We start from the raw sequence: 114,208 nt of genomic DNA on the forward strand, positions 1-114,208 counted from the left end.
AACGAAAAGGGTGCAGCACTCGGTATCAAGGACTTCAAGGACATTGCCGCCCACAAGGACGATCTGGACGGCAAGATCTACGGCATCGAGCCGGGCAATGACGGCAACCGCCTGATCATCGACATGGTTGACAAGAACACCTTCGGCCTCAAGGGTTTCGAAGTGGTCGAATCCTCCGAACAGGGCATGCTTGCCCAGGTGTCTCGCGCCGACAAGGCAGGCAAGCCGATCATCTTCCTCGGCTGGGCTCCGCATCCGATGAACAGCAACTACAAGATGACCTATCTCTCCGGCGGCGACGACGTCTTCGGACCGAACTACGGCGGCGCGACGATCTATACCAACGTCCGCGCCGGCTATCTGCAGGAATGCCCCAACGTCGGCGCCTTCGTAAAGAACCTCGTCTTCTCGCTGCCGATGGAAAACGAGATGATGGGCAAGATTCTGACTGACGGCAAGGAACCGGAAGTGGCTGCAACGGAATGGCTGAAGGCCAATCCGACGGCAATCACCCCCTGGCTCGCCGGCGTCACCACCAAGGATGGCGGTGACGGGCTTGCGGCAGTCAAGGCCAAGCTTGGCCTGTAACATCGAAGGGACAAGGGGCGGCTTAACCGCCCCTTTCTCTTCCATGGAAGGACTGCTTCCCTCCTATCGCGCCGCGCATCGGGTCGTGGCGCCATAGGCCGTTATTCTCCGGCGGCCGCATCCGGAACGACCCAAGACGTCCGGGTTCGCCGCCCCAAGAGTGGGCAAAGACGTGAACTGGTTAACCGATTACCGCATCCCCATCGGCCCATGGGCCAAAGCCGTCGTCGATTGGCTGACGACCAATTTCATTTGGTTCTTCGACGGCCTTTCCTTCGCCGCTTCGCATGGGATCAAAGGACTGCTGTTCCTCCTGCAAGCGCCACATCCGCTGATCGTCGTCGTCGTTATCGCGGCCATCGCCTACTGGATGCGCCGGAGCGTTGCGGTCACCGCTCTCACCTTCATCGGCCTGCTCATCACCATCAACCAGGGCTATTGGAAGGAGACGACCGAGACGCTGGCGCTGGTGCTGGCCTCGACTTTCGTCTGCATGCTCGTCGGCGTCCCCCTCGGCATCGCAGCGGCACGACGCCCCTGGCTCTATGCCATCATGCGGCCGATCCTCGATTTGATGCAGACCATCCCGACCTTCGTCTACCTGGTGCCGGCAATGATCCTGCTCGGCCTCGGCATGGTGCCGGGCCTGATCGCCACTGTCGTTTTCGCCATTCCCGCATCGATCCGCATGACCCGCCTTGGCATCATCTCGACGCCGCCCTCTCTCGTCGAAGCGGCCGAAGCCTTCGGCGCGACGCCGCAACAGGTGCTGCGCAAGGTCGAAGTGCCCTTCGCCATGCCGCAGATCATGGCCGGCCTAACGCAGACGATCATGCTGTCGCTGTCGATGGTGTCCATCGCCGCCCTTGTCGGCGCACCTGGCCTCGGCGTGCCGGTGCTGCGCGCGCTGAACAGCGTCAATGTCGCCAAGAGCTTCGATTCCGGCGCCTGCATCGTCATTCTCGCGATCATTCTCGACCGCATGTTCCGCGCACCCGGTGAAGGAGATCGCTCATGACCACCGCCGTCGCCTTCAACAATGTCAGCATCATCTTCGGCGACCGCCCCGAGGCAGCCCTCAAGCTTGCGGACGAAGGAAAGACCCGCGACGAGATCGGCAAGGCAACAGGCCTGGTGCTCGGCGTCGCCAATGCCTCACTGGAGGTCGAGGAAGGCGAGATCCTCGTGCTCATGGGCCTGTCCGGTTCCGGCAAATCGACGCTGCTGCGCGCCGTCAACGGCCTGGCGCCAGTCGTGCGCGGCAATGTCGTCGTCAACACCAAGAACGGGCCGGTCAATCCTTATGACTGTAGTCCCAAGACACTGCGCGACCTGCGCATGCACACGGTTTCCATGGTGTTCCAGCAGTTCGCATTGCTGCCCTGGCGCACCGTTGCCGACAATGTCGGCTTCGGCCTCGAGCTTGCCGGCGTTCCGGAGCCGGAGCGTAAAAAACGCGTCGATGAACAGCTGGAACTCGTCAACCTGACGCAATGGGCGAGCCGCCGGGTCAACGAGCTCTCCGGCGGCATGCAGCAGCGCGTCGGCCTTGCCCGCGCCTTTGCCACCGGCGCGCCGATCCTGCTGATGGACGAGCCGTTCTCGGCGCTTGATCCGCTGATCCGTACCCGCCTGCAGGACGAGCTTCTGGAGTTTCAGCGCCGCCTGAAGCGAACGATCCTCTTCGTCAGCCACGATCTCGACGAAGCTTTCCGCATCGGCAACCGCATTGCCATCATGGAGAGCGGCCACATCATCCAGTGCGGCACGCCACAGGAAATCGTCAGGAACCCCGCCGATCAATATGTCGCCGACTTCGTGCAGCACATGAATCCGATCAGCATGCTGACGGCGGGCGATGTCATGCAGCAGGGCCTCGGTCATTCCGCCAATAGCGGCTCGGTCACCGCCACGACGACGGCCTCAACGCCGCTCGTCGAGATCCTCGACGCGTTGACGCGCCAGCCAGGAAATATCGGCGTCGTTGACAATGGCGTGATTATCGGGACGATTTCCGCCCAGGATGTCGTGGCTGGCCTCACCAGCCATCGGAGGAAGGAGTAGTCCACCCGGACTGCTCTTTCTGTCTCGTGGGAGAGAGACGATGAACGATAAACCGTCCGTGCTGCGGGAAACCGACGATGAGGCGCGCAAGCAGGCACGCATCCTCTTGGGCTCTGCCCGCTACGCGGCGCTTGCCGTCTTCGATCCCGAGACCGGCTTTCCCTCCGTCAGCCGCGTGCTGACCGGCACCGATATCGATGGCGTGCCGGTCATCCTCGTGTCCGGCTTGTCAGCCCATACCAAAGCGCTGTCGAAGGATCCTCGCGCCTCGGCCCTTTTCGGCGAACCCGGCAAGGGCGATCCTCTCGCCCATCCGCGCCTCAGCGTCCAATGCAACGCCGAGCGCGTCGATCGCGAACATCCGCTGCATGAACGTATCCGTTCTAGCTTTCTCGCCCGCCATCCCAAGGCGAAGCTCTACATCGATTTTCCGGATTTCTGCTTCTTCCGCCTCGTCCCGCTTGCCGCCAGCCTGAATGGCGGCTTCGGCAAGGCCTATATTTTATCGGGCATCGATCTGATGATTCCTTCGGCGGCTAACAAGATGCTCGCGAAAGAGGCAGGCGCGGCAGTGCGAGAATTAGTAGCCCGCCGCCCAACATAGTCTCAGCCATCACGGGTGGGCCAGAGGGAAAAACGGGCGAGTGTTGGCGGATTTGCGACCTGAATATGGCACAAATCGACATGATTTGGGAAAATTAGACGTTTAGGCGGGAATTTGGCCCACCCATATGGGTGGGAAGCGACTTTATATAATACATATCTAAAATAGCATACTCGATACCTTAAATTTAGGTATATACAATCTTTCACCCGTCTTGGTATTATTAGCTATCGGGTTAGCTTCCCGGTTTGGAAATTACGCAATTTCTGATGTACGCTCCGCATTAGGAAGATCAAGAGATGAAAACAAGAAATTTGGCCGACCACTCCAACGTGGCGGCGGCACTACTATCTGCAATGGCGAACCCCAAGCGCCTGATGATTCTTTGCAGCTTGGTCAAGGGTGAAGTCCCGGTCGGCGTATTGGCCAACCAAGTGGGGCTCAGCCAATCTGCGCTTTCCCAGCATCTTTCGAAGCTCCGTGCCCAGAAGCTGGTAAAGACCCGACGCGATGCTCAAACCATTTACTACTCCAGCACGTCAGAGTCGGTTATCCGGGTCCTTGAAACGCTGGAAGACATTTATTGCGAACCGGAAAAAAGTAGAACGGCTGCTTAAGAGCCAAAACTGGCTCTAGGACTGCCGGCGCATGATTCTCAAGAAATGGTACTTTCCGACCCTTGAGATCAAGCTACTTTCATGACCACACATTTATCTGATTTGGCTGGCAAATTTTCAATTTGCCAGCTTTTTCGTGTTGAGCCCCATCTGCGTACAAACGACACACGCCGCAGCCCCATTGCGTTCGCTAGTCGCTTCTCTCCGTACTAGATACGATCTGATCTGATTTGGCTTGAGCAAACAAGACGAGACGAGACAGAACAGGACGAAAAACGAAATCACCGCATAATGCTCTTCCCGGGTCCTTCCGCTGTCTGCCCCCCGCTTCATCTTGACGCCAAGGGGCCGACTGATAATTTGACCAGACAGTCAATAATCACGCGGTTTATGCCGCGATCGGGAAATGGCCCCCGAATGGCCGAGGAGAACAGCATGTCCGACCGCCTGAACGCCGCCCCCAACGATCTCAGCGCCTTCTGGATGCCGTTTACGGCCAATCGCCAGTTCAAGAAGGAACCGCGGCTCTTCGTCAGCGCTAAGGACATGTATTACACCACCCATGACGGACGGCAGGTGCTGGATGGAACTGCGGGGCTGTGGTGTGTGAACGCCGGACATTGCCGCCCGAAGATCACCGAAGCCATCAGCCGGCAGGCGGGCGAACTCGATTATGCACCGGCCTTCCAGCTCGGCCACCCCAAGGCCTTCGAACTGGCTAACCGGCTGGTGGATATCGCGCCGGAAGGCATGGACCATGTTCTCTATACCAATTCCGGCTCTGAATCCGTCGAGACCGCGCTGAAGGTAGCGCTTGCCTATCATCGCGTGAAGGGCAACGGTTCGCGCTCCCGCCTCATCGGCCGTGAGCGCGGCTATCATGGCGTCAATTTCGGCGGCATCTCCGTCGGCGGCATCGTCACCAACCGCAAGATGTTCGGCACGCTATTGACCGGCGTTGACCACATGCCGCACACGCATGTTCCCGGCAAGAATGCCTTCACCCGTGGCGAGCCCGAACATGGCGGCGACATCGCTTCAGAACTGGAGCGCATCGTCACGCTGCATGACGCCTCCACCATTGCCGCCGTCATCGTCGAGCCGGTCGCCGGCTCCACTGGCGTGCTGATCCCGCCGAAGGGCTACCTGCAGAAGCTGCGCGAAATCTGCACCAAGCACGGCATCCTATTGATCTTCGATGAAGTCATCACCGGTTTCGGCCGCCTCGGCACCCCCTTCGCCGCGCAATATTACGACGTCACCCCGGACATCATCACCACGGCCAAGGGCCTGACCAACGGCGTCATCCCGATGGGCGCCGTCTTCGTCACCTCGGAAATCCATGACGCCTTCATGCAGGGACCCGAACATATGATCGAGTTCTTCCACGGCTACACCTATTCCGGCAACCCCATCGCCGCCGCCGCGGCACTTGCCACGCTCGACACCTACAAGGAAGAAGGTCTACTGACACGCGCCGCCGAGCTCTCGGACTACTGGGCTGACGCACTGCACTCCCTGAAGGACTGCCCCAACGTCATTGATATCCGCAACACCGGCCTGATCGGCGCCATCGAACTCGCCCCCATTGCCGGTGAGCCCACCAAACGCGCCTTCACCGCCTTCCTCAAGGCCTACGAAAAAGGCCTCCTGATCCGCACCACCGGCGACATCATCGCCCTCTCCCCTCCGCTGATCATCGAGAAGCACCATATCGATGAGCTGTTCGGCAAGCTCAGGGAGATCTTGCAGAATAATATCTGAGGCGAGCAGCACAGCCGCCCACAAGGTCGAAATGGGCAATTGTCATCGGCGACGATGGAGAGGTCCCCTCTCCCCGCTTTACGGGGAGAGGGCTAGGGTGAGGGGCCTTCCACGGGGACAATCAGATGCGTGGTCCAGAACCAAGTACAACAAAGCGTGCACGCAACCTCCGTCAATCGGACAATTACGCCGAGACCAAACTCTGGTCGGAACTTCGCAACCGCCGACTGAACGGTTTCAAATTCGTCCGGCAATTTCCAATCGCACCATATTTCGCGATTTCGCCTGCCGAGAGCGATCCCTTGTGGTCGAGATCGACGGCAGTCAGCATGCAGATAGTAAACGGGATATAGTTCGCGATGAATTCATGAACGCGGAAGGCTGGTCAGTGGCTCGCTTCTGGAACATCGATGTGCTGACAGCCATGCCTTCCGTTCTCGACACCATTGTGGCGATTTGCGATGGCCGCTTAACGGACCCCATTGTTGCCCGTGACTTGAAATTTTTCCCGGCTACTCGCCAGGAATAGCCCCTCACCCCAACCCTCTCCCCGCTTGCGGGGAGAGGGAGTCCGTTAGCTCTGTAACTGTCAAAAAACACAGGCCTATCAACAAATTCGGACAGATCCCCTCTCCCCGTAGAACGAGGAGCGGACTAGGGTAAGAGGCAGCACGGAATCATAAGAACGACAGGATTTGCCATGACCGCCAAACTCGAACGCTATATCGACCAGGGCGTCGGCCGGGAGCCGGCGGATATCGTGCTCAAGGGCGGGCGGTTCTTCGATCTGGTGACGGGCGAACTTGTCGCTTCCGACATCGCCATTTGCGGCGACCGCATCGTCGGCACCTGCGGCGACTATCAAGGCCGCGAGGAGGTCGATATTTCCGGCCGGATCGTCGTCCCCGGTTTCATCGACACGCACCTGCATATCGAATCCTCGCTGGTGACGCCGCATGAGTTCGACCGTTGCGTCTTGCCTTACGGCGTGACCACCGTCATCTGCGACCCGCATGAGATCGCCAATGTGCTGGGCACGGAGGGCATCCAGTATTTCCTGGACAGCTCGCTCGAGACCATCATGGACATCCGCGTCCAGCTCTCCTCCTGCGTGCCGGCAACGCATCTGGAAACATCCGGCGCCGATCTGCCCATCGAGAAGCTGCTGCCCTTCCGAGACCATCCCAAGGTCATCGGTCTCGCCGAATTCATGAATTTCCCCGGTGTCGTCTACAAAGACCCTATCTGCATGGCCAAGCTAGACGCCTTCCAAGACGGCCATATCGACGGCCATGCGCCGCTGCTGCGCGGCAACGATCTCAACGGCTATCTCTCCGCCGGCATCCGCACCGAACATGAATCAACCACTGCGGAGGAAGCCCTCGAAAAAATCCGCAAGGGCATGCATATTCTCGTCCGCGAAGGTTCGGTCTCCAAGGACCTGCACGCCCTGATGCCGATCCTGACCGAGCGTCTGTCGCCCTATCTGGCGCTCTGCACCGACGACCGCAATCCGCTCGACATCGCCGAACAGGGGCATCTCGACTACATGATCCGCACGGCCATCGCCCACGGCGTCGAGCCGCTGGCGATCTACCGCGCCGCCTCGATCTCCGCGGCTCGCGCCTTCGGCCTGCGCGACCGTGGCCTCGTGGCGCCCGGCTGGCGCGCCGATCTGGTCATCATCGACAGCCTGGAAAACTGCAAGGCCGAGACGGTGTTCTCGGCCGGCCGCCGCGTCACCGCAGAGCTGTTCGCAACCCGCAAGCCAGTCGCCCCGGTCGGCCTCGACAGCGTCCGGGCACGTCCGATCAATGCCGCCGATTTCGGCGTGCCGGTGACGGAGGGCGAAAGCTCGGTCATCGGCGTCATCCCCGGCAAGATCATCACCGAGCACCGCCGTTACCGCCTGCCGCTCAAGGGCAACCAGACTGACCTCGACCTCGGTAACGACATCATCAAGGTCGCCGTCATCGAGCGCCACGGCAAGAACGGCAATCACGCAAATGGTTTCGTCCAGGGCTTCGGCCTGAAGAAGGGCGCAATCGCCTCGACCGTCGGCCATGACAGCCACAATATCTGCGTCGTCGGCGTCAACGAGGACGACATGGCGCGTGCCGCCAACCGTCTCAGCGACATCAACGGCGGCTTCGTCGTCGTCGAAAACGGCGTCGTCACCGGCGAAATCGCGCTGCCCGTTGCCGGCCTGATGAGCCTCGAGCCCTATGAAAGCGTGCGCGACACGCTGCATCATCTGCGCCAGGCAGCCTATGCCCTCGGCGCGACACTGGAAGAACCCTTCCTGCAGCTCGCCTTCCTGCCCCTGCCCGTCATCCCACATCTGAAGATCTCGGACCGGGGCCTTGTCGATGTCGACAAATTCATGCTGATCGGCTGATCAGCCAACCTGCCCGCAGAACACGCCCAATGCCGCGAGTGCGATGATCTCGCCGGCGTTGGCAGTTCCGAAGCCCGGCATCGGCATGGCCTCCGCCACTTTCACCCCCTCCGGCAGCGCGACCTTTACGGGCTTGCGGGAGAGATTGAAGACGAAAAGTAGCGTCTCATCGCCCTTCCCGCGCGTGAAGGCGAGTACATCTTCTCTTGTGTCGAGGAAGGTCATGTCGCCATCGAGCAGTGCCGGATGCTGCTTCCGGAAGGCCAGCGTCTCGCGATAGTGGTGCAGCACGGATTGCGGATCCGCCTCTTGCTTGTCGACGGCAAGCGCAGCATGCTGATAGGGCACCGGAAGCCATGATTTCTCCGCCGTGGTGAAGCCGGCATGCGCACGGCTTGCCTCCCAGGGCATCGGCGTCCGGCATCCATCGCGACCCTTGAAGGCCGGCCAGAAGCGGATGCCATAGGGGTCGCGCAGATCCTCGAAAGAAAGCTCCGCCTCGGGCAGGCCCAATTCCTCGCCTTGATAAAGGCAGATCGAGCCGCGCAGGGTAGACAGAAGGGAAATCGCCAGCTTGGCGACACGCGGTTGCTCGGCCTCGGTTTCGGCGAAACGGCTGACATGGCGATTGACGTCATGGTTGGAGAAAGCCCAGCAAATCCAGCCATCAGTTACATTTTCCTGGAAATCGCCGACACAGCGACGGAAATGTTGCGGCGTGAAATCCGGGCCCAGGAGGTCGAAGGTGTAGCACATATGCAGCTTGTCATCGCCGCTGGTATAAGCGGCCACAGTCTGCAGCGAGCGAGCGCCATCTCCCACTTCGCCAACGGTGGTGCGTCCCTCATATTGATCGAGCAGCGCCCGGAAACGCTTCAGGAAATCGATATTTTCCGGCTGCGTCTTGTCGTAGAGATGGTTCTGCATGCCATAGGGATTGCTCTCGGGCGCATCCAACCCGCCGATGGCGGTCAAAGCCGGTGGGTTATCCCTAAGTTCCTTGTCGCAGAAATAGTAGTTGACCGTATCCAGCCGGAACCCATCGACGCCGCGGTCGAGCCAGAACTTGACCGTGGCAAGCAAGGCGTCCTGGACTTCGCTGTTATGAAAATTCAGGTCCGGCTGCGACGTCAGGAAATTATGCTGGTAATATTGTCGGCGCACGCCGTCCCATTCCCAGCCCGGCCCGCCGAAGATCGACAGCCAGTTGTTCGGCGCCGTGCCGTCTGGTTTCGGATCGGCCCAGACATACCAGTCCGCCTTGGGGTTATCGCGGCTTGCCCGGCTCTCGACGAACCACGGATGGCGATCCGACGTATGTGAAATGACCTGATCGATGATGATCTTCAGGCCGAGCGCATGCGCCGATGTCATCATCTCGTCGAAATCGGCAAGCGTCCCGAAGATCGGATCGACATCGCAATAGTCGGCGACATCATAGCCCATATCCGCCATCGGCGAGGTGAAGAACGGCGCCAGCCAGATGGCATCGACGCCAAGCGAAGCGATATGCGGCAGGCGACGGGTAATGCCCTTGATGTCGCCGAGCCCGTTAGCGTCGGTATCCTGAAACGATCGCGGATAGACCTGATAGATTACCGCTCCACGCCACCAATCGGCTTCCGCCACCTTGCCCGCTGATGTCATCAACAATCCGCCTCGATTTCATAAGGGTTCCTTCAAGTCGCACACTAAACTTGAGGCGGCAAGCTGCCAATCGGGGAAGGTGCAATCCAGAATACACGCGCAAGATTTATGAGGCCAATTTCGCAAAACTCCCGGAGGTAGAAAACTCCCGGCCGCCAGCGGCGATTCGCCCGGGGGGCTTGAAAGCGACGTTGCTTCAGATAACTTGCGACATTGACCTGCACGTCCAGGTCATCTGCGGAACTAAAATAACCTTGAAAAAACAAGGTCCGTAACTCCAGAAAGGTGGGGAATAGATATGGCTTATTTCACCCGAAAATTCATCGCGTCGGCGTTCGTCGGCACCTTATTGAGCGTTTCCGCACATGCGGCGACCCTCAATATCCACAACGGCGGCGACCCCACGTCGCTCGACCCACAGAAGATTTCCGGCGACTGGGAAAACCGCATCGACGGCGATATTTTCGAAGGCTTGGTGACGGAAGATCCCAAGGACAACCCCATTCCTGGGCAGGCTGCAAGCTGGACCATCTCCCAGGACCAGAAGGTCTATACCTTCAAGCTGCGTGACGGCATCAAATGGTCCGATGGCACGCCGGTGACCGCCGGCGATTTCGTCTATTCCTTCCAGCGCCTGATGGACCCGAAGACCGCCGCTCAATATGCCTACCTGCAATATACGATCCTGAATGCGGAAAAGATCAACAAGGGCGAGATCAAGGATCTGAGCCAGCTCGGCGTCAAGGCGATCGACGACAAGACGCTGGAAATCACGCTTGAAAACCCCACCCCCTATTTCATTAACGCTTTGATGCACTACACGGCCTATCCGGTGCCGAAGCATGTCGTGGAAGCCAAGGGCGACGAGTGGGTCAAGATCGGCAACATCGTCACCAATGGCCCCTACAAGCCCACCGAATGGGTGCCCGGTTCGCATGTCAGCATGGCCAAGAGCGACCAGTATTACGGCGCCAAGGACATCAAGATCGACAACGTCAACTACTATACGCTGGAAGATCAGGCCGCCGCGCTGAAGCGCTACCGCGCCGGTGAGTTCGATATCCTGACCTCTTTCCCCGCCGACCAATATGAATGGATCCAGAAGAACCTTCCCGGTCAGGCGCATGTGGTTCCGTTCCTCGGCACCTATTATTACGTCATGAACGCCACCAAGCCGCCCTTCAACGACAAGCGCGTGCGCCAGGCCCTCTCCATGGCCGTCAACCGCGAGGTCATCGGTCCGAAAATCCTCGGCACCGGCGAACTGCCGATGTATTCCTGGGTACCGCCGGGCACCGCCAATTATGGCGAGCCGGCTTATGTGAGCTGGAAGGACGAACCCTACAAGCAGAGGGTCGAAGACGCCAAGAAGCTGCTCAAGGACGCTGGCTTCGGTCCTGACCATCCGCTGAAGGCGCAGCTCCGCTACAACACCAACGACAACCACAAGCGTATCGCCGTCGCGATCGCCGCCATGTGGAAGCCGCTCGGTGTCGATATCGAGCTCTACAACACTGAAACCAAGGTGCATTACGACGAGATGCAGCGCGGTGAAGTGCAAATCGGCCGCGCCGGCTGGCTCGCCGACTACAACGATCCGATCAACTTCCTGAACCTGCTGTCGACCGGCGTCGAAATGAACTACGGCCGCTGGAGCAACCCGCAATATGACGCGCTGATCAAGCAGGGTAACGAGCAAATCGACCTGAAGAAGCGCGCCGAGGTCTACAAAAAGGCCGAACAGCTGGCGCTCGACGACAGTGCCGCAATCCCGATCTACTATTACGTTTCGCAGAATATCGTTGCACCGAAGGTCGAAGGCTTCGTGGACAATATTCAGGACATTCACCGTACTCGCTGGCTGTCCATCAAACAATAATAGATAGGAAAAGGCCCTGCCCGCTCTTGCCGGGCGGGGCCTCAACGCACCCATGTTTCGCTATGCTCTCCGTCGTCTGCTGTCGACAATCCCCGTCTTGTGGATTGCCGTAACAGTGTGTTTTTTCATTCTGCGTCTTGCCCCCGGCGGCCCTTTCGATGGCGAACGGCCATTGCCGCCGGAAGTCAAAGCCAACCTCGCGGCCCACTACAATCTCGATAAGCCGCTGGTCGAGCAATATCTGATCTATGTCGGCGATGTGATGAAGGGCGATCTCGGCCCATCCTTCGCCAACCAGGATTTCACCGTCACCCAGCAGATCATGTCAGGCTTTCCCTACACGCTGACCATCGGTGGCGCCGCCTTCATCCTGTCGACCATCATCGGCGTGTTCATAGGCTGTCTTGGGGCGCTGTATCAAAACCGCAGCGCCGACTACTGGCTGGGCGGAGGCCTGCTCCTTGGCCTCGTCATGCCGAGCTTCCTGATTGCCCCGATCCTTCAGCTTATCTTCGGCAACACGCTTGGCTGGCTGCCGGTCGGCGGCTGGGGCGACGGCTCGATCCGGTTCCTGGTCCTGCCGATCATCGTTCTGACCCTGCCGCACGCGGCGCGCATCTCACGCCTCATGCGCGGCTCAATGATCGAGGTGATGGGCCAGAACTTCATCCGCACCGCCAAGGCCAAGGGCATCGGCCCACGGCTGACGGTGATGCGTCATGCCTTGAAACCGGCGATGATGCCCGTCGTCTCCTATCTCGGACCGGCGGCAAGCTATCTGCTCACCGGTTCGCTGGTGGTGGAAAGCATCTTCGGCCTTCCCGGCATCGGCCGGTACTTCGTCGGCGCAGCGCTGAACCGCGACTACGGCATGGTTCTCGGCACGGTCATTTTCTACATGGTGCTGATCGTGGTTCTGAACCTGATCGTCGACATCGCCTACGCATGGCTAGATCCGAAAGTGAGAATGCGATGATCCTCAATTCCGCAAAACGAGAATTGCTGGAAGCAGAGTTGCTTGCAGCCGAGGGGCTCGCGCCGAAAGGACGTTCTCTCTCGGGCGACGCGATGCGCCGCCTGCTGCGCAACAAGGCGGCAGCACTCTCCCTCATTGTGCTGGCGCTACTGGTGCTCGTCGCCATCGTCGGCCCGAGCTTACTCCCCTTCAACTACGAGGATCCGGACTGGACCTCCTTCCGTGGCGCACCGGACTTTGCCGCCGGCCATTATTTCGGCACCGATGGCAACGGCCGTGACCTTTTGGCGCGCACGCTCTACGGCACGCGCGTCTCGCTGACCGTGGCACTCGTCGCCACCCTGGTCTCGGTCGTCATCGGCGTGCTCTACGGCGCCGTCTCGGGCTATTTCGGCGGCCGCGTCGACGCCGTTATGATGCGCTTCGTCGACATCATGTACGCGCTGCCCTACGTGCTCTTCGTCATCCTGCTGATGGTGATTTTCGGCCGCAACGTCTACCTGCTGTTTGCTGCGATCGGAGCGCTCGAATGGTTGACCATGGCCCGCATCGTGCGCGGCCAGACGCTGTCCATCAAGCAACGCGAGTTCATCGAGGCGGCACGGGCTTCCGGCCAGCGTCCGTTCAAGATCATTCTCAAACACATCGTTCCAAACCTCGTCGGGCCGGTCGTCATCTATGCAACGCTCACCATCCCCGAGATCATCGCCACGGAAAGCTTCCTGTCCTATCTCGGCTTTGGCGTGCAGGAACCGCTAACCTCGCTCGGTACATTGATCGCTGAAGGCTCGGCCGGCATGGAAACCACGCCCTGGCTGCTGTTCTTCCCCGCCGGCTTCCTGGTCGCGCTGCTGATGAGCCTGCTCTTCATCGGCGACGGCCTGCGCGACGCTTTCGATCCGAAGGATCGCTGACATGACAGAAACACTTCTCGAGCTCAAAGACTACTCCATCACCTTCCGCACACCGGAGGGCGAAGTTGCCGCCGTCTCAAAGATGAACCTGAAAGTTGGCCGTGGCGAACGCATTGCCATCGTCGGAGAATCCGGTTCCGGCAAGAGCCAGACCTTTCTCGGCCTGATGGGCCTGCTCGCCAAGAACGGCCGCACCAGCGGCCAGGCGCTGCTTGACGGCAAGGACATCCTGAAACTGAAGCCGCGCGAACTCGATCATGTGCGCGGCAAGGATGTGGCAATGGTCTTCCAGGACCCGATGACGGCCCTCAATCCATCGCTGCGTATCTCGCGGCAGCTGACGGAGCAGCTTGAGGTCCATGGCGGACTTTCGGCACGCGCCGCCTCGGCAGCCGCTCTGGACATGCTAAAGCGCGTCGGCATTCCCGACCCTTCCCGGCGCTTCAACCTCTATCCGCACGAGCTCTCCGGCGGCATGCGCCAGCGCATCGTCATCGCCATGGCGCTGCTGACCAAGCCGAAGCTCCTGATCGCCGACGAGCCGACAACTGCGCTCGACGTCACCATTCAGGCCCAGATCCTCGATCTCTTCAACGAGCTGACGGCGGAGATGAATACGGCGCTGGTGATGATCACCCACGATCTCGGCGTCGTCGCCGGTCTCGCCGATCGCGTCGCCGTTATGTATGCCGGCCGCATTGTCGAGGAAGCGCCAGTCGAGGAACTCTACGAAAACCCGGCTCATCCCTATACGGCAGCCCTGCACGCCTCCATCCCGCGACCGGATCAGGACGTCGACGATCTCGCCGTCATCCCCGGCCGGCCGCCGAACCTGATGCACCTGCCGCGCGGCTGTTCCTTCTCGCCGCGCTGCGCCCATGTGGAAGACGACTGTCTGGATGCGGCGCCGCCGCTCAATCAGCTGACACCACAGCGCTGCGCCGCCTGCTTCCATCCCCTTTCGGCTAATCAGGAACGGAGCCTCGTCCATGGCTGAGCAAACGCTGCTGAAGGTCGAGCACCTGACCACCGAATTCGAGCTGCCCTCGAAATCCTTCTTCAAGCCGCCCTTGATCCTGACGGCGGTCAACGATGTCAGCTTCGAGCTGAAGACCGGGCGCACGCTTGGCATCGTCGGCGAATCCGGCTGCGGAAAGTCCACGCTCGGCCGCTCCATCCTGCGGCTGATCAAGGCGCAGAAGGGCCGCATCATGTGGCAGGGCGGCAACCTGCTGGATCTGTCCGAAGAGGAAATGCGCGCCGCCCGCCGCGACATGCAGATCATCTTCCAGGACCCGATCGCCTCGCTCGACCCACGCATGACCGTCGGTGACATCATCGCCGAACCGCTGACCGTATTCGAGCCGAAGCTGACGAGAGCGCAGCGGCAGGACCGCGTACGGGAGATCATGGCGGCCGTCGGCCTGGTGCCTGAGATGATCAACCGCTATCCGCATGAGTTCTCCGGCGGACAGGCACAGCGCATCGGCATCGCCCGCGCCGTCATCACACGGCCAAAGCTCATCATCTGCGACGAGCCGGTTTCCGCTCTCGACGTCTCGATCCAGGGCCAGGTGATCACGCTTCTGCGCAAGCTGCGCAAGGAGTTCGGCCTGACGCTGATCTTCATCAGCCATGACCTCTCCGTCGTGCGCCTGATCTCGGACGACGTGCTGGTGCTCTATCTCGGCAAGGTGGTGGAAGCGGGCAGCGCCGCCACCGTCTTCGACCATCCGGCGCATCCCTATACGCAGGCGCTGTTCTCGGCGGCACCGATCCCGGATCCGAAACTGGCGCGCGGCCGCGAGCGCATCCGCCTGCAGGGCGATCCGCCCTCGCCGCTCTATCCGCCGCCCGGCTGCGTCTTCTCGCCGCGCTGCTGGAAGGCGACGGATATCTGTCGGACGAAGGCGCCGCCGACCGAGCAGGTGCGCCCCGGCCAGACCGCGGCGTGCTATCATATGGACTTACCGTAAGCCTGCAAAAGGGGACGGCGAAGCTCGCCGTCCACCTTGCCCAAGCGGCTCCATGCGGGTATGCAGCAAGCAGGCAAACTGCGGGAGGCAAGTCTTGGGCGGGCGTTTTCTATCGATCGGCGAATGCATGGTGGAGCTGTCGCAGGCCAAGGACGGTCATCTGCGCAAGGGCTTTGCCGGCGATACCTTCAACACCGCCTGGTACGCCCGCGCCTGCCTGCCGCAAGATTGGTTCGTCGATTATTTCACCGCGCTCGGCGATGATGCCATGTCCGACGAGATGCTCGCCTTCATGGGTACCCACGGCATTGGCACGGCGAATATCCGCAGCCTTCGCGGAAAGACACCCGGCCTCTACATGATCAACCTGAAGGACGGCGAGCGCTCCTTCAGTTATTGGCGCGACAGCTCGGCCGCGCGCCAGCTCGCCGCCGACGGCGATCAGCTGCGCATCGCGATCGAAGCATCCGATGTCCTCTATTTCTCCGGTATAACCCTGGCGATCCTGTCGCATGAGGATGCCGAGACGCTGCTCACCGAACTCCGCCGCGCCAAGGCCGTCGGCAAGCTGGTGGCCTTCGACCCCAATATCCGCCCGCGCCTCTGGTCAAGCCTCGACGCCATGCACACTTTGATAGGCGAAGGCGCCCGCGCCTCGACTCTGGTCATGCCGAGCTTCGACGACGAGGCGGCGCATTTCGGAGATGACTCGATTGCCGGTACCATTCGCCGTTACCGGCAACACGGTGCCAATATGGTCGTCGTCAAGAATGGCCCTGAAGGTGCGACAATCGGCACGGATGCCGGCGAGACGCTGGTTCCGGCGGTGAAAGTCGCCAAGGTCGTCGATACCACCAGCGCCGGCGACAGTTTCAACGGCGCCTTCCTCGCGCATTGTCTGGAGCATGACGATCCGGTCGCCGCCGCTCGTTTCGCCGCCGAGATCGCTGCGAAAGTCATTCAGGAACACGGCGCCCTGGTGCCCCCGGAGAAGCTCCAGCTGGCCGGCTGAGCGCTGTAATATTTCCATCATGGACAACCCGCACAATAGAACAGGCGCGGGAATCACCTTTGTTGCACCGCATTTGGTTGTACCGGCATCATGAGGGTGTGGTGCGGATGGAACGTTTTGGACATGTTGCAACGTTTGTCGGACATCGATCACGAGATATGGGATCAGGCTGCAACTCCGGTCGCAGTGCCCGAACGCTTGCTCATCGTCAGCGATGCCTGGCATCCGCAGGTGAATGGCGTCGTGCGCTCGATCGAAAACACCAACCGCGAACTGGCGCGCATGGGCATTGAGGTCACCATGATCACACCGGAAGGCTTCCGCAACATCCCCTGCCCGACCTATCCGGAAATCCGCCTGTCGATCGCAAGCTATCGCAAGGTTGCCGCCAGGATCGAAGCGGCGCAGCCGACCTATGTGCATATCGCCACGGAAGGTCCGCTCGGACTGACGGCCAGGCGTTGGTGCCTGAAAAACGGCATGCCGTTTTCGACCAGCTATCACACCCGCTTTCCTGAATACGTCGCCGCCCGGCTGCCGATCCCGCAAAACTGGCTCTATGCCTTCGTCAAATGGTTCCACAATGCCGGCTTCGGCTGCATGGTTGCGACACCGAGCCTTGCTTATGAGCTCAAGCAGAAAGGCATCAGCAACCTGCTGCCTTGGAGCCGCGGTATCGACTCGACGCTGTTTCGCCCGCAGCCGCTGGAGGACACCCCCTTCGGCCTGCCCCGCCCGATCTTCATGACCGTTGGGCGCGTCGCTCTCGAAAAGAACCTGCCGGCTTTCCTCGATCTCGACCTGCCGGGCTCAAAGGTCGTCGTCGGCGACGGCCCGGCGCGCGCCGAGCTGCAGAAACTCTATCCGAAAGTGCATTTCCTCGGTTCGAAGTTTGGCGAGGCCCTGGCGCATGCCTATTCGCAGGCCGACGTCTTCGTCTTTCCGTCGAAGACCGACACATTCGGCAATGCCATCCTCGAAGCGCTGGCAAGCGGCGTCCCCGTCGCCGCCTATCCCGTCACCGGCCCCGCCGACATTCTTGGCGGCGATGAAGCGGCCGGCGTCGTCAATGATGACCTGAGGGAAGCCTGCCTAGCCGCCCTCTCCTCCTCCCGTGAGGCAGCGCGCGCACTCGCACTCAACTACTCCTGGGAAGCCGCTACGACGCAATTCATCGGCAACGTCCGCGTGGCCAACCATCGTGGCCGGATGTTGGTTCACAAACACTAGCTTCCTGCTATTCATCATCGAGCGGCGGCCATTGTTGCGCGCCGTGCAGGACACGGATCAGCTCGATATTGTCCTCGACCCGATAGACGACGAGAAACGACGTTCGCGTCACAACCAGCTCCCGCGTGCCCGGCAAACGGCGCTCGCGAAATTCAGCGACCATTTATCGAGAAATCGGGAACCATGCATGGCAGTCATGCATTTTTATGATTACGATTGTTTATCGCACGACTTAAATAGACTCCCTTACGGAGTGTTAGAGATGACCGACGATCTATTGAAATTGGATAACTTCATATGTTTCGCCCTCTATTCGGCGAACCATGCGATGAACCGGCTGTACAAGCCAATGCTCGACGAGCTGAACCTCACCTACCCGCAATATCTCGTCATGGTGACACTGTGGGAAGAGGATGGCCAGACGGTCGGCGGTATCGGCGAGAAGCTGTTTCTCGAATCAAGCACGCTGACGCCGCTGCTGAAGCGTCTCGAAGCCGCGGGCTTCATTCAGCGCACCCGCAGCAAGGAAGACGAACGACAGGTACTGATCCGCCTGACGAGTGAAGGGACGGCGCTGAAGACAAAAGCCGCCGCCATCCCCCCTTGCATCCTTGATGCGTCGAATACGACGGCAGCCGAGCTGACGCGGTTGAAGGCGGAAATCGTCACGCTGCGCGAAGCGCTAAACAAGGGCGCGGCCTGATCCCTCAGGCCGTCACCGCTTCTTCTTGGTCTCGTAGGGATTTTCCGACGTGCGAAAATGGATGCGGATCGGCACGCCCGGCATGGCGAAATCCGCACGCAGGCCGTTGATAAGATAGCGCACGTAGGATTCCGGCAGAGAATCCGAACGCGTGCAGGAAATCATGAAGGCCGGCGGACGTGCCTTGACCTGGGTCATGTATTTCAGCTTGATGCGCCGTCCGGAGACAGCGGGTGGCGGATGCTGAACCTGCTGCGTTTCCAGCCAGCGATTGAGCTTGGCGGTGGCGATGCGCTTGTTCCAGACCTTGTCGGTATCGACGATCGCCTGCATCAGCCGATCCAGACCGTCGCCAGTCTGGCCGGCAATCGGCACGGCACGGATGCCGCGAGCCTGCGGCAACAGCCGGTCGGTCTTTTCGCGAAGGTCGGCAAGCACGGCTTGGCGATCCTCGATCATGTCCCACTTGTTGAAGGCGATCACGGCGGCGCGGCCCTCGCGGATCACCAGATCGACGATCTGCAGATCCTGCTTCTCAAACGGAATGGTGGCGTCGAAAATGATGACCACGGTCTCGGCAAAACGGATAGCGCGCAACGTGTCGGCGACGGAGAGCTTTTCCAGCTTCTCGGTCACCCTGGCCTTGCGGCGCATGCCGGCGGTATCGAACATCTTCACGGTGCGGCCGCGCCAAGACCAGTCTACCGAGATGGAATCGCGCGTAATGCCGGCTTCCGGGCCGGTCAGCAGCCGGTCCTCGCCGAGAAAGCGATTGATCAGCGTCGACTTGCCGGCATTCGGGCGGCCAACGATGGCGACGCGCAGAGGCCGGGTCTCATCATAAACCGGCTCTTCTTCTTCGATCTCCTCGCCATCCTCGCCTGTGGGGGAACGCGGAATTCTGACATTCGTCTCTGCTTCGTCATCCCTCGGCGGGAAAGCCTGGTCATGGCCGATCGCCTCGACGATTGCGTCGCGCAGATCCATCATTCCCTGGCCATGTTCGGCCGAGATCGGGCAAGGATCGCCGAGGCCGAGCGTATAGGCATCGTAAAAGCCGCTATCAGAGCCGCGCGCTTCGGATTTGTTGGCGACCAGCACGACCGGGCGGCCGCGCTTGCGCAGCATTTCCGCCAGCGTCTTGTCGACATGGGTCAAGCCCATCTTGGCATCAACCACGAACAGCGTCAGGTCGGCCTCGTCGATCGCCAGCTCGGTCTGGGCGCGCATGCGGCCTTCGAGCGTCTCTTCGTCCGCTTCTTCGAGACCGGCGGTATCGACGATGCGGAAGCGGAGATCGATCAGCTTGGCCTCGCCGGGACGACGGTCCCGCGTGACGCCCGGCGTGTCATCGACAAGCGCCAGCTTCTTGCCAACCAGTCGGTTGAAAAGTGTGGACTTGCCAACATTCGGGCGACCGACGATCGCAACCGTGAAACTCATTTAATGATTTACCCTTCAGCCGTTTGCAGCCGGAGCCTTGCCGGATGCAGTGATGAGGTCAAGCAGCATTTGGGCGCGGTTGCCGACATTGCGCGGGCTCTGGGGATCGTCAACGATCGCCTGGAACCATTGCCTTGCCTTGGCGAAATCGCCTGCCTTGTAAGCGGCAAGGCCCAATACGTCGCGTGCTGAATGCCGGAACGTATTGGCGGGCACCGCCAGTTCCTGCGCCTCAGCCGCGACTTGATCATAGGTACCGGTGTCGACGAGCAGATAGGCCGCGCGCAGGCGAGCCGCATCCCGGATAACCGTCGGAAGAGCCGTCTCCTTGCCGATCGCCGAAAAAGCGGCAACGGCGCCGGCGGTATCGCCCTTCTGTGCCTGCAGCGTGGCGGCGCGCATGCGCGCCAGGAGCGGATAGGAACCACTGCCATCCTTCTCGATGGCGGCAAGGGCCGCCAGCGCCTCGTCGGTCTTGTTCTGATCGGCCAGCGTCAGCGCGGAAATGAACTGATCGCCGCTGTTGCCAGCCTGCTGACCAGACCAGTAGCGATAGCCGCTATAGGCGGCGGTGCCGACAACGACAAGCACGGCAGCGCCGATAATAACTCGGCCAAAACGGCGCCATACGAACCGCAATTGGTCCGAACGCAGTTCCTCGTTCACCTCGCGGATGAAGCTGTCGTCATTGAATGCCATTCTCGTCTCCGGCCCAGGCCAAATTATTCCAAAAGAGCTTATGGGTTAGAGCATGATGCCGAAAAGTGTGAGCGGTTTTCGGACGACATCATGCTCTACTCTCATGATGCTAGAGCGGATTCAGATTTTAGGTCTATTCGACCTAAAATCATCCGCTCTACTGGCGCCTTCTACCCCATTTTGCGGCTGTTGTAAGGGGGAATGGCAGAAATCGTCACATAACGAGCGGCGAAACCCCGATAATCCACGCATGCAGCTTCCAAATGATCAATCCCCAGGCGATCACGCCGATGACGATCGCATATAGATCGTATTTGGCCGACACGAACGGACGCAGCGTTATCTCGCCGGCGCGCTCGCGCTTCTTCAGTGAAATCCGGAGAATAACGCCCCAGGCGAGGAAGGCGGCAAACAGCAGCATGGCCGCGGCATCGCCATTAGACAGCAGATGCGCCAAAGCCCAGATCTTCACCGACAGCACCATTGGATGCTTCGTCCTGACTGCGATATGCCCCGCCGGCAACAGCGAGGCGACAAGACAGATCATCGCGAACAGCATCAACAGGATCGTGATGTGACTCATCCAGAACGGCGGCGACCAGATCGGGGTCATGTCGCGCGCCTGCCCGAACCCATAGATGAGAAGAATCAGCGTCAGGACGCTGGCAACCGAATAGCCGATCTTCCAGCCGGACTCGCCGAGGCTGGAGATCATCGAGCGGCGGAATTCCGGCGCGACGACGCGGATCAGGTGGAGACCGAGGAAGAGAACGATGCCGAGAATGAGCAATGACATGAGGAAATCCTGTTTTGCCGTTGTAACGACATCAGTATCGATTATGGCGAAAATTACCAGCGGCACCGTAGCTTTGCCGCATTTCCGGCAGAGGAAGCGACGGAACCGGGGCATAATCCCCAAACATATGTAGCGGCTTTCGGATGGAAGCGTGCTCGTTCAGATAATCGCGGTGCCCATGTTTCGTTTTGTCTCCTTTGCGTCCCTCGCCATTTCTCTGGCTCTGCCCGTTGCAGCGCAGGCCGATGAGAAGCCGAAGCAATTGGTGATAATCTCCTTCGACGGCGCGCATGACAACACGCTGTGGACGAAGAGCCGCGAGATCGCCTCGCGCAACGGCGCGCATTTCACTTACTTTCTCTCCTGCACCTTCCTGATGAACCGCGCCCAGGCGAAAGCCTATCAGGCGCCGGGGCAGCGGGCCGGAAAATCCAATGTCGGCTTTGCCAAGAGCGAAGACGACGTGCGGACCCGCATCGCCAATATCTGGGGCGCGCATCTGGAGGGCCACGATATTTCCAGCCATGCCTGCGGCCATTTCGACGGCAAGACGTGGAGTGCTGCCGACTGGAAGCAAGACTTCATGACCGCCCGCGTGGCGCTGCGCGACGCCTGGAAGAATGTCGGCCTGGCGGACAAGGAGCCACAGGGCTGGCAAGATTTCGCCACCAACGACGTCAAGGGTTTTCGCGCGCCCTATCTCTCCACCAGCGATGGGCTGGTGCCGGCGGAAAAGGCGATGGGCTTTCAGTATGACGCAAGCCTCGTCACCAAGGGTCCGGCGCTGCCGCAGGTGGTCGACAGCCTCTATCGCTTTGGCCTGCCGCTCATCCCCGAGGGCCCCGCCAACCGCCTAGTGATCGGAATGGACTACAACCTCTATGTCCGCCATTCCAAGGGCGTCGAGGACAAGGCCAATTCCAAAACCTATGAGGATCGCACGTTCGCAGCCTTCGAAGCCGCCTTCGACAAGCAGTATAATGGCGACCGCATCCCGCTACAGCTCGGCTTCCACTTTGTCGAAATGAACGACGGCGCCTATTGGCGAGCACTGGACCGCTTCGTCAGCGACGTCTGCCACAGGGACGGCGTCGCCTGCGTCAGCTATTCCGAGGCGATCCCGCTGATCGCAGCGCGGGGGAAACCGCAGCAGGGGTGAGGAGCGGTTCAGCGAAGCTGACGTAATCGACCCCGGCGGGTCGATTGCAGCGACGAACGCCCTGAGCCAAAGCGAAGGGCCGGTGGCGCGGCAAACGCAGAGCTTCTCTCGCCAGTCCAATTGCTCGATGAGACTGTGACCGACATGACGTTACGCGCCTTCATCGAGACATGAAAAAGGCCCCGTTTCCGAAGCCTCGTTTCATCAGCCGTCGGCGTGAACGACGCCGGCTTCACGCTCCAAATAACGCTGATCGATCGACGGCAATGGCTCGTCATCGATCGCTGCTTCGAAAGTTTTAAGACGTTTGTAGATCGACAGAAGCTCGATGATCGTCGTCCAGGAATTGACGAGATACTGGAACGAATTGCTGACCTGACCGAAGGCAGTCGCGATCTGCTGATATATGCCGTAAGTGATCGCGCCGGCGACGAAGGTCGGAACCAGCATAAACAGGACGAACATCGAGTCAGCCTGTAGATAGAAGTACCGGGCGACGTTGAAATAGACGTAGTGGAAGTAGATACGGTAGTAGTTCCGCCTCACATTTGCGAAAAGCTCTCCGACCGTCACGGGCTGCGCACGCTCGGCGTGATCCTCGCCATAAACGAGCTCCTTGCGGTACGCCGCTTCCACGCGTTGATTCTTGAAATTCAGACCGGGCAATTTGATGCCGGCAACGGCCAACAGCACCGTGCCGAAAATCGACCAGAACAGCGCCAGCCAGAAGAGCGCATGAGAAATCTTGCCGATGATTGGCAGTTCGGTGACATAGCTCGAAAGCGCGAGCAAGATCGGCAGAAATACGATCAGCGTCATCACCGAATTAATCAGGCTGATGCCCAATCCTTCGAGAACGTTGGAAAAGCGCATCGTATCTTCTTGAACGCGCTGGGAAGCGCCTTCGATGTGACGCAGCTTTTCCCATTTCGACATATAAAAGTTGTTCATCGCCGTGCGCCAGCGGAAGATATAGTGGCTTGTGAAGAAGTCCGTCAGGATCGAGACAAACATACTGAGGAAGGCGATCTGCGCGAAGATCGTCATCAGCGTGTAGAAACTCTCCACCGTGACGCCCGGTTGCTTCGTGAGCGCCGCTTGCAAAAGATCACCGAAGGGACGGCGAAAGTTGTTCACGACCACCGACACCTGAACGCCGAAATAAGTGACCAGAATAATCAGCGCGGAGCCCCAAATCGACCACAGCTTCCAAGGATTGTTCCGAGCGCGAACGTGCCATGCGCCGCAGAAGAGCGCGATGCACACAAGGAAAAAACCGTAAAACCACACGTTTCCCCATAGCAGGAAATAACTCAGATCGTATGGCTCTTGCCCTTCCCCCGGCATGACGAAACCTAAACGCGTCCCCAAGTTCGAAAAGAACGAATACCAGGCCGCGATACAGGCCAGCGTCCAGACCACCATTGAGGTAAAGAATAATTTCGGCTGAGGAAAGAATGAGTGAAACACGGGAAGCGCAGCTTTCTTGATTGGGTTTTCGAACCGCAATGACGTTTGTTAACGGCGAACCTAAGGCAGTTCGCTAGAAGCAGCAACCGGCCCAGCCTGTTTCTTACATAGATGTAATCGCTTATCCCACGATCGTGACGCGATTGTTCAGCCGGCCATAGGCAAATCCCCCGCTCCGCCGCACGCCCCACCCATCCCACTCAGCAAAAAATTCGCCGTCCCCTTGCAAGGCGTTATCTTACGATATATGTCTTACGACATGACTAACGATACAAAATCACATCACCCCAACAGGAGACACACGATGAAAGGCTTTAGAGATCACATGTTCGGCGGTAGCTTTGACACCGTCGAGACATATATCCTACGACATGGCGAACGCCGCGATTCCCGCGGCAGGCATGGGAGAGAGTTCATGAGAGGCTTCAAGGGCGGCATGTTCGGCGGCGGGTTTCGAACCGGCCGGAAATTCGACGCCGCCGATCTGCAGCTCATCATCCTCGCTTTGCTTTCCGAGCAGCCGCGCCATGGCTATGAACTGATCAAGACATTGGAAGAGCGCTCCGGCGGCTTCTATGTGCCGAGCCCGGGCGTCATCTACCCCGCCCTCACCTACCTCGAAGAAACCGGCCTTGCCGAAGTCGAGGCCAGCGGCACGAAGAAACTCTACCGCATCACCGAGAGCGGTCAGAAGCGGGTCGAAGAGAACCGCGAACTGGTCGAGGCAACGCTCGCCAAGCTTGGTGCCATCGGCGAGAGAATGGCGCATGTCAAACGCGCGTTTGACGGCGAGAACAACGGCGACGAAGGTCGTGACGGCCCGTTCGGCCGCGAGGCCGGCGAGGTTCACCGCGCCCGCCACCTGCTGCACGCAGCACTGCGGTCGAAGCACCCTTGGAGCAAGGCCGAAGGCGCACGCATCGCGGCGATCCTCGAGCGGGCAGCCGCCGACATCATCCGTGGCGAGACGAAGACGGAAGATTGAGCAATTCCAGGAAAAGCGCGTGGCGGTTTTCCATCAGGAATAGCATTGAGACAAAAGGCTGGAGCGCTGAAACGCTTCAGCCTTTTAGCTATCCGCCAACGTCAGGATCACCGGCCCGTTGCGGGTGGCAACGACGGTATGTTCGAACTGGACCGTCGGCGCGCGCGGATCGCCATACAGCGTCCAGGCATCGTCGCCGCCTTCCGCCCAGGTGGCGCCAAGCGACAAAAACGGCTCGACGGTGAACACCAGGCCGTCCTGCATGATCCGCGTTTCGTCTGGGTCGGCCCAGGTGGAAACCTCCGCCGGCTCCTCATGCAGCGAACGGCCAATGCCGTGGCTGGCGAGATTGGCGACCAGCGTATAGCGGTTCTTCTGCGCGAAAGCGCCGACGGCGTGGCCGATCTTGGAGAAAGGCGCGCCGCTGCGCACCTGGTTCAGGCCGACCCACAGCGCCCGCTTGCCGTCACGGCAAAGACGCTCGATCTTCGGCTTCACCGGCGGCACCGCAAAGGACGAGCCAGTGTCGGAAAAGAACCCGTCCTTCTCGGCGGAAACATCGAGATTGACGAGATCACCGGCCTGGATCACCCGCGGGCCGGGAATGCCGTGCGCCACTTCCTCGTTGACGCTGATGCAAGTGGCGCCCGGAAACCGATAGACAAGTTCCGGCGCGGAACGCGCGCCGGCGTCTTCCAGCACCTTTCGGCCGATGGCATCGAGTTCCAACGTGGTGATACCCGGCTCCAGCGCCGCCGCCATCGCCTGCAGCGCATTGGCGCAGATGCGACCGATCTCTTTCAGCTTGGTCAATTCGTCGTCGTTCGAGATGATCATTCGCGGCTTCCGGCTGGCTCGTATCCCCACCTTCCCAAGGCGAAGGCTCAAGCAGTCGCTTTCGCCTCTCCGACCTGTTCAGTCAATGCCTTTCTGACGAGCGGCGCGACTTTCGTGCCGTAGAGCTCTATGCCGCGCATAATCTGATCATGCGGCATCGTGCCGATCGCCATCTGCAGCAGGAAGCGGTCGTTCTTGAACAGCTCGTGATGCGCGACGATCTTCTCGGCCACGGTTTCGGGATCACCAACGAAGAGCGCGCCGTTCGGCCCGCGCGACTGATCGAACTGTGCCCGGCTTGTCGGTCCCCAGCCACGTTCGCGGCCGATGCGGTTCATCACCTCGGCCTGCGGGCCGTAGAACTGATCGGCGGCGGCCTCGGTCGTATCGGCGACGAAGCCGTGGACATTGATGCTGGTCTTCAGCTTGGCCTGATCCTGATCGGCACGGCGGGCAGCCTCGCGGTAGAGATCGACGAGCGGCGCAAACCGGCGCGGCTCGCCGCCGATGATGGCAATCGCCATCGGCAGGCCCAACGCACCGGCGCGCGCCACCGATTGGGGCGTGCCGCCGACCGCGATCCAGATCGGCAACGGATCCTGCAGTGGCCGGGGATAGACCCCTTGCCCGTTGATCGGCGCACGCATCTCGCCAGTCCAGTTCACCTGTTCGCCATCGCGGATCGCCAGCAGCAAATCGAGCTTTTCCTCGAAGAGCTGGTCGTAATCCTCAAGATTGTAGCCGAATAGCGGGAAGGACTCGATGAACGAGCCTCGCCCCGCCATGATCTCGGCGCGGCCGTTGGAAATGAGGTCGAGCGTTGCGAACTGCTGGAAGACGCGCACAGGATCGTCCGAACTCAGCACCGTCACGGCGCTGGTCAGCCGGATAGTCTTCGTCTTCGCGGCAGCGGCGGCAAGCGCCACGGCGGGAGCCGAGGCCGCATAGTCCGGGCGATGATGCTCGCCAAGCCCGAAGACATCGAGACCGACCTGATCGGCCAGCTCGATTTCCTCAATGAGATTGTTCAGACGCCGCGCCGCCTCCGCGCCCTTGTTGAGGGTGGGATCGGGATTGACGTCGGCGAATGTATAAAGGCCAAGTTCCATGGTGAAATATCCATCTGTTGTTGATGGACCAAATGGGAAGGCGGCGTTGCAATCGCAAATGTGAATTATCGAACGGTTTGTTCGATAATGTTGATAGCGACCCCTAATAGGAATCCGAAATCAACGTCTTCCGTGTCGCTCCGGAATCCGCCTCCGAAGCGCCTCATGTAGCAGATCAGAGCCGTGGATCGTCGGCCAGCAACGCCCAGCGCTCATGATCGCACCAGGCGCCGCCGATCTTCAGATATTGCGGTGAGAATCCCTCCATGCGAAACCCGAGCCTCTGCACGAGCGCGATGGAGGCCTGGTTTGCAGGCTGGATATTGGCTTCCAGCCGATGCAGGCCGACGGTATCGAATGCATGGACGATTGCCAGACGCAATGCCTCGGTCATGAAACCCCGGCCGGCAAAACCCACCATGCCGTGATAGCCGAGAAAGGCGCTGCGGAAACCGCCCCAGACCATCTGGCTGATATTGACCACCCCGACGATGCCGCCCGAACTGGTGTCGCGCGCCACCAAGCCGATATTGGGTCCGGTCACGGTCTGCCCGAACCAGGCATCGAAGCCGTCGCGATCGACGAAGGGAAAGGCCCAGGGCGCATGATAGGCGCGGCTCGCAATATTGGCCGTGATCAGATCTTCGGCATCCGATTGCCTGACTGGCGCTATGGTGACGTGCAGCATGGCTCGCTCCTCTCGTTCATGCGGGAGCGAGCCTTAGCAAATCGAATCCGAAATCAACAGCTTCAGCGCTGGAACGGAATCATTTTCCGAACCGCCTCATAGCGAAGATAAAGTCCGCCCCAGGCGATGATGCCGAGATAAGGGCCGAACAGCAGGTGCGAAAATACCGGGCTGCCGACCCTTAAATGTGTCGCCATCGCTCCGCCTAGCAGGCCGGTGAGAAGGATGGCCCCGAGGACAGACGTCGCCGGGATGGCATAGAGGACCGCACAGACAAGCGTGATGACGCCAAGCAGCCGCGCGAGCGCCGGATCACCGGAATAGCCGAGCGCCGTCATCGTCTCGGTGACGACAGGCAGAGGCATGAGCTTGATTGCGCCGTCGAAAACGAGAAACGCAACGATCAAGCCGTTGAGGATCATGCCGGCCACGCGCTGCGCTCGCGAACCGGATGGTGAATCTGTTACATAGGACATGGATGTATCCCCCGGATTGGAATGAGCAATTCAGATCTTGGCCGCCAGCGCCGCGAGTTGGTCGGTGCATTGACCCCAACCCTCATGAAAGCCCATCTTCTCATGCGCTTCGCGGTCTTCCGCCGTCCAATGCAGGACTGTTGCGGTGTAGCGCGTCTTGCCGCCGCCGAGATCTTCAAGCTGAATGATCACCACCATGAAGGGTTTGGCTGATGGCACCCAGGCACTGGTGAAGGCGTCGGTGAAGACGATCCGCTCGTTCGGGACGACCTCGAGATAGACGCCGACATTCGGATAGTCCTCGCCTTCAGGGCTGCGCATGGTGACCGAGCTGGTGCCGCCGGCGCGGACGTCGAGTTCGGCAACCGATGTCGTCCAGGGCAGCGGCGAGAACCATTGTTTCAGCAGGTTCGCCTCCGTCCAGCAGCGAAAGATCGTCTCGCGCGGCGCGTTGATGATGCGGGTCAGCGAAAGCGCGTGGCGGGCGGTCTGTTCAGTCATGGTCCTATCTCTCTCCAGCGTAAATCGGCCCTATCGGCCTATGTTCCAAGGACGCTTGCCGCCATCTCATTCCGACAGGGGATGAGAAAATTCGTCGATTATTTTGCGATTGCCGGAGCCATTGTGCTCAAACGGTCGAGCTGGTGGCGGATATGCTCGGCCTCCGCCGGCGAGCGGGCAAGCGCGATGGCACGGTCGAAGGCGGAACGCGCCTCCCGCGCCCGATGCAATTGCATGAGCAGGCCACCCCTCAACCCGTGAAAATAGAAATAGCTGTCGAGTGGGTCCGCCAAAGTCTCCACCAGGGCCAAAGCCACCTCCGGCCCCTTGAGCTTCGCGACGGCGACGGCACGGTTCAGCGTGACGACCGGCGACGGATGCACCCGCTCCAGTGTTTGGTAGAGCAGATCGATTTCCGCCCAATCCGTATCCCCGGCCTGCTTGGCCCTCGAATGAAGTGCTGCGATCGCCGCCTGAAGCTGATAGGGTCCGGGACGGCGATGGCGGATCGCCTTGTCGAGCAGCGCCAGCGCCTCGTCGATGAGCATGTGGTTCCAGAGCGACCGGTCCTGATCTTCCAGCAACACGATCTGGCCGCTCGCATCGAAGCGCGCCGCCTGACGCGATTGCTGCAACAGCATCAGCGCCAGCAACCCCATGATTTCGGGTTCGGTCGGAAAGATGCGCAAAAGCAGCCGGCCGAGCCGGATCGCCTCATCGGCAAAGGCGGAGGCTTCGCGGCCCGGCCCGCCGGCGGAATAGCCCTCGTTGAAGATGAGATAGATCATGGCGCTGACAAGCGCCACGCGTTCCGCCCGCTCGACGGCGCCCGGCGTCTCGAACGGCACGCCGGCCGCGGCCACGCGTGCCTTGGCGCGGGTGATGCGCTGCTCCATGGCGCTGTCGCTGACCAGAAAAGCGCGGGCGATCTGCGCCACCGAAAGGCCGGAGACGACACGCAGCGCCAGAGCGATCTGCTGCGTCGCCGGCAAATCCGGATGACAGCAGATGAACAACAGCCGCAGGATGTCGTCGCGATAGTTCGATCCGTCGAGCCGCTCGGCGAGATCGCTTTCGGCGTCACCGGTATCCGAGATAACCTCCTCGTCCGGCAGTGCCTGCGTCTTCGCCTGTTTGCGCACAGCATCGATGGCGCTGTTGCGTCCAACGAAGATCAACCATGCCACGGGATCGCGCGGCGGCCCCTTGTCCGGCCATGTCTTCAGGGCCCTGAGGCAAGCCTCCTGAAACGCCTCTTCGGCGATATCGAGATTGCGGAAATAGCGAAGCAGCGCGCCAACCACCTGCGGCCGGGCATTGGTGAACGCGATATCGATCCAGGCTATGTCGGTCATGTCGCGATCATCCCCGGTCTGAAGACGTAAAGCGGACGGATCTCATAGGAACCGGCACCCGGATTGGCGATCGCCAGTTTCTTTGAAAATTCAATTGCTTCATCGAGAGAGTCAAAGTCGATCACGTAGAATCCGAGGAGTTGCTCCTTCGTCTCGGCGAAGGGACCGTCGATGACGAACGGTTCGTTCCTGCCCTTGCGCAGCGTCGTTGCCGCCGTCGTCGGCATCAGCCGGGCAACCGGACCAAGCTTGCCTGCCTCGCTAAGCGGCGCCTGGACCGCCAGCAACCGCTCCATCGTCGCCTGCTCTTCCTCTTTGGACCAGGCAAACACGGTATCTTCGTCGTTGTAGCACAGGATGGCATACAGCATGCGGGTCTCCTTCTCCCATAAAGACGAGGGAGTATCGCCTTCTCCGACAGGTCGCGTCAAAAAATTATCGTTGGAGGACGCTACGCGCCACGCCGGATCGTCAGCGTCCCTGCTTTTGCATCCAGCACAGCAACAGTACCGATCAGAGCGCTGACAGGGCTACGCCCATGCCCCAGCGGCAAACCACCAAGGACCGGCACGCCGAGCACATCAAGATGTTCACGCAGAATATCGATGACCGAGAAACGGAGATCGAATTCGAAATCGGTGAACTGGCCGACCGCGACGCCTGCCAGGCCATCCAGATGCCCAGCCTTGCGCAGCATCGTCATTTGCCGGTCCACCTGCCCACGATATAGGCCGATAGCTTCGAGCAACAGGATCGCCCCATGCAAATCCGGTAACGCCCAACCGGCTGCCGTCGCAACCATATCGAGGTTGCCGCCGATCAATCGCCCGGTCACTGTACCGCTTGTCGTAAGCGCCGACGTCGGCTCCTCCAGACGGGATCGGATGACGATATCATCCGTCGTCGTCAACGCCCGGCGAAGGGCGCTGCTGGTCTCCGCACTGACATCCTCTTCTCCTGGGCCGGCAAAAAACGCGCCATGAATGCCGATCAGGCGGCAATGCTTCAGGAGACTGAGATGCAAGGCCGTGATATCGCTGAAACCGATCAGAAACTTCGGATCGCGCCGGGCCGCCGCGAAATCCAGCCGATCGGCGATCCGGTACGATCCCTTGCCGCCACGCGTGGTGAAGATAGCCCGAACCTCGGGATCGCGAAGCGCGACATTGAGATCGACCAACCGCTCCTCATCGGTCCCGGCAAGATAATCGCGCTTGTGAAAGGCATGCTCACCGAAATCGACACGGAGCCCCCAGCCTTGCAATGTTTCGGCGTTCCGGAGAACCCTATCCCTGTCGGGTGGGCTGGCGGGAGAGACAAAACGGATCCTGTCGCTCGGCCGCAATGGCGGCGGCGTCAAAACCTGATCGATCTCTGCATGATCCAGTGATTCCATGTCGCGATTTTGGCATGAAACCATGACATGCGTCAGCCTTGGATCGAATGACTAAGCAGCCGCCTCGATTGAGACCGGAACTCCCCTCATCAGAGAATTGCCGACCATGCATCTCGCCTTGGCGCGATCGATCACGAGCTGCGGATCGGAACCATCGAGCGTTTCGCACGACACAGTCATCGTCGCAGCCTTCGCGAACGACAGATCGTCTTCTAATTCCACATGCACGGAAATCGAGATCTTTCCCAATCCGATGCCCATATCGGCCGCGACATAGTGCAGGTCGTTGCAGAAGCATCCGCCGACCGCCAGTCCCAGCAACTGGGCACCGTTGAAGCCAAGCCCTTGACCACCGGCGCGGCCCTGCGGACGATCAACGACGACGGTGTGGCCGCCGGCCCACCCCATCGCCGCCTGCGTATCCTCGACATTGCGTAGTTCAACGATTACGGAAACCATGACTGCCCCCATTCGTCCAAAGACGAATGATTCGCAGTCAACGGAGCGACGGAGTCAAGACCACAGCCGGTTTTGAAACCGACCGCGCAGCCTTTGCCTGGGCTTCCGACATCTGCCGGGCGCGGGCCTTGCCTTCCCAGAGCGGCAAGCCGAGGGACTGCGCTACGGCCGGGTCGGCGGTGAAAACCGGATAGCCTCGCTCCATCAGCCGCAACAGGATTTCCCTGTCCTTGCGAATGTGCAGCCGGGCCAGATTTTCCTGATTGTAGATATGGCCGCCGGAATCGGGATTGATGCCGGTGATGATCACGGCGGTGGCGCCGTTATGGAGCGCGAAAAGCACGGCGTTGATGCCGTTCGAACATTTGTCGTCGGCGCCCAGTTCGCTGCATTGTAGGCCGCCCACTCGATCAAGAAGCGCCATGCGCCGATAGCGATCGACGATTTCGAGATTGTCGTATCGATAGTTGAAGGCTTTCAGCCCGTCCTCGAGCCGCTTGCGACCGTCGCGCCAGAGCAGGATGTACAGCATCTTTGCCCGCTCGCCATTCAGCACGCGCCGGACTTCGACGGCATTGGTGTTCGTTCCCTCGATCTGATTGAACTGCACCAGCGCAACATCGGGCGCCTCGATGCCCCACGCCTTGGTAACAACCTGAGAGCCATTGATGGTGATCACCCGGAAGCTCTCGTCGAAATCCGCGGGCTTATGCGACACCGGTGCCGATCCGACCACGACAACGGGTCCGGAGAATGGTTCGCACAGCGCGGGAGGCTTCGGCCGGAGAAGCCGATATTTCAAGCGCCGATAAAGATGCTTTTTCAGTTCCGTAAATTTAGCAGTCATGCCCCGCCCTAAGACCCCCGAAGGCGTTCACCGAAAGATAGTCGAACCCACCGAAAGCGATCCCCGCAACAAGATGTCGCCAGGCCGCTCGTAGCATCGACTATCGCTGCTTCGAGTTGCATTAGGAAAATAAAGAAATCTTACACGATCAAATTTTCGGTGAGCTGTGCATAATTCAGCGGCCTTATCCCGCGCTCAAGGTCCGCCGCACCGCGTCTTTCCAACCCTTGAGCTTCCCGCTCCGCGTTTTCTCGTCCATCGCGGGTTCGAACCGCTGGTCGCGGGCCCAGGCCTTGGCAAAGCCCTCGCGGTCCGGCCAGACACCGGCGCGGCTGCCGGCGAGCCAGGCGGCGCCAAGCGCCGTGGTTTCCAGGATAGTGGGGCGGTCGACGGGGGCATCGAGCAGGTCGGCAAGCCGCTGCATCGTCCAGTCGGAAGCGACCATGCCGCCATCGACGCGCAGCACCGTCTCCTTGCCATTGCCGTTGCGCCAATCCTTATGCATGGCGTCCAGCAGGTCGCGCGACTGGTAGCAGACGGCTTCCAGCGCGGCGCGGACGATCTCTTCCGGGCCGGTATTACGCGTTAGTCCGAAGATCGCGCCGCGCGCATCCGGATCCCAATGCGGCGCACCAAGGCCGGTGAAGGCCGGCACCAGATAGACCTCCTGCAACGGATCGGCTTTTTCCGCCAATTCGCCGGAATCGGCAGCGCGCTTGATCACCTTCAAACCGTCGCGCAGCCATTGCACGGCCGCCCCGGCAATGAAGATCGAACCTTCCAGCGCATAGGTCGTCTCGCCGTCCAGCCGGTACGCAATCGTGGTCAGCAGCCGGTTTTTCGAGCGAACGATATCCGTACCGGTATTGAGCAACGCGAAGCAGCCGGTGCCGTAGGTGGATTTCATCATGCCGCGCTCGAAGCAGGCCTGGCCGATGGTGGCAGCCTGCTGATCGCCGGCAACGCCGAGGATGGGAATGGAAGCGCCGAAAAGCGAGGCATCGGTGACACCGAAATCGGCGGCGCAATCCTTCACTTCCGGCAGCATGGCGGCGGGCACCCGCAGGATCTCAAGCAGATCCTCGTCCCACTCGTTGCTGGCGATATTGTACATCAGCGTCCGCGAAGCATTGGTCGCGTCGGTGACGAAGCTCTTGCCGCCGGTCAGCCGCCAGATCAGGAACGTGTCGATGGTGCCGAAGCAGAGCTCGCCCTTGGCGGCACGCGTACGCGCGCCCTTCACATTGGCCAGCATCCAGGAAAGCTTGGTGCCGGAGAAATAAGGGTCAAGCAGCAGGCCTGTGCGGCGGGTGAAGAGCTTCTCCAGATCCTGCCGCTTCAGCTTGTCGCAATAGCTGGCGGTGCGGCGGTCCTGCCAGACGATGGCATTGTGGATCGGCTTGCCGGTCTCACGGTCCCACACCACAACAGTTTCGCGCTGGTTAGTGATGCCGACGGCGGCGATGTCCTTTGCCGTGATGCCGGCCGCCGTGATGGCCTTGCCGACGGTGAACAGCACGGACGCCCAGATTTCCTCCGGATCGTGCTCGACCCATCCCGGTTTCGGGTAGTGCTGCGTGAACTCCTTCTGCCCGACGCCGACAATCTTCATATTGCCGTCGAAAACGATCGCCCGTGTCGAGGTCGTTCCCTGGTCGATCGCCAAGACATAGCCGTCCATGCAGTCCTCCCAATAATTCTGTCTTTGAAACAACAGATACGACAGCAAAACGAATGTGAAAAGAAAGCAAAACGAAATTTTTGTCGAAAACGCCCCGTTCTCGCTCGCGAATATATGAAGCCAGCTGTCGCAAAAGAGTCTTGCAGCGATGCGATTGCCATATTCGCGGGTTTGGGACTAACCTCAAGCCGCTATTGCGCTGCACCAAGATGCCGCGCGTCCAAGGAGAAGATCATGGCAAGAACAGTCGTTGTCACCGGGTCTACAAGCGGTATCGGCCTCGCCATCGCGACCGCCTTCGCCGCGAAGGGTGAAAACATCGTCATCAACGGTTTCGGCAAGCCGGAAGAGATTGATGCCATCAGAAGCACGCTCGAAGCGTCGGGCGGCGGTAAAGTGATCTACCATCCGGCCGACATGACCAAGCCCGCCGAGATCGCCGACCTGATCGCGACCGCCAATTCGACCTTCGGCAGCGTCGACGTCCTGGTCAACAATGCCGGCATCCAGCATGTCGAGAAGATTGAGGATTTCCCGATCGAGAAATGGGACCAGATCATCGCCATCAACCTGTCGAGCTCGTTCCACACCATTCGCGCGGCCGTGCCGCTGATGAAGGCGAAGAAATACGGCCGCATCATCAACATCGCGTCAGCCCACGCCCTCGTCGCCTCGCCGTTCAAATCCGCCTATGTCGCGGCAAAACATGGTATATTGGGCCTGACCAAGACGGTGGCGCTCGAGCTTGCCGAATTCGGCGTCACGGCCAATGCCATTTGCCCGGGCTATGTTCTGACCCCGCTCGTCGAAAAGCAGATCCCGGACACGGCCAAGGCGCGAGGGATGACCGAGGAGCAGGTCAAGAACGAGGTGATCCTCAAGGCGCAGCCGACGCATGAATTCGTCAAGGCCGAGGAGATCGGCGCATTATCGCTCTATCTTGCCAGCGACGAAGCGCGCCAGATCACCGGCACACACGTCTCGATTGACGGTGGCTGGACCGCGGAATAACGATAGACGGTTAGGGCCGGATGCGTTGGACGCATCCGGCCTTGAAAGACACAATAATCGGGAACGACATGAACGACAGCATCCGCTTTATCCTCAACGGTGAGGATATCTCACTTTCCAACCTGCGCCCCACCGAGACGCTCCTCGATTTCCTGCGTCTCAACCGGCATCTGACGGGCACGAAGGAGGGGTGCGCGGAGGGCGATTGCGGCGCCTGCACGGTTCTGGTCGGTCGGCTGATCGACGGCGGACTTCACTATGAGTCGGTCAACGCCTGCATCCGTTTCGTCGGCTCCCTGCATGCAACCCATGTCGTCACCGTCGAGCATCTGGCCGCCAGGGATGGCACGCTGCATCCGGTACAGCAGGCGATGGTCGACTGTCACGGCTCGCAATGCGGCTTCTGCACGCCGGGCTTCGTCATGTCGCTCTACGGCCTGTGGCTGACAACTGAAAAGCCAAGCCGGGCGCAGATCGAAAAGAGCCTGCAGGGCAATCTCTGTCGCTGCACCGGCTACGAACCGATCGTGAAAGCCGCCGAACAGGTGAGCCAGAAACGCCCGAGCGCCCTGTTCGATCCGCTGGAAAAGACCAGATCCGACATTGTCGCCCGCCTCTGGGCCATGCAGGGCGGCGACACCATTAGCATCTCCTCCTCCGACGGAGACCGCCTGATCGTGCCGGGTTCGGTTTCGGCGCTTGCACAGGTGCTCGCCGACGAGCCGAAGGCGACTGTCGTTGCCGGCTCCACCGATGTCGGCCTCTGGGTCACCAAGCAGATGCGCAAGCTCGACCCGGTCGTCTTCATCAACCACCTGACCGACTTGCAGAAAATCACCATCGAGGACACCGGCCTCAGCATCGGCGCCGGCGTCACCTACAGCCGCGCCTTCGCCGCCATTGCCGAAAAAATCCCGGCATTCGCGAGCCTGATCAACCGCATCGGCGGCGAGCAGGTGCGTAACATGGGCACGATCGGCGGCAACATCGCCAACGGCTCACCGATCGGCGACACGCCGCCGCCGCTGATCGCGCTCGGCGCCACCGTCAAGCTGCGTTCGGTTGCCGGCAGCCGTACGCTGCCTTTGGAAGATTTCTTCATCGACTACGGCAAGCAGGACCGTAATCCCGGCGAATTCGTCGAAGGCATCTTCGTGCCCTTCCCTGCCGAAGATATCCATTTCGCCGTCTACAAGATCTCCAAACGCCGCGACGAGGATATTTCGGCACTCTGCGGCGCCTTCCATCTGGCACTGAACGAGGCCGGCGATGTCGCCGATATCCGCATCGCCTTCGGCGGCATGGCCGGCACACCGAAGCGCGCCCGCACGGTCGAGGCCGAGCTGGTCGGCAAGCCCTGGACAGAGGCGACGGTTACCGCCGCGCGGCCCGCCTTCGATGCCGACTACTCGCCGCTCACCGACTGGCGCGCCACCGCCGAATACCGGCAACTGACCGCCAAGAACCTGCTGATCCGCTTCTATCTCGAAACAGCGGGTGCGCCGCAGGAATTGAAGCGTTTTGCGACGGTGGAGGCGTAATCATGGACAAGTCCACCTTCGAGGAACGCAAGGTCATCAACGGCTCGATGCATGGCTCGCTGAAGCATGACTCCGCCCACAAGCATGTGACGGGCGCCGCCGACTATATCGATGACCTGCCGGAACCGTCTGGCCTGCTGCACGGCGCGCTCGGCCTCTCCGACCGTGCCCATGCCGACATCGCCGGCATCGACCTGTCCGCCGTCAAAGCCTATCCGGGCGTCGTCTGGGTGTTCACCGGCAAGGATATTCCCGGCGTCAACGACACCAGCTCGAACGGCATGCATGACGAGCCGCTGCTCACGGAAACCAAGGTCGAGTTTCACGGCCAGCCGATCTTCGCCGTCATCGCCGAGACCCGCGATGCCGCCCGCCGCGCTGCGCGGCTTGCCAAGATCGACTATCGCGACCTGCCGCATTGGAGCGATATCGACGGGGCGCTCGCCAATGGCAGTCCGCTGGTCTACGAACCGATGACGCTGAAGCGCGGCGAGCCGGAAACCGAGATGGCCAATGCCAGGCACCGCATCAAGGCGCAGATGCGCATCGGCGGTCAGGAGCATTTCTATCTCGAAAGCCACATCGCCATGGCAATCCCCGGCGAAGATGACGAAGTGACCGTCTGGTCCTCCACCCAGCATCCGAGCGAAATCCAGCACATCGTCGGCCATGTGCTCAACATTCCGTCCAATGCCGTCACCGTCAACGTGCGCCGCATGGGCGGCGGCTTCGGCGGCAAGGAGACGCAGGGCAACCAATTTGCGGCACTCGCCGCCGTCGCTGCCAAGAAGCTCGGCCGTGCCGTCAAATTCCGTCCCGACCGCGACGAGGACATGGCCGCTACCGGCAAGCGCCACGACTTCCTCGTCGATTACGAAATCGGCTTCGACGATGACGGCCGCATCCACGCCGTCGACGCAACCTACGCCGCCCGCTGCGGCTTCTCGTCCGACCTCTCCGGCCCCGTCACCGACCGCGCGCTGTTTCATGCGGATTCGAGCTATTTCTATCCGCATGTGCATCTCATCTCGAAACCCCTGAAGACGCACACTGTTTCCAACACCGCCTTCCGCGGCTTCGGCGGACCGCAGGGCATGGTCGGCGGCGAACGCTTCATCGAGGAGATCGCCTATGCGCTCGGCAAGGACCCGCTGGAGATCCGCCGCGCCAATTTCTATGGCCAGCCCGGTTCCGGCCGGACGCTGACGCCCTATCATCAGGAGGTGGAAGACAACATCATCCACCGCATCGTCGATGAGCTGGAAGAATCTTCGGAATACCAGGCGCGGCGCAACGCCATCATCGAGTTCAACCGCTCCAGCCGCTTCATCCGCAAGGGCATCGCGCTGACACCGGTGAAATTCGGTATCTCCTTCACCATGACTGCCTTCAACCAGGCCGGCGCGCTGGTGCATGTCTATCAGGATGGCTCGATCCACCTGAACCATGGCGGCACGGAAATGGGCCAGGGTCTCTATACCAAGGTGGCGCAGGTGCTGGCCGACAGTTTCCAGGTCGATATCGACCGGGTGAAGATCACCGCGACGACTACGGGCAAGGTGCCGAACACGTCAGCGACCGCCGCCTCCTCCGGCTCCGATCTCAATGGCATGGCAGCCTTCGACGCCGCCCGGCAGATCAAGGAACGCCTCGTTGCCTTCGCCGTGGACAAATGGGGCGTCGGGGCCGAAGAGGTACAGTTCCTACCGAACCGCGTGCGCGTCGGGGATATCGAGATCCCCTTCCCGGACTTCATCAAGCAGGCCTATTTCGCCCGCGTCCAGCTCTCCGCCGCCGGCTTCTACAAGACACCGAAAATCCATTGGGACCGCAAGGCAGGCCGTGGCACGCCGTTCTTTTACTTCTCCTATGGCGCGTCCGTCTCCGAAGTCTCAATCGACACGCTGACCGGCGAATATCTGATCGACCGCACCGATATCCTCCACGATGTCGGCCGCTCGCTGAATCCGGCTATCGATATCGGCCAGGTCGAGGGCGCCTTCGTGCAGGGCATGGGCTGGCTGACGACGGAAGAACTTTGGTGGGATGCCAAGGGCCGGCTGCGCACCCACGCGCCGTCCACCTATAAGATCCCCCTCGCCTCCGACCGGCCGAAGATCTTCAACGTCCGCCTCGCCGAATGGTCCGAAAATGCGGAGGCCACCATTGGCCGCTCAAAGGCCGTCGGCGAACCACCCTTCATGCTGGCGATTTCCGTTCTTGAGGCCCTGTCCATGGCGGTCGCAAGCGTCGCGGACTACCGCGTCTGCCCGAGGCTGGACGCGCCGGCAACGCCGGAACGGGTGCTGATGGCGGTCGAGCGGCTGAAGGGGATGTGATGGTTTGGTGCGCAGTCAATCCCTCCTTCTCCCCTCGGGGAGAAGGTGCCCGAAGGGCGGATGAGGGGGTGGCACGGCATACTCCACCCTATCCTTCGCTACAGCTCAGGGTGTTCGTCGCTACGCGCCGAACGACCCCCCTCTGCCCCGTTGGGGCATCTCCCCCACAAGGGGGGAGATTGGCAGCCCGTGGCACCCTCCCGTACCAACCAAGGGCTGCATCTGCTGAAGCTGAGCTTGGTGTTTCTGCCGATGGCACGGCAAACTCCCAACGATCTCCCCCCCTGTGGGGGAGATGTCACGGCAGTGACAGAGGGGGGTACGCACTCTCCGCAAACTCCAAGGGTCATACCCCATGACCCAACCCCTCGAAACCTTCCTCACCCGAAACCCACGCGCCATCCTGATCGAAATCACAGGCACGCAAGGGTCTACCCCACGCGAAGCCGGCACCTTCATGCTGGTCTCGGCGGATCATATCTGGGGCACCATCGGCGGCGGGCAGTTCGAGTATATGGCGATCGGCAATGCCCGCGAGATGTTGGCGGGCACCGGCGGCATGGAATTCATGGATATTCCGCTCGGCCCAGAAATCGGCCAATGCTGCGGTGGTCGCACGCAATTGCGCTGCCGGCCGGCGACGCCTGAGACGATCGACTCACTAAAGCTAAGGCTAAGGGACGAAAGCGGCGACTGGCCGGAGGTCTATCTCTTCGGTGCGGGCCATGTCGGTCGCGCCCTGGCGATTGCGCTACAGCCACTGCCGCTTGCCGCCACGGTGATCGAAACGCGGCAAGAGGAACTGGACGAGCTCCCCTCCGGTACCAACGCCCGCCTCGTCGCCATGCCCGAGGCATTGATACCGGAGATTCCGGCAGGCGCGGCGGTGGTCATTCTAACCCATGACCACGCGCTGGATTTCCTGATCGCCCAGCAGGCGCTCGCCCGCACCGATCTCGCCTATGTCGGCATGATCGGCTCAGCGACCAAGCGCGCCACCTTCGCCCATTGGCTTGCCCGCGAGGGTGGCGACAAGACCTCGCTCGACCGGCTGACACTGCCGATCGGCGGCGGGACGGTGAAGGACAAGCGTCCGGAAGTCATCGCCGCCATGACGGCCGCCGAACTGCTGACGGCATTTGCTGCCTACCGCATTCGATTATCCTCATAATACGGTGTCCGCCCGTCAAGAAATCCGAGATCGCGCTTGATCTGCTCGGACATCTCCTCCAGATCCAGACGCGGTGCCGGCTCCGTACGGCCAGCGAAGGCCTTTGACAGCGCCGTCCGTGCGCGCGCCAAAACGGATGGCCTTGCGACATTCACCTGCTCCACAACATAGCAATCCATGACAACACCTCAATCCAATCAATGATATGGATTGCAGATTGCTCCCGAAAATGCTGAAATTCCAATCGAACAAACGTCTGCATGCATAAAGAGAGCTTATCCATGAAGCTGTCGAAACAGTTTCCGCTGAACGCGCTCCGCGTCTTCGAGGCCGCCGCCCGGCTCGGCAGTTTTACCCGCGCCGGCGAGGAACTAGGCATGACGCAGACGGCCGTCAGCTATCAGATCAAGCTTCTGGAGGGGAATATCGGCGAGCCACTCTTTTTGCGAAAACCAAGGCAGATCGCGTTGACCGAAGCCGGAGAGCGGCTTGCGCCGAAGGTAAGCGAGGCTTTTGCCATGCTGCAGGAGGCGATGGCTTCGGTCAGCGGCGACGCGGAGACCACGCTCCTCATCGATTCGACGCCGACTTTCGCGTCACAATGGCTTGCTCGACATATCGGCTCGTTTCAACTGCAGCATCCGAATGTCGCCGTCCGGCTCGCCACCTCGGGCAAGCTCATCGATTTCTCTCGTGACCCGGCCGATATCGCTATTCGCAGCGGCCGCGGAACATGGCCGGGCCTGCGTGCCCACCTGTTGATGAAAGTCAACTTCACGCCGATGCTCAGCCCGGAGCTCGCAGCCAGCATCGGCGGCGTCCAAGAGCCCGCCGACCTTCTCAAGCTGCGGATTATCGACGCCGGGGACCCCTGGTGGGAGCAATGGTTCCAGACAGCCGGAGTTCCCGACCCCGGCCTGCAGGGCAGGCCGAGAAGCCGGCTCGGCGCGCAGTCTTTCGAAGCAAGCGCCGCCATCGCCGGACAGGGCGTGGCGATCCTGACGCCAGAATTCTATGCCGACGACCTCGCCGGTGGCCGGTTGATCCAGCCCTTCGACATCCTTTGCAGCGATAGCTCCGACTACTGGATTGCCTATCCCGAAAATAGACGCCACACACCGAGAATCCGTGCCTTCAAGAACTGGATTCTTGCCGAATTCGGCATGCCGTTGGAATAGGACTCAATAGGCCATGTCTGGCGCATAGAAACAGCGTGGCGTGTTTTCGTCCGGAAACAGGCAAAGGTGATAGGAACCATCCGGCGAACGCATCGTCTTGCCCTGCGGCAGCGTGAAGATGTGAGCATGTGTCACATAGCGATGATCGCCCGGTTGCAGCATGATCCGGTAACCGCCCGGAATGACGGTGACGGTGCGCGACGGGATCATCTCGCAATCGCCTGTCTGGCTGTCACCACTGCAACAGTAAGGATCATAGGCCCAGCCGGAAGGCGCATCATGAGCCATGGCCGCGGTAGCAAAAAGAAAGAATACGAACGTCAGAATACCACGCATGGGCAATTCTCCGTCGAAATGACGGCTGACGCGGACGCAGTCCGCTCAAAGCAGCCGCTGGCGTTTCACGACTCGCCATATTCTGATCTAATGCGAGCCGGACGCCCGACAAGAGTGTCGCTTTTCCCTGACACATCAAACTCCCCTCTTCCCTCCGTCCCCAACATTTTGCAATGTGCCGAGTCGGAAGAAGAAAAGGGGAACTGAATGTATGAATACGCCATCGCGTGGGAATGGCTGGCCTTTGCTGCCCGCTGGTTTCACGTCATCACCGCCATTGCCTGGATCGGTTCGTCCTTCTACTTCATCGCGCTCGATCTCGGGCTGGTGAAGCGCGCCCATCTTCCGCCCGGCGCCTATGGCGAAGAGTGGCAGGTGCATGGTGGCGGCTTCTACCATATCCAGAAATATCTGGTGGCCCCGGCCTCGATGCCGGAGCATCTGACCTGGTTCAAATATGAGAGCTATTTTACCTGGCTTTCCGGCTTCCTGATGCTCTGTATCGTCTATTACGGCGGCGCCAATCTCTTCCTGATCGACCGGCATGTGCTCGACGTCAGCGTTCCCGTTGCCATCCTGATCTCGCTGGCCTCGCTCGCCGGCGGCTGGATCGTCTACGACCTGCTCTGCAAGTCGCCGCTCGGCAACAATACCTGGGGCTTGATGGCGGTCCTCTACGCCGTCCTCGTCTTCATGGCCTGGGGCTATACGCATCTGTTCACCGGCCGCGCAGCCTTCCTGCATCTCGGCGCATTCACGGCGACGATCATGTCAGCCAACGTCTTCATGATCATTATCCCCAACCAGAAGATCGTCGTCGCCGACCTGATCGCCGGACGCACGCCCGACCCAAAATATGGCCGCATCGCCAAGCAGCGCTCGTTGCACAACAACTACCTGACGCTGCCCGTCATCTTCTTCATGCTGTCGAACCACTATCCGCTGGCCTTCGGCACCACCTACAACTGGGTCATCGCCGCGCTGGTATTCCTGATGGGCGTCACCATCCGCCACTGGTTCAACACGACGCATGCCCGCAAGGGCCGTCCGACCTGGACCTGGATCGTCACGGTGATCCTCTTCATCCTGATCATGTGGCTTTCGACCGTGCCGAAGATCTTGACTGGCGAGAAGGAGGCCGAAGCCGTCGCGCCCGCCTTCCAGCAGTTCGCATCAGACGCCCATTTCCCGGCGGTCAAACAGATGGTTTCGACACGCTGTTCGATGTGCCACGCCGCCGAGCCGGTTTATGAGGGCCTTGCCCGCCCGCCGAAGGATGTAAAGCTGGAAAACGACGCGGAAATCGCTATGCATGCCCGCGAGATCTATATTCAGGCCGGCCGCAGCCACGCCATGCCCCCCGGCAATATCACCGAAGTGACGCCGGAGGAACGCAAGCTGCTGATCGCCTGGTTCCAAAGCTCCGTCGGAGAAAAAGACCAATGACCACCCTTTTGCGCGGCCGCCTGCTGTCCTTCAAGCGCGCGCCGCAAAGCCTTGATGACACAGATAGCTATACTTACGAAAGCGATGGCGGCCTGCTGATCGAGAATGGCATCATTGCCGCCGCCGGCCCTTATGCCGAGGTGAAGGTGAAAGCATCGGTTGACGTTGCAGAAGTCGATCATCGGCCGCACCTGATCCTGCCGGGCTTCATCGACATGCACCTGCATTTCCCGCAGATGCAGGTCATCGCCTCCTATGCCGCGAACCTGCTGGAATGGCTGAACACCTACACCTTCCCCGAGGAATGCCGCTTCGTCGAAAGCGCTCATGCCGAGCGCATCGCCACGCATTTCTACGACGAGCTGATCCGCCACGGCACGACGACGGCGGTTGCCTATTGCTCCGTGCATAAGACCTCCGCCGACGCCTTCTTTGCCGAAGCAATGCGCCGCGACATGCGCATGGTCGGCGGCAAGGTGATGATGGACCGCAACGCGCCGCAGGGCCTGCTCGACACGCCGGAGATGGGATACGACGAGACCCGCCAGGTAATCGCCGACTGGCACGGCAAGGGCCGCAACCACGTCGCCATTACCCCGCGCTTCGCCATCACCTCGACGCCTGAGCAGATGGAAGCCACCGCCGCCCTCGCCCGCGAATTCCCCGATCTGCACATCCAGACGCATTTGTCCGAGAACCACGACGAGATCAAATTCACCGGCGAGCTTTATCCGGACGCGATCGACTATACCGACATCTATGCCCGCTACGGCCTGCTCGGCCCGAAAAGCCTGCTCGGCCATGCGATCCACCTGTCCGAACGAGAAGCCGACGCCATGAGCGAAGCCGGCGCCGTCGCCGTCCACTGCCCAACGTCGAACCTCTTCCTCGGCTCCGGCCTGTTCCCATTGAAGGCCCTGGCCCGCCGCGAAAAGCCCGTACGCATCGGCGTCGCCACGGATATCGGCGGCGGCTCCAGTTACTCGATGCTGCGCACGATGGACGAAGCCTACAAGATCCAGCAGCTCCTCGGCGAACGGCTGAACCCGCTGGAAAGCTATTACTACATGACGCTCGGCAACGCCGAAGCCTTGTCGCTCGCCGACAAGATCGGCACCCTCGAGCCCGGCACCGACGCCGACCTCACCATCCTCAACGCCGCCGCCACGCCGGCCATGGCGCTGAAGATGGAAGTGGTGAAAACGCTGCCCGAGGAGCTGTTCCTATTGCAGACGATGGGCGACGACCGGGCGATCGTGGAGACATATGTCGCGGGGAAGGCTGCGAAATCGGTCTTGAATTGAGAGCTTTCTCCCGCGATTATCAAAGTCTCATATCCGGAAACAAACCGTTCTGACCCAAGCTTCCCCATAGCATTTTCGACAAGAAGGCAGACCGCCATGACAGCGCCGCTCACCATTGCCGATCTGAAACAGCTCGCCAGACGGCGCGTGCCGAAAATGTTCTTCCAATATGCCGATTCCGGTTCCTGGACCGAGTCGACCTATGAGGCCAACGAAGCGGATTTCAAGAAGATCAAGCTGCGCCAGCGCGTCCTTGTCGACATGACCAACCGCTCGCTGGAAAGCACCATGATCGGCCAGAAGGTGTCGATGCCGGTGGCGCTGGCACCGACGGGGATGACAGGTATGCAGCATGCCGACGGCGAAATGCTGGCGGCGCGGGCGGCCGAAGAGTTCGGCATTCCCTTCACGCTGTCGACCATGAGCATCTGCTCGATCGAGGATGTGGCCTCGGTGACGACCAAGCCATTCTGGTTCCAGCTCTACGTTATGAAGGACCGCGACTTCGTGACGAACCTCATCAGCCGCGCCAAGGCGGCAAAATGCTCGGCGCTTGTGCTGACCGCCGACCTTCAGATTCTCGGCCAGCGTCACAAGGACATCCGCAACGGCCTTTCCGCGCCGCCGAAATTCACGCCGGAGCACATCTGGCAAGTGGCGACACGACCGGCCTGGTGCATGAGCATGCTGCAGACGAAGCGGCGCACCTTCGGCAACATCATTGGGCACGCCAAAAATGTCACCAGCCTGAAATCGCTGTCAACCTGGACTCACGAGCAATTCGATCCACGGCTGTCGTGGAGCGACGTCGCCTGGATCAAGGAACAATGGGGCGGGCCGCTGATCATCAAGGGCATTCTCGACGTGGAGGATGCCAAGGCCGCAGTCGACACCGGTGCGGACGCCATCATCATCTCCAACCATGGCGGCCGGCAGCTCGACGGCGCTCCCTCCTCCATCAGCATGCTGCCCAGCATCGTCGATGCGGTCGGCGACAGGATCGAGGTGCATTTCGACGGCGGCATCCGCTCCGGCCAGGATGTGTTGCGGGCCGTTGCGCTCGGCGCCAAGGGCACCTATATCGGCCGCCCCTTCCTCTATGGCCTCGGTGCCATGGGCAAGGACGGCGTAACGCTGGCGCTGGAGATCATCCGCAAGGAGCTGGACATGTCCATGGCGCTCTGCGGCAAGCGCGACATCAGGGCGGTGGACCGGGGAATTATCGCGGAGATCTAACGCAGCCAGCCCGTCGCCAGCCCGCTCGCCCAGTCGGTACGACCATTTTGCGCGGCAAGATCGGCCATCGCCCGATGATCGTAACCCACCTGCCGGAAGGTCGGCACCCAAACGCTATCCACCTTGTCCATGATGGCATAGGAGGCAAAGGGATGGCCTGCCTCAACCTTGTGATAATAAGGAAGATCGTCGTCATAGGCCGGGCAGCCGACGCTGCCGGGATTGACGATCAGGCGCCCGCCGGAAAGACGGACAGCGCGCGGAATATGGCTATGGCCACACAGGATCAGCGGAAAATCGATGCCGGTGGCAAAGGTTGCGATCTCTTCAAGAGGCTTCAAATGGATATGACCGTCCGATGAGACGGTTTCGAGCCAGTAGACGTTATCGTTATCCGGCGTAGCATGACAAAGATAGGCTTCGCCCTGATAGACCGCGCTGAAGGGCAGGCTTCGCAGCCAATCGAGATGATGCGCGGACAAATCCGCATGGGCGACCCTGTCCGAAGCATGCATCATTTCCGGCGCCTGTTCGATCAGATAGCGATCGTGATTGCCACGCACCGTTAGAGCGTCCAGCGCAAGCAGAATATCAGCCGTCTTTCCCGCCGTCAGCGGCCCGCTGAAGCAATCGCCGAGATTGACGATGTCCTCGATGCCCTGCGCACGGATATCGGCAAGCACGGCCTCCAACGCCAGGTGGTTGCCGTGCACATCGGCAATGACAGCAAAACGCAAAACTCAGCTCCCGCGGTAGGTGGAATAGCCATAGGGCGAAATCAGCAACGGCACATGATAATGCGCCGTCGTGTCGGCAATGCCGAAGCGGATCGGCACGAGATCGAGGAAGGCCGGATCAGGCAGCTTGGCCCCGCTTGCGCGCAGATAATCACCGGCATGAAAGAACAGTTCATAGGTGCCGGCAACAAAGCTATCGCCGATCAAGATCGGCCCGCCATCGACACGTCCGTCGGCATTGGTCGTCACCGTCCTCAGATGCGTCCGCGCCTCACCCTCGATCCTGAAAAGGTCGATCACCAGCCCCTCGGCCGGCTTGCCGAGGGCGGTGTCGAGCACATGGGTCGTCAGTCCGGTCATGGGGTCGGCGCTCCGATGATGAAGGGGGTGTCGAAGAAGAATTCCACCAGATTGTTACCCGGCCCGTCGCGATCGACAATGAGGAAATCACTCGGTTGATCGAGAGCCATCAGCGGATAGTGCCAGACATTGGCCCGGTAGTTCACGCCCTGGTCGCCGCGCGCCAGAAAGACCTGTGGCTTGCTCGGCTTGCCGTCCTCATCCTTTGCAACGACCACGAGGAACGGGCGGCCGTTGAGCGGCACGAAACTCTGGCTGCCGAAGGGATGGCGTTCCATCATGTCGATCGCATAGGGAAAAGCCCTCGGCTGACCACGAAAGAGGTTCAGGATTACCCGCGCGCCGTCGCCGAGGGCCTCTGCGCTGGAAAGCGCATGAAACCGCTCGGTCGTGCCGCCATTGATGAACCGCATCGTCGCCGGATCGGCCTCGATCACATCCCCGAACGGCGCGAAGGCTGCCTTTGTCAGAGTATGGATTTCGAGAGTCTGGGTCATTGTGGTCATTCACCTTCTGCCTGCCAGTGGCGGATCGCTTCGAGCTGGGATAGCAATTCCGGGACCGCGTGCGCAACGGCAGTCCAGAGATCCTCGACGCTCAGCGCAGCTTCGCCGGACAACAAACCCTTGCTCATACCCCGCAACTCATTCCAGCGCACATCCGGATGCTCGGGCTCGAATTCCGGGTGTTTTTCCAGCAACTCCGCTGCTGCTGCACTGATGACGCAAAGGCTGTAGGCGACAGCGGATTGCACAAGCTTGTTTCCAGCGAATGCGACCCCATCCATGCCTCGAACGAAAAGGCGCGCCTCGTCGGCGGCCTTCTGCATGCGATCCAGATAATGAACAGCGCCTTGCGTGGTCATGCCTAGGCCTTATCGCCGAAAAGACGGAGCCACATCACACACCTCCGCCTGGAAGCATGGATTGCAGGCGCAGCAGGGCAATTTTCTCTACCTGCGCCGTTGCGGTCGCAAATTCCGCGTCCCGGTCATTGCCGATCCGCGTTTCGAAGGCGGTAAGGATGTCGTCCTTGCCGAGACCTTTGACCGCAATAATGAAGGGAAAGCCGAATTTCGTCACGTAAGCCGTGTTGAGTTCGGTGAAGCGGGCATGCTCTTGCGGGCTCAGCCGGTCGAGCCCGGCGCCCGCCTGCTCCTTGCGGCTATCCTCGGTGAGCCCTCCAGCAATTGCCAGCCGGCCGGCAAGGTCCGGATGCGCCCGCAAGACGCCAAGCCGCTCCTCAGCACTGGCGGCACGGAAAATAGCGGCAAGCGCTGCATGCACGCCGCCCGAGGTCAACGGCTCGGCAATAGGGCCGGCGTCATAAGCACGTTCGGCGACAAACGGCGAGTGCTCGAAGACACCGCCGAAACGGGTCACGAATTCGTCACGCGACACCATCTCAGGGAGCGCCCACAGGAAGGTGGTGCTCATACCAATGATTGGCGATATCGATGCGCCTGGGCACCCAGACCTTGTCGTGCTTCAGCACATAATCGATGAAACGCCTAAGCGCCGCCGCGCGACCCGGCCGTCCGACCAGACGGCAATGCAGGCCGACCGACATCATCTTCGGGCTGCCCTGCTTGCCCTCTTCATAGAGGGTGTCGAAGGCGTCCTTGAGATAGGTGAAGAACTGATCGCCGGAATTGAAGCCCTGCGGCGTGGCAAAGCGCATGTCGTTGGTGTCAAGCGTGTAGGGAATGATCAGGAACGGCTTGCCGTCGAGGCCATCGACCCAATAGGGCAGATCATCCGCATAGGAATCCGACGAATAAAGAAAGCCGCCCTCCTCCATCACCAGCCGCAGCGTATTGTCGGAAGGCTTGCCCTGGTACATGCCATAGGGCCGCTCACCCGTCAGTTCGGTGTGCAGGCGCACCGCCTCAAGAATGTGCTTACGCTCCAGATCCTCGGGAAAATCCTTGTATTCCAACCAGCGATAGCCGTGGCTGGCGATCTCCCAGCCGGCCTCTTTCATGGCAGCGACCGCTTCGGGATTGCGCGCCATGGCAAGCGTCACGCCATAGACGGTCGCCTGCACCTTGAGCTCGGTGAACATGCGCCATAGCCGCCAGAAACCGGCGCGCGAGCCATATTCGTAGATCGATTCCATGTTGAGATTGCGCTGGTTCGGCCAGGCAGCCGCACCGACGATTTCCGACAGCAGGTTCTCCGAAGCCGGATCGCCGTCGAGAATGCTGCTTTCCCCGCCCTCTTCATAATTGATCACGAACTGCACCGCGACGCGGGCGTCACCGGGCCACTTCGGATCAGGCGTGTTGCGGCCGTAGCCGACGAGATTGCGGGGATAAGTATCAGACATGAAAGCACCTTCTCGAATATGCGGAGACGGTAGCATCCACGGCCGGAAAGTCGAGACGGAAAGTGCGAAACCCACTTTCCTTTCAGTTATAGCCTCTTAGGCGATCTTACGAGTGCTGATCTTGCCCATCGGATGCAGGGAGTGCACGCGGAACGGCCCACCGGAACCCTCTTCCATCATCAGTGCGATGTTCGATACCGACACCGGTTCGGCAAGCACCGGCGCGAAGACATCACGCAGGATCTGCTCCATGCGCACCATGTCCGTGGGATTGACCGTGCCAGTCAGCATCATATGGAAGCGGAATTCGTCCATGACATGCGGATGACCCCAGCGGTGCAGATTGGCGAATTGCGTTGCCGAGAGGCCATCCGGGTCGCTCCGTTCGATTTCCGCCTCGGTCAGCGGCGCACGGTAATGATCGAATGCCTGGATCACCGATGCGGCGAGAAAATGCATTTTCTGGCAGGGCACCGACGGCACCAATCCAAAAGCGCCGCCAAGGCGGGCGACTTCCAGCTGCGGAATCTCGAAGGGCGAGAGCGTGCCGGAGAAGCGCATGAGATCGCGCAGCAGCCCCGCCTCGGACACGCCGTCTGCCAGTCGAAACGGCGCTTTCAATGTGCCGTTGAAGCCGTAACGCCGAGGCACGGCAGTATGAAAGGCGATTTCGTGAATACCGAGCCCACGAGTAGCCGGCGGATCGACCATCTCACCGGAATAGACATTGCGGCCTAGCCAATTTGCGGCCACGAGCGTCAGCGGATCGCTCGCGGACGGCGTGAAGCAAATGGCATAGCGCATAAAATCTCCTCCGGAGGGCGATAAACCGGCTGATCCAGCCAGTTGCCGATGAGCAAGGAGATAGGTGATTTGCGTGACAGATTGACGACTCGAACGCAGCTTACGTTCACGTTTTATGTGATGCAGCTACGATATGATTCGAAAGCGCAAAACCCTGCGGCAGATTGAAAGAACACGGAATCTTTGCGGCTTCCCGAACCGCCGCCTCGGCCAGACGATGCGCCAGGCCGAAGCTGACCTTGAAACCGCCGGTCAGCGCGATCAGGCGCGGATGATCCGGATGCGCTCCCACCATGGGGTCGCGATCGATCGCCTTCGGCCGCAAGCCGGCCCAGCGCTCCACCAGCTCGGCATTGGCAAGAACCGGTGCCATTGCCCGGGCGGCGGCGAGCAGAGTGTCCAGCTGGCCGTCCGTCGACGCCGGATTGTCAAAACGGTTTTCGCTGGTGCTTCCGACCGCCACCAGCCCGCCCTCATGCGGAACGATATAGAGCCCGTCGCGAAAGATCACCGGCAGGCCGGCATCGACATCCGCCCTCAGCAACGCCGCCTGCCCCTTGACAGGCTGACCGAGGGTGGAATGGCGGCCAGGGGTCAAGCCGTCGAGTATCGGAAAGGAATGGTGGCCGGCGGAAAGAATGCAGCGGCCAAAATGAATGGCACCCTCACGAGTCTTCGCAATACCTCTGCCCGGATCGATACCCTCGATCTCCATTCCTTCAACAACACGAACATGTTTCGCCTTGCCGAGAAACGCGGCCAGAACCTTCAACAATGCGCGCGGCGCAACACGGGCGGCGAGCGTGTCGAAGACAAACCCACATTCACCGGCGGAAGGATCGATCCAGCCATCGACAGGCGCTGCGTCCAGCACCTGCCAGTGAAACCGCCGCTCGTCATAATGCCAATGCGTCTCCGCATCCTGCGAATGACCAAGTGCGATCTTGTGCAGATGCGGCTTCGGCAAGGGAATGAGGCGGCCCGAACGACGATATCCGGCTGAAAGCCCGGTTGCCGCTTCAAGCGTCGCAATGTCACCCTCCAGGGCCACCAGCGCATCGAACTGGAACTGCTTCTTCTCGGACCATTTGTCGGGCATGTGCGGCATCAGCGCGCCAAGCAGACCGCCGCTTGCTCCGCTTCCCAATCGGGCGCTATCGACGAGCAGCGTCTCGATGCCCAACCGCTCCGCATGTACCGCCGCCCACAGGCCCATGATGCCGCCGCCGACGATCAGAAGTTCGACGGATGATTGACCGGCAGGCTCCGGAGGATTATCGGCTTTTCCCATGACAGATCCAGTTTCCGATCGGACGCAAGCGGCCGAGACCACTGCAGTGAGCCAAGAGCTCGAATGGCGCGACGGCGATATGCCCTATTCGACCGCCTTTGGCGACCATTTTTATTGCCAGACCGATGGCCGGCTGGAATGCGGCCATGTCTTCCTCGACGGCAACGGCCTGCCCGCGCGCTGGAATGAACAGCCAAATTTCCTGATCGGCGAACTCGGCTTCGGCACCGGCCTGAATTTCTGCGAGACCTGGCGGCAATGGAAGCAGCATGGCAAGCCGGACTCGGAACTGCATTTCATGTCCTTCGAGCTCTATCCGATGCGCGCCGAGGAGATCGACCGTGCGCTCACACGCTGGCCGGAGATCGACACCGAGCGTCAGGCACTCGCCGCCGCCTGGCCGGAAGACCCGCACGGTATCGTCACGCTCACCCTTGACGCCCGCACGCGCCTTAGCGTCGTCTGCGGCCCGGCAATGGACGGCGTGAGTCAGGCAACGGCAGGCTTCGACGCCTGGTATCTCGACGGATTCGCGCCATCGCGAAACGCCGACATGTGGTCGCCGGAACTGATGCAGCTTCTTTATGACAAGAGCGCGCCCGGCGGCACCTTCGCCACCTATGCCGCCGCCGGCTTCGTGCGCCGTAACCTGCAGACGGCAGGCTTCACGGTCGAGCGGCGCAAGGGCTTTGCCGGCAAGCGCGAAATGCTCTGCGGAATCAGGCAGGCTTAGTTGCGAGAGCGCTCGGTCTGAAGTGCGTCGTCGCCAAGCCAGCGGCGAACCTTAGCCTCGAGAAGTTCGGGGCTGATCGGCTTCGACATATAATCATCCATGCCCGCCTCCAGGCACATGTCGCGATCGACATCGAGTGCATGAGCGGTGACGCCGACGATCGGCACATGGCACCCCAGCCCGGCTTCCGCTTCCAGCTGTCGGATCGTGCGCGTCGCCTGATGGCCGTTCATGACCGGCATCGAGACATCCATCATGATCAGCGATGGCCGCAGCTTGAGCCAGGCGTCAACAGCCTCCTGGCCATTCTGGACCACGAGGAAGCGCAGTCCGGTCACTTGCAGTATCTGCGTGAAGACGATCTGGTTGACCTCATTGTCCTCGGCGACCAGGACATCGATGGCGCTGACGGGTCTTGCCGATACATCCTGCTCAACGGCCTGGATGGCGGCCTCTGCTTCGGCCTCTATCGGCAATTGCGAGGCGACCACGGTCGCATAGCCGGTCATCCGTTGCCGGCGCGCCATGCGCACGACATCGATGATGGTGCTCCGCAGCACATTGGCGCGAATGGGCTTCATCAGATGTGCCTGGCCATTCAGCGCGGCGAATTCCTTGTCGCTGCCGACGACATCCATGGACGTCAGGAAAATCAGCGACAAGGCCTCGAAGCAGGCATCCGCGCGAATGATGCGCGCCACTTCGTCGCCATTCATGTCCGGCATATGGTAATCGAGGATCACGGCATCGACCGGCACGCCCATCTCGGAAGCGGCACGGAGAATGGCGAGCCCCGTCTTGCCATCCTCGGCGGCATGGCCGTCGAAGCCCCACTGTTGCAACTGCTCGCTCAATATCCGCCGGTTGATCTCGTTGTCGTCGATGACCAGAATGCGCGCGCCTTTGACATTGACCGGCACCGTGCGCGGTTCACTGCGCGCCGCTACCGGCGGCATGGGCAGATGCACGGTAAAGACCGAGCCCTTGCCCCATTCGCTGTCGACTTCAAGATAACCACCGAAGAGATCAACCAGCCCGGCGGTGATCGCAAGCCCGAGACCCGTGCCTTCGTGGCGGCGCGTGGAGGAGGCGTCCACCTGCGAAAACTTCTCGAAAATGGAATCGAGCTTCTCCTTGGAAATACCAAGGCCGGTATCCTCGACGCGAAGCGTCAGCATGACCTCGCCATTGTCGATCGGCTGGCTATCCAACTCGACCAGCACATGGCCGCGCTCGGTGAACTTGATCGCATTGCCAAGCAGGTTGGTCACGATCTGGCGGAAGCGGCCGGCATCGCCCAGCACCATGGCCGGCACATCGGGCGTGACACGCACCAGGAGTTCGATGTCCTTTTCCGCCGCCGGCGACGACAGCAGCGTCGCCACATCCTCCACCGCTTCGGCCGGATCGAAGGCCGCCTGGCGCAGTCGCATCTGCCCGGCGTCGATCTTCGAGAAATCGAGGATATCGTTGATGATCGTCAGCAGCGCATTGCCCGATTTGACGATGATGTCGATGAAGGTCTTTTGCCGGGCGTCGAGATCGGTCTTGGCCAGCAGTTCCGCCATACCGAGAACCCCGTTCATCGGCGTACGGATTTCATGGCTCATATTGGCGAGGAATTCGGATTTGGCCCGGTCGGCGGCTTCGCTGCGGGCCAGCAGCAGCTGTAGTTCCGCCTCGCGCTTTTTCATCTCGGTGACGTCGGTCAGCACCACGGTCCAGCGTCGGCTCTCGCTCACCGCCGCTTCGAGCTGTATCCAGCGCTCGCCGGCCACCTGGAAGACCGTAGAAACCGGCTTGTCCGCCGCCATGTTCTCGCGCCAGGCAAGTCGCAAGGAGTCCGGATCGGCGCCGAAATCACCGCGGGCGGCACAGTGATCAAACGCGGCGGACCAGTGCTTTCCAACCGCCAGGCAATCCGCGGGAACGCACAGCATGTCCGTCAGCGCGTCGTTCGCCAGCATGATGATGCCGTCCTGCAGGATCAGCAGCCCTTGCGACATGGCATGCGTCGCATCCGTCATCAGATCGCCGAGGCGTTCCAGCGCAAGATGAGCCTCGCTGATCTCCTGCTCCTGCAAGCGTACGGAGGAAATGTCGGCATAGGTGACGAGCGTGCGGCCGTTCGAAATGCGGCGCGTATCCATGATCACGGATTTGCCATCGGCATAGCTCATCTCGGTCTGGAGATGCGGGCCGGCGTTACGAGAGGCGTCCATACGCGACTGGTAGATATCATCGATACTGCCGGCATCGGGGCCGTAACGGCCAAGCTCGAAATGCCTGACGATGAGGTCGCGAACAGGCCGGGCTTCGAAGCGCTCGTCCTTCGGGAAATCCCAGATGTCATAAAAGGCATCATTGGTATATTCGACAACGCAGTTGCTATCGTGGATCATCACACCGATCGGCATGGAGCGGAGGATGCTCCCGAGATCTTGATGCAACGCCTCGGCACGCGCCTGTGCTTCGATCAATTGCGTCTCGCGCAACTTCAGCACGGAAATATCGTTCATGGAGCCGACGACATAGCGCTTGCCGTCCGAGGTGACAACGCGGTTGACGCGCGTCATGATCGGATGCGTCACATGCTGCCGATCGACCACCTCGCCCTCGAATGCGAGCGCATGCCCTTCATTCAGCACTTGCTCGTTTTCGGCAAAATAATCATCGGCGCCGGTTTCGAACATCTCGTGTTCGGTCTTCCCCAGCACCTCGGCATGGCTAAGCCCCGTGATCGCCGAATAGGCTTCGTTGGAATAGATCAGCCGATGGCTCGCATCACGTACAAAGGAGGCAACCGGCAAGTCCTGAAGAATGGAGCGATAAAGCCCGGCCTCATCGACGTCTCCACCCGAAATGCCGCCCTCTCCCACTTCGGAGGGCGTAACCGAAGGCACTGCAGGCGCATCGAGAAATATGCCGAAGACATAGAGACGGTCTTCGGCAGGCGAAAAACTTTCGATCTGCACCCGCGACCGGACACGGCCCGCTGGATCGAAGCACAGCGCCGTCTCCTCGGAACCGAACACCAGCACCCGGCGCTCCTTGTCTTCCCGGTCGACTTCTTCACCGCTGTCGAAGAGATCGCGGCTGCGATTGCCAATGAAATCGGAGATATCACGTTGGAAAAACCGCGCATAGGCTCGGTTGACGGCGACGTAGCGCAGATCGCTGTTCTTGACATAAGCCGGCTGATCCAGATCGGCGATCCGGCGGCAGGCCAACTCCAGCAGTTCACCGTCCGAGTTCAACAGCGCCCCTCTTTTCACCGTTCGCGTTAGTTTACTGAACCAAGGCTGTATCACAAAGCGCTTTAACAAGCCGTTAACCATATTTTCGGCGCACTGAACGTCGCGTTCAGGCCACTGAATATCCCAAAACGGTCACTCCCTGGTCGCAAACGACGACAGCATCCGGCACCGAACTCTGGCAAGAATCACCTCAGAACAATGGCGGAGGAAGAGCGATGAGCGACGACGCAACGACGGCCGTGCACGCGACCGACACTACGACCGTGCCGGCCGAGCGCCGCCGCCGGACCGGAGGCCGGGGAGCCGAACGCAGCCGCAAACCAAGCGGCGCGAAATACCTCAACCTCGTCAACAATCTCGCGCGCACCGAGCTTCTGTCGCCCGAGACGCTGGATGACATTCACGAGGCGTCGCTGACCATTCTCGAAGAGATCGGCATGGATATCATCCTGTCAGAAGCGCGCGAACGCATGAAGGCGGCTGGCGCGGACGTCACCCCCGGCACCGAACGCGTCCGCTTCGATCGCGGCATGATCATGGAGCTGATCGCCTCCGTTCCCTCGACCTTCACGCTGCATGCCCGCAACCCGCTCCGGAACGTTCAGATCGGCGGCAGGAACCTCGTCTTTGCCCAGGTCGCCTCCGCACCCTTCGTTGCCGATCGCGAGGGCGGCAGGCGGGCCGGCAACCAGGAGGATTTTCGTAAGCTGATCAAGCTTGCCCAATCCTACGACATCATCCACATGACCGGCGGCTATCCGGTCGAGCCCATCGATATTCACGCCTCGGTGCGCCATCTCGACTGCCTCTCCGATATCGTCAAGCTGACCGACAAGGCATTTCATTGCTATTCGCTCGGCAGACAGCGCAATCTCGACGCGATCGAGATCGCCCGCATCGGCCGCGGCATCAGCATGGAGCAGATGGAGCGCGAGCCATCGCTCTTCACTATCATCAACTCCTCCTCCCCGCTGCGCCTCGACGGGCCAATGCTGCAGGGTATCATCGAGATGTCCTCGCGGGGTCAGGTCGTGGTCATCACGCCTTTCACACTGGCGGGCGCCATGGCGCCGGTGACCATCGCCGGCGCGCTGGTGCAGCAAAATGCCGAGGCGCTCTGCGGCATCGCCTTCAGCCAGATGGTGCGCAAGGGCGCGCCGGTGATGTATGGCGGCTTCACCTCGAACGTCGACATGAAGACGGGAGCGCCGGCCTTCGGTACCCCGGAATATATGAAGGCGGTGATCGCCGGCGGCCAGCTCGCCCGCCGCTACGGCATTCCCTACCGCACCTCCAACACCAACGCCTCCAATACGCTGGACGCGCAGGCCGCCTATGAGTCGGCGCTATCGCTCTGGGCACTGACCCAGGGCGGCGGCAATTTCGTGCTGCACGCGGCCGGCTGGAGCGAGGGCGGGCTGACCGCCTGCTTCGAGAAATTCATCCTCGACGTCGACATGCTGCAAATGGTTGCCGAATTCCTGACCCCTCTGGATGTCAGCCAGGACGCGCTGGCGCTGGATGCCGTGCGCGATGTCGGCCCCGGCGGCCACTATTTCGGCACGGCCCATACGCTCGCGCGCTATGAGACTGCCTTCTATTCGCCCATTCTTTCCGACTGGCGCAATTACGAGACCTGGTCCGAAGCCGGCCGTCCTACGACCTATGATCACGCCAACCGCATCTTCAAGGAAACGCTTGCCCACTACGAACGTCCGCCACTCGATCCGGCGATCGAGGAGGAGCTCGATACCTTCGTAGCAAAGCGCAAGGAAGAAGGCGGCGTTCCGACTGATTTCTAAAGCGAAATCAAAGAGCTCCATGCATCCAGCATGAACAAAATTTAATGTGGCAGGCGTCCATTTGGCCGCGACTTCGCCCTGTTTCCCACCCAATTTCAACCTCGGCTTCGGCTGGGAGGCCTTTTGTTTGGGAAAGGAATTTTAATGTCTGTGCTTCGCACTATAACCACGGCGGGCCTCATCGCGCTGACACTCGGCAGCGCCGCCGCCGCAACGACCACCACTGCCGCCGCTTCCGAGCGCGGCGCAATCTTCGGCGGCCTCGCCGCCGGTCTTGTGGGCGGCGCCCTTGTGGCGGAGGCCACTCGTCCGGTCTACCCCGCCTATCCGGCCTACTACCGCACCTACCCGGCTTACTATGATGGTCCGGTCTATCAGCGGGTCTACGAGCGTCCATACCACGGCTGCTACTGGTCGTGGCGTCACGACCGCTGGGGCCAGCCGTTTCGTGTAGAGGTCTGCCGTTAGGAGCCACCTGCCCATCCATGAACCTGTTGACGCCGCCGGGCTTCCGGCGGCATTTTTATTGCGTCTGCGAACAAGCTTTCGGTCACACCCCTTGACTTTGGCGGCGAATAGGACCAAATGCGCATCAGCTTTCACCTTCCGGCCGCCGCGTGAGCGTGCCCTGCGGGACTTTATGTACGCAAGAGAAGGACAAAAGCGCTTTTGAAATGAGACCGCACCCAAGGCGGTCAGATGCGCTGGAAAGCTTTTTCCAACTTACAAGTTCCCACTTCACGCGGGGTTCTTGACGCCAGAGACAGACCGGATCGCATGGTGCGACCCGGCCTATTTGCTTTGGCGCCCCCGAAAGGTATTGAATTGACCGATTTTAACTCGCTTGGTCTCTCCAAGCAGATCGTCGATACGCTGTCGCAGAACAACTTCACGACGCCGACGCCGATTCAGGCGCAGGCGATCCCGCTTGTTCTCAATGGCCGCGATCTCATCGGCCTCGCTCAGACCGGCACCGGCAAAACCGCCGCCTTCGGCCTGCCAATCATCGAAATGCTGTTGAAGGATGCCAAGCGCCCCGACAACCGCACCGTCCGTACGCTTATCCTCGCCCCCACCCGCGAACTGGTCAACCAGATCGCCGACAACCTCAAGCTCTTCGTCCGCAAGACGGCGCTGAGGATCAATGTCGTCGTCGGTGGTGCTTCGATCAACAAGCAGCAGCTGCAGCTCGAGCGCGGCACCGACATTCTCGTTGCCACCCCCGGCCGCCTGCTTGACCTCATCAGCCGCCGCGCCCTGTCGCTCGGCCAGGTGAGCTACCTCGTCCTAGACGAGGCCGACCAGATGCTCGACCTCGGCTTCATCCACGACCTGCGCAAGATCTCCAAGATGGTCCCGGCCAAGCGCCAGACCATGCTGTTCTCGGCCACCATGCCGAAGACCATCGCCGATCTCGCTTCCGAATACCTGACCAACCCGGTCAAGGTCGAAGTCTCGCCTCCGGGCAAGGCGGCCGACAAGGTGGAACAGTATGTCCACTTCGTTTCCGGTCAGAACCACAAGACCGAAATCCTCAAGGAAAACATTTCCGCCAATCCTGATGGCCGCGCCATGGTCTTCCTGCGCACCAAGCACGGCGCCGAGAAGCTGATGAAGCATCTCGAACACGTCGGCTTTGCTGCCGCCTCCATCCACGGCAACAAGAGCCAGGGTCAGCGCGAACGTGCCCTCAAGGGCTTCCGTGACGGCGAAGTCCGCGTTCTCGTCGCCACCGACGTCGCCGCTCGCGGCATCGATATCCCTGGCGTTACGCATGTCTACAACTACGACCTGCCGGAAGTACCGGACGCCTACGTCCACCGCATCGGCCGTACCGCACGCGCCGGCCGCGACGGCATCGCCATCGCCTTCTGCGCCCCCGACGAAGCCCGCCTGCTGCGTGATATCGAGCGCCTGATGGGCATCGATATCGCCGTTGCCAGCGGCGAAGCTCCGGCCGACCGTGGCCGTCCGGCTCGCGGCAACAACAACCGCGCAGGCGGTCGTGGTGGTCAGGGCCAAGGCCAGGGTCGTGGCGGCGCAGGTCAGGGACGTGCCGAAGGCCGCCCCGCCCGTCCAGCTCGTCGGCCCCATCGTGAAGGTGAAGCCGGTGCCCAAAACGGCGAACGTCAGGAACGTCGTCCGCAGCGCGAAAACAATCGCAATGCCGACTTCCGCGGCCAGCGCCGCGACGAGCGCGCCCCGCGTCCGGAAGTAGACAACGATCTCGCATCGACGTCCGATTTCCGCCCGGCCAAGAAGCCGCAGCACAATGGTGCGGCAAACGAAGCCGGCGCCCATCGCGGTCCCCGCCACGCTCACGGCCGCCCCACGGGTCGCCATGAAGACCGTGGCCAGAACGCCCAGGGCGAACAGCGCAAGGACGGCAGCGGTCAGCGTCGCGGCCCCGGCAACGGCGGCCAGCGTCGCGAACGCGCTTGAACGAATCTTGATTGAATGAGGAAGGGGGCCGATTGGCCCCCTTTTTTATGGCTGTATGAAACCGTGGAGTTCCGGCATCGAACAGCCACGGCAACAATTTCGAAGCCGTAGAGATTTCTCGAAAATCTCATCCCGATCAGCCGGGAACATTTGAACGGTTATTCCGCCTAAATCCGGCTCTGCGCGGGTAGACTGCCGGTACATTCACAAAACTCCCAACATTGGGGCAGAGCATTGCGCACGACAGCATTGACACCGTCGATGTCGGCAAGCGACTGGGGGCAGCTCTTGCTTCTCGGCGGCCTTTGGGGCGGCTCCTTCTTTTTTGCCCGTATCGCGGTGGCCGAGATTCCGCCCCTGGCGCTGGTCCTCTACCGCGTAGCAATCGCCGCACTTGTCCTGCATCTGTGGCTGCGGTTGCGTGGCATTTCATTCGCACCCGCCTTGGCAAGACCGGGCTCATTCCTGTGTCTCGCCTTGCTCAACAACGTCATTCCGTTCTCGCTGATCTTCACCGGACAAACGAAAATCGGCGCAGGTCTCGCCTCCGTACTCTACTCGACGACGCCGCTCTGGACGATCCTGGCGGCAAACCTGCTGACGGCGGATGAGAAGTTGTCGACAACCAAGCTCGTCGGCGTCGGGCTCGGGATCGCCGGAGCGGCGATCATGATCGGCCCGGGCCTTCTATTCCAGGCCGACGGCCCGACATGGGCGAAGCTGGCGGTAATCGGGGCAGCGATTTCCTATGCCTTTGCCGTGGTCTATGCCAAACGCTTCAGGGAGATCACACCATCCGTCGTTGCAACTGGCCAGCTCACCGCTTCCACCATCCTGATGGCGCCGATTGTCTTCGTTCTCTACCGGCCCGAAAGCATCGTCACGTCGAACATTTCCATCTGGATGGCTGTCGGGGTTCTCGCAGTCTTCACGACGGCATTCGCCTTCATTCTCTATTTCAACATCATCGCCTCGGCGGGAGCGACGAACGCATCCCTCGTCACGCTGCTGGTTCCCGCCAGCGCAATCGTCCTGGGCGCAGCCTTTCTTGGCGAAAGGCTTGAGCTTTACGAATTCGCCGGATTGGCTTTGATCGTTTCCAGTCTGCTCATCATGGATGGCAGGCTTTTCCGCCGATGACGATGAAAACAGCCCTCGCCGGGTGCCCTATTCCGGCACCACATCCGCCGTGCGCCGATTGGTCAGATAAACGCCCGTCACCACCACCAGTGTGCCGATGATGATCGGCAGGGTCAGCGGCTCGCCGAAGGCAATCGCCGCTTCGATGGCGACGGCGGGCGGCATCAGGTAAATCAGCGATGCGGCGCGCGACACCTGCCCTCGCCGGATAAGATAGAGCAACAGACCGACCGCGCCCATCGACAGGCCGAAGACCGACCAGATGACGGCAAGGATCGCCTCATGCGTGCCGTCGAAATGTAGATCCTCGAACATCAATGCCAGCGGCACGGTGACAATCAGGGCGCCGACATATTGCAGCGTCGCGATCGTCCTGAGATCGCCAGTTTGCAGATGGCGCTTCTGATAGAGCGTGCCGTAGGTCACCGATACCATCGCCAACAGATTGACGCCGAGCGGGATCGCCGATTGCCAGAGATTGGCGGCATCGGACCCCAGGAGCTTCGGCGAGATCGCAATCGCGATGCCGATGAAGCCGAGCAGCAGGCCAAGACGCTGCACCGGCTGCAACCGCTCGCCGACCAGATAGGGCGCGGCCATCGCCGTCATCAGAGGCTGCAAGGCCGCGATGATGCCGGCGATCCCCGCAGGCACGCCCCTGGAGATCGCCCACCAGAGACAGCAGAGATAGATCCCGTGCAGAAAGACGCCCGAATAGATGGCGCGAAAGACGCTCGACCAATCGCGCGGCCATCTCGCGCCTGTAAACGCGCAAAACAGCACGAAAGCGAGCGCGGACAGGCTGTAGCGGATCACCAGAAAGGTGAACGGGCCCGAATGCATCGTCGCATATTTCGCGACGATCCAGCCCGTGGACCATAGGAAGACGAAGATGGCCGGCGCGAATTTATCGAGGGACATGGAAGCTCGGACTGACATTGATGTCGCACGCCGGAGCCGGCATCAGAATTGAAACCGGAACGTCACGCGCCCAGCGGGCACCCGCTGATAACCGAAGGCGATCCGGGCGTCAAAATCGATCCGCTGAACGCAATCATCAATTTTTCTTCACCTCGGCATCCGCGACTTGGCCTCAGCGGGATTTGGCGCGCCTCTGCGGACCCGGACGGCGGAATAAGCAAATGCTCAAATTTTGATCGCGGCTTAGAGGCAATCGTCGGCCACCTTCCCCCGTGACAATCAAAAATGCCCGGAAATCCGGCATTTTTGACAGCTTCGAAAATCGTGCACGCAAATGCGCATACTTCTTGCATTGTCAAAACTGTTGTACTCAAATGGAAAAAAATGGGGACCGCACCTTTGGCATTTGATGAAATGATTACCGCGGATGAAAGTCCGCGCACGCCTTACGAAAAATATTTCGAATGGTACTCCGGCCAGGACAGAGGCCATCTCATTGCCAAATCCCGCGACGCGGAAAACATCTTCCGAAAGACGGGCATCACTTTTGCGGTTTACGGACACGAGGACTCCTCCGAAAAGCTCATCCCCTTCGATATCATCCCGCGCATCATTTCCGGTCGTGAATGGCGCAAGCTCGCCCAGGGCATCGAACAGCGGGTTATCGCCCTCAACGCCTTCCTCCACGACATCTACCACAAGCAGGAAATCATCCGCGCCGGCCGCATCCCGCGCGAGCTGATCGAAAAGAACGACGCCTTCCTGCCGGAGATGATCGGCTTCCGCCCGCCCGGCGGCGTCTATACCCACATCGTCGGCACCGACATCGTGCGTACCGGCGAGGACGAGTTTTACGTGCTGGAGGACAATGCCCGCACACCTTCCGGCGTTAGCTACATGCTGGAAAACCGGGAAACCATGATGCAGATGTTCCCGGAGCTGTTCCACCAGAACAAGGTGCAGCGCGTCGAGGACTATCCGCTGCTGCTGCGCCAGAGCCTTGCCTCGCTCGCCCCGCCCGGCTGCACCGGCAAGCCACGCGTCGCGGTGCTGACGCCCGGCATCTACAATTCCGCCTATTACGAACATTCCTTCCTCGCCGACATGATGGGCGTGGAGCTGGTGGAAGGCTCGGACCTGCGCGTCATCGACGGCAAGGTGAAAATGCGCACCACGCGCGGCTATGAGGCGATCGACGTGCTCTACCGCCGCGTCGACGACGATTTCCTCGACCCCCTCACCTTCCGCTCAGATTCGGCGCTCGGCATTCCCGGCATCATGGACGTCTATCGCGCCGGCCACATCACCATCGCCAATGCCCCCGGCACCGGCATTTCCGACGACAAGGCGATCTATTCCTACATGCCGGAGATCGTCGAGTTCTATACCGGCCGCAAGCCGATCCTCGAGAACGTGCCGACCTGGCGCTGTTCCGAGCCGGACAGCCTGCAATACGTGCTGGACAACCTTGCCGACCTCGTCGTCAAGGAAGTGCATGGTTCCGGCGGCTACGGCATGCTTGTGGGACCAACCGCCTCGAAGAAGGAGCGGGCGGATTTTGCCGAGAAGCTGAAGAGCAGGCCGAACAATTACATCGCGCAGCCGACCCTTTCGCTGTCGACCGTGCCGATCCTCGTCAACAAGGGCATCGCGCCCCGCCATGTCGATCTACGCCCCTATGTCCTCGTCTCCGACAAGGTGCGGATCATTCCCGGCGGCCTGACGCGCGTGGCACTGAAGGAAGGCTCGCTGGTGGTCAATTCCAGCCAAGGCGGCGGCACCAAAGATACCTGGGTTCTGGAGGACTGAAACGGACATGCTTGGAAGAACCGCGAATGGCCTCTACTGGATGTTCCGTTACATCGAGCGCGCCGAAAACATAGCCCGCCTTGTCGATGCCGGCCAGCGCATGTCGCTGACGCGCAGCGGGGCGGTGGAAGACGATTGGGACGGCGTGCTGCAAAGCGCCGGCGTCCGTGAAGCCTATAACGAGGTGCACGGCAAGCTGACGGGCGCCGACGCGATCGACTATCTGATGCGTGATCGCTCCAATCCGTCGAGCGTGATGTCCTGCATTGAATATGGCCGCAACAATGCCCGCATGGTCCGCACGGCGCTGACCCGTGAGACTTGGGAGGCGACCAATGAGTGCTGGATCGAGCTGAAGACATTGCTCGGCAGGCGTCTGAAGACCGCCGAACTGCCGGAGACGATCGACGTCATCAAGCGCCGCGCCGGATTGATCCGCGGCGCCTTCCACGGCTCGATGCTGCGCAACGAGCTCTACAACTTCGCCCGCATCGGCACCTTCATCGAGCGCGCCGACAATACCGCCCGCATCCTGGACGTGAAATATTACGTCCTGCTGCCGTCGGTCTCGCATGTCGGCTCCTCGCTCGACAACGCGCAGTGGGAATCGATCCTTCGTTCGGTCTCCGCGCACCGCGCCTACAAATGGGCCTACGATCCTGAGTATAAGCCGGCCAATATCGCCGACTTCCTGATCCTCAACAGCCAGATGCCGCGTTCGCTTGCCTATTGCTACGACAAGATCGTCAGCAATATCAGCTACCTGGCACTGGAGTACAATAAGCGGCTGCCGGCGCACGATACCGCCGACGCCATCTGCGAGTTGCTGCAGAAGCTGACCATCAAGAACATCATGGATCAGGGCCTGCACGAATTCCTGGAGGATTTCGTTTCGCGCAATAATAAGCTCGGCGCGGAAATCTCCGACGGCTACCGGTTTTATCAGTAAGCGGATGACAATATGAGACTGACGATCAGCCACATCACGGAATACCGCTACGACGAACCCTCGCAGTTCTCGCTGCAACGGTTGCGGCTGACGCCGCTGACCGGCATCGGCCAGACGGTCCATGACTGGAAACTCATGGTGGAGGGCGCGCGTCCGGAGGTCGAATATGACGACCAGTTCGCCAACCGCGTCACGCTCGTCTCGCTCGACGGCGAGCAGGATGCGACCCGGATCGTCGCCACCGGCGAGATCGAAACACAGGATCTCAACGGTGTTCTCGGCCCGCATAGCGGCTTCGGCCCGCTCTGGCTCTTCCTGCGGGATACGCCGCGCACGAAAGCCGGCAAGCTGACGAAGGAGCTGCTGCGTGGCATTTCCGGCGACAATGAACTTGGCCGGATGCACGCGCTAATGAGCGCTATCCATCAGACGGTGGATTACAGGCCCGGCACCAGCGACACGGAAACAACGGCCGAGCAGGCGCTGGAAAAGAAGAGCGGCGTCTGCCAGGACCACGCCCATATCTTCATCGCCGCCGCCCGCGCGCTGAATATCCCGGCGCGCTACGTCTCCGGCTATCTGATGATGGAAGGCAAGAACGAGCAGGCCGCGACCCACGCCTGGGCCGAAGCGCATGTTCCCAGCCTCGGCTGGGTCGGCTTCGATCCGGCCAACGACGTCTGCCCCGACGAGCGCTACGTCCGCATCGCCACCGGCCTCTGCTACCGCGACGCCGCCCCCGTCTCCGGCATGCGTGTCGGTGGACCAGGCGAAAGCCTGACCGTCAAGGTGACGGTGGCGAGCCAGGGGCAGAGCCAAAGCCAGAGCTGATAGGGCAGATTCAACCTGCGGGGAAGCGTCGAGGCGACTCCCATGGCTTTCTGGATAGTGAGTGAGGATGTTCTGATTGAGATTGCAGCTGGAAGGTGATCCTATTCCTGCTAGCTGAGTCCTCGCCCTCCTTTCCATTTAGAGCCCGAGCGAGCCATGTCGATTTCAGATGCGATCTATCGTCCGTTCGAAAATTTGATCCGGCCACTCGATATCCCCTACCGGCCGTTGCCGTCGAAGGGGCCGGTCGCCGTTCTCCTGCACTTCATCTCTATGTTTCGCGGCGTGTTGATCGCGCTCGCGCTGTCGTCCATGGCGATGGAGGCCATCAACCTGACGACCATCTGGGGGCTTTCGGTCATTGTCGATGGCGTATCGCAGAAGGGCGCATCAGCCTTCTTGCACAGCGAATGGCCGCTCCTGGCTTTTCTCGGGCTCCTGATCTTTCCGGCCATGCCAATCGCCTCGTTCCTTCTAAACACACTCACCTCGCACACGCTCGGCATCGGCATGCCGGCCGCCATCCAGTGGCAGGGGCACAAGGCGGTGGAACGGCAGGATCTCGCCTTTTTCCATGATCTCTACGCCGGACAGGTCGCCTCGCGCCTGCAGCAGGTGTCATCCGCTGTCCAGCAGCAGATCATTGCCGCCTTTCAGTCCATTCCGCGCTTCCTACTGCAACTGATAGGCTCGGTATTCCTGCTGTCCAGCCTGTCATGGCAGCTCGCCTTGCCAGTCGTGGTCTGGATCGCACTCAATGTCGCCCTCACCGTCAAGATGGCGCCGATCTTTGCCGAGCGTTCGCGCCGCACCGCCAAGCAACGCAGCCTGGTGGCCGGCGCCATCACCGACCTCTACACCAATATGCAGATGATCAAGCAGTTCGCCGCCGAAGACAGCGAAGCCGGCGCCATCCGCCGCATCATCGGAAAGGCCATACAGACGCAGCACGGGGAACAGCGCATCTATCGCACCTCGGAACTGATTGTCGTGCTCCTCAACACGATGCTCTGGCTGGTGATGCTGTCGATCGGCTTTTCAGGCCTCGTCAACGGCTTCCTCACGGTCGGCGAGTTCGTCGGTGCCGTTTACATCCTCCAGCGGCTCTCCACGCAAATCTTCACCTTCCTGCAGATGGGCCAGCAGATCTTTCAGGCGATTGGGACCATCAAAGACGCAATGCCCGTGATGACGACGCCGCCCACCATCACGGATCAGCCTGACGCGGCGAGCCTCGCAGTCAACAGCGGCGAAATTCGTTTCCAGGACGTCCGCTTTGCATACAAGTCCGGGAAGCCTGTCATAGATAATCTGTCGCTGACGGTTCGGCCCGGCGAGAAAGTGGGGCTGGTTGGCCTCTCGGGAGCTGGCAAGACGACGCTGGTGAGCCTGCTGCTGCGCTTCTACGATATCAAGGACGGCGCGATCCTCATCGATGGACAGGACATCCGCGAGATCACGCAGGCAAGCCTTCGCCGCAACATTGGAGTCATCGCGCAGGACGTCGCGCTATTGCACCGTTCGGTAGGCGACAACATCCGTTACGGACGACCGGAGGCGACACAGGACGAGATCGAACAGGCCGCGAAGACGGCAAAAGCCGATGGCTTCATCGCCGATCTTGCGGACGGCGAAGGCCGCAAAGGCTATGACGCCTTCGTCGGCGACCGCGGCATCAAGCTTTCCGGTGGTCAGCGGCAGCGCGTAGCGATCGCCCGCGTTTTGCTGAAAGACGCGCCCATCCTCGTGCTCGACGAGGCGACCTCCGCCCTCGACAGCGAATCCGAGGCCGCCATCCAGGAAAAACTCAACCTGGTGATGGAGGGAAAGACGGTGATCGCCATCGCACATCGCCTTTCGACCATTGCCATGCTGGACCGGATAATCGTGATTGATCAGGGTCGTGTCCTGGAAGAAGGCAGGCCAGACGAACTGGTCGAACAGGATGGCCTGTTTGCCCGCCTGTGGAAACGCCAGACAGGCGGCTTTATCCCTGAAGAAATTGGTTAGTTATGCGCTTGCCATAGAACTATAAGTTGTGCGACCGCAACCACTCCACAAACAAAAAGGGGCGGAACTTGCGTCCCGCCCCTTTCCAATTCCAAATAGCAATCTCAGTGGCTGTCGCGATTGTTCGGGATTTCCGAGCCGCGCGCGCCAACCAGGAAGTCCAGGTCGGCGCCGGTATCGGCCTGCATGACGGTCTTGACGTAGAGGCCGCCGTAGCCACCGGCGAGCGGCTTGACCGGGGAAACCCAGGCAGCGCGGCGCTTCGCCATTTCCTCATCCGAGATCTCCAGCTGGATCGTGCGGGCCGGCACGTCGACCGAGATCATGTCGCCGTTCTGAACCAGCGCCAAAGGTCCGCCATCGGCGGCTTCAGGCGCGGTGTGCAGGATGACGGTGCCGTAGGCCGTGCCGGACATGCGTGCATCGGAGATGCGGATCATGTCAGTGATGCCCTTCTTCAGCACCTTCGGCGGCAAGCCCATGTTGCCGACTTCGGCCATGCCTGGATAACCCTTCGGGCCGCAGTATTTCAGCACCATGATGCAGTTCTCGTCGATGTCGAGATCGTCGCGGTTGATGCGGGCGTGGTAGTCCTCGATGCTTTCAAAGACGACGGCGCGGCCCTTGTGCTGCATCAGATGCGGCGAGGCGGCGGATGGTTTCAGCACGGCACCCTTCGGAGCCAGGTTACCGCGCAGAACCGCGATGCCACCCGACTGCGTCAGCGCCTTTTCGCGCGGAAGAATGACGTCGTCATTGTAGTTGACGACATCCTTGACGCCATCCCAGATGCTTTCGCCGGTGACGGTGATCGCATCCTTGTGCAGCAGGCCCATATCACCGACCGCCTTGATGACGACCGGCAGGCCGCCGGCATAGTAGAACTCTTCCATCAGATGCTTGCCGGAAGGCTGCAGGTTGACGATGGTCGGAACTTCGCGGCCGAGGCGATCCCAGTCGTCAAGCGAGAGATCGACACCGATGCGGCCGGCAAGTGCCAGAAGATGCAGCACGGCATTGGTCGAACCGCCGACGGCGCCATTGACGCGAATGGCGTTTTCGAAGGCTTCCTTGGTCAGAATGTCGGAAGGCTTCAGGTCTTCCTTGACCATGTCGACGATACGGCGACCGGAGAGCTGCGAGATGACGCGGCGACGGGCATCGACCGCAGGAATAGCGGCGTTGCCCGGCAGGGTCATGCCGAGCGCTTCGGCCATCGACGCCATGGTCGAGGCCGTACCCATGGTCATACAGCTACCGGCCGAGCGGGCCATGCCCTGCTCCGCGTCCATGAACTCTTCCAGCGACATCTCGCCGGACTTGACCATTTCGGAGAACTGCCAGACCGCCGTGCCGGAGCCGACATCCTTGCCGCGCCACTTACCGTTGAGCATCGGGCCGCCGGACACCAGAATGACCGGGATATCGACCGAGGCAGCACCCATCAAAAGGCTCGGCGTGGTCTTGTCGCAGCCGCCGAGCAGCACGACGCCATCGACCGGATTGCCGCGGATCGCCTCTTCGACGTCCATGGCCGCCAGGTTGCGGAACATCATCGCAGTCGGGCGCAGCGTGCTTTCGCCGACCGAGAACACCGGGAATTCGACCGGGAAACCACCGGCTTCATAAACACCGCGCTTCACGCGCTCGGCAAGGTCGCGCAGATGCGCGTTGCAGGGCGTCAGCTCCGACCAGGTGTTACAGATGCCGATGATCGGACGGCCGTCGAAGGTGTCGGCCGGCAGGCCCTGGTTCTTCATCCACGAGCGGTGCATGATCGCGTTCTTGCCGGTCCCGCCGAACCAGTCATAAGAACGCAGTTGGCGCGGCCATTCAGCTTTCTTCTTCATAATCTCACTACCTTTTGCGTCGTCCGGGCCGCCTCGTACGAACCCGGACCTTGAAATCGATGGTCAGGCCAGCGTGTAAGCCGTCTTGACCGTGGTGAAGAACTCGGCGGCATATTTGCCCTGCTCGCGCGAACCGAAGGACGAGCCCTTGCGGCCGCCGAACGGCACATGGAAATCGACGCCCGCCGTCGGCAGGTTGACCATCACCATGCCGGCTTCGGCGTTGCGCTTGAAATGCGTCGCATGCTTCAGGCTGGTGGTGGCGATGCCGGAAGACAGGCCGAACGGCGTGTCGTTGGCGACAGCAAGCGCCTCTTCATAGTTCTTTACCCGGATGACCGAGGCGACCGGCCCGAAGATCTCTTCGCGGCTGATGCGCATCTGGTTCGTGGCTTCGGTGAACAGCGTCGGCTGCAAGTAGAAGCCGGGCGTCTCGCGGCTGATCAGTTCGCCGCCGAAAGCGAGCTTGGCGCCTTCCTGCTTACCGATCTCGATATAGTCCGTATCAGTCTTCAACTGCTTGGCGTCGACGACCGGACCGATATGGGTACCGGCCTTGGTGGCGTTATCGACGTTCAGCGTCTTCAGCTTCTCCGTGAGCGCAGCCACAAACTTGTCGTGGATGCCTTCGGTAACGATCAGGCGCGACGACGCGGTGCAACGCTGACCGGTCGAGAAGAAGGCGGAGTTGGCGGCCGCCTCGACGGCAACCGTCAGATCCGCATCGTCAAGAACAACCATCGGGTTCTTGCCGCCCATTTCCAGCTGATACTTGCGGCCATGCTCGACGGAGGACAGCGCCACGCGTTTGCCGGTGCCGACCGAACCGGTGAAGGTGATGCCGGACAGGACCGGGCTGTCGAGCATCGCCTGGCCGACGACCGAGCCCTTGCCCATGACGAGATTCAGCACGCCCTTCGGCAGGCCTGCGCGGTGAAGGATATCGACGATCGCCCAGGAGCAGCCGGGGACGAGATCGGCGGGCTTGAAGACGATGGTGTTGCCATAGCAAAGCGCCGGAGCGATCTTCCAGGCCGGGATGGCGATCGGGAAGTTCCAGGGCGTGATGATGCCGATGACGCCGAGCGGCTCGCGGGTGATCTCGACGCCGATGTTCGGGCGCACGGAGGGCAGCACTTCGCCTGCAAGGCGCAGGGCCTCGCCGGCAAAGAAATCGAAGATCTGCGCGGCGCGGATGGTCTCGCCGATCGCCTCGGGCAGCGTCTTGCCCTCTTCGCGGGCAAGCAGCGCGCCGAGTTCGTCCTTACGGGCAAGGATCTCGTCGCTGGTCTTCTTCAGGATCGAATGACGCTCGAGAATGCCGGAGCGCGACCATGCCGGAAACGCGGCCTTGGCGGCGGCGATGGCATCGGCAACGTCCTGAACGCTGGCGCTGGCGTAGAGGCCGACAACCTCGTTGGTGTCAGACGGATTGATGTTTTCGGCGCCGGTCGTACCGGTCCATTCGCCGGCGATCAGATTCTGATGAATGGTCATGGCTTCATGCCTTCCTGTATCTTCGTGGACATGGCCGGCCACACACGGGCAGCCGGCCTCGACGGATTAGAGCTGGCGAACCGCCACGGCTTCCTCGGCGGCGACGGCAAGCGGATTGCGCAGCGGCAAACCGAATTCGGCGACTTCGATCTCAAAGACATCGCCCGCTTCCGGCTTGATGCCCTCGGCGAAAGACAGTGTCGCCGTGCCGAACATATGAACATGCACGTCGCCGGGAGCGCGGAACAGATCGTACTTGAAGTGATGATATTCGAGATTGGCGAAGGTATGCGACATGTTCGCCTCGCCCGAGAGGAACGGCTTTTCGAAGATTACCTTGTCGCCGCGCTTGATACGCGAAGAGCCGCGAATATCCTCCGGCGCAACGCCGATGCGGATTTCCGGACCGAAGCTTGCCGGACGCAGCTTGGAATGGGCGAGATAGAGATAGTTGATCCGCTCGGTGACGTGATCGGAAAATTCATTCGAGAGCGCAAAGCCGATGCGAAACGGCGTGCCGTCCTTGGCGATGACATAGATGCCGGCCATTTCGGGCTCTTCGCCGCCATCAAGCGCGAAGGACGGAGAAACGAGTGCCGCGCCCGGAGCTGCCGCGCCATAGCCGTTGCCCTTGTAGAACCACTCGGGCTGTACGCCCTTCTCGCCGTCCTTGGGCTTGCCGCCTTCGATGCCCATCTTGAACATCTTCATGGAGTCGGTGAGCGTCTCTTCAGCTGCTTCCGTCGTCTTCTTGTGCATGGAATCGCGGGTCGCGGCGGAGCCGAGATGCGTGAGGCCAGTGCCGGTCAGATGCAGATGAGCGGCGTCCGGATGGGTGATCGGCGACAGGAAACGACCGTCGGCATAGGCTTTTTCCAGATCGATCGCCTCGCCGAGGCCATGTACCTCGATAACGGAGGCGAGCGACTTGCCACTATCGGCGGCTTCCATTGCCAGTGCATAGACGCTGGCTGCATTGACGACAGCCTTGGCAGCATCGCCAGGCCCGTTACGGACAGCGACAATGATCTCGCCATTCGAACCCTTGATCTGGGAAATCAGCATAGTTTCATCCTTTCCTAATAGACAGAGGCTGGATGCATTCCACCGCTCCGGCTCTCAGCGAGAGCCGGACTCTGTCATGGATTTGGTTTTGATCGTCGGCTAAGCGCTTTAGCGATCAGCCCTTGTTCTTGTTATAGACATCGATGAAGACGGCAGTGAGAAGCACCGCGCCCTTGATCATCTTCTGCGAATCCGTCTGGTAGCCGAGGATCGACATGCCCTGGTTCAGAACACCCATGATCAGGGCGCCGATCACCGCGCCGGTCACCTTGCCGACGCCGCCTGAAGCGGAAGCGCCACCAATGAAACAGGCCGCGATAACGTCGAGTTCCAAGCCATCGCCGCCCTTGGCGGTCGCTGAATTCAGACGTGTCGCAACGATGATGCCGGCGATGCTGGCAAGCATGCCCATGTTCACGAAGGTGTAGAAGGTCAGACGCCGGGTATCAATACCGGAGAGCTTGGTCGCCTTCTCGTTGCCACCCATCGCATAAATGCGGCGGCCGATCGTGGTGCGCTGGGTCACGAAGGCATAGATTGCGATCAGCACCAGCATGACGATCAAGACGTTGGGCAGGCCCTTGGCCGACGAAATCTGATATCCGAGGAACAGGGTCGCTGCAAAAAGCAGCAGATTCTGCCCAAGGAAAAAGCCCATCGGCTCGACATCGATACCGTGTTTTTCATTCACCTGACGACGACGCCAGGAAAGGAAGAACATCACAATCGGTATGGCGACGGTCAGAAGGATCGATGTTCCATGGATACCGGCGACGTCGAAAAAGTCCGGAACGAAGCCGGTCGCCATGATCTGGAAAGCCGGCGGGAACGGACCGATGCTGCTGCCGCTGCCGGTCATGTTGATGATCGCATAGGTCAATCCGCGAAACACCAGCATGCCCGAAAGGGTCACGATGAACGACGGAATGCGGTGATACGCGACGAAATAGCCATGCCAGGCACCGACAAGGGCACCCATCGCCAGGCAGATAATCGTCGCAAGAACCAGGTTCATATGCCATTGCACGACAAGGACGGCGGCGACCGCGCCGATGAAACCGACGACGGAACCGACCGAGAGGTCGATATGGCCTGCCACGATGATCAGCAACATGCCGAGCGCCATCACGACGATGAACGAATTCTGCAGCACGAGATTGGTCAGGTTCAGCGGCCTGAACAGAACGCCGCCGGTAACGATTTGGAAGAAGAGCATAATGGCGACAAGCGCGATCAGCATGCCGTATTCGCGGATATTATTGCGGATATAGTCGCCGATCGAGACGACGCTGGGGCCTTCTTTGGTTGGGCTGGCCGTAGTCATTAGTGCTTCTCCCCTGAACGCATGATAGCGCGCATGATGGTTTCCTGGCTCGCCTCTCCCTTCGGCAATTCAGCGACGATCCGGCCTTCGTTCATGACATAGATGCGATCGCAGGTGCCGAGGAGTTCGGGCATTTCCGATGAGATCATCAGAACGCCTTTCCCGTCGGCGGCAAGCTGGTTGATGATGGAATAGATTTCGTATTTAGCGCCGACGTCGATGCCTCGCGTCGGCTCGTCGAGGATAAGCACCTCCGGATCGGAGAACAGCCATTTCGACAGAACAACCTTCTGCTGGTTGCCGCCGGAAAGGTTGACCGCCTCCTGAAATACGCCCGAAGAGCGGATACGCAGCTTCGAGCGGAAATTGGTGGCAACCTGAAGCTCGCGGACATCGTCGATGACCGTCGCCTTGGAAACGCCCATGAGATTGGCGAGCGTCGTGTTGTGCAGAATGCTTTCGGTCAGCACCAGGCCGAGCTGCTTGCGGTCTTCGGTAACGTAGGCGAGCCCGGCGTCGATGGCGCGGCGCACCGTGCTGACATCCACCGGCTTGCCATCGATAAACACCTCGCCGCTGATCTTGTGGCCATAGGACTTGCCGAAGACGCTCATGGCGAATTCAGTACGGCCGGCGCCCATCAGGCCGGCGATGCCGACCACTTCGCCCCTGCGGACGTTGACATTGATGTCGTGCAGCACCTGGCGGTCGCGGTGCTGCTGATGGAAGGCATTCCAGCTCTTGACCTCGAGAACCGTCTCGCCGATCGGCACAGAACGCGGAGGGTAGCGGTCCGCAAGCTCGCGGCCGACCATGTTGCGGATGATGATGTCTTCGCTGATTTCTTCCTCGTGACAGTTCAGCGTCTTCACCGCCATACCGTCGCGCAGCACCGTAATCTCGTCGGCCACCTTGCGCACTTCGTTGAGCTTGTGCGTGATGATGATCGAGGTGATGCCCTGATTGCGGAACTCCATCAGGAGATTGAGCAGCGCGTCCGAGTCGCTTTCGTTGAGCGAAGCGGTCGGTTCGTCGAGGATCAGAAGCTTCACGCTCTTCGACAGGGCCTTTGCAATCTCGACAAGCTGCTGCTTGCCGACGCCGATGTCGGTCACAAGCGTGCTCGGAGATTCCTTGAGGCCGACCTTTGCGAGAAGCTGCTTGGTGCGGTTGAAAGTATCCTGCCAGTTGATGACGCCCTTGGCGGCAACCTCGTTGCCGAGGAAGATGTTTTCGGCAATCGACAGGAGCGGCACGAGCGCCAGCTCCTGGTGGATGATGATGATGCCGATCTCTTCGGAGTCCTTGATGGTCTTGAACTGACGCACCTGGCCGTCATAATAGATATCGCCGTCATAGCTGCCGGCCGGATAGACGCCCGAGAGCACCTTCATCAGGGTGGACTTGCCGGCCCCGTTTTCGCCCACCAAAGCGTGGATCTCGCCCTGACGGACCTTCAGATTAACATTTTCCAAAGCGTTCACACCGGGGAACGATTTGGTGATGGTCCGCATTTCGAGGATTGTATTGTCCATTTTTCGTATCCAACGCCGCAGCCGAACATAACAGACCGGGCGACCGTCTTAAATATCAGAGTCAGGGCCCGTCTTGCGGCGGGCCCTGATGGGTAAATCGAAAAGACTACTTCAGCTGGTCGGCCTTGTAGTAGCCGCCCTCGACGAGAACCTTCTCATAGTTGGTCTTGTCCACTGCGACCGGGGTCAGCAGGTAGGACGGAACAACCTTGACACCGTTGTCGTAGGTCTTGGTGTCGGTGACTTCTGGCGTCTTGCCTTCCATCAGAGCGTTGACCATGTCGACGGTAACCTTTGCGAGGTCACGGGTGTCCTTGAAGATCGTGGAGTGCTGCTCGCCAGCGATGATGGACTTGACCGACGGAATTTCGGAGTCCTGGCCGGTAACGATCGGGAGCTTCTGGTCGCCGGTGCCGTAGCCGACGCCCTTGAGCGAAGACAGGATGCCGATGGAGAGACCGTCATAAGGAGACAGAACGGCATCGACATGCGCATCGGTGTAGTAAGCCGAAAGCAGGTTGTCCATGCGGGCCTGAGCCGTTGCCGGATCCCAACGCAGCGTGCCGACCTTGTCCATGCCCTGCTGGCCGGACTTCACGACCAGCTTGCCGCTGTCGATGTAAGGCTTGAGGACAGACATTGCGCCGTCATAGAAGAAGAAGGCGTTGTTGTCGTCCGGCGAACCGCCGAAGAGTTCGATGTTGAACGGGCCTTTGCCGTCCTTGAGGCCGAGGCCATCAACGATCGAGCCAGCCTGAAGAACGCCAACCTTGAAGTTGTCGAACGTGGCATAATAGTCGACATTGCCGCTGTTGCGGATCAGGCGGTCATAAGCGATGACCTTGATACCGGCATCATGAGCCTTCTGCAGAACGTCGGACAGCGTCGTGCCATCGATCGCAGCGATAACGAGAACCTTGTCACCCTTGGTGACCATGTTCTCGACCTGCGAAAGCTGGTTCGGAATATCGTCGTCGCCATACTGAAGGTCGGTGCCGTAGCCAGCAGCCTGGAGCTGCTTGACGATGTTGTTGCCGTCATCGATCCAGCGGGCCGAAGCCTTGGTCGGCATGGCGATACCAACGGTGCCCTTGTCTGCCGCGAAGGCAGGCGCCACCAACATAGCGACGCTGATCGCAGCAGCCGCCGTCAATGAGATAATGGACTTCATTACTCTCTCCCTTGTTTTAATAATGCGGCGGACAAAAAATGCCCGCCCGAAACTGCGGCAGGTTCCGTAGAAGGAACGGTTTACTTCTGGTTGTGAGAAACGAAGTAGAACTCCTCCACGCTCTCACGTGCATGAGCTGCACCCGGCGCACGCTGGGCAAATTCGTACGATTTCGTATAACTGTCAAATAGAATAACTGGCAAAACATATACCCAATTCGGTATAATGTTAAAAAATAGTACTTTTTTGCCAGCGAAAGGGAAAATTGGCGGCCATGGAGAAAATATATAACGATTATTCGAGCGAAGGCATCGAGATTCACTCGGACAGTTTTCGCGACGACACCCTGCTCAGGGCTGGTTTGAAGCTCAATCACCTGCGCATGATCGTGACGATCGAGGATCATGGACAAATTTCCGCCGCCGCCGAGTCCATGAACATGTCACAACCTGCGGCTTCGCGCATGCTCTCCGAAATGGAGTCGATTGTCAAAAGTCCGCTTTACGAACGCGTCGCGCGCGGCGTTGTCCTGACGCCTTTCGGCCTGGCGCTGGCCAAGCGAGCGCGCAAGATCCTGCTCGAACTGCGCGAGGCGAGCCGGGAGATCGGCGAGCTCAGAACCGGCAAGGGCGGCTCCGTCTTTCTGGGCGCCGTCACGGCCCCAGCAATCAGCCTCGTCGTGCCGGCGATCCAACGCGTGACGCGCGCCTATCCCGGCATCGAAATCAATATCGAGGTGGAAAACAGCAACGTGCTGGCGCGCGAGCTCCTCGCCGCCCGCCATGACTTCATCATCAGCCGCATTCCGGACGAGCTCAACCCACGCCTGTTCACCTCCCATGAGATCGGCGTAGAGAAAGCCTGTCTCGTGGTCCGTCATGGGCATCCGCTATTGGAGAAAGGAGTCGCCAGTCTTGAGGACCTGCCCGGCTATGATTGGGTCTTTCAGCCGCCCGGCACGATGCTCCGGCGCAAGGTGGAGGATATCTTCATCACCGCCGGCGTGCCCCTGCCGGAAAATATCGTCAACACCTCCTCGCTGCTGCTGACGCTCGCCGTCGTCTGCAAGACGGACGCCATCGCCCCGATCGCGCTCGACATGGCGCAATTCATCTGCGGACAATCATCGAAAGCGGGCGAATCCTGCATCCTGCCGATCGACTTCGAGCTTGAGGTAAAGCCCTACAGCCTGATCACCGCCCGCGAACGCGCCATGCCGCCGAGCGCCCGGTTGCTGCACGACATGATCCTGGAGGAAAGCCGGAACCTCCTTCTGGCATAAGCCTCGTCCATGATCAGCAGCCAGCCATAAGCTCCACGCCAACTTGGGCGGCTATCCTGAGTTCCTCTGGAGGCAGGCATGTTATTCGGGCAATCACTGTTTCAATCCGTCCTCGATCGTCTCGAGACGGAAGATGACAAAGCGACGAAGGATGAGACGGCGCATCGCATCCGCGGTCTCAATGTGAGCTTTGTGGCGACCGTTCTCGGGGGCGAGCCGGCTGCGTCCTCTCGCCCCGACGACGCCTATATCGACAATCTCGGCCATGAAATCCCCTCGCCCGATCCGCTGCCTGAGCCCGAACCAAGGGAACCGGAGCCCCAAGTGATGCCGGATTATCTGTCGCGGACCTCCAGGGAAGAGGTGACCGCAGAACTAGCGATCTCCCCGCAAAGCACGCTACAATCTCTCCACGAAAAGCGCAGGGCCTTCGCCAAGGCCAATCATCCCGACAGCGTCGCCCCGCCCTTTCGCGAACAGGCGACCATGCGCATGATGATCGCCAATCAACTGATCGACGAGGCCCTGCGGCGTCTGGCGCGGTAGCTATTTCTTCTCGTCCGCCGGCTCTTCGTCTTCATCTTGATCGTTCACAACGGTCTTTTCCGCCTCGGGCGGCTGCGGATTGAAGTTCAAGAGCAGCATCCAGGCGCTGTAGGCCCCAAGCCCGCCGACGATAACGGCCCAGAACGGCTCCGGACCAAACGCCTCGATCGTCGCCCAGCCAAGGCAGACGGCAACGATCAGAACCCGCACCCAGAGCGGCTTGTAAACGGGATGGCTGGGATCGATCAGTTTCATGAGCTTCGTTCGCCTGTTGGAGAGATCCTGTCTTTAGCGCATGATCTCTAAAACTGTGAAGCAGTTTCGAAAAAGCCTGTCCAAAGATAAGCCGTTTTCGCAATGTGAATTTTAAAATTGTGAAACGCTGGCGGCTTGACGTCGCGTTCGGAAGATGGAATGAAAATTCCATATTGATTTTTATTCGGTTCATTTGTTCCGAAATCAGGGAGGTAAAAATGACTGTCAGATTTGGTCTTCTCGGCGCCGGACGCATCGGCAAGGTGCATGCGAAAGCCGTGAGCGGCGATGCCAACGCCAAGCTCGTCGCGGTGGCGGATGCCTTTCCAGCCGCTGCGGACGCCATTGCCGCCGCCTATGGCTGCGAAGTGCGTACCATCGAGGCGATCGAGGCCGCAAAGGACATCGACGCCGTCGTGATCTGCACGCCGACCGACACCCATGCCGATCTGATCGAGCGCTTCGCTCGCGCCGGCAAGGCGATCTTCTGCGAAAAGCCCGTCGATCTCGACGTCGCCCGCGTCAAGGCCTGCATCAAGGTGGTCGACGAGGTGAAGGGCAAGCTGATGGTCGGCTTCAACCGCCGCTTCGACCCGCATTTCATGGCCGTCAAAAAGGCCATCGACGAGGGCCGTATCGGCGCGGTCGAGATGATAACGATCACCTCGCGTGACCCCGGCGCGCCGCCGGTCGACTATATCAAGCGTTCGGGCGGTATTTTCCGCGACATGACCATCCATGATTTCGACATGGCCCGCTTCCTCCTCGGCGAAGAGCCGGTTGCCGTCACGGCCACCGCTGCCGTCCTGGTCGACAAGGAGATCGGCGAGGCTGGCGATTACGACAGCGTCTCCGTCATCCTACAGACCGCATCCGGCAAGCAGGCGATCATCTCCAACTCCCGCCGCGCCACCTATGGTTACGACCAGCGCATCGAGATCCACGGCTCGAAAGGCATGGTCGCCGCCGAAAACCAGCGGCCCTTCTCGATCGAAGTCGCCAACGGCGAAGGCTATACCCGCCCGCCCCTGCATGACTTCTTCATGACCCGCTACACCGAAGCCTACGCCAACGAAATCGCCAGCTTTATCGCTGCGATCGAAAAGGGCGCCACGATCACGCCATCGGGCGCCGACGGCCTCGCAGCCCTCAAGCTTGCCGACGCGGCGCTGCAGTCCGTCAAGGACGGGAAACTGGTGAAGGTCGATTAAGGCCTATCCAGCATCATCAGAATCAGAATGGCCGGGTTATCGCCCGGCCATTTCAGTTTGCCCGCGTCACTTCGCCGACCGCTGATGGGTCGGCGGCAGAATTACTGGTTTCAGGAGCCACGACGCCCGCCTTCACCATATCGCTGTCCATGATCGTCAGCGCGCGGTTCAAATGCCCCTCGAACACCAGCGTCGGCTCGTCGGCAAGAACCCGCAACTCCGGCATGCCCTCCATGCGCACGACATGCGAGTCCGCCAGCCCTTCCGTTATCCCCTCCAGCAGCAGGTCGTAATAGCGCGCGCCGGGGCCGGTGATGGCAATCGGCATGCTCTCATGCAGGCTGAGCACGCGCGACAGGCCGTTGCCGAGCGCCAGCCCCGCCTGGCGAAAGGCAAGGATATTCCTGCGGTTGCCCTGCCGGGCGCTTAGAGCGATCTTATCCAATTCCGCGACCGGCACGAATTTCGCCGGGATCGTGTCGAGCGGCACATCGAAAGCCGAGCGCAGGATCGCGTAGAAGCCGGCATAGGCCTCGATGCAGCCCCGCGATCCACAGCGACAAAGGCCGCCTCCCGGCAGATGCAGCATATGACCGAAATTCGGCGCCGATATCTGATGACCGCCCTCCTCGCTGCGGCGCACGATGCCGAGGCCGATGCTGTGGCCGAGTGACAGGGCGGCAAGCGCCCGGAAACCGGCCCCCTTCTCATTCTCTTCCTGCCGGCCGACGGCGGCCGCCACCAGCAACGTCTCATTGCCGAGGATGATCTTCGCCGACCAATCCTCGCGCAGCACCGCGGCAAAATCGATCTCTTCCCGCCCGAAAATCGGCGACCAGCGCAGGATCGGATCGGAGGCATCGACCAGTCCCTTGCTGCTGATCGAAATCATCAGAACCTTGTCGCGCGACAATCGCGAACGGGTAACGATACGGTCCAGCGCACTCCGCAAACCGGTCACAAACGAGCCGACGCCGGAGACATCCTGCGGTCTCTCCTCTGTGAAACGATCCATCAACCGGCCGGCATAATCCACAAGCGAATATTGCACGGCATCGGACGAAATAATGACGACGATGAGGTAGCCGCAATCGCGCCGCTGCGAGAACTGCACGCGCGGACGACCGCGGCCGCTGGCGGCCTGCTGCTCCGCCTTCTCGATAATCTGCGCCCGCTCCAGATCGGCGGTGATGACCGATACGGTCGCGGATGAAAGCTTCGTGAAATCAGAGAGTTCGGTATGAGCAAGGGGACCGTGGCGGCGCAGCGCCGCCAGCACCAGAACACTGTTCTTCTGACGGACCAATTCGGTGCTCGATTTGGCCAGCATCAACAAGCCTCCCCCTCATTCCACCCTCCTGTCCGCACCTCCAGATGGCTCTTGTTCATCGGCCGGTTAAACCTGGCGGTGCGGGTGTTGACAGTTGAAAATTTCTCTGACACTAAATTTCTCGACTGTCGAGAAAAAAATCAGAACCTTTCTCGTCAGCGTTATCGCGGCGGCCGACGGGAGTTTCAGGATACGTGCGGTCGCATTCACTCGGGAGGGTAATATGAAAGCTTTTATCAAGCTGGCTGCGGGCGCAGCCATCGTTTTGACCATGCAGACGGCAGCCTTCGCCAAGGATCTCGTCGTTGGCGTTTCCTGGTCGAACTTCCAGGAAGAGCGTTGGAAGACCGACGAAGCCGCCATCAAGAAGGCGCTCGCGGCAGTCGGCGCCAAGTATATTTCCGCTGACGCCCAGTCTTCCGCTTCCAAGCAGCTGACCGACGTTGAATCCCTGATTTCCCAGGGCGCCAACGCGCTGATCATTCTCGCCCAGGATTCCGACGCCATCGGTCCGGCCGTCGAAAAGGCTGCCGACGAAGGCATTCCGGTTGTCGGCTACGACCGCCTGATCGAAAATCCGGCTGCCTTCTACATCACCTTCGACAACAAGGAAGTGGGCCGCATGCAGGCTCGCGAAGTCCTGAAGGCCAAGCCGGAAGGCAACTACGTGTTCATCAAGGGCTCGTCTTCCGACCCGAACGCCGACTTCCTCTTCTCCGGCCAGATCGAAGTGCTGAAGTCCGCCATCGACGCCGGCAAGATCAAGAATGTCGGCGAAGCTTACACCGACGGCTGGCTGCCGCAGAACGCGCAGCGCAACATGGAGCAGTTCCTGACCGCCAACAACAACAAGGTTGACGCGGTCGTCGCCTCCAACGACGGCACCGCCGGTGGCGCCGTTGCCGCTCTCGATGCCCAGGGCCTCGCCGGTTCCGTTCCGGTTTCCGGCCAGGACGCCGACAAGGCAGCGCTCAACCGTATCGCCCTCGGCACGCAGACCGTTTCCATCTGGAAAGACTCGCGTGAACTCGGCAAGCGCGCCGCTGAAATCGCCCTTTCTCTTGCCGGCGGCAAGACCCAGGACCAGATCGACGGCGTCCAGACCTTCAGCGGCGGCCCGAAGCATGTTGCCATGAAGTCTGTCTTCCTGACCCCGGTCGCCATCACCAAGGACAATCTGAACGTCGTCGTCGACGCCGGCTGGATCTCCAAGGCTGAAGCTTGCCAGGGCGTCAAGGCCGGCGCTGTCGCAGCCTGCAAGTAAACGACGACCCTTGGACGGTCGATCCAACGACACTATCGACGCCGCAACGGCTTTCCGTTGCGGCGTCGAATGCGGATTAGAGGCCGACAACTCTTCCTTGCAGTTGGAGACAGAGCTTCCCGCAGCGTGCTGCGCCATCGCATAGCCCGTTGATTTGCCGCATGGCGGTCATGGGGCCGGACGAAGACCGGCAGGACAGGCGATGACGCATTTTTTGAGATTGGCGCGGTTGCCAGCGATAGCCCAGAATGCATCGCAGGCCGCGCCCAATAGAGGGAGAACGGCAAAGCGATGGCCGACATGACACAGTCCACCACATCGAGCGGGCCCCGGAACGCAGATGCCGGCGCAATCACCCGCTTCCTGCGCGCCACCGAAATCGATACCCGCCTGCTCGGCATGATCGGAGCGCTGCTGATCATCTGGATCGGCTTCGATCTTTATCTGAGGGTCTTCGATGGCCGCGAATTCCTGACGGCCAGAAACCTCTGGAACCTCTCGGTGCAGACCTGCGAAATCGCGGTCCTTGCCACCGGCATGGTGCTGGTCATCGTCACGCGCAATATCGACCTTTCGGTCGGCTCGCTGCTCGGTTTCGTCGCCATGATCATGGGCGTTATCCAGGCCAAATGGCTGCCGCAATATCTCGGCTTCGACAGTTCCTGGACCTGGATCATCACGCTCCTCTGCGGCCTGGCGATCGGCACCGCCATCGGCGCCTTCCAGGGTGCGATCACCGCCTTCATGAATGTCCCCTCCTTCATCGTCACGCTCGGCGGCCTCCTCGTCTGGCGCGGTCTCGCCTGGTACGTCACCAGCGGCCAGACCGTCGCGCCGATGGACTCCACCTTCGTCATCATGGGCGGCAGCGGCGCCACGGGCTCGATCGGCGCCACCTGGAGCTGGGTCGTCGGCGTGCTTGCCTGCCTGATGATCATCGCCGGCATCGTCGGTTCGCGCCGCCAGAGAAAGCGCTTCGGCTTTCCGCGGCGTCCGCTCTGGGCGGAATATTTCCTCGGCTGCCTCGGCTCCGCCGTGGTGCTCGGCACGGTCTATCTCTTCAACAGCTATAACTGGCCGGTCGGCATCGCCAAGCGCTACGCCACCGAACACAATATTACCTGGCCGGATGCAGGCCTGGATATCCCCTATGGCATCTCGGTTCCGGTTCTCATCGCCGTGCTCATCGGCATCGTGATGACCTTCATCGCCACCCGCCTGCGCTTCGGCCGCTATGTCTTCGCGATCGGCGGTAATCCGGAAGCAGCCGAGCTTGCCGGCATCAAGACACGCTGGGTGATCATCAAGATCTTCGCGCTGATGGGCTTTCTTGCCGCCGTCGCCGCCGCGATCTCGACCGCCCGCCTGAATTCGGCGGTCAACTCGCAGGGCACCACCTACGAACTCTTCACCATCGCAGCCGCCGTCATCGGCGGCACGTCGCTCGCAGGCGGCAGCGGCACGGTCGCCGGCGCCATGCTCGGCGCCCTGGTGATGCAGTCGCTACAATCGGGCATGGGCCTCGCCAATGTCGATACGCCCATTCAGAACGTCGTCGTCGGCGTTGTCCTGGTGGTCGCTGTCTGGCTCGACATCGTCTATCGCTCGCGTGCCAAGTAAAAGGAATTCTGAACCATGACGGATCAAACCACTCCGCTTGTGGAAATGAAGAACATTTCCATCTCCTTCGGCGGCATCCACGCTGTCGACAACGCCTCGGTCGACCTCTACCCCGGCGAAGTCGTAGCCCTGCTTGGCCACAACGGCGCCGGCAAGTCGACGCTGATCAAGATCCTCTCCGGCGCCTACAAGCGCGACAGCGGCGATATCCTGATCAACGGCGAACCCGTCGATATCCGCACCCCGCGCGACGCCAAGAAATACGGCATCGAGACGATCTACCAGACGCTGGCCGTCGCCGATAATGTCGACGCCGCCGCCAACCTCTATCTCGGCCGCGAACTGCAGACCCGCTGGGGCACGCTCGACGACGTCGCCATGGAAGCCAAGGCCCGCGAAGTGATGGGGCGCCTCAACCCCAACTTCAAGCGCTTCAAGGAGCCGGTGAAGGCACTTTCGGGCGGCCAGCGCCAGTCGGTGGCGATCGCCCGTGCCATCCTCTTCGATGCCCGCATCCTGATCATGGACGAGCCAACGGCGGCACTCGGCCCGCAGGAGACGGCGCAGGTCGGCGAGCTGATCAAGCAGCTGAAGAAGGAAGGCATCGGCATCTTCCTCATCAGCCACGACATCCACGACGTCTTCGACCTCGCCGACCGCGTCTCGGTGATGAAGAACGGCCAGGTCGTCGGCCACGCCCGCACCGAAGACGTCACCAAGGACGAAGTGCTGGGCATGATCATCCTCGGCAAGGTCCCGCCCAAAGCCATCCCCGGCCCCGGCGCGATGAAGGTCTGAACCGCAACATCGCCACCCCATAAACAAGGCCGCGACCCAAAGGGTTCGCGGCCTTGTTTCATTTGATCGCACCGATCTGCACTTTCCCGCATTTTCCGCATTGAAGCCAAACGCTTCCTAGGCTAAGAACCTGCCATCGGACAGGCGAGTCAACCCGCCTCAGGCATGCACCCGTAGCTCAGCTGGATAGAGTGTTGGATTCCGATTCCAAAGGTCACAGGTTCGAATCCTGTCGGGTGCGCCAATATTTTCAGTTAGTTAGCATCAGAATTATACGGCGAAGCTTCCGTACAAGAAGCACATAGGAAGCAACGCTCTTTGTTTCCCTCTACCTGAAGAACCGAACCTCCATGTGGTCTATACCTCTTGCTATCCGATCGAAATTCGGATGATCTGCATCCAAAGCGTGCAGCCTGCGAGAGCGAAAGGACAGTAATTGAAACCAATTTTCATCATAATCGCATTAACCTTTGCTGCTTTCGCCGGCGCGAGCAGCGCCGCTGTCACCGAAACTCCGGCACTCCCTGAATTCGATATGATGCATTACTGTCACGACCTCACGTCCAAGATGCTTGTCAAATCTGAGCAAGCACGAGAAACAGCCATCTGCGTCTATTGGGAGAGCATCTCCAAAGCGCAGTTGCAGAACCATTGGAGCCTCGTGACGCCGGCAGCTCTCAAGGAGTGCATGAAGTATCAACCGTTGAGCCGACAGGCTTATATTTATCTTCGTTCATGCGTTAGCTATTCAATAGGGCTACAATGTTTGAAAGACGCCGCGAGTTGCACCTCAAAGTAGCCAACCCGAATTGCGGTGACAGTGCATTTAACAGGAGTTCGTATCGCCAACTTGGCATGCCTAGAAATCGCGAATGAATAGAATGCACCGTTAAATAGTTTTATCTCCGGTCAGCCGAACCTTTTTGCCGAGGTACAGCCTCCCAAGACATAGTCTCCGAAATCATATAGCGCAAACAATGACATAAGAGTGCGCAGTTTTGTCCTCACCGGCGCGCTACTTCCCAACTAAACATTGCCCGACCACCCAACCACCACCAACCTACCGCCCCAACCATCCCCTCAACCTGCTCCCCCTATGCGGATCCGCATAGTGAAACAGCGCCGTGGCCCTGATCTTCTCGGGGTCGCAGGGTGCGTTCGTATGGATCGAGCGATAGCCCCAGAAGAAATAGAGATTTCCCGGGACCATGGAGATGCGAAGGAATCGATCCGGGGTTGATTTTGCCATGCCGCGCAGGACCCACTGGGTAAGCGGATTGTCGAGCAGGAGCTTGTCGATCAGGTTGCTGGCATACCAGCGCCTGACGTGCCGGAAATTCGGCAGGACGATGAGTTCGCCGCTGTCTTTTCCAGTCGGCACCTCGATAGGAAGGAGCACGGTCAGAACGTAGGAATCGAAGTGAAACACCATCGAATGCTTGCGGCCTGTGCTGCCGGTCAGGCATCGCAGGATTTGATAGTAAGGTTGGTCCGGCGCGGGTCTCGACGTCGCGATCTCATAGGCGCGCATGCAAATGTGCCGGAGCGCCGGCGACGACGCCAGCTTCCCGAGCGCTGTTTCAGCGACGGGTTCCGGACCGCGCAGCATGGTGTAGCGATTGCCCGCCGCCGTTACCGCATTCCGCACGAATTGACGCAGGTCATCCATGTCGGCGGGCGAAATATACTGCGGAAGAACGGCATATCCGTCCCGATTGATCTCCCGAACCAGCGACGAAATCTCCGCCTCCGACAAGTCCCGGGAAGGCTGGTGAGGATCAATGGGCTCACTGGAATCAGGCGACTGAAGAGCACCCGTTGAAGCGGCGATTTCGGAAGTCATAATATCCCCTCCCATCATCCCTAATAAATTCAATTAAAAGTTAAGTTCAAATCATCGTCAAGGACGTTTTTTGCTTTAATAACACGAACTTATTCCAAGTATCTCGACCAATAATGGAATTTCATAGCAGCAACAACGGGATATAATTTACAATCTTCGCGTTATCAGCACATCATCTTCTGCATGTCGACCTCAGCGCGACATCGACCTAAGCCTCGTCACTTCAAAATCGAATTCGCCCGCTGGCTTGAAAACGAGCGGCGGCTCACAGGATAGACAAAGCGCTGAACCGGAAAATGAGCCGGGCAAATTTCGCCAGCGATCACGACATTGTGCGTAGCAGCTAAAAATCATGAAAAAACTGTAACTTGTCTCTCGGCTGATTGAGAGCGACATTTCTATCGCGCCGGATAAACGAGGTGATAGATATGTCAGACTTGGAAATGTTGGTGAGACGCCGGATCGAGGAAGAACGTGCCAAGGGCACTTCCCCGGAGCGTATAACCCAGCTCATTCAAGAGCTCTTCAATAGCGTGGACGCCGCCCAGGCGAACGCGCCGGTAGCGGCTTCTCGCAGACGATAGCAAAACTCCCGTAGACTGACAGCGGCCGGCTCGCGGCATATGTTCCGGAGCCGGCTTGCGTCTGAAAAGAGGGCCACCAGAGCTACGTCAGCGCGTGCCCGTAGAGCCGGACTCCTTGTCCAGCGCCGTCAAGATCCGGTATGCCGCCTTGATGCGCGCGGAGATCGGATAGTTCCTGTTCGCCAGCATCACGATGCCGATGCCCTTGGCGGGAACGAACGCGACATAGGCGCCGAAGCCGTTGGTGGAGCCGGTCTTGTTGAGCAGCACGTCCCTGCGCGGCGGCTGTGGCGGCACGAGCTTATCCGCCTTGTTGGGGTTGCGGGACATCTCGTTGGAATTTCCTGCCTGCAATCGCTCTAAGCTCGTGGGATAGGCATACATTTCCCAACCCAGCCCCTGCGTCATGTCGCCAATCCTGTAATATCCCGTATGCGTCGCGGCGATCGCGCTTTGGAGCGGTTCATCCAGTTTCGAACTGTCCATGTTCACCTCAAGGAAGTGGATCATGTCGGCCGCGGTCGTCTTCACGCCATAGGCTTCCGAGTCCATCGGCCCCGGCCCCACGCGGATGGGCTTGTTGCCCTTCGCATAGCCATAGGCGTAGTTGCCCATCTGCTCCTGCGGGACACGGATATAGGTGTGGGTCAGGCCGAGCCCCGGGAAGATCTTGCCTTCCATCAGATCGTCGAACGGCGCGCCCATGCTCGCGGCGGCGAGATAGCCGAACAGGCCGATGCTGGGGTTGGAATAGAGCCGATGGGTGCCGGCGGCATAGGCCGGCTTCCAGTTCCGGTAATAGGCGATCATCTTGTCCTGACCGGTCACATCATCAGGAAACTGCAGCGGCAGACCGCCCGCCGTATAGGTGCCGAGATCGAGAAGACTGATGTTGTCGAAGCTGCTTCCGGCGAGCGCGGGCAGATATTTGCTCGCCTTGTCGGAAAAGGACAGCGTTCCGCGCAGTTGTGCATAGGATGCAAGAGTTGCCGTGAAGGTCTTGCTGATCGAGCCGAGCTCGAAGAGCGTATCCTTGGTGACCTTCTGCCCGCTCTCCCTGGAGGCGACGCCGTAGTTGAAGACATAGTGCTTGCCGTGGACCGAGACCGCCACGGCCACGCCCGGAATATCGTTTTCCTTCATGGTGGGGCGGATCGCGTCGTTGACGGCGCGCTCAAGCCGGGCTTGCTCGCCGCCATCAGCAGCGTAGACGCTGGTGCCATGGAACAGAGACGCGACGGCGATCATTCCAAGTGTTGGAAGAAAGAGATTTCTCATAACGAAAACAATGTCCTTATGTAGATAATTGACCGCATCCGCAACGAATGACGGCCAGCAGTTAGCAAGGGAAAACGGACTATGCAGCCGCGCCATGACCTCGACAAACGATCAATTCTGGGCTTAGACATGAGAAAAACTTGGGCATTGAGGGATCATGGACATTTCGCAGCTACCGCTGAACGCCCTGCGCGTCTTCGAAGCCTCGGCGCGGCATGGCAGCTTTACACGGGCCGGCATGGAGCTTCGGGTTACGCAGACGGCCATCAGCCATCAGGTCAAGGCGCTTGAGGAGGTCCTGGGGATCACCCTGTTCAAGCGCCTGCCGCGCGGCCTGGCGCTGACCGACGAAGGACATGCGCTGCTGCCGGTGCTGACCGATGCATTTCGGCGCATGAGCGCGACGCTCAGCCAGCTAGAGGAAGGCAACTTCGACGAGATACTGACCGTCGGCGTGGTCGGCACCTTCGCGATCGGCTGGCTCTTGCCGCGCCTCTCCTCGTTCAAGGTTCAGCATCCCCACGTCGATCTACGGCTCAAGACGAACAACAATCGCGCCGACATGGTGCTCGACGGCCTCGATTTCTTCCTCCGGTTCGGCGACGGTGCATGGCACGGAACGGAGGCGATCCATCTGATGGATGCACCCCTTTCTCCGGTGTGCACGCCGGCATTAAGCCAACATCTCCGCGCGCCGGCGGATATGGCCAATCTCGAGCTGCTGCGGTCATATCGGGTCGATGAATGGCCGCTCTGGTTCAGGGCGGCGGGGGCAGCGCCACCCAATCTGCGCGGCTGGATGTTCGATTCGTCCCTGACGTTGGTGGAGGCGGCCGCGCGGGGCGTGGGCGCGGCACTCGTTCCTGTCGCCATGTTCTCGGAGGAGATTGAAGCGGGCCGGATCGTTCAGCCGTTTCCAATCACGGTGCTGACCGGCAGTTATTGGCTGACGCGACTGAAATCACGCGCGGAAACCGCTTCCATGAAGGCTTTTCGCCAATGGTTGATGGCGGAAATGGAAGATCAGCCGTAACGGTATCCTTGGCACTACGCAGTGAACGCAAAGTCCAGAACCTGCCGCACCAGCTCGGTCGCATAGCCTTTGCCCCAGCTATCTGGATGTAGATGATAGGAGAGGTTGAGACCCTCAAACTCCCTCGACACGGTGACCCCGCCGAACCCGATTAGCTCGCCATCCGCTTCGACGGCCCAGCGGCCAAATCCATGGCTGCGCCAATGATCCATATCGCGCGCAAGGCGTCGGCCACTCTCCTCCCGCGTATCTGGCGTCGGGTCTGGCCGATGCGCAACAAGTTCCTGCCGCGAAAAGAGCGCCGCGACGAAATCGATGTCCGTCTCCACCGGCACCCGCAAAAGCAGACGCTTTGTGCGCCAAACCCGCTCAGCCATCGATCATCCTAACCAGCCTCTCCCGGGAACGAGCACCACCGCCGCAATTGGAGGTGAAGAAAAGCACCCCTGATCCCCGATGATCGTCATGGGCACTTTGCGGTCTTCCACGGATTATGTAAATCGAACAGGAACAAGGATTGGGAGATGGTTATGAGCGACGACTTGCTGGGCACTGATATCAATGCGATTACGCGGATCCATGGAACTTTCACGCTGCGATCCGGTCTGGTCTCAAACGAGTATTTCGACAAGTACCGATTCGAATCCGACCCGGCTCTTCTGCGCCGCCTAGCGCGATGCATGTTGCAGCTATTGCCGAGCGATACGCAGGTTTTGGCCGGCCTGGAACTGGGCGGCGTCCCGATTGCCACCGCAATGTCGCTGGAAAGCGGGCTGCCGGCGGCCTTCATCCGCAAGGAGGCAAAGAGCTACGGCACATGCAAGGCGGTCGAAGGCCTGGATATCAAGGGCAAGAAAGTCACGTTCATAGAGGATGTGATCACCACGGGCGGTGCAGTCGTCGACGCGGCTAAGCTGGTCCGTGCCGAAGGCGCCGATATTCTCGCCGTCATCTGCGCGATCTGGCGCGGGAACGGCGAACCCTCTCTTCCCGGACTTCCGGGCCTCCCTGTCTTTCCGGCGCTGCGGGCATCTGAATTGCGATAGGGATACAGCCAAGCTTATACGGCTATCGCCAACGCCGCCTGTTCGTAGCAGCAGGCAGCGTTGGAAACACCCACGCGGCATCCGGATTCATGAAGCGTATCCGCCACCACCTCCACAAAGAGCCGGCGGAACCATACAGCCCTGCTATCGGCCTTATCGACACGGCGATAGAGCATCGTCACTGGATCGGCCGGTAGGTCGAGAGGCGGCTGCGAAACCGTCAGATTATGCAATTGCGCCATGCATCGGGCGATCGATTCCGGGATCGTCGCGATAGCCGGCATGGCCCGGAGCGCCATCGGCAAGGCGGAATAACGCGGCACGGTCGCGACGACCTGACGACGATATCCGACACGGGCGAGAGCGAGATCGACATTGGTCAGCATGTTGCCTTCCAGGGAGACGGTAATGTGGTCTGCCTTCGCAAAATCCTCAAGCCCAAGCGGCGCGTCCAACCTTATATGCCGGGGGTCGTATATGCAGGCCGACGCCTGATCGAACAATGGCGCGCGAATATGCCAGGATGCCGGCTCCTCATGCACCGAGATGCTGAAGTCATAGGCCCCTTCGTCCAGTAGCTGCCCTGCTTCGCGCTTGTCGAAAGCCACGCCGGTCAACCGGGCATTTGGCGCAAGGCCGCGCAACCGCGCTGCCAATGGACCGAAAAAATCCGATTCGAGATTGTCGCACATGCCAACGCGGAACTCGCCCTGCCAGCTCGCAGGATCGAAAGCCGCCGGCGGTCGGATGGCCCGCTCAATGCCGGAAAGCGCGTCCTCAATGGCAGGAGCGATGGACAGAGCGCGCGCCGTCGGCTGCAAACCGCGCCCGACACGCACGAACAATTCGTCGTCAAGCGTCTCGCGCAATCGGCGTAGCGCTGCGGACAGGCCCGGCTGGCCAAGCAGCAGCCGCTCGGCGGCACGGCTCACATTCCGTTCCTGCATCAGCACGGAAAAGGCCAGCAGCAGATTGAGGTCTATTTTTCGGAGTGTCGCATCATTCATCATTATCAGTAATACCTGACATGGTTACTATCAATTTGCAATAGGATTAGAAGCTGTACATTTTCTCGTTCCCTGCCGCCAACCAACCTCCCAAGAGGCGACAGCATTGGAAGGAACGATCCCGATGACGAATTCCCAATCACGAAGTGGGGCCGGGCTGGCATTATTGCTGCTTTGCGCCGCCAACTTTCTCGATGCCATGGATGTCTCCACCATTGGCGTCGCCCTGCCCGCCATCCAGACCGAACTCGGCATGCAAGCGACATCGCTGCAATGGGCCGTTAGCGCCTATGTGCTCGGCTATGGCGGCTTTCTGCTGCTGGGCGGCCGCGTTGCCGATCTTTTCGGCCACCGCCGCGTCTTCCTCTGGTCGCTCGCCGTCTTCGCCGCCGCCAGCATCGCCGGCGGCTTCGTCGATAGCGCCCCGACCCTGATTGCCGCGCGACTGATCAAGGGCATCGCCGCCGCCTTCACCGCGCCGGCGGCTCTCGCCCTCCTGCTTTCCGTCTTTGGAGAGGGCAACGCCCGCGCCAAGGCGCTCGGCGTGTTCTCCTCAACAGGCGCTGCCGGCTTCGTGCTCGGTATGGTGCTGGGTGGTGCTGCAACCCTCTTCAGCTGGCGGGCGACGCTGGTCATGGGCGCGCCTGTCGCCCTCCTCACGCTGGCGATCGCTCCCTTCGTCCTGCCCGCCGACCGCCCGCGGACCGGATCAAAAGCCCGCTTCGACTGGGCCGGTGCGCTGACGATCACGCCCGGGCTGCTGCTGTTCGTCTTCGGCGTTACCAATGCCGCAGCCGAGGGCTGGCGGGCATTTCCCACCTGGGGCGCGCTTGTTGCAGCACTGGTCCTGATCCTGCTCTTCCTGCTCGTCGAAGCCCGGCATAGCGATCCGATGGTGCCACTTGCCATGTTCCGGCGCGCCAAGCTCAGCCATGCCAATGCCATCGCCGCCCTTTTCCAGGGCTCCTATGTCGGCTTCCAGTTCATCGCGACGCTTTATTACCAGACCGTCGTCGGCTGGTCGGCCTTCGCCACCGGCTTCTCTTTTGCCCTCGGCGGCGTCTGCGTGATGTTCCTGGCGCCGCGATTTGCGACGATCGGCCAGAACCGGGGCACGACTGGCCTGATGACGCTCGGCGTCGGCTTGCAGGCTATCAGCTATATCTTCTGGGTGATCTCGGTCGGGCATATCGATCCGATTCTGCTCGTCGCGGTCTCGCAGATCTTGCTCGGTATCGGCTATGCCATGACCTATCCCTCGGTGCAGGTGGCAGCCCTTGCCGATGTCGAAGACGACAAATCAGGACTGGCCTCCGGCATGCTCTTCGCTTCCTTCCAGATTGGCGGCGGCATCGTGCTTGCGGCAGCCTCAGCCGTCTTCAGTGCGGCTCCTCAGTTCGGCTGGAACCCCTATGTCGCCGGCACCGCCTTCGTTGCGATCCTCGCCACGGCGATCATAGCGCTGGCGGCCCTAGGGCCAAGAACGGCGACATCGCGTCCAGATGCCTACCAGGCCGCTGAATAGTCGGTATCTTTCATACCCGCGCCAATCCGGCGCGGGTATGAGCGACCGTCCCGACGCCACCAGTGCCGTCACGAATACTATTGCGATGATAACGCAGCCGCCTCGGCCGCGCGGCGGCTCAGCAGGTCTCGCTCACGCTGGTTTCCGGCGAGCGTGGCAGCTTCCTCAAAGGCGGACCTCGCCTCCTCAAAGCGAGCAAGCTTGTGAAGCAGATCGCCGCGAACGCTCTGTACCAGATGATACCCTTTCAGCGCCGGCTCATGAGCAAGCTGGTCCATGATCGCCAGCCCAGCCTCCGGCCCCTCCACCATGCCCACAGCAACCGCGCGATTGAGCTCTACAATCGGCGACGGCACGACAGCCACCAGCTCCCCATAAAGCCCGGCGATACGGGACCAGTTGGTCTCATCGGCTGTATGGGCCTCCGCGTGGCAAGCGACGATTGCCGCCTGCAATGCGTAAGCGCCGCCGGCCCCTCCAAGGTCGCGTGCCTGTGCAAGTGCCCGCAGACCTCGCCGGATCTGTAATTGATCCCACAGGGCCCGGTTCTGCTCCAGCAGCAGGATCGGCTCGCCGTCAGCGTCCGTGCGTGCCGCGGTGCGCGAGGCATTCAGCTCCATTAGCGCCAGCAAGGCATGTGCTTCGGGCTCATTCGGTGCGACGGAGGTCAGCACGCGGCCCATGCGCAGCGCCTCATTGCAGAGCTGTGGCCTCAGCCAGTCCTCGCCACGCGCAGCCGTATAGCCCTCGTTGAAAATCAGATAGACGACCTCCAGCACGGATGCGAGCCGTTGCGCAAGCTCGTCCCCGCGCGGTGTCTCATAGGCCAGCCCCGATTCCGAAAGGGTTCGCTTGGCGCGGACGATGCGCTGGGCGATCGTCGCCTCGGGCAGTAGGAAAGCCCTGGCGATCTCCTCGGTCGTCAGGCCGCAGATCATCCGTAACGCCAATGCGACGCGGGCCTCACGCGAGATCAGCGGATGGGAAGCAGTGAAAACGAGGCGAAGCAGCTCATCGCCTATGTCGTCGTCGAGGGCGGCGTCCAGATCGGGCATAGCCTGCTGCTCCTCGTCCATATCCAGGGCGATCATCTTATGCTTACGATCGAGCATCTGGCGACGGCGCAAATGATCGAGCGCGCGACGCTTGGCGGTCGCCATCAGCCATGCGCCCGGCCTTTCCGGAACGCCGGTCTCCGGCCATCGTTCGAGGGCTGCCAATAGCGCCTCCTGCGTCAGGTCTTCGGCAAGAGGCACATCGCGCAGCATCCTCGCCAGGCTAGTGATCAGCCTCGGCTGCTCGATCCGCCAGACAGCCAGGATCGTTCGATGGGAGTTGGCGGCCGTCATGGCCGCCTATCCCGTCTCTTTCGGCGTTTGCCTCAAGCGACTGCCGCCGCATGCGGATCGCACGCGCCCTCCATATCGGACGTGAAGAATGGGCGAACTTCGCACGTACCTTCCCAGCCCGGCATGAAATCTATGTGAAGCTGCATGAACTCGACGGCCAGCGCCACCGCCTCTTCCTTGTTCTGAAATTCGGAGATCGCGTAGCCGCCGATAACCTCCTTGGCTTCGACGAACGGGCCGTCGAGCACGTTGAGCTTCCCGCCCTTGATGCTGACGCGGGCACCCGTGGCCATCGGCATCAGTCCGCCGGTATCGATCATCCGGCCGGCCTTGATCTCACGATCGGCAAGCTTGCCCATCGCTTCCATGAGTTCCGGCGTTGGCGTAGCGACGTGAGCAGATGTGATAATCGACATGAAGCGCATTTGACCATTCCCTTCGAGGCGAGCAGCTGGCGTCATTGCCGCTGAATTGGCTCGCTCAATACAACGACGAAGCAATCCTTCGAGAATCGACAGGCGGGTAAAAAAAAGCGTGGCCGGGATCGAAAGACGGCAACTCCTCCAAGACCGCCAACGCCACCAGCCTATCAATGTCACGCGCAGATAAGCAACTCGCCAAATTGCGGCAATCTAGGACGCAGTCTCATGCCCTCGAATCCAGCCAGACGCCGGCGGCTGCTGATTGACTCCGAACGGCCATTGCAAGATGGTGACCGAATGCTGGAGCCCTCGGCTTTTGAAGGGATCGCCTGCCCTTCGCCTCGGGACGCATGAAGCCGCGATAGCGGGCAACGGGAGTCTGCATCCATGTTCGATCATGTCTCGATTGGCGTCAAAAGCCTGGAAAGATCCCGGCAATTCTACGATGCAGCGCTAGAACCCCTCGGCTACGAGCGGCTGACGAATTTCGACGGAACGGTCGGATATGGCGCGGAGCGGGCGCAATTCTGGGTCAGCCAGGTGGAACATCCGGTCCCGGCGGATCGCGGCTCCGGCCTGCATTTCTGCTTCGTCGCACCCAGCCGCGAAGCGGTCGACGCCTTTTACGCCGCCGGGCTCGCGCAAGGCGGCGAAGACAATGGCAAGCCGGGCATCCGGCCGGACTACAGCCAGTTCTACTATGCCGCCTTCGTCATCGATCCCGACGGCTACCGTCTCGAAGCCTATTTCCAGACCGGCCTATAACAACCGCCGCACAACGGGCAACATCTGATCGACGCTCCGCTTTCAACAGCGGAACTTCGGTCGTGGCACCATTCCCGCACCATATTCACTAACTGCTTGATGTTTCAGGCTGGCGTCAGGCTTCTGCCGTAAGTGCATGGTCGATGGGGATTGTCAGTGCCGTTGCGCAAGACGTCAGCGAAATTCCGTCACACCTTTGCATTCGACGACGGAAGGCGGCGTTTCCTGATGTATGATGATTATGTTGCGTATCCGAAACGCGCGGCGTCTCTCAGCAAACCCATCGCATCATTTATGGCGCTCTTTGCGCTCTGGTGGTTGCTGCTGCTTGTTTTCAACAGATTTCCCCAGATCGATCTTTCCGTCGCCCAGAGCGTCTTTACCGATGCGCCCTGCCCTTCGAGCCATCCGGTGGGTGCAGTCTGCGGCATGTTCGCCTACGACAGGAATGCGCTCTTCGCTTTCATGCGCGCCGTCACGCTCGTCCTGCCCTATATCGCAATCATCGTCTTGCTCGCGCTCCCGATCCTCTCCTGGAAGCAGCGTGGACCGCTTTGGCGGACGCCGAAAATCGACCAGTGCATCGCCGCGCTGGTATCGGTGGCGCTCGGCTGCGGCCTCCTGGTCAACCTGATCCTGAAAAACGTCTCCGGCCGACCGCGTCCCCGTGGGACCGATCTTTTCGGCGGAACGATGAGTTTCGTCCAGGCGGGCTCCTTCGCGGGCAAATGCCTCAGGAACTGTTCCTTCATCTCCGGAGAGGCGTCGTCAGCCGGATGGCTTCTCTGTCTCATCCCGCTGCTGCCACCACGTTGGCGCCTGCCGATGGGCGTGCCGCTTGCCGTTATATCGATCCTGATGCCGGCCATGCGCGTCCTCACCGGCGCCCATTACCTGTCCGATGTGGTCCTTGGCTGGCTTTCGTCGCTGGTGATCTTCGCGGGCGTGCTGTCCCTCTTCGAGCTCTTCGGCTCTTCTTCAGCCGGCCTTGGGCAGAAGGCGTGATCGGTCGTCCCTCGATTTTCCAGCACCCGCGGCCGTTACCGCCTTGCGGATCCGAGCCGTGAGTTCGGCAAGCCCGAACGGCTTGACGAGATAATCGACCGCGCCGATGCTTAGTCCGGTCATCTGATCGGAAATCTGGTCATAGGCTGAGAGGATGATCACAGGGGTCGTTCCGACCCGCGTTCCCATGGATTTCAACAGGTCCAGGCCGCTGCCATCCGGCAGGCGCAAATCGAGAAGAACCACGTCGTAGCGGCCTCTGGCTACCGCCGTCTTCGCCGAGCCAAGGTCCATCGACCAGTCGACCACAAACCCCTCCGCAAACAGATGATCCTGCACGGCGTTGCCGATGGTAGCATTATCCTCGACCAGTAAAACCCGCACGGCTGCTTCCTTATTTAAGAAAGGAAAGCTATGATCGGGATTGCTGACGGCGACCTGAACTCCACTTAACCGTGCGACAAAAAGCGCGGACAAGCGGAATCGACCAACGCTCAGGCGGACGTTATTCAGGTAAATGTCAGGAACGGCGGGCATGGTCTTGCGCTCAAACAGTCTGAGCCGCGTCCCGCACGTTGCGTTGTACAGCATTCCCGCTCTGTTCAGGGGAATGCCCTGGAGAAAACCGTTGAACAATAAAAACACTCGGCCTGGCGGACGAAGCGTCCGACCAGCCATCGGCAGCGTCACTCTTTGCCTTATAGCTACCCTTTATATTCTTCTTGTGACAAACCGGATGTTCTGGACCAAGGCTTACGGCTATTTCCTTGCCGAGCCCGCCGCCTTCGCTGGCTTCGTCGTCGGCATCTCGGCCGTCATCATGGCGCTCTTTACGTTTTTCTCCGCCAAATACGTCACCAAGCCGATCCTTATTTTCTTCGTTCTCGTGGCGTCGGTGTCCTCGTGGTTCAACGACCAGTTCGGCGTGATCATCGACAAGGAGATGATCCGCAACGCAGCGGTATCGACGGGCGCCGAGGCCAGTCACCTGATCACCGTGCGCTTCGTGACGCATGTGCTGTTGACGGGCGTCCTTCCGTCCCTGGTGATTGCCTGGGTGCGTATCGTCCATCGCCCCATTCTCAAGAAGCTTGCCTATAACACTGCCGTCATTCTTTCCTGCGTCGCGATCTTCATGGTCGCCGGCATCAGCTTCTACAAAACCTATGCCGGCGTCGGCCGAGCACATCGCGACCTCCTGGATACCCTGAACCCGGTCATGCCGATCAACAGCGCCGTTCGCTACGTCATCGATTCCGGCCGGAACGCAAACGTCGTCGCAAAGCCTCTAGGCACGGACGCCCGTAGGGTTGGCGCTGTCGACAACGGCAAGCCGCGCGTGACGATCATCGTCGCTGGCGAAACAGCGCGCGCGCAGAATTTCTCGCTCGGCGGCTATGGCAAGATGACCAATCCCGAGTTGGCTAAACAGAACATCGCCTATTTCCCCAACACCACCAGCTGCGGAACGGCAACGGCGACATCAATCCCCTGCCTGTTCTCCGTCTATACGCGGGGGCAATATAGTCATCGCAAGGGACTGGAAACGGAGAACCTGCTTGATGTGCTGACCCATGCCAAGGTCGACGTAACCTGGCTGGACAATGACACCGGCAGCTACAACGTCACCGACCGCGTTCCCTACACCTACCTACCGACATCGGCCGATCCCCGCTTCTGCAAGGAAGGCGAGTGTCACGACGCAATCCTGGTCGACAAGATCGACAACTGGCTCGACCACATCAAGGGAGACAGCGTCCTCGTGCTGCACCAGCTTGGTAGCCACGGCCCGGCCTACTACCAGCGTTATCCCGAGGAATTCCGCCGCTTCACGCCCGATTGCCGGGCCAATGATTTCGGCAAATGCTCGCAGGAACAGATCAACAATGCCTATGACAATACGATCCTCTACACGGATCACATCGTCTCGGCGGTCATTGATAAGCTTAAGCAGCGCTCGGCCACGGTATCGGGAGCCGTCATGTATTTCTCCGATCACGGCGAGTCGCTCGGCGAGAACGGCATCTACCTGCATGGCGCCCCGTATATCATCGCACCGCCGGAGCAGACGCATGTGCCATTCCTGGTCTGGATGGCCGACGATCTGGCAAAAATCGGCGGCTATGACATGCGCTGCGTTGCAAAGCAGGCTGCCGAAGGCACTCACTCGCACGACAACATCTTCCACAGCGTCCTTGGCATGATGGATATAGCAACGAAGGTATACGATCCCAGCCTCGACGTGTTCGCCGCTTGTCGCCTGCCGGCGAATAAGTTGGCGCAGCTGAATTGAAGTCTGTCAGTCCTTGCTGAATTGCGGTCTCGCTCAGCCGAAACCGCAATTCCTTTCTTCCAGCACATCGGCGATACGCCCCGCCCGCGCTATAGCCATATCTAATTCTTCGAACGAACCCCTCGAAACTTTGCGGGTGGTTCACGCTCGGAAATGTAGCTACATGCCTCTCGAACACCATGGCGATAGGCAACGGACAAAATCATGACGGCAAACACGGTCGAATTCGGGCTCGATACATTCGGCGACGTCACCCATGACGAAAGCGGGAAAGCGGAATCCCACGCACAGGTCATCCGCAACGTTATCGAGGAAGGCGTGCTCGCGGACCAGCTCGGGATCGATTTCTTCGGGATCGGCGAGCATCACCGCGAGGATTTCGCCGTCTCTTCACCCGAGACCGTCCTTGCCGCCATCGCCGGCCGCACCTCGCATATCCATTTGGGATCGGCGGTCACGGTTCTCAGCTCCGATGACCCAATCCGCGTCTTTCAGCGTTTTTCGAGCCTGGACGCGGCATCGAACGGACGTGCCGAAGTGATCCTCGGCCGTGGGTCCTTCACCGAATCCTTCCCGCTCTTCGGCTTCGAGCTGTCGGAATATGAAAAGCTCTTCGAGGAAAAACTCGATCTTTTCGCCGCCCTGCTCACCAACGAACCGGTGACCTGGAAAGGCAGCATCCGCCCGCCGCTCAGCAATCAGCAGGTCTTCCCGACGATCGAGAAAGGTCACCTGAAGACGTGGATCGGCGTCGGCGGCAGTCCGGCTTCGGTGGTGCGCGCCGCACAGTATAATTTGCCGCTGATGCTGGCGATCATTGGCGGCAGCCCCTACCGCTTCCAGCCCTATATCGATCTCTATCACAAGGCATTCGCGCAATTGGGCGGGACGGCTCAGCCGATCGGCATTCATTCCCCCGGCTACATCGCCGACACGGACGATCAGGCGCGCGAAGAACTCTGGCCCTGCTACAAGGTCATGCGCAACCGCATCGGCCGCGAGCGCGGCTGGCCGCCGGTGACACGTGAGGAATTCGAAAACGAGATCGAACACGGCTCGCTCTATGTCGGCTCGCCCGAAACGGTCGCCGCCAAGATCACGCCGGTGATCAAGACGCTCGGCGTCAACCGCTTCCAGCTGAAATATAGCACCGGTGCGCTCAGCCACCAGAAGCTGATGCACTGTATCGAGCTTTATGGCCGGGAAGTCATCCCCGCGGTGCGGGCGGGATTGGCGTAACACTCTCCAACCTCAACTGCCGTGCCTGATCGACCGAAAAGCATGGTTGCGTCCACTTCGGCTCGGCGCAATCATCGGAATCCTGTTGCCGTGCGCTGTAATGAGCACTACATTCATCCATGTCGGTAGCGTATGCTACCATTCGATAGATGGAAGCATCAGCATGACAATGGATGCACGATCGCAGCCGCAGCGTAATTTTGACGCCCGGATTCTCGCCGCGATCGAAGGCCTTGCACCGGCTGAACAGCGCATGGCCCGCTTCTTCATCGATCAGAAGCAGGCCGTGCTGTTGAATTCCGCCGCCCAGATTGCCGAGCTTGCCGGCGCCAGCGACGCAACGGTGGTGCGAACCGCCCGCGCGCTCGGCTTCGAGAGCCTGTCTGCGCTGCGCGCGGCGTTGCTTTCGGAGCTGACGGGAACTCCTTCGCCCGGCAATCGGCTGCAGCGGACGCTCGCCGAAACCGACGGCGACGCCGCCGGTATCCTTCACCACATCATCGGCATTCACGAAACTGCGCTCGAAGTTCTGAAGCGCCCGGAGATTGCGGCAAGCTTCGCGCGCGCCATCGATATTCTGGCCGGAGCAAACCGGCGTCATGTCTTCGGCATCGGCCCTTCGGGCGCGATGGCGGATTATGCCAGCCTGCAATTCAACCGCATCGGCCTGCCCACCTACCCGCTATCCGCATCGGGCATCGCTCTCGCCGACCGACTTCTCTGGCTCGGCAAGGGCGACGCCATCCTGATGATGGCCTACGCGCCGCTTTATCGCGAAGTCGAGGTCGTGCTTGAACAGGCCAGCCAGCATGACGTTCCGGTAATCCTCATCAGCGACGATCTCGGCCCTTTGGTCTCCGACAAGGTGGCGGAAATCCTCTCCATCCCACGCGGCAAGGCCGATCATCTCGCCATGCATGCCGGCACCATGCTGCTGATCGAAGCGATGATCGTCGGGCTCGCCGGACACCGCCGGGAAGCCGCTTTCGACAGCCTGAACCATCTGAGCACCCTGCGCGGCTCCATCGATAAAGCCTGGAGCAAACGCGGCACGAAAAGAAAGAAATAGCATGCGGAATCAAACCCCTATCCGCCACTCAGGATTCGTTGCATGAATAGCCTCACGCCTATCCTCTCCACCTTGACGGCTTCCTTCCTCGGCTCGTTCGTCGAGGTGGTCGAAGCCTTCACCATCGTCCTTGCCGTCGGGGTCACCCGCAGCTGGCGCCCGGCGCTGATAGGTGCTGCGCTCGCGCTCGCCTTGCTGGCCGTTCTCGTCCTCGTCTTCGGGCCGCTGCTGGCGCTGATCCCGATCCATACGATGCAATTCATCATCGGTGTCCTGCTGATTCTGTTCGGCATGCGCTGGCTGCGCAAGGCCATTCTGCGCTCGCTCGGCGTCATCGCCCTGCATGACGAGGCGGCCGCCTTCACCAAGGAAACGGCTGCCCTGCGCCAGCAATCCGATGACAAGCGCGCCGACTATCTCGCCGGTCTCGCCTCCTTCAAGGCGGTGCTGTTGGAAGGTGTCGAAGTGGTCTTCATCGTCATCGCCGTTGGTGGCGCCCATGGCATGACGCTCTATGCCGGTCTTGGGGCGCTCGCCGCCTTCGTCCTGGTCATGCTGGTCGGCCTTCTGGTGCATCGCCCGCTCGCCACCGTGCCGGAAAACACGCTCAAATTCGTCGTCGGGCTGATGCTCACCAGCTTCGGCATCTTCTGGACCGGCGAAGGCATCGGTGCGGATTGGCCGGGCGAGGACCTCGCGCTGATCGCCATCTTCGCGATCGTCTCGCTGGTATCCTTCATCATCGTTCGCAGCCTGCGCGGCTCGACCGGCAAACCCGCCGCAAAGGCAGCCCAATGAGCATCCTCCGTATCGCCCTGTCCGAACTGATCGGCATGTTCATCGATGATGGCAGCCTCGCGACCCTCTGCCTGATCCTGGTCCTTGCGATCGCGGGAGCCGTCGAATTTCTGTCCCTGCCGCCGCTTGCCGGCGGGGTTCTCCTGCTCGCCGGATGCCTTGCCATTCTGGTGCACAGCGTTCTGCGTGCCGTAAAACGATAGAATCATCACTCCCCTGCAAACCATTGGTATGCAGGGGAAATCAAGGAACTCTCTGCGAGCCGATTGCCATCCCTGAGCGAGACGATAGCCGCCCTGTCCCTCGACAGACCGTCTGGCAGATGCGAAGAAGCTGGAGCATTCAGCGCGATCGAGAGGCATTCAGATGAGCAGTGCGTATCCGGAGATCTATCTGGTCCGGCATGGGCAGACGGAATGGAGCTTGTCCGGCAGGCATACCGGGCGAACCGACATTCCCTTGACCACTACCGGAGAAGAGGCCGCCCGCAAGGTCGCAAGCCGCCTGCCCGCCGTCGACTTCGCCGCCGTCTGGTCGAGCCCGTCGCAGCGCGCCAGGAACACCTGCGCACTGGCCGGCTTCGGTGACGCCGTTATCATCAAGGACGATCTGGCGGAATGGGATTATGGCGCCTATGAAGGCATCACCACCAAGGACATTCAAGCACAACGTCCCGGCTGGGAGATTTTCCGCGACGGATGCCCAAATGGCGAGACGGCAGCCGATGTCGGCGCACGGGCAGATCGGATCATCACCCAGCTTCGCGAGATAAACGGCAACGTCCTGATCTTCTCCAGCGCGCATTTCCTGAGGGTCTTCGCCACCCGCTGGATCAGCCTGCCGCCGGAAGACGGTAAACGCTTCGTGCTCGACACCACCAGCATCAGCACTCTCGGCTACGACCACGACCTGAGCGAACCCGTTATCCGCCGCTGGAACCAGATCTAATCGTTCGTCCGGCGGATAAAAATCGAGCGGCAACTAAGCCGCTCGATCAATATTACCCGTCAGTATGAATAGCCTTACCAGGCCGTCAGCCCCAGGAGCTTTTCACCCAGCGGCGTCAGAACCGCCGTCTCGGCATTATGCTTTTCCCATTCGCGAGGATCACCCGGAAACGAGTCGCGCTGCGGGTGATCGCGCTCGCGCCACAGGCGGATGCGTTCCTCACGTTCGGCAACATCGTCGAATTCGGCCGGATGCATGGAAATATACTGTGCCATGCGCACGCGGTTTTCCGCATGGTTTGGACGAACGCCGTGAGCCAGCAGCGAATTGAAAATCATCAGGTCGCCCGGCTCCATCTCGATATTGACGACCGAAAGTCCCGTCATGTCGGGATGCATCGGATCACGATCCGCAGGCTGCGTCTTCTCCCACTCCTCGAAACGCTCGAATAGCTCCGGCACGCACTGGAACCCGCCGACATCGCCGTCCTGTTTCTTCAGGCTCAAGACACCCTGCACGCCGATCGGCAGCGGACGGCGGGATGTATCAACGTCCCAATGAATGAAGCCGTTGGGATTGCCCTTGAGCTTCTTCGGCGCATTGAGATTGGCGCGGTCGATCGTCACCCACAGATCTTCGCGGTCCCATATATCGACGAAGACATCGTAGATGCGTTGTTCCATGCGGTTGTCCCAGAGCGCCTGGTGATTATAGATCTCCAGCATGCCGGTATTGTTGAGTTCCTTCATCTTGTGCTCGCGGCGCTGCGGCGCATACCAGGTCGACGGATCGTTGGGGTCCTTCTCGTCGAATGCCCAGAGCACATCAACGAGCCGCTCGACATTGGCCTGGGGCACCGCCTGCCGCACGATCACGTAGCCCTTGGTGATCCAGTGCCGCCAGTCCTGCTGCGAAAGAACCCGTAATGGCAGCGTCTTCTTGATGTCCTTCAATTGCGTCGTGACCGAGGAAGCGGTCGGATGAGCGTCTCGTTTCAGGGCTTGTTGCATATGGTCCTCCCATCGGATCGATGCCTGTCATTTCAGGCGACGACCAATCTGTAATGGGATGCACACCGCTCGTGTTGCCCTGCTCCGGCAATTTCTGATACTATTCTGGCTTCTATAGTCCTATGAGCGCCCGATGAGACCCTATCTTGAAGTATTGCAGCGCTCGCCCGAGGCATCGTGGAGCATGCTCAACCGGCGGCTTGACGACGCCATTCCCTTCCAGTGGCACCATCATCCCGAATTCGAGCTCACCCTCACGCTGAACTCGATCGGCCAGCGTTTCATCGGCGATCACAGCGGCAATTACGACGACGGCGATCTCGTGCTTGTCGGGCCGAACCTGCCGCACACATGGGCTTCACGCGCCAAGATCGACCAGCACAAACCGCATGTCGCACTTGTCCTCTGGTTTCATCGCGATTGGTTGTTGCCGATAACCGGCGGTGCCGTCGAGTTTCGGCCGATCGAGACAATGCTGGAGCGGGCCGATGGCGGTCTGCATTTCTCGAAAGAGACAGCACAGGCAGTGCGGCTGGAATACGAAGCCGTCTTCGACAAGCCGCCGGTGGAGCGCCTGTTGTCGCTCTTGAACATCCTTGCCAGAATTGCCGAGGACCGGCAGGCAACGCCGCTTGCAAGCGCGCCGGGCCAATCATCGGAACTCAAGGAAAGCCGCGAGCGCATCGACCGCGTGCTGACGCATCTACATCTCCACTATGCGCGCGCCATCAGCCTGGAGGAATTGGCCGATATCGCCGCGCTCAGCGTTTCCGGCCTGCACCGCATGTTCCGCCGCCACACCGGCACCGCCATTTCCGACTACCTAACGCGCATGCGCATCGGCGACGCCTGCGCTCGCCTCTCCTCCACCACTCACGCGATCCATCACATCAGCGATGCCGTCGGCTATGACTCCATCGCCAACTTCAACCGACAGTTCAAAACCCTGAAGGGCATGACGCCACGGGAATACAGAGCATTGTTCGTCAGGCGGTGACCGGCGAAACTCGAAGCAGCCTGGCAATCCTTGCCGCCGCCGCATCCGCCGCCTCGGGCGGCATGCGCGCAATGCCAAACAGCAGGCCCGGCCTTGGCGGGCCGAGGTGCAGGGTCGACATGGCCCGGAGCGCAAACCCCTCCGCGTTGATCCTTCGCATCGCCGACACATCGTCGGCGCCCGCATCCCGGAACCAGGTGGCCAGTTGCAGCCCGCCGGCACCCTCGCCCACATCGAGCCAATCGTCGCAATGGCGGCGCAGCGCTGAAACAGTGGCCGCCATGCGTGCGGCGTAGACCGTGTTCATATGCCTCAGATGCGCGCGGAAACGGCCGTCACGGATGAAATCGGCAAGCGCCGCCTGAATATGAATGGGGACGACGGCTCCTCTCAACAGCTGTGCGGCCGTAACCTCCGGCACGAGCCAGGGCGGCACGACCGCATAGGCAACGCGCAGACCGGGAGCGAGCGTCTTCGAGAAGGTGCCGAGATAGGCAACCACTTCGCCGCGGTCGATGCCCTGCAGGGCGGCAATCGGGCGCGACGCATACTGGAATTCGCTGTCGTAATCGTCTTCCAACACGACCGAACCGTTGGCGCGGGCAAATTCGAGCAAGGCCAGACGGCGCGAAAGGCTCATGGTCGCGCCGGTCGGATATTGATGCGAAGGCGTGACATAGATCAGTCGCGGCGGCGGGCCGGCGGCCTTGGCGATATCGATGCCCTCGATATCGCAGGGCACCGGCACGAGGTTCGCGCCCGCCATCCGCAACAACGCCTGTGCGCTCCCGTAACCGGGTTCCTCCATCCAGGCGATAGCACCATCCGGGCGATCGGATCGCAGCAGGACGCGCGCCAGGAGATCGATGGCCGCTCCGGTCGAGGGGACGATGATCAGCTGTTCAGGGCGGGCGATCACGCCGCGCGTGGTGGAGATGTGCTCGAGGATCGCCTCGCGCAACTCGCGAATGCCGCTATGGGCGCCGTAACCGAGATCGTGCACCCGGAGCGAGCGGCCGCGAGCGCCGAGATACCGCGTCCAGGCGGCATGCGGAAAGGAGGCGACATCCGGCACGCCGGATTTAAACAAGCCGTCGGAGGCGGCCTCGATCGCTGGCGGCGGGCTGAGGGGAGATGGCTCCGCCTGCCCCTGCAAAGGTGGCGTTGCGAATTCAGCGACGCGGGTCGCCGCCCCCGTCGTCGACTGCAGATAGCCCTCGGCCTTCAGTCGCTCATAGGCATTGACCACGGTGGAGCGCGCCACGCCAAGCGAGACCGCCAGCCTCCGTGTCGACGGCAGCCGTTGTCCGGCGGGCATCTGTCCCTGGAGGATGCGGTCCCGCATCAGACGATAGACCTGCCCCTCCAGATCGCCCGAGATTCGATCGAGCGCCGGCCATTGCGCGACTGATGTCATACGTCCCAAACTGGTCTGCTTTGAATATAAAAACTGGATATTTATCCCATACCTCTTTGGCGGCAAAGATCAAGGCGACACCAACGAGGAAACCCATGGCCGATCTCTCCCCGCCGCCCACCGCAGACTATCCGATCACCGAACGCACGCGCGTGCGGCGCGAACATCATCGCGGCAGCCATGCCCATGCGGATGTCCACGCCATTCTGGACGCCGCCCCGCTCTGTCACGTCGGCTATGTCATCAACGGCGCACCCTATGTGACGCCGACGCTGCATTGGCGCGAAGGCAATCACGTCTATTGGCACGGCTCCGCTGCCAGCCGCTTTCTGCGCGCGGCGGAGGATATGCCCGTCTGCCTCACCTGCAGCATCATGGACGGCTACGTGCTCGCCCGCTCCGCCTTCTACCATTCGGTCAACTACCGCTCCGCCATGGTCTTCGGCAAAGCACGCCTGCTGGAGGACGCCGAGGAGAAAGCCGATGCCCTGCGCCGTTTCGTCGAGAACCTGTTCCCCGGTCGCTGGGACAGTCTGCGGCCGATGACCGGCCAGGAGGTGAAAGCGACATCCGTGCTGCGGATGGAAATTGACGAGGCAACCGCCAAGGTGCGCAAAGGCCCACCGGGCGATGCCGACGAGGCGGATGTTCCGGTCTGGGCGGGCGTCTTGCCGGTGCGCAGCCATCTTGCTTCAGCTGAAGCCGCGCCGGGATTGCTCGACGGAATAGAGCTACCCGAACCACTGGCGGCGCTGATACAATCAGGCCGGCTTCGATAGACTACCCTCGCAGTTGATACCAAAGGACTTCGACATGGATCTTACGAATTGGAACGGTGTGCCGCGCCCGGAACGGATCACCCTGGAGGGCCGCTATGTCCGCCTGGAACCGCTCGATACCGTGCGCCACGGCGCCGACCTCTTCGCCTCGGCACAGGCGCCCGGCGCTGATGATCGCTTCCGCTACCTGTTCGAGGACGCCCCCGCCGATCTCGCCACCTTCACGCCCTGGCTCGAAAAGGCTGCGGCCAGTACCGACCCGCTGTTCTTCGCGACGATCGACAAGCGGACGGGACAGGCCGAAGGCCGTCAGGCATTGATGCGCATCGACCCCGCACATGGTGTCATCGAGATCGGCAGTATCCTCTGGGGGCCGGCAATCGCCCGCAGCCGCGTCACCACCGAGACGCTCTATCTCTTTGCCTCCTACGTCTTCGACACGCTCGGCTATCGTCGCTTCGAGTGGAAATGCAATAATCTCAACGAGCCGTCCAAACGCGCCGCCGAACGCTTCGGCTTCACCTTTGAAGGCATTTTCCGCCAGCATATGGTCGCCAAGGGCCAAAACCGCGACACCGCCTGGTTCGCGATGATCGACGCCGACTGGCCGCGCCTGAAGGCCGGCTACGAGCGGTGGCTGAGCCCGGAGAATTTCGACGAGGCCGGGCAACAGAAGAGCAAGCTGACGTTCGGCTAGAGCAGCTTTCGGAAGTACACCACGCGTTGGGTTTCCTCGAAACCCAACGCGTGGTGAAAGGCATGGCTTTCGACATTATCAAGTAGCGCATCCGAAGCAAATTCCCGGCATCCGGCAATGCGTCCCCAATCGGCAACGGCGCGGCAAAGCAATTGCGCTGCGCCCTGCTGCCTGTACTCCCGGCGTACATAAATGCCCTCGAGGAAAAGCACCGGAGAGGTCTTGCAGCCGTTGACATAATCATGCCGCAGCGTCGCCTCGGCAAACCCCACAACGTTACCCGTCCGATCGCAAGCAACGAAGGCTATAGCGTTTTCTTTCGTGAGAATTTGCATCAGCTCAGCACGATGATGCTCCGTCGAGCTATCCGGCCAGAGTTCGCCGCGCAGATGCAGCCATGCATCCTGATGTTCGAGACCGGCTTGCTCTATTCGCATCGACCCTGCCCATCCTTTGATAGATTTAGCCGCAATGACACTCCCCCAGCTAGGACGTTTAAAACGCGCTTTGCATCACGAGCCAATGTTCTGTCTCGTGAATTCTGAATTTGGAAGGAATGTCCAACGACGACACCTATGTTTGCTATCAGAATAGCTTCCCCATAAGACTTCGGCTGTAAAGGCCAAATTCTGGCGGCAGAGTAACGTTGAAGACTGCGTCAGCAACATATCAAAACAAAAACGCGTCGTTTTCGCTCAAGTTTTCCCTTTCGTGGACACAATCATCGCGGTACATATCGCGCATATTCAAACGCCAACCCACCAGATGACAATTCGAGGACAATGGCATGACGTTTCAAAACAGTTCGCGCCTTTACGCTGCTGTTTCATCCCTGTTGTGGCCAGCCATCTTTTGTGCCGGCCTGACAGGTTCCTATTTCGCCTTTCAGTCCGATATGCATCTGCTGTGGTTCAATGTCACTTATTTCTCGATCGTGGCGATCATCGCGCTCTTTGAGCGGCTGATGCCCTATGAAGAGACTTGGCTGGAAAGCGATGGCGAGACATTCAACAACATCGCACACTCGCTCTTGAGCAAGGGCGGCGTGCAGATTGCCGCAGCCATCGGCACGTCATTCCCGATGGCGGTGGCGACCGTTGCGCAGCCGTTCCTGAGCCACAAGGCGAATATCTGGCCGGAGCAATGGCCGATGGCTCTGCAGGTCGTACTGGGGCTCGTCATCGCCGAATTCGGCCTCTATCTCGCCCATCGCCTTGCGCATGAATATCTGTCGCTCTGGCGCTTCCATGCCCTGCATCACAGCGTCGAACGGCTGTGGGTCATCAATACCGGACGGTTCCATATCATCGACTCGCTGTTCAAGATCGCGCTTGGCCAGATCCCGCTCTATCTGCTCGGCGCGCCGCTGCCGGTCTTCCTGTGGATCGGGGCGGTCACGGCCTTTATCGGCCTTCTCACCCACTGCAACATCGATGTCCGCACCGGCCCGCTCGACTGGGTCCTGTCGACGCCGCGCCTGCACCGCTGGCATCACTCGAAGATACTGGCCGAGGGCAATACCAATTACGGCGAGAACCTGGTGATCTGGGACCAGATCCTCGGCACCTATTATAATCCGCCCCGCCCCTCCTCCACCGACATCGGCATCACCGGCAAGGTCGCCGACAGTTTCCTCGCCCAGCTCGCGCAACCCTTTTCCAAAAAGGGTGCCAAGCAGATCATCGGCAAGAAGCCGAAGGAATTGCGGGACAAGGAAGAACTGGCTGCCAGAGCCGCCGCCGCACGCAAACAGGCCGACGCGCCAATCCGCAAATCAGGCTGAAAGGCACGCGGAGCGGGTCAAATTTCCGAATGGATATGCTAGGATGAAATAGCCTCGGCGCTCCATCCGCTGCCGTGCGCAGGCGCGTAAACTGCGTCCACGGAAATTGGCTCGACCCAATTCGATGTGCCGCCGACGCACGTAAACCTATTTCAAATCGAGAAGATATTGTCATTTAACGTGTATTGAAAAAGGCACCCTACGGGGTTACCTATCCCTCGCAAATTATTGACCATGAAAGATTAGGAAAACTATTGAAATGGAAGGGAGATTTACCACAGATCATCTCAAGCAACTCCATAGAATATTTTTCACGTCTCGTGAAATTGACAGACTTGAACGAGAATTCATTAAGCAAGGCATAGCACACTTTCATGTTTCCGGCGCCGGACACGAGTCGACGGCGCTCCTGAATGAATTCCTTCACGACGACGACTGGCTGCATCTGCACTATCGCGACAAAGCCCTGATGCTGGCGCGCGGCATGCCCATTCGTGAGTTCTTCTCCAGCCTTCTCGCCACGGCCAACTCCCATTCCGCCGGCCGGCAGATGAGCGCGCATCTTTCCTCCCGCGCTCTCAACATCACCTCCATCGTCGGCCCGGTCGGCAACAATGCACTTCACGCCGTCGGCGCCAGCGCGGCGCTGAAGCATAGACCCGGTATGCCGATCGCCATCTGTTGCGTTGGCGACGGCACCACGCAGCAGGGCGAGTTCCTCGAAGCCGTCGCTGAAGCCGTACGTGGCCAGTATCCGATCGTCTTCGTCGTCGAAGACAACAGCTTCTCCATCTCGACGCGCACCAAAAAGCAGACCTTCTTCGATCTTCCATCCGGACCGGCCTCGTCCTTCTACGGCCTCGACATCATCCGCGCCGAAGGCGACGATTTGCCGGCCTCGCGCGAAGCCTTCCGCAAGGCCGTCCGCCACAGCCGCAACAACCGCACGCCGAGCCTTGTCGTTCTCGATATGGCACGTCTGACCGACCACACCAACGCCGACGACCAGAAGACCTATCGCACGCAGGATGAGATCGAGAACGCGGCTTATCGCGATCCTCTCATCAATTTGCGAGCCGCCCTGCTGAAGGCGGGCATCGACGACGCCGCGCTGGAAAAGATCGAAAAAGACCTGACCGCCGAAGTGCAGGCGGAAGCCGCGCTTGCCCGCAAGGAGGATGCGCCAAAGGTCGAGCCGGAAGCGAAAGCACCCTATCCTGCCTCCTTCGACAAGGCAGCCGAATATCGCGGCGGCGCCAGTGCCGCGACGCTGACGATGCGCGAGGCGCTGAACGGCGTGCTCGACAAGCAACTTGCCAACAATCCGGATGTCGTCCTGTTCGGTCAGGACATCGAGGACCCCAAGGGCGACGTCTTCGGCGTCACCCGCGGCCTCAGCACGAAATATCCCGAGCGCGTCTACAATGCGGCGCTGAGCGAATCGACTATCGTCGGCACCGCCGTCGGCCGCGCCCTTGCCGGTCAGCGCCCGGTCGCCTTCCTGCAATTCGCCGATTTCCTGCCGCTCGCCTACAACCAGATCGTCTCGGAAATGGGTAGCATGTTCTGGCGCACCCAGGGCGCGTGGGAATCCCCCGTCATCCTGATGGTGAGCTGCGGCGGCTACAAGCCCGGCCTTGGACCATTCCACGCGCAGAGCTTCGAGAGCATGCTGGCCCACACGCCCGGCATCGACGTCGTCATGCCCTCCACCGCGGGCGATGCTGCTGGCCTGCTCAATGCCGCTTTCGAATCCAGACGCCCGACCGTCTTCCTCTACCCGAAGGCCGTGCTCAACAATTCCGACGGCCGCACCTCCACCGATCTCGACCAGCATTTCGTCCGCCCTGGCCTGTCGCGCTATATCGCCCGCGGCCGCGACCTGACGCTGGTTACCTACGGCAACACGGTTTCGCTCTGCGCCAAGGCGGCAAGCGCTTTCGAGACCCAGGGATTTTCGGTAGAGGTCATCGACCTGCGCTCGATCTCGCCTTGGGATGAGAAAGAAGTGCTCGCCAGCGCCAGGCGCACCAAGCGTCTGATCGTCGTGCATGAAGACAACCGCACGGTCGGCATGGGCGCCGAAATCGTCGCCACCGTCTCCGAAAAGGCCGACGTGCCTGTGGTCGTCCGCCGGCTCGCCCGCTCGGACTCGCATGTTCCCTTCAATTTCGGCAACCAGCTGGAGACGCTGCCGTCCTACAGCAAGCTGGTCGACCTGATGGCCGAGGTCCTCGAATGTGAGGTCACCTGGCATGAAGAAGACAAGTCTGGCCCGACGGCCGCGATCAAGGCGATCGGCTCCGGCCCCGCCGACGAAAACGTGCTGGTGACCGACCTTCTGGTGAAGCCGGGCGACACGATCGAGGTCGGCCAGCTCGTTGCCGTGGTCGAGGCGACCAAGGCTTCGGTCGAGATTTGCGCCAATATCGGCGGCGTGGTGCAGGAAGTCTTCGTCAAGATCGGCGATCAGATCGCCACCGACAGCCCGCTTCTGACCGTGGATGCCGACCGCGACCTCAGCGAGCGCAATTTCGCGCTTGCTTCCGAGGTCCAGAACAAGTTCGTGCTGCGCCGCCTGAAGTCGCACGCCATTCCGGCGCTGCGCCGCCATTCGGGCAACTTCACGGAAATCGCCGTCAGCGGCATGGGCTTTGCGACCGGCGCCCGCCGGGTCACGAATGAAGAGATCATCCATAACTGGCCGAACCGGCGCGCAGAGGAAATCTTCGCGCTGACAGGCATCAAGAGCCGTTACTGGGTCGGCCCCGGCGAAAGCACGCTGAGCCTGGCGACCAAGGCCGTTCGCGACCTTCTACACCAGACCAATACGACGATCCATGACATGGACCTCGTCATCGCCGCCACCGGCACGCCCGATATCTCCACGCCGTCGCTCGCAAGCCGCGTTGCTGTCGCTGTCGCCGAAGACGGCGTGCGGCCATCGCTTGCCGCCTACGACATGGGCGCCGCCTGCTCCGGCTATCTCTACGCCCTGCAGCAGGCCTATGACTTCATCGCCCAGCAAAACGACGCCAAGGTGCTGATCGTCACCTCCGAGGTGCTGTCGCCGCTGCTCGACATGAATGATTTCTCGACCGCCATCCTGTTCGGCGACGCCGCCACCGCCTGCCTGGTGACCAGCCGCGACATGGCGCGCAATCCACTGTTCGCGGCTAGCCGTCCAGTCATCAGCGGCCGTCCGGAACCGGGCGATCTCCTCTACGTGCCACTGCCGGACAAGGGCGTCATTTCCATGAACGGGCGCTCGGTCTTCACCGAGGCCGTGCATTCCATGTCGCGCTCGATTGAGGACGCTTGCGTTGATGCAGGGCTGGAGCTTGCCAATCTCGACCTTCTGGTGCCGCATCAGGCCAACCAGCGCATCATCGACACCATCGCCAAGCGCAGCGGCCGGCCGGCGCTAAGCGTCATCGAAAACTACGGCAACACCAGCTCATCGAGCATCCCGCTCGCCATGATGCATGTCGCCAAGGAACGCGCCGAACCACTCAACCTCGGCCTCGTCGCCTTCGGCGGCGGCATGACCTCGGGCGCGGCCATCGTACGCACGATCAAGTAGCCGCAAACGGTTCTTCACATCGGTAAAAGACAAAACCCCGGAATCCGCAGAGGATTCCGGGGTTCTTCGTAAGGTTTACAAGCCGGTGTGGATTATGCCTTGGGGCGGTTTCTCAGCGCCTCGGCTTCGGCATAGAACTTCTTTTCCCATTCCTTGTGATTATCGAGGCCCTCCTTGATGAACGGCGTGAAGATCGCCAGGTTCATCAGTGCCCAGTTGACGATGCGGGCCGGGAATTTCAGCGGCTTGACGAAATCGACGAAGAGGACGACGCGGGTCTTGTCCGTGTGGTTCCACGCCTCGTGTTCATAGGCATCATCGAAAATCAACGCCTTGCCTTCTTCCCAGTGGCAGATCTGGTTGTCGACGCGGATTGCAATCTGGTCCTTCGGCTCCGGCACGATCAGGCCGACATGCAGGCGCAGCACGCCGTTATAGGGGCCGCGATGGGCAGGCAAGTGCTTGCCCGGCTCGAAGATCGAGAACATCGCCGTGGTCAGCCCGGGGATCTTCTGCACGGCGGCCCAGGTGTTCGGGCAGGCCTTGATGTTCTGCTCGGACTTCACGCCGAAACCGAGAAGGAAGAAGGTCTTCCAGCGGCTGTCCGTTGAAATCGTCTTCACATCGGTGGAAATGTCCTGGAAAGTCGGCAGCTCGCTCTGGCGCAGCAGCACCTTTTCCAGCTCGGCGCGGATCGCGGGATAATCCTTCTCGATCTCGGCCGCCCAGGGGAAGGTGGCGGTGTCATAGACCGGCGGATTGCCGAGCTTGGCGTATTTCAGATTAAGGCTTTCAGCCCAGGCGACAACGCCCATAAAGAAACGTGTCACCGCGCTTGGGCGGTCCATCGGTGCAATGCCGGTTGTAGCAAAGGTCTGTTCCGGAGCATTCCGCTCGGTGGTGGTGGGAGCTGGTGCGCTCAAGGTGCTCTCCGTCATGTCTGTCTGCGTAGGGGTTATTTGGGGAGGGATTTTATCTCAGGAGAATCTGCGTGGGGATCTTGGAGTGGCAACAGGCCCGACAACGTCTGCTTTGCCTGGCTACCCCGATCGACGCCCGACTCCTTTGTTATGTAATGATCACAATAGAAGGTTATATGAGTTCATTAGTCGATTTTCGCAAGTGTATCCGTTCGCAGGAGCGGCGCTTTGTCGCGCGCATTTTTATTGCCTGTTTCCCGCGGATATCGGCTCCGGAACCGGCGGAAATACGGCCGAGCCCAAGCTTTTTTCCATAATGATTTCACAATTCTGCGAGCTCACGGTTCCTCTCGCTTCGTCTTGGCGTCCAGCAGGGAACGGATCGACAAACCGGACGGGATGCCGCCGCCAGCAGCGCTCTTCACGATACCGATACGCTGCGACAGATAGATGCTCGTGTGGCCGCTGCAAACGTAGGCAAGGAAGCAGGCGACGGCGAGATAGACCGTATGCGTCGCGCCGAAGAGTTCGATGCCCATGATCATGCAGGCAAGCGGCGTATTGGTGGCACCTGCGAAAACCGCGACAAAGCCGAGTGCTGCAAAGAGATCGATCGGCGCACCGAGAATGGCGGCGATGGCGTTGCCGAGTGCCGCGCCGATGAAGAACAGCGGCGTCACCTCACCGCCCTTGAAGCCGGCGCTCAGCGTGACGACGGTAAAGACCGCCTTCCAGAACCAGCTCCAATAATCGACGCGCGCCGCGTCAAAAAAGCCCGGGATCGTCGCATCGCCCGGATTGGGCGACCAGACGCCGAGGCC

General features: G+C 60.5%; 102 protein-coding genes, 1 tRNA gene and 3 pseudogenes (2 of these 106 cut by a window edge). 58 read left to right on the forward strand and 48 right to left on the reverse strand.

The window, feature by feature from the left end:
• The 8 genes and pseudogenes from EX00_RS08890 to ade form a co-directional block, all read left to right on the forward strand.
• Window positions 1-588: the 3' portion of a choline ABC transporter substrate-binding protein gene (locus EX00_RS08890; protein ID WP_047456432.1), read on the forward strand. 369 nt of this gene lie to the left of the window's left edge; 588 of the gene's 957 nt are visible here — the last part of the coding sequence; the start codon falls outside the window, past its left edge; the stop codon is at window positions 586-588.
• 172 nt (window positions 589-760) lie between these two features.
• Window positions 761-1,606, forward strand: coding sequence for a choline ABC transporter permease subunit (choW, locus tag EX00_RS08895; RefSeq protein WP_047457609.1), 846 nt, complete (start codon window positions 761-763; stop codon window positions 1,604-1,606).
• A complete protein-coding gene (choV, locus tag EX00_RS08900) occupies window positions 1,603-2,652 on the forward strand; it encodes a choline ABC transporter ATP-binding protein (RefSeq protein ID WP_047456434.1) in 1,050 nt (349 codons plus the stop codon). The genes choW and choV overlap by 4 nt, the downstream gene beginning before the upstream one ends.
• 40 nt (window positions 2,653-2,692) lie before the next feature.
• Window positions 2,693-3,342 (forward strand): annotated as a pseudogene (locus EX00_RS08905) (HugZ family pyridoxamine 5'-phosphate oxidase); the annotation flags it as partial.
• Window positions 3,343-3,555: 213 nt separating this feature from the next.
• The gene (locus EX00_RS08910) at window positions 3,556-3,873 is read left to right on the forward strand and encodes an ArsR/SmtB family transcription factor (RefSeq protein WP_007692427.1); all 318 of its coding nucleotides are present in this window, start codon (window positions 3,556-3,558) and stop codon (window positions 3,871-3,873) included.
• A gap of 435 nt (window positions 3,874-4,308) precedes the next feature.
• Window positions 4,309-5,637 (forward strand): omega-aminotransferase AptA, encoded by a 1,329-nt coding sequence (gene aptA, locus EX00_RS08915; RefSeq protein WP_047457612.1) that lies wholly within the window; start codon window positions 4,309-4,311, stop codon window positions 5,635-5,637.
• Window positions 5,638-5,762: 125 nt separating this feature from the next.
• A pseudogene (locus tag EX00_RS08920) lies at window positions 5,763-6,166 on the forward strand (endonuclease domain-containing protein).
• Window positions 6,167-6,337: 171 nt separating this feature from the next.
• The gene (ade, locus tag EX00_RS08925; protein ID WP_047456439.1) at window positions 6,338-8,035 is read left to right on the forward strand and encodes an adenine deaminase; all 1,698 of its coding nucleotides are present in this window, start codon (window positions 6,338-6,340) and stop codon (window positions 8,033-8,035) included.
• Here the strand turns inward: ade and bglA are convergent, their stop codons facing one another.
• Window positions 8,036-9,682, reverse strand: coding sequence for a beta-galactosidase BglA (gene bglA / locus EX00_RS08930; protein ID WP_047456441.1), 1,647 nt, complete (start codon window positions 9,680-9,682; stop codon window positions 8,036-8,038).
• A gap of 298 nt (window positions 9,683-9,980) precedes the next feature.
• Between bglA and EX00_RS08935 the strand changes: the two genes are divergently transcribed.
• The 7 genes from EX00_RS08935 (at window position 9,981) to EX00_RS08965 (ending at window position 17,669) form a co-directional block, all read left to right on the forward strand.
• A complete protein-coding gene (locus tag EX00_RS08935; protein WP_047456444.1) occupies window positions 9,981-11,561 on the forward strand; it encodes a peptide ABC transporter substrate-binding protein in 1,581 nt (526 codons plus the stop codon).
• A 52-nt stretch (window positions 11,562-11,613) separates the two neighbouring features.
• Window positions 11,614-12,537, forward strand: a complete 924-nt coding sequence (locus tag EX00_RS08940; protein ID WP_047456446.1) for an ABC transporter permease subunit — start codon at window positions 11,614-11,616, stop codon at window positions 12,535-12,537.
• Window positions 12,534-13,451 (forward strand): ABC transporter permease, encoded by a 918-nt coding sequence (locus EX00_RS08945; RefSeq protein ID WP_047456450.1) that lies wholly within the window; start codon window positions 12,534-12,536, stop codon window positions 13,449-13,451. Before EX00_RS08940 ends, EX00_RS08945 begins: the two co-directional genes overlap by 4 nt.
• A gap of 1 nt (window position 13,452) precedes the next feature.
• On the forward strand, window positions 13,453-14,448 hold the full coding sequence (locus EX00_RS08950) for an ABC transporter ATP-binding protein (protein WP_047456452.1): 996 nt from the start codon (window positions 13,453-13,455) through the stop codon (window positions 14,446-14,448).
• Window positions 14,441-15,427, forward strand: coding sequence for an ABC transporter ATP-binding protein (locus EX00_RS08955; RefSeq protein ID WP_047456454.1), 987 nt, complete (start codon window positions 14,441-14,443; stop codon window positions 15,425-15,427). Before EX00_RS08950 ends, EX00_RS08955 begins: the two co-directional genes overlap by 8 nt.
• Window positions 15,428-15,521: 94 nt before the next feature.
• Window positions 15,522-16,439: a sugar kinase gene (locus EX00_RS08960; RefSeq protein ID WP_155294031.1), complete on the forward strand. Its 918-nt coding sequence runs from the start codon at window positions 15,522-15,524 to the stop codon at window positions 16,437-16,439.
• A 123-nt stretch (window positions 16,440-16,562) separates the two neighbouring features.
• A complete protein-coding gene (locus EX00_RS08965; RefSeq protein WP_047456456.1) occupies window positions 16,563-17,669 on the forward strand; it encodes a glycosyltransferase family 4 protein in 1,107 nt (368 codons plus the stop codon).
• Between the two features lie 7 nt (window positions 17,670-17,676).
• Here the strand turns inward: EX00_RS08965 and EX00_RS30765 are convergent, their stop codons facing one another.
• Window positions 17,677-17,832 (reverse strand): type II toxin-antitoxin system RelE/ParE family toxin, encoded by a 156-nt coding sequence (locus tag EX00_RS30765; protein WP_080761219.1) that lies wholly within the window; start codon window positions 17,830-17,832, stop codon window positions 17,677-17,679.
• Window positions 17,833-17,931: 99 nt separating this feature from the next.
• Between EX00_RS30765 and EX00_RS08970 the strand changes: the two genes are divergently transcribed.
• Window positions 17,932-18,372, forward strand: coding sequence for a MarR family winged helix-turn-helix transcriptional regulator (locus tag EX00_RS08970; RefSeq protein ID WP_047456458.1), 441 nt, complete (start codon window positions 17,932-17,934; stop codon window positions 18,370-18,372).
• 12 nt (window positions 18,373-18,384) lie between these two features.
• Here EX00_RS08970 and der read toward each other — a convergent pair whose 3' ends face one another.
• The 3 genes from der to EX00_RS08985 form a co-directional block, all read right to left on the reverse strand.
• A complete protein-coding gene (gene der, locus EX00_RS08975; RefSeq protein ID WP_047456459.1) occupies window positions 18,385-19,815 on the reverse strand; it encodes a ribosome biogenesis GTPase Der in 1,431 nt (476 codons plus the stop codon).
• Window positions 19,816-19,830: 15 nt separating this feature from the next.
• Entirely contained in the window at window positions 19,831-20,514 is a 684-nt protein-coding gene (locus EX00_RS08980) for a tetratricopeptide repeat protein (RefSeq protein WP_047456461.1), read from the reverse strand.
• A gap of 214 nt (window positions 20,515-20,728) precedes the next feature.
• The gene (locus tag EX00_RS08985) at window positions 20,729-21,310 is read right to left on the reverse strand and encodes an NnrU family protein (RefSeq protein ID WP_047457617.1); all 582 of its coding nucleotides are present in this window, start codon (window positions 21,308-21,310) and stop codon (window positions 20,729-20,731) included.
• 178 nt (window positions 21,311-21,488) lie between these two features.
• Between EX00_RS08985 and EX00_RS08990 the strand changes: the two genes are divergently transcribed.
• A complete protein-coding gene (locus EX00_RS08990; protein WP_047456463.1) occupies window positions 21,489-22,469 on the forward strand; it encodes a polysaccharide deacetylase family protein in 981 nt (326 codons plus the stop codon).
• A 204-nt stretch (window positions 22,470-22,673) separates the two neighbouring features.
• Here EX00_RS08990 and sbmA read toward each other — a convergent pair whose 3' ends face one another.
• Window positions 22,674-23,939, reverse strand: coding sequence for a peptide antibiotic transporter SbmA (gene sbmA, locus EX00_RS08995; RefSeq protein WP_047457620.1), 1,266 nt, complete (start codon window positions 23,937-23,939; stop codon window positions 22,674-22,676).
• A gap of 415 nt (window positions 23,940-24,354) precedes the next feature.
• Here sbmA and EX00_RS09000 point away from each other — a divergent pair, with 415 nt between their 5' ends.
• Window positions 24,355-24,924 carry a PadR family transcriptional regulator gene (locus tag EX00_RS09000; protein WP_047457622.1) on the forward strand — a complete coding sequence of 190 codons (570 nt, stop codon included), beginning with the start codon at window positions 24,355-24,357 and terminating at the stop codon, window positions 24,922-24,924.
• 84 nt (window positions 24,925-25,008) lie between these two features.
• On the opposite strand, the gene map is transcribed toward EX00_RS09000, so the two are convergent.
• From map to glpK, 11 genes are all read right to left on the reverse strand, one after another.
• Complete coding sequence (gene map, locus EX00_RS09005; protein WP_047456465.1) at window positions 25,009-25,761, reverse strand: type I methionyl aminopeptidase; 753 nt, start codon at window positions 25,759-25,761, stop codon at window positions 25,009-25,011.
• A 47-nt stretch (window positions 25,762-25,808) separates the two neighbouring features.
• Window positions 25,809-26,870 carry an LLM class flavin-dependent oxidoreductase gene (locus tag EX00_RS09010; RefSeq protein ID WP_047456467.1) on the reverse strand — a complete coding sequence of 354 codons (1,062 nt, stop codon included), beginning with the start codon at window positions 26,868-26,870 and terminating at the stop codon, window positions 25,809-25,811.
• Window positions 26,871-27,045: 175 nt separating this feature from the next.
• Window positions 27,046-27,558, reverse strand: coding sequence for a GNAT family N-acetyltransferase (locus EX00_RS09015; RefSeq protein WP_047456469.1), 513 nt, complete (start codon window positions 27,556-27,558; stop codon window positions 27,046-27,048).
• 62 nt (window positions 27,559-27,620) lie between these two features.
• Window positions 27,621-28,034 carry a DoxX family protein gene (locus tag EX00_RS09020; protein ID WP_052210692.1) on the reverse strand — a complete coding sequence of 138 codons (414 nt, stop codon included), beginning with the start codon at window positions 28,032-28,034 and terminating at the stop codon, window positions 27,621-27,623.
• 30 nt (window positions 28,035-28,064) lie between these two features.
• Window positions 28,065-28,535, reverse strand: coding sequence for an SRPBCC family protein (locus tag EX00_RS09025; protein ID WP_047456471.1), 471 nt, complete (start codon window positions 28,533-28,535; stop codon window positions 28,065-28,067).
• 98 nt (window positions 28,536-28,633) lie between these two features.
• Entirely contained in the window at window positions 28,634-29,890 is a 1,257-nt protein-coding gene (locus tag EX00_RS09030) for an RNA polymerase sigma factor (RefSeq protein ID WP_047456473.1), read from the reverse strand.
• Window positions 29,887-30,261: a YciI family protein gene (locus EX00_RS09035; RefSeq protein WP_047456475.1), complete on the reverse strand. Its 375-nt coding sequence runs from the start codon at window positions 30,259-30,261 to the stop codon at window positions 29,887-29,889. The genes EX00_RS09030 and EX00_RS09035 overlap by 4 nt, the downstream gene beginning before the upstream one ends.
• An 80-nt stretch (window positions 30,262-30,341) precedes the next feature.
• Window positions 30,342-31,286, reverse strand: coding sequence for a S66 peptidase family protein (locus tag EX00_RS09040; RefSeq protein ID WP_047457628.1), 945 nt, complete (start codon window positions 31,284-31,286; stop codon window positions 30,342-30,344).
• A gap of 51 nt (window positions 31,287-31,337) precedes the next feature.
• Window positions 31,338-31,745: an OsmC family protein gene (locus EX00_RS09045; protein WP_047456477.1), complete on the reverse strand. Its 408-nt coding sequence runs from the start codon at window positions 31,743-31,745 to the stop codon at window positions 31,338-31,340.
• Between the two features lie 37 nt (window positions 31,746-31,782).
• A complete protein-coding gene (locus EX00_RS09050; RefSeq protein ID WP_047456480.1) occupies window positions 31,783-32,592 on the reverse strand; it encodes a hypothetical protein in 810 nt (269 codons plus the stop codon).
• 184 nt (window positions 32,593-32,776) lie between these two features.
• Entirely contained in the window at window positions 32,777-34,273 is a 1,497-nt protein-coding gene (gene glpK, locus EX00_RS09055) for a glycerol kinase GlpK (RefSeq protein ID WP_047456482.1), read from the reverse strand.
• A gap of 234 nt (window positions 34,274-34,507) precedes the next feature.
• Between glpK and EX00_RS09060 the strand changes: the two genes are divergently transcribed.
• The 5 genes from EX00_RS09060 (at window position 34,508) to EX00_RS09085 (ending at window position 41,513) form a co-directional block, all read left to right on the forward strand.
• Window positions 34,508-35,284 carry a 3-hydroxybutyrate dehydrogenase gene (locus tag EX00_RS09060; protein WP_047456484.1) on the forward strand — a complete coding sequence of 259 codons (777 nt, stop codon included), beginning with the start codon at window positions 34,508-34,510 and terminating at the stop codon, window positions 35,282-35,284.
• A 68-nt stretch (window positions 35,285-35,352) separates the two neighbouring features.
• Entirely contained in the window at window positions 35,353-36,825 is a 1,473-nt protein-coding gene (gene xdhA, locus EX00_RS09065) for a xanthine dehydrogenase small subunit (protein ID WP_047457631.1), read from the forward strand.
• A gap of 2 nt (window positions 36,826-36,827) precedes the next feature.
• On the forward strand, window positions 36,828-39,164 hold the full coding sequence (xdhB, locus tag EX00_RS09070) for a xanthine dehydrogenase molybdopterin binding subunit (protein WP_047456486.1): 2,337 nt from the start codon (window positions 36,828-36,830) through the stop codon (window positions 39,162-39,164).
• A gap of 355 nt (window positions 39,165-39,519) precedes the next feature.
• The gene (xdhC, locus tag EX00_RS09075) at window positions 39,520-40,335 is read left to right on the forward strand and encodes a xanthine dehydrogenase accessory protein XdhC (RefSeq protein ID WP_047456488.1); all 816 of its coding nucleotides are present in this window, start codon (window positions 39,520-39,522) and stop codon (window positions 40,333-40,335) included.
• 260 nt (window positions 40,336-40,595) lie between these two features.
• Window positions 40,596-41,513, forward strand: coding sequence for a LysR substrate-binding domain-containing protein (locus EX00_RS09085; protein ID WP_080761220.1), 918 nt, complete (start codon window positions 40,596-40,598; stop codon window positions 41,511-41,513).
• Between the two features lie 3 nt (window positions 41,514-41,516).
• Here the strand turns inward: EX00_RS09085 and EX00_RS09090 are convergent, their stop codons facing one another.
• Window positions 41,517-41,849 carry a hypothetical protein gene (locus EX00_RS09090; protein ID WP_047456494.1) on the reverse strand — a complete coding sequence of 111 codons (333 nt, stop codon included), beginning with the start codon at window positions 41,847-41,849 and terminating at the stop codon, window positions 41,517-41,519.
• Window positions 41,850-42,056: 207 nt separating this feature from the next.
• On the opposite strand from EX00_RS09090, the gene puuD reads away from it, so the two are divergent.
• The 3 genes from puuD to EX00_RS09105 all read left to right on the forward strand — a co-directional run bounded on the left by puuD (window position 42,057) and on the right by EX00_RS09105 (window position 45,835).
• Complete coding sequence (puuD, locus tag EX00_RS09095; RefSeq protein WP_047456496.1) at window positions 42,057-43,295, forward strand: urate hydroxylase PuuD; 1,239 nt, start codon at window positions 42,057-42,059, stop codon at window positions 43,293-43,295.
• Entirely contained in the window at window positions 43,292-44,599 is a 1,308-nt protein-coding gene (gene guaD, locus EX00_RS09100; protein ID WP_047456498.1) for a guanine deaminase, read from the forward strand. The genes puuD and guaD overlap by 4 nt, the downstream gene beginning before the upstream one ends.
• A gap of 96 nt (window positions 44,600-44,695) precedes the next feature.
• Window positions 44,696-45,835 (forward strand): alpha-hydroxy acid oxidase, encoded by a 1,140-nt coding sequence (locus EX00_RS09105; RefSeq protein WP_047456500.1) that lies wholly within the window; start codon window positions 44,696-44,698, stop codon window positions 45,833-45,835.
• Here the strand turns inward: EX00_RS09105 and EX00_RS09110 are convergent.
• From EX00_RS09110 to EX00_RS09145, 8 genes are all read right to left on the reverse strand, one after another.
• Complete coding sequence (locus EX00_RS09110) at window positions 45,832-46,572, reverse strand: metallophosphoesterase family protein (protein WP_047456502.1); 741 nt, start codon at window positions 46,570-46,572, stop codon at window positions 45,832-45,834. The genes EX00_RS09105 and EX00_RS09110 overlap by 4 nt on opposite strands.
• Window positions 46,573-46,575: 3 nt before the next feature.
• Complete coding sequence (uraH, locus tag EX00_RS09115; RefSeq protein WP_047456503.1) at window positions 46,576-46,932, reverse strand: hydroxyisourate hydrolase; 357 nt, start codon at window positions 46,930-46,932, stop codon at window positions 46,576-46,578.
• Window positions 46,929-47,429 (reverse strand): ureidoglycolate lyase, encoded by a 501-nt coding sequence (locus tag EX00_RS09120; protein WP_047457634.1) that lies wholly within the window; start codon window positions 47,427-47,429, stop codon window positions 46,929-46,931. Before EX00_RS09120 ends, uraH begins: the two co-directional genes overlap by 4 nt.
• A gap of 5 nt (window positions 47,430-47,434) precedes the next feature.
• Window positions 47,435-47,797: a HepT-like ribonuclease domain-containing protein gene (locus EX00_RS09125; protein ID WP_047456506.1), complete on the reverse strand. Its 363-nt coding sequence runs from the start codon at window positions 47,795-47,797 to the stop codon at window positions 47,435-47,437.
• 34 nt (window positions 47,798-47,831) lie between these two features.
• Window positions 47,832-48,335, reverse strand: coding sequence for a 2-oxo-4-hydroxy-4-carboxy-5-ureidoimidazoline decarboxylase (gene uraD, locus EX00_RS09130; RefSeq protein ID WP_047456508.1), 504 nt, complete (start codon window positions 48,333-48,335; stop codon window positions 47,832-47,834).
• Between the two features lies 1 nt (window position 48,336).
• The gene (gene puuE / locus EX00_RS09135) at window positions 48,337-49,260 is read right to left on the reverse strand and encodes an allantoinase PuuE (RefSeq protein WP_047456509.1); all 924 of its coding nucleotides are present in this window, start codon (window positions 49,258-49,260) and stop codon (window positions 48,337-48,339) included.
• A 96-nt stretch (window positions 49,261-49,356) separates the two neighbouring features.
• Complete coding sequence (locus tag EX00_RS09140) at window positions 49,357-50,064, reverse strand: DUF1045 domain-containing protein (RefSeq protein ID WP_047456512.1); 708 nt, start codon at window positions 50,062-50,064, stop codon at window positions 49,357-49,359.
• A gap of 106 nt (window positions 50,065-50,170) precedes the next feature.
• Entirely contained in the window at window positions 50,171-51,355 is a 1,185-nt protein-coding gene (locus tag EX00_RS09145; RefSeq protein WP_047456513.1) for an NAD(P)/FAD-dependent oxidoreductase, read from the reverse strand.
• Between EX00_RS09145 and mnmC2 the strand changes: the two genes are divergently transcribed.
• Window positions 51,354-52,088 carry a tRNA (5-methylaminomethyl-2-thiouridine)(34)-methyltransferase MnmC2 gene (gene mnmC2, locus EX00_RS09150; protein ID WP_047456515.1) on the forward strand — a complete coding sequence of 245 codons (735 nt, stop codon included), beginning with the start codon at window positions 51,354-51,356 and terminating at the stop codon, window positions 52,086-52,088. The two genes, EX00_RS09145 and mnmC2, sit on opposite strands and share 2 nt — an antisense overlap.
• Here the strand turns inward: mnmC2 and EX00_RS09155 are convergent.
• Entirely contained in the window at window positions 52,085-55,345 is a 3,261-nt protein-coding gene (locus EX00_RS09155; protein WP_047456517.1) for a response regulator, read from the reverse strand. The genes mnmC2 and EX00_RS09155 overlap by 4 nt on opposite strands.
• A 215-nt stretch (window positions 55,346-55,560) precedes the next feature.
• On the opposite strand from EX00_RS09155, the gene EX00_RS09160 reads away from it, so the two are divergent.
• From EX00_RS09160 to EX00_RS09175, 4 genes are all read left to right on the forward strand, one after another.
• On the forward strand, window positions 55,561-57,147 hold the full coding sequence (locus EX00_RS09160) for a trimethylamine methyltransferase family protein (protein WP_047456519.1): 1,587 nt from the start codon (window positions 55,561-55,563) through the stop codon (window positions 57,145-57,147).
• A gap of 144 nt (window positions 57,148-57,291) precedes the next feature.
• A complete protein-coding gene (locus tag EX00_RS09165; protein ID WP_047456522.1) occupies window positions 57,292-57,615 on the forward strand; it encodes a hypothetical protein in 324 nt (107 codons plus the stop codon).
• A gap of 309 nt (window positions 57,616-57,924) precedes the next feature.
• Complete coding sequence (locus EX00_RS09170) at window positions 57,925-59,589, forward strand: DEAD/DEAH box helicase (protein WP_080761221.1); 1,665 nt, start codon at window positions 57,925-57,927, stop codon at window positions 59,587-59,589.
• 261 nt (window positions 59,590-59,850) lie between these two features.
• Window positions 59,851-60,729 carry a DMT family transporter gene (locus EX00_RS09175; RefSeq protein ID WP_047456525.1) on the forward strand — a complete coding sequence of 293 codons (879 nt, stop codon included), beginning with the start codon at window positions 59,851-59,853 and terminating at the stop codon, window positions 60,727-60,729.
• A 27-nt stretch (window positions 60,730-60,756) separates the two neighbouring features.
• On the opposite strand, the gene EX00_RS09180 is transcribed toward EX00_RS09175, so the two are convergent.
• Window positions 60,757-61,650: a DMT family transporter gene (locus tag EX00_RS09180; RefSeq protein ID WP_047456527.1), complete on the reverse strand. Its 894-nt coding sequence runs from the start codon at window positions 61,648-61,650 to the stop codon at window positions 60,757-60,759.
• 399 nt (window positions 61,651-62,049) lie between these two features.
• Here EX00_RS09180 and EX00_RS09185 point away from each other — a divergent pair, with 399 nt between their 5' ends.
• From EX00_RS09185 to EX00_RS09200, 4 genes are all read left to right on the forward strand, one after another.
• Entirely contained in the window at window positions 62,050-63,459 is a 1,410-nt protein-coding gene (locus EX00_RS09185) for a circularly permuted type 2 ATP-grasp protein (protein WP_047457636.1), read from the forward strand.
• 7 nt (window positions 63,460-63,466) lie between these two features.
• Window positions 63,467-64,408 (forward strand): alpha-E domain-containing protein, encoded by a 942-nt coding sequence (locus EX00_RS09190; protein ID WP_047456529.1) that lies wholly within the window; start codon window positions 63,467-63,469, stop codon window positions 64,406-64,408.
• 12 nt (window positions 64,409-64,420) lie between these two features.
• Window positions 64,421-65,239 carry a transglutaminase family protein gene (locus EX00_RS09195; protein WP_047456531.1) on the forward strand — a complete coding sequence of 273 codons (819 nt, stop codon included), beginning with the start codon at window positions 64,421-64,423 and terminating at the stop codon, window positions 65,237-65,239.
• A gap of 156 nt (window positions 65,240-65,395) precedes the next feature.
• Window positions 65,396-67,249 (forward strand): ABC transporter ATP-binding protein, encoded by a 1,854-nt coding sequence (locus EX00_RS09200; RefSeq protein ID WP_047456533.1) that lies wholly within the window; start codon window positions 65,396-65,398, stop codon window positions 67,247-67,249.
• Between the two features lie 104 nt (window positions 67,250-67,353).
• On the opposite strand, the gene araD is transcribed toward EX00_RS09200, so the two are convergent.
• From araD to chvE, 6 genes are all read right to left on the reverse strand, one after another.
• On the reverse strand, window positions 67,354-69,099 hold the full coding sequence (araD, locus tag EX00_RS09205; RefSeq protein ID WP_047456536.1) for an L-arabinonate dehydratase: 1,746 nt from the start codon (window positions 69,097-69,099) through the stop codon (window positions 67,354-67,356).
• 63 nt (window positions 69,100-69,162) lie between these two features.
• Entirely contained in the window at window positions 69,163-70,596 is a 1,434-nt protein-coding gene (locus tag EX00_RS09210) for an aldehyde dehydrogenase family protein (RefSeq protein ID WP_047456538.1), read from the reverse strand.
• A 66-nt stretch (window positions 70,597-70,662) separates the two neighbouring features.
• Window positions 70,663-71,661: an AraD1 family protein gene (gene araD1 / locus EX00_RS09215; protein ID WP_047456540.1), complete on the reverse strand. Its 999-nt coding sequence runs from the start codon at window positions 71,659-71,661 to the stop codon at window positions 70,663-70,665.
• Between the two features lie 115 nt (window positions 71,662-71,776).
• Window positions 71,777-72,985 carry a multiple monosaccharide ABC transporter permease gene (mmsB, locus tag EX00_RS09220; protein WP_047456542.1) on the reverse strand — a complete coding sequence of 403 codons (1,209 nt, stop codon included), beginning with the start codon at window positions 72,983-72,985 and terminating at the stop codon, window positions 71,777-71,779.
• Window positions 72,985-74,520 (reverse strand): multiple monosaccharide ABC transporter ATP-binding protein, encoded by a 1,536-nt coding sequence (gene mmsA / locus EX00_RS09225; RefSeq protein WP_047456544.1) that lies wholly within the window; start codon window positions 74,518-74,520, stop codon window positions 72,985-72,987. The genes mmsB and mmsA overlap by 1 nt, the downstream gene beginning before the upstream one ends.
• Before the next feature lie 106 nt (window positions 74,521-74,626).
• Window positions 74,627-75,691, reverse strand: coding sequence for a multiple monosaccharide ABC transporter substrate-binding protein (gene chvE, locus EX00_RS09230; RefSeq protein ID WP_047456545.1), 1,065 nt, complete (start codon window positions 75,689-75,691; stop codon window positions 74,627-74,629).
• Between the two features lie 274 nt (window positions 75,692-75,965).
• Between chvE and EX00_RS09235 the strand changes: the two genes are divergently transcribed.
• Window positions 75,966-76,973 (forward strand): LysR family transcriptional regulator, encoded by a 1,008-nt coding sequence (locus EX00_RS09235; RefSeq protein WP_047456547.1) that lies wholly within the window; start codon window positions 75,966-75,968, stop codon window positions 76,971-76,973.
• 78 nt (window positions 76,974-77,051) lie between these two features.
• Entirely contained in the window at window positions 77,052-77,519 is a 468-nt protein-coding gene (locus EX00_RS09240) for a hypothetical protein (protein WP_047456550.1), read from the forward strand.
• On the opposite strand, the gene EX00_RS09245 is transcribed toward EX00_RS09240, so the two are convergent.
• Window positions 77,520-77,774, reverse strand: coding sequence for a hypothetical protein (locus EX00_RS09245; RefSeq protein WP_047456552.1), 255 nt, complete (start codon window positions 77,772-77,774; stop codon window positions 77,520-77,522).
• Between the two features lie 218 nt (window positions 77,775-77,992).
• Here EX00_RS09245 and iolG point away from each other — a divergent pair, with 218 nt between their 5' ends.
• The gene (iolG, locus tag EX00_RS09250) at window positions 77,993-78,985 is read left to right on the forward strand and encodes an inositol 2-dehydrogenase (protein ID WP_047456555.1); all 993 of its coding nucleotides are present in this window, start codon (window positions 77,993-77,995) and stop codon (window positions 78,983-78,985) included.
• 52 nt (window positions 78,986-79,037) lie between these two features.
• Here iolG and EX00_RS09255 read toward each other — a convergent pair whose 3' ends face one another.
• On the reverse strand, window positions 79,038-80,315 hold the full coding sequence (locus tag EX00_RS09255; RefSeq protein WP_047456557.1) for an ROK family transcriptional regulator: 1,278 nt from the start codon (window positions 80,313-80,315) through the stop codon (window positions 79,038-79,040).
• 223 nt (window positions 80,316-80,538) lie between these two features.
• Here EX00_RS09255 and xylF point away from each other — a divergent pair, with 223 nt between their 5' ends.
• The 4 genes from xylF (at window position 80,539) to EX00_RS09275 (ending at window position 84,241) form a co-directional block, all read left to right on the forward strand.
• A complete protein-coding gene (gene xylF / locus EX00_RS09260) occupies window positions 80,539-81,579 on the forward strand; it encodes a D-xylose ABC transporter substrate-binding protein (RefSeq protein WP_047456559.1) in 1,041 nt (346 codons plus the stop codon).
• 291 nt (window positions 81,580-81,870) lie between these two features.
• A complete protein-coding gene (locus EX00_RS09265; protein WP_047456561.1) occupies window positions 81,871-83,199 on the forward strand; it encodes a sugar ABC transporter permease in 1,329 nt (442 codons plus the stop codon).
• 15 nt (window positions 83,200-83,214) lie between these two features.
• Complete coding sequence (locus tag EX00_RS09270) at window positions 83,215-83,997, forward strand: ATP-binding cassette domain-containing protein (protein WP_047456563.1); 783 nt, start codon at window positions 83,215-83,217, stop codon at window positions 83,995-83,997.
• A gap of 167 nt (window positions 83,998-84,164) precedes the next feature.
• Window positions 84,165-84,241, forward strand: a tRNA-Arg gene (locus EX00_RS09275).
• Between the two features lie 816 nt (window positions 84,242-85,057).
• Here EX00_RS09275 and EX00_RS09285 read toward each other — a convergent pair.
• Together EX00_RS09285 and ampC are read right to left on the reverse strand one after the other, a co-directional pair.
• On the reverse strand, window positions 85,058-85,840 hold the full coding sequence (locus tag EX00_RS09285) for a hypothetical protein (protein WP_080761222.1): 783 nt from the start codon (window positions 85,838-85,840) through the stop codon (window positions 85,058-85,060).
• 671 nt (window positions 85,841-86,511) lie between these two features.
• Complete coding sequence (gene ampC, locus EX00_RS09290) at window positions 86,512-87,702, reverse strand: class C beta-lactamase (protein WP_047457641.1); 1,191 nt, start codon at window positions 87,700-87,702, stop codon at window positions 86,512-86,514.
• Between the two features lie 157 nt (window positions 87,703-87,859).
• On the opposite strand from ampC, the gene EX00_RS09295 reads away from it, so the two are divergent.
• Window positions 87,860-88,735, forward strand: coding sequence for a LysR family transcriptional regulator (locus tag EX00_RS09295; protein WP_047456567.1), 876 nt, complete (start codon window positions 87,860-87,862; stop codon window positions 88,733-88,735).
• A 23-nt stretch (window positions 88,736-88,758) separates the two neighbouring features.
• On the opposite strand, the pseudogene EX00_RS09300 reads toward EX00_RS09295, so the two are convergent.
• Window positions 88,759-89,112 (reverse strand): annotated as a pseudogene (locus EX00_RS09300) (GNAT family N-acetyltransferase); the annotation flags it as partial.
• A 153-nt stretch (window positions 89,113-89,265) separates the two neighbouring features.
• Here EX00_RS09300 and pyrE point away from each other — a divergent pair.
• On the forward strand, window positions 89,266-89,781 hold the full coding sequence (gene pyrE, locus EX00_RS09305) for an orotate phosphoribosyltransferase (protein WP_080761223.1): 516 nt from the start codon (window positions 89,266-89,268) through the stop codon (window positions 89,779-89,781).
• A gap of 14 nt (window positions 89,782-89,795) precedes the next feature.
• Here the strand turns inward: pyrE and EX00_RS09310 are convergent, their stop codons facing one another.
• Entirely contained in the window at window positions 89,796-90,791 is a 996-nt protein-coding gene (locus EX00_RS09310; RefSeq protein WP_047456571.1) for a LysR family transcriptional regulator, read from the reverse strand.
• A 121-nt stretch (window positions 90,792-90,912) separates the two neighbouring features.
• Here EX00_RS09310 and EX00_RS09315 point away from each other — a divergent pair, with 121 nt between their 5' ends.
• Window positions 90,913-92,313 carry an MFS transporter gene (locus tag EX00_RS09315; protein ID WP_047456573.1) on the forward strand — a complete coding sequence of 467 codons (1,401 nt, stop codon included), beginning with the start codon at window positions 90,913-90,915 and terminating at the stop codon, window positions 92,311-92,313.
• Window positions 92,314-92,390: 77 nt separating this feature from the next.
• Here EX00_RS09315 and EX00_RS09320 read toward each other — a convergent pair whose 3' ends face one another.
• Window positions 92,391-93,662, reverse strand: coding sequence for an RNA polymerase sigma factor (locus EX00_RS09320; RefSeq protein WP_047456575.1), 1,272 nt, complete (start codon window positions 93,660-93,662; stop codon window positions 92,391-92,393).
• Window positions 93,663-93,694: 32 nt separating this feature from the next.
• On the reverse strand, window positions 93,695-94,087 hold the full coding sequence (locus EX00_RS09325; RefSeq protein WP_047456577.1) for a YciI family protein: 393 nt from the start codon (window positions 94,085-94,087) through the stop codon (window positions 93,695-93,697).
• 384 nt (window positions 94,088-94,471) lie between these two features.
• Here EX00_RS09325 and EX00_RS09330 point away from each other — a divergent pair, with 384 nt between their 5' ends.
• The gene (locus EX00_RS09330) at window positions 94,472-94,849 is read left to right on the forward strand and encodes a VOC family protein (protein ID WP_047456579.1); all 378 of its coding nucleotides are present in this window, start codon (window positions 94,472-94,474) and stop codon (window positions 94,847-94,849) included.
• A gap of 228 nt (window positions 94,850-95,077) precedes the next feature.
• Window positions 95,078-95,854 (forward strand): phosphatase PAP2 family protein, encoded by a 777-nt coding sequence (locus EX00_RS09335; protein ID WP_047456581.1) that lies wholly within the window; start codon window positions 95,078-95,080, stop codon window positions 95,852-95,854.
• Here EX00_RS09335 and EX00_RS32220 read toward each other — a convergent pair.
• The gene (locus EX00_RS32220) at window positions 95,828-96,544 is read right to left on the reverse strand and encodes a response regulator (protein WP_309546360.1); all 717 of its coding nucleotides are present in this window, start codon (window positions 96,542-96,544) and stop codon (window positions 95,828-95,830) included. The genes EX00_RS09335 and EX00_RS32220 overlap by 27 nt on opposite strands.
• Between EX00_RS32220 and EX00_RS09345 the strand changes: the two genes are divergently transcribed.
• The 6 genes from EX00_RS09345 to EX00_RS09370 all read left to right on the forward strand — a co-directional run bounded on the left by EX00_RS09345 (window position 96,465) and on the right by EX00_RS09370 (window position 102,201).
• Complete coding sequence (locus EX00_RS09345; protein WP_309546361.1) at window positions 96,465-98,147, forward strand: phosphoethanolamine transferase; 1,683 nt, start codon at window positions 96,465-96,467, stop codon at window positions 98,145-98,147. The genes EX00_RS32220 and EX00_RS09345 overlap by 80 nt on opposite strands.
• A gap of 204 nt (window positions 98,148-98,351) precedes the next feature.
• Window positions 98,352-99,386 (forward strand): LLM class flavin-dependent oxidoreductase, encoded by a 1,035-nt coding sequence (locus tag EX00_RS09350; RefSeq protein WP_047456585.1) that lies wholly within the window; start codon window positions 98,352-98,354, stop codon window positions 99,384-99,386.
• Between the two features lie 163 nt (window positions 99,387-99,549).
• Window positions 99,550-100,455 (forward strand): MurR/RpiR family transcriptional regulator, encoded by a 906-nt coding sequence (locus tag EX00_RS09355; protein ID WP_052210693.1) that lies wholly within the window; start codon window positions 99,550-99,552, stop codon window positions 100,453-100,455.
• Window positions 100,456-100,497: 42 nt separating this feature from the next.
• Entirely contained in the window at window positions 100,498-101,253 is a 756-nt protein-coding gene (locus EX00_RS09360) for a COG4280 domain-containing protein (RefSeq protein WP_047456587.1), read from the forward strand.
• A complete protein-coding gene (locus EX00_RS09365; RefSeq protein ID WP_047456588.1) occupies window positions 101,250-101,456 on the forward strand; it encodes a hypothetical protein in 207 nt (68 codons plus the stop codon). The genes EX00_RS09360 and EX00_RS09365 overlap by 4 nt, the downstream gene beginning before the upstream one ends.
• A gap of 163 nt (window positions 101,457-101,619) precedes the next feature.
• The gene (locus EX00_RS09370; protein ID WP_047456590.1) at window positions 101,620-102,201 is read left to right on the forward strand and encodes a histidine phosphatase family protein; all 582 of its coding nucleotides are present in this window, start codon (window positions 101,620-101,622) and stop codon (window positions 102,199-102,201) included.
• Between the two features lie 74 nt (window positions 102,202-102,275).
• Here EX00_RS09370 and EX00_RS09375 read toward each other — a convergent pair whose 3' ends face one another.
• Window positions 102,276-103,211, reverse strand: a complete 936-nt coding sequence (locus tag EX00_RS09375) for a phytanoyl-CoA dioxygenase family protein (protein WP_047456592.1) — start codon at window positions 103,209-103,211, stop codon at window positions 102,276-102,278.
• Window positions 103,212-103,344: 133 nt separating this feature from the next.
• On the opposite strand from EX00_RS09375, the gene EX00_RS09380 reads away from it, so the two are divergent.
• Window positions 103,345-104,208 carry a helix-turn-helix domain-containing protein gene (locus tag EX00_RS09380; RefSeq protein ID WP_047456594.1) on the forward strand — a complete coding sequence of 288 codons (864 nt, stop codon included), beginning with the start codon at window positions 103,345-103,347 and terminating at the stop codon, window positions 104,206-104,208.
• Here the strand turns inward: EX00_RS09380 and pdxR are convergent.
• Window positions 104,198-105,625 (reverse strand): MocR-like pyridoxine biosynthesis transcription factor PdxR, encoded by a 1,428-nt coding sequence (pdxR, locus tag EX00_RS09385; RefSeq protein ID WP_047456596.1) that lies wholly within the window; start codon window positions 105,623-105,625, stop codon window positions 104,198-104,200. The two genes, EX00_RS09380 and pdxR, sit on opposite strands and share 11 nt — an antisense overlap.
• 95 nt (window positions 105,626-105,720) lie before the next feature.
• Here pdxR and EX00_RS09390 point away from each other — a divergent pair, with 95 nt between their 5' ends.
• Both EX00_RS09390 and EX00_RS09395 read left to right on the forward strand, forming a co-directional pair.
• Window positions 105,721-106,404 (forward strand): pyridoxamine 5'-phosphate oxidase family protein, encoded by a 684-nt coding sequence (locus tag EX00_RS09390; RefSeq protein WP_052210694.1) that lies wholly within the window; start codon window positions 105,721-105,723, stop codon window positions 106,402-106,404.
• Between the two features lie 34 nt (window positions 106,405-106,438).
• On the forward strand, window positions 106,439-107,101 hold the full coding sequence (locus EX00_RS09395) for a GNAT family N-acetyltransferase (protein ID WP_047456598.1): 663 nt from the start codon (window positions 106,439-106,441) through the stop codon (window positions 107,099-107,101).
• Here EX00_RS09395 and aac(6') read toward each other — a convergent pair.
• Window positions 107,098-107,538 (reverse strand): aminoglycoside 6'-N-acetyltransferase, encoded by a 441-nt coding sequence (gene aac(6') / locus EX00_RS09400; RefSeq protein ID WP_047456600.1) that lies wholly within the window; start codon window positions 107,536-107,538, stop codon window positions 107,098-107,100. The two genes, EX00_RS09395 and aac(6'), sit on opposite strands and share 4 nt — an antisense overlap.
• Window positions 107,539-107,888: 350 nt before the next feature.
• Between aac(6') and olsE the strand changes: the two genes are divergently transcribed.
• Together olsE and EX00_RS09410 are read left to right on the forward strand one after the other, a co-directional pair.
• Window positions 107,889-108,884 carry an ornithine lipid hydroxylase OlsE gene (gene olsE / locus EX00_RS09405; RefSeq protein WP_047456602.1) on the forward strand — a complete coding sequence of 332 codons (996 nt, stop codon included), beginning with the start codon at window positions 107,889-107,891 and terminating at the stop codon, window positions 108,882-108,884.
• 259 nt (window positions 108,885-109,143) lie between these two features.
• The gene (locus tag EX00_RS09410; RefSeq protein ID WP_047456604.1) at window positions 109,144-112,467 is read left to right on the forward strand and encodes a thiamine pyrophosphate-dependent enzyme; all 3,324 of its coding nucleotides are present in this window, start codon (window positions 109,144-109,146) and stop codon (window positions 112,465-112,467) included.
• A gap of 92 nt (window positions 112,468-112,559) precedes the next feature.
• Here EX00_RS09410 and olsC read toward each other — a convergent pair whose 3' ends face one another.
• A complete protein-coding gene (gene olsC, locus EX00_RS09415; protein ID WP_080761224.1) occupies window positions 112,560-113,405 on the reverse strand; it encodes an ornithine lipid ester-linked acyl 2-hydroxylase OlsC in 846 nt (281 codons plus the stop codon).
• Window positions 113,406-113,725: 320 nt separating this feature from the next.
• Window positions 113,726-114,208, reverse strand: the 3' portion of a protein-coding gene (locus EX00_RS09420; RefSeq protein ID WP_047456606.1) for a voltage-gated chloride channel family protein. 864 nt of this gene lie beyond the right edge of the window; only the last 483 of its 1,347 coding nucleotides appear in the window; its start codon lies beyond the right edge, outside the window; its stop codon occupies window positions 113,726-113,728.

It is taken from the genome of Martinezella rhizogenes, from assembly GCF_000799715.1.
Classification (GTDB): Bacteria; Pseudomonadota; Alphaproteobacteria; order Rhizobiales; family Rhizobiaceae; genus Rhizobium; species Rhizobium rhizogenes_C.

What these genes read in the sequence shown, in the direction of transcription:
- choV (WP_047456434.1), top strand. Translation starts at nt 1,603, where the DNA reads ATGACCACCGCCGTCGCCTTCAACAATGTCAGCATCATCTTCGGCGAC.
- EX00_RS08910 (WP_007692427.1), top strand. Translation starts at nt 3,556, where the DNA reads ATGAAAACAAGAAATTTGGCCGACCACTCCAACGTGGCGGCGGCACTA.
- aptA (WP_047457612.1), top strand. Translation starts at nt 4,309, where the DNA reads ATGTCCGACCGCCTGAACGCCGCCCCCAACGATCTCAGCGCCTTCTGG.
- ade (WP_047456439.1), top strand. Translation starts at nt 6,338, where the DNA reads ATGACCGCCAAACTCGAACGCTATATCGACCAGGGCGTCGGCCGGGAG.
- bglA (WP_047456441.1), bottom strand. Translation starts at nt 9,682, where the DNA reads ATGACATCAGCGGGCAAGGTGGCGGAAGCCGATTGGTGGCGTGGAGCG.
- EX00_RS08935 (WP_047456444.1), top strand. Translation starts at nt 9,981, where the DNA reads ATGGCTTATTTCACCCGAAAATTCATCGCGTCGGCGTTCGTCGGCACC.
- EX00_RS08940 (WP_047456446.1), top strand. Translation starts at nt 11,614, where the DNA reads ATGTTTCGCTATGCTCTCCGTCGTCTGCTGTCGACAATCCCCGTCTTG.
- EX00_RS08945 (WP_047456450.1), top strand. Translation starts at nt 12,534, where the DNA reads ATGATCCTCAATTCCGCAAAACGAGAATTGCTGGAAGCAGAGTTGCTT.
- EX00_RS08950 (WP_047456452.1), top strand. Translation starts at nt 13,453, where the DNA reads ATGACAGAAACACTTCTCGAGCTCAAAGACTACTCCATCACCTTCCGC.
- EX00_RS08955 (WP_047456454.1), top strand. Translation starts at nt 14,441, where the DNA reads ATGGCTGAGCAAACGCTGCTGAAGGTCGAGCACCTGACCACCGAATTC.
- EX00_RS08965 (WP_047456456.1), top strand. Translation starts at nt 16,563, where the DNA reads ATGTTGCAACGTTTGTCGGACATCGATCACGAGATATGGGATCAGGCT.
- EX00_RS30765 (WP_080761219.1), bottom strand. Translation starts at nt 17,832, where the DNA reads ATGGTCGCTGAATTTCGCGAGCGCCGTTTGCCGGGCACGCGGGAGCTG.
- EX00_RS08970 (WP_047456458.1), top strand. Translation starts at nt 17,932, where the DNA reads ATGACCGACGATCTATTGAAATTGGATAACTTCATATGTTTCGCCCTC.
- der (WP_047456459.1), bottom strand. Translation starts at nt 19,815, where the DNA reads ATGAGTTTCACGGTTGCGATCGTCGGTCGCCCGAATGTTGGCAAGTCC.
- EX00_RS08980 (WP_047456461.1), bottom strand. Translation starts at nt 20,514, where the DNA reads ATGGCATTCAATGACGACAGCTTCATCCGCGAGGTGAACGAGGAACTG.
- EX00_RS08985 (WP_047457617.1), bottom strand. Translation starts at nt 21,310, where the DNA reads ATGTCATTGCTCATTCTCGGCATCGTTCTCTTCCTCGGTCTCCACCTG.
- EX00_RS08990 (WP_047456463.1), top strand. Translation starts at nt 21,489, where the DNA reads ATGTTTCGTTTTGTCTCCTTTGCGTCCCTCGCCATTTCTCTGGCTCTG.
- EX00_RS09000 (WP_047457622.1), top strand. Translation starts at nt 24,355, where the DNA reads ATGAGAGGCTTCAAGGGCGGCATGTTCGGCGGCGGGTTTCGAACCGGC.
- map (WP_047456465.1), bottom strand. Translation starts at nt 25,761, where the DNA reads ATGATCATCTCGAACGACGACGAATTGACCAAGCTGAAAGAGATCGGT.
- EX00_RS09010 (WP_047456467.1), bottom strand. Translation starts at nt 26,870, where the DNA reads ATGGAACTTGGCCTTTATACATTCGCCGACGTCAATCCCGATCCCACC.
- EX00_RS09015 (WP_047456469.1), bottom strand. Translation starts at nt 27,558, where the DNA reads ATGCTGCACGTCACCATAGCGCCAGTCAGGCAATCGGATGCCGAAGAT.
- EX00_RS09020 (WP_052210692.1), bottom strand. Translation starts at nt 28,034, where the DNA reads ATGTCCTATGTAACAGATTCACCATCCGGTTCGCGAGCGCAGCGCGTG.
- EX00_RS09025 (WP_047456471.1), bottom strand. Translation starts at nt 28,535, where the DNA reads ATGACTGAACAGACCGCCCGCCACGCGCTTTCGCTGACCCGCATCATC.
- EX00_RS09030 (WP_047456473.1), bottom strand. Translation starts at nt 29,890, where the DNA reads ATGACCGACATAGCCTGGATCGATATCGCGTTCACCAATGCCCGGCCG.
- EX00_RS09035 (WP_047456475.1), bottom strand. Translation starts at nt 30,261, where the DNA reads ATGCTGTATGCCATCCTGTGCTACAACGACGAAGATACCGTGTTTGCC.
- EX00_RS09040 (WP_047457628.1), bottom strand. Translation starts at nt 31,286, where the DNA reads ATGGAATCACTGGATCATGCAGAGATCGATCAGGTTTTGACGCCGCCG.
- EX00_RS09045 (WP_047456477.1), bottom strand. Translation starts at nt 31,745, where the DNA reads ATGGTTTCCGTAATCGTTGAACTACGCAATGTCGAGGATACGCAGGCG.
- EX00_RS09050 (WP_047456480.1), bottom strand. Translation starts at nt 32,592, where the DNA reads ATGACTGCTAAATTTACGGAACTGAAAAAGCATCTTTATCGGCGCTTG.
- glpK (WP_047456482.1), bottom strand. Translation starts at nt 34,273, where the DNA reads ATGGACGGCTATGTCTTGGCGATCGACCAGGGAACGACCTCGACACGG.
- EX00_RS09060 (WP_047456484.1), top strand. Translation starts at nt 34,508, where the DNA reads ATGGCAAGAACAGTCGTTGTCACCGGGTCTACAAGCGGTATCGGCCTC.
- xdhA (WP_047457631.1), top strand. Translation starts at nt 35,353, where the DNA reads ATGAACGACAGCATCCGCTTTATCCTCAACGGTGAGGATATCTCACTT.
- xdhB (WP_047456486.1), top strand. Translation starts at nt 36,828, where the DNA reads ATGGACAAGTCCACCTTCGAGGAACGCAAGGTCATCAACGGCTCGATG.
- xdhC (WP_047456488.1), top strand. Translation starts at nt 39,520, where the DNA reads ATGACCCAACCCCTCGAAACCTTCCTCACCCGAAACCCACGCGCCATC.
- EX00_RS09085 (WP_080761220.1), top strand. Translation starts at nt 40,596, where the DNA reads ATGCATAAAGAGAGCTTATCCATGAAGCTGTCGAAACAGTTTCCGCTG.
- EX00_RS09090 (WP_047456494.1), bottom strand. Translation starts at nt 41,849, where the DNA reads ATGCGTGGTATTCTGACGTTCGTATTCTTTCTTTTTGCTACCGCGGCC.
- puuD (WP_047456496.1), top strand. Translation starts at nt 42,057, where the DNA reads ATGTATGAATACGCCATCGCGTGGGAATGGCTGGCCTTTGCTGCCCGC.
- guaD (WP_047456498.1), top strand. Translation starts at nt 43,292, where the DNA reads ATGACCACCCTTTTGCGCGGCCGCCTGCTGTCCTTCAAGCGCGCGCCG.
- EX00_RS09105 (WP_047456500.1), top strand. Translation starts at nt 44,696, where the DNA reads ATGACAGCGCCGCTCACCATTGCCGATCTGAAACAGCTCGCCAGACGG.
- uraH (WP_047456503.1), bottom strand. Translation starts at nt 46,932, where the DNA reads ATGACCGGACTGACGACCCATGTGCTCGACACCGCCCTCGGCAAGCCG.
- EX00_RS09120 (WP_047457634.1), bottom strand. Translation starts at nt 47,429, where the DNA reads ATGACCCAGACTCTCGAAATCCATACTCTGACAAAGGCAGCCTTCGCG.
- EX00_RS09125 (WP_047456506.1), bottom strand. Translation starts at nt 47,797, where the DNA reads ATGACCACGCAAGGCGCTGTTCATTATCTGGATCGCATGCAGAAGGCC.
- uraD (WP_047456508.1), bottom strand. Translation starts at nt 48,335, where the DNA reads ATGGTGTCGCGTGACGAATTCGTGACCCGTTTCGGCGGTGTCTTCGAG.
- puuE (WP_047456509.1), bottom strand. Translation starts at nt 49,260, where the DNA reads ATGTCTGATACTTATCCCCGCAATCTCGTCGGCTACGGCCGCAACACG.
- EX00_RS09140 (WP_047456512.1), bottom strand. Translation starts at nt 50,064, where the DNA reads ATGCGCTATGCCATTTGCTTCACGCCGTCCGCGAGCGATCCGCTGACG.
- mnmC2 (WP_047456515.1), top strand. Translation starts at nt 51,354, where the DNA reads ATGACAGATCCAGTTTCCGATCGGACGCAAGCGGCCGAGACCACTGCA.
- EX00_RS09145 (WP_047456513.1), bottom strand. Translation starts at nt 51,355, where the DNA reads ATGGGAAAAGCCGATAATCCTCCGGAGCCTGCCGGTCAATCATCCGTC.
- EX00_RS09160 (WP_047456519.1), top strand. Translation starts at nt 55,561, where the DNA reads ATGAGCGACGACGCAACGACGGCCGTGCACGCGACCGACACTACGACC.
- EX00_RS09165 (WP_047456522.1), top strand. Translation starts at nt 57,292, where the DNA reads ATGTCTGTGCTTCGCACTATAACCACGGCGGGCCTCATCGCGCTGACA.
- EX00_RS09170 (WP_080761221.1), top strand. Translation starts at nt 57,925, where the DNA reads ATGGTGCGACCCGGCCTATTTGCTTTGGCGCCCCCGAAAGGTATTGAA.
- EX00_RS09175 (WP_047456525.1), top strand. Translation starts at nt 59,851, where the DNA reads ATGTCGGCAAGCGACTGGGGGCAGCTCTTGCTTCTCGGCGGCCTTTGG.
- EX00_RS09180 (WP_047456527.1), bottom strand. Translation starts at nt 61,650, where the DNA reads ATGTCCCTCGATAAATTCGCGCCGGCCATCTTCGTCTTCCTATGGTCC.
- EX00_RS09190 (WP_047456529.1), top strand. Translation starts at nt 63,467, where the DNA reads ATGCTTGGAAGAACCGCGAATGGCCTCTACTGGATGTTCCGTTACATC.
- EX00_RS09195 (WP_047456531.1), top strand. Translation starts at nt 64,421, where the DNA reads ATGAGACTGACGATCAGCCACATCACGGAATACCGCTACGACGAACCC.
- EX00_RS09200 (WP_047456533.1), top strand. Translation starts at nt 65,396, where the DNA reads ATGTCGATTTCAGATGCGATCTATCGTCCGTTCGAAAATTTGATCCGG.
- araD (WP_047456536.1), bottom strand. Translation starts at nt 69,099, where the DNA reads ATGAAGAAGAAAGCTGAATGGCCGCGCCAACTGCGTTCTTATGACTGG.
- EX00_RS09210 (WP_047456538.1), bottom strand. Translation starts at nt 70,596, where the DNA reads ATGACCATTCATCAGAATCTGATCGCCGGCGAATGGACCGGTACGACC.
- araD1 (WP_047456540.1), bottom strand. Translation starts at nt 71,661, where the DNA reads ATGCTGATTTCCCAGATCAAGGGTTCGAATGGCGAGATCATTGTCGCT.
- mmsB (WP_047456542.1), bottom strand. Translation starts at nt 72,985, where the DNA reads ATGACTACGGCCAGCCCAACCAAAGAAGGCCCCAGCGTCGTCTCGATC.
- mmsA (WP_047456544.1), bottom strand. Translation starts at nt 74,520, where the DNA reads ATGGACAATACAATCCTCGAAATGCGGACCATCACCAAATCGTTCCCC.
- chvE (WP_047456545.1), bottom strand. Translation starts at nt 75,691, where the DNA reads ATGAAGTCCATTATCTCATTGACGGCGGCTGCTGCGATCAGCGTCGCT.
- EX00_RS09235 (WP_047456547.1), top strand. Translation starts at nt 75,966, where the DNA reads ATGGAGAAAATATATAACGATTATTCGAGCGAAGGCATCGAGATTCAC.
- EX00_RS09240 (WP_047456550.1), top strand. Translation starts at nt 77,052, where the DNA reads ATGTTATTCGGGCAATCACTGTTTCAATCCGTCCTCGATCGTCTCGAG.
- EX00_RS09245 (WP_047456552.1), bottom strand. Translation starts at nt 77,774, where the DNA reads ATGAAACTGATCGATCCCAGCCATCCCGTTTACAAGCCGCTCTGGGTG.
- iolG (WP_047456555.1), top strand. Translation starts at nt 77,993, where the DNA reads ATGACTGTCAGATTTGGTCTTCTCGGCGCCGGACGCATCGGCAAGGTG.
- EX00_RS09255 (WP_047456557.1), bottom strand. Translation starts at nt 80,315, where the DNA reads ATGCTGGCCAAATCGAGCACCGAATTGGTCCGTCAGAAGAACAGTGTT.
- xylF (WP_047456559.1), top strand. Translation starts at nt 80,539, where the DNA reads ATGAAAGCTTTTATCAAGCTGGCTGCGGGCGCAGCCATCGTTTTGACC.
- EX00_RS09265 (WP_047456561.1), top strand. Translation starts at nt 81,871, where the DNA reads ATGGCCGACATGACACAGTCCACCACATCGAGCGGGCCCCGGAACGCA.
- EX00_RS09270 (WP_047456563.1), top strand. Translation starts at nt 83,215, where the DNA reads ATGACGGATCAAACCACTCCGCTTGTGGAAATGAAGAACATTTCCATC.
- EX00_RS09285 (WP_080761222.1), bottom strand. Translation starts at nt 85,840, where the DNA reads ATGACTTCCGAAATCGCCGCTTCAACGGGTGCTCTTCAGTCGCCTGAT.
- ampC (WP_047457641.1), bottom strand. Translation starts at nt 87,702, where the DNA reads ATGAGAAATCTCTTTCTTCCAACACTTGGAATGATCGCCGTCGCGTCT.
- EX00_RS09295 (WP_047456567.1), top strand. Translation starts at nt 87,860, where the DNA reads ATGGACATTTCGCAGCTACCGCTGAACGCCCTGCGCGTCTTCGAAGCC.
- pyrE (WP_080761223.1), top strand. Translation starts at nt 89,266, where the DNA reads ATGAGCGACGACTTGCTGGGCACTGATATCAATGCGATTACGCGGATC.
- EX00_RS09310 (WP_047456571.1), bottom strand. Translation starts at nt 90,791, where the DNA reads ATGATGAATGATGCGACACTCCGAAAAATAGACCTCAATCTGCTGCTG.
- EX00_RS09315 (WP_047456573.1), top strand. Translation starts at nt 90,913, where the DNA reads ATGACGAATTCCCAATCACGAAGTGGGGCCGGGCTGGCATTATTGCTG.
- EX00_RS09320 (WP_047456575.1), bottom strand. Translation starts at nt 93,662, where the DNA reads ATGACGGCCGCCAACTCCCATCGAACGATCCTGGCTGTCTGGCGGATC.
- EX00_RS09325 (WP_047456577.1), bottom strand. Translation starts at nt 94,087, where the DNA reads ATGCGCTTCATGTCGATTATCACATCTGCTCACGTCGCTACGCCAACG.
- EX00_RS09330 (WP_047456579.1), top strand. Translation starts at nt 94,472, where the DNA reads ATGTTCGATCATGTCTCGATTGGCGTCAAAAGCCTGGAAAGATCCCGG.
- EX00_RS09335 (WP_047456581.1), top strand. Translation starts at nt 95,078, where the DNA reads ATGTATGATGATTATGTTGCGTATCCGAAACGCGCGGCGTCTCTCAGC.
- EX00_RS09345 (WP_309546361.1), top strand. Translation starts at nt 96,465, where the DNA reads ATGCCCTGGAGAAAACCGTTGAACAATAAAAACACTCGGCCTGGCGGA.
- EX00_RS09350 (WP_047456585.1), top strand. Translation starts at nt 98,352, where the DNA reads ATGACGGCAAACACGGTCGAATTCGGGCTCGATACATTCGGCGACGTC.
- EX00_RS09355 (WP_052210693.1), top strand. Translation starts at nt 99,550, where the DNA reads ATGACAATGGATGCACGATCGCAGCCGCAGCGTAATTTTGACGCCCGG.
- EX00_RS09360 (WP_047456587.1), top strand. Translation starts at nt 100,498, where the DNA reads ATGAATAGCCTCACGCCTATCCTCTCCACCTTGACGGCTTCCTTCCTC.
- EX00_RS09365 (WP_047456588.1), top strand. Translation starts at nt 101,250, where the DNA reads ATGAGCATCCTCCGTATCGCCCTGTCCGAACTGATCGGCATGTTCATC.
- EX00_RS09370 (WP_047456590.1), top strand. Translation starts at nt 101,620, where the DNA reads ATGAGCAGTGCGTATCCGGAGATCTATCTGGTCCGGCATGGGCAGACG.
- EX00_RS09375 (WP_047456592.1), bottom strand. Translation starts at nt 103,211, where the DNA reads ATGCAACAAGCCCTGAAACGAGACGCTCATCCGACCGCTTCCTCGGTC.
- EX00_RS09380 (WP_047456594.1), top strand. Translation starts at nt 103,345, where the DNA reads ATGAGACCCTATCTTGAAGTATTGCAGCGCTCGCCCGAGGCATCGTGG.
- pdxR (WP_047456596.1), bottom strand. Translation starts at nt 105,625, where the DNA reads ATGACATCAGTCGCGCAATGGCCGGCGCTCGATCGAATCTCGGGCGAT.
- EX00_RS09390 (WP_052210694.1), top strand. Translation starts at nt 105,721, where the DNA reads ATGGCCGATCTCTCCCCGCCGCCCACCGCAGACTATCCGATCACCGAA.
- EX00_RS09395 (WP_047456598.1), top strand. Translation starts at nt 106,439, where the DNA reads ATGGATCTTACGAATTGGAACGGTGTGCCGCGCCCGGAACGGATCACC.
- olsE (WP_047456602.1), top strand. Translation starts at nt 107,889, where the DNA reads ATGACGTTTCAAAACAGTTCGCGCCTTTACGCTGCTGTTTCATCCCTG.
- EX00_RS09410 (WP_047456604.1), top strand. Translation starts at nt 109,144, where the DNA reads ATGGAAGGGAGATTTACCACAGATCATCTCAAGCAACTCCATAGAATA.
- olsC (WP_080761224.1), bottom strand. Translation starts at nt 113,405, where the DNA reads ATGACGGAGAGCACCTTGAGCGCACCAGCTCCCACCACCACCGAGCGG.